Genomic DNA, 115,343 nt, shown 5'->3' with positions numbered 1-115,343 from the left:
AAACGCGAAAGTGATCATCCATGATCTGATGATCCATCGCTGAATACGGAGTTCCGAACTGGCAGCTTTCCTGGTGAAGAAGCATGGAGTCACCGAATTCCCAGCGGCCATATGAGCATGCGTGAGTCAAAGAAGGCATGTATTGGAATGTCCCGAAATGATTGAAAACGCCGCTCTAGACGAAACGGACTAAGCTCGCTTGAAGGAGAGGTGATCAGGAGGCAAGGATGCGACATCGATGAGCAGTATTTTGGGCATGGGCAGATCCAGCTCTGGGGATACCCAGTTGTTCATCGGGATCTATGAGCGCTCAGGCTTGGTCAGGATTGAGGAAGCCTATGCAAAGCGCCCTGGTGAATCGGTAATTCGAGCCATGGCGTGGGGTGCTGGCCGGGGTCGTGCGCTGGCTCTATACACCTTGGAGCCAAAGCAGCACATGGGGTAGGAGGACAAGACAATGGTTGATCAGCTGGCCCAGTTGGACGCTAAGATCGCGTTCCTAGATCATGTAGCTGCCGAACTGGAGCGCCAAGTTGGGCCTAGCCCTGTCACTCGCACTCTGGTCATCGCCTGGCTGACTGAGTGGCTGAAGCAGTCGGGCGGATTGAAACCCGATTTACGACACCTGCCTCAGTCTCTCAAAGCGGCTTACGCCGCCTGGGCTCATCAAGCCGTGGATCGCTGAAAGTTAATTGCTACCCACGGCGTCCTGCAAAACACTGCAGCAAGCCGCTGCCTTGGCTGCCCACGCTCGGTTGAGCGGCATCTTACACGGCCTCCCGTCCAGGCCAAGGCACGGGTCATCAAAATGAGCTGATGACAGCATGAAGACTGTGCCAGCCACTGGGGCAAAAAGCACAGCAGCGGCTTCAAAAGTTTAGGAAATCAATGCTGGTTGCGACGGATAGATTAAACCGACTGCCGCTGGCAACTACAGGCTATCTTCGACTTGTCATCACACTCAGAGCGGTTGCGATGAGCAAGAACACGCCACTGGCAATGAAGGTAGCCTGATACCCCATCCTGTCGTAAAGCACCCCGCCTACCGTCGCACCAACAGTGATTGCCAATTGAATCACCGCGACCATCAATCCACCTCCGGCTTCGGCATTGTGCGGCAGTGCTCTGGCCAACCAAGTGAACCAGCCCACAGGCGCACAAGTCGCGACCAGACCCCATAGGCCCAGCACTGCGGCGACTGGAACGACCCAGCTACCAATCGCGATAACGGCGAACGCGATGGCGGTCATGCTCAAAGGTATTCCCACCAAAACCTTGTTCAGACTATGACTAACGAGAGAGCCGGCTAACATGGTGCCTACCAATCCTGCGGCACCGATGATCAAGAGCAAGAGCGAAAGCGTAGGCACATCGACATGCGTGACCGTCTCCAGGAAAGGCCGCAGATACGTGAAGAGTGTGAACTGCCCCATGAAGAGAAACGCAACTGCGGCCATGCCGAGGGCGACCTTGCTGTCCCCAAGCAAGCGTAATGAGCCGGTGGCCGATACTTGAGTCCGCTCATTCGGCATTGCCGGCAGAGTAAAAGTTTGCCAGATCAACGCTAGTGCAGCCAAAGGCACCACGCAAAAGAATGCCCCTCTCCAGCCAATGGTGCCGCCTAGGTAGCTTCCAACCGGCGCTGCGATTGCCGTAGCTAACGCGGTACCGCCCTGCATCACAGCAATCGCCTTCGGAACGAGCGCCTCGGGCGCAATGCGCATCACCACTGCGGTGGACATCGACCAGTATCCGCCAATGGCGATTCCAAGTATGGCTCGCCCTACCATCAACGTCAGGTAGTTCGGAGCAAACGCCACCATCCCACCGGATACCAGCATGAGCGCCGTTGTGGCCAGCAGCACAGGCTTGCGGTCGATCCCCTGGGTCACGCTGGCCAGCCACAGGCTGGTAATGACAGCAAAGAAACCCGAGATGGAAATGGCCTGCCCGGCTTGGCCTTCCGTCAATGACAAGTCCGATGCAATCGGCGTGAGCAAACTCACCGGCAGAAACTCTGAGGCCACTAAAGCGAAGGCGCAGAGCGCCATCGCCAGGACAGCGCTCCAGACCTGACGGTGTGAGTGTTGAAGGGGTATTGCTGGGCTGCTCATGGCGGTTCTCGATGTACCAATTTCAAAAGACACGGCTGCCGAGGCCCAGCGAGAAGAGCTGGGCCTGGTGACTGCAGTAGTTACTTGAGGTTTTCGTGGAAGAACGAGGCCAGCTTGCTGAAAGGGATCAAGCCAACACGGTCGTAGAGATCGACATGGCCAGCACCCGGTACGATCACAAGCTCCTTGGGTTCACCGGCAAGGCGATAGGCCTCTTCGCTGAATTCACGGGAATGAGCGTTTTCCCCCGCAATGAACAGCATAGGGCGTGGCGAGATCGTCTCGATGTCATTGAACGGATAGAAGTTCATGAACCTGACATTGCTGGTCAGAGTAGGATGCGTCGTCAGAAGTGGCGATAGCCCTTCGGGGGTGAACTCACCCCGTGGTGTGCGGTAGAAGTCGTAGAATTCCCGTTCGATAGCGTTGGAGTTCTCGGTCAGTTGGTCGACCGTCCCACTGGTGTACTTGATATCCCCACCCGCAAATTCGACATCACGCCGGGCTGTTGCTTCGGCGATAAGCTTCTTGCGCTGCTCGACAGAGACGCTATGTTTGAGGCCGTTGCGATTGGCCGCGCCCATGTCGTACATGCTGACCGTGGCAATCGCTTTCATGCGTGGGTCGATCTTCGCCGCACTGATGGCAAAACTGCCGCTGCCGCAGATACCCAGCACGCCAATACGGTTGCGATCAACGAAACCCTGGGCGCTAAGATAGTCGACCGCCGCACTGAAATCTTCGGCATAAATGTCCGGCGATACCAGGTTACGCGGACGCCCATCGCTCTCGCCCCAGAACGACAGATCAATGGCCAAGGTGACGAAGCCCTGCTCTGCCAGCTTCTGGGCGTAAAGATTCGCGCTCTGTTCCTTCACGGCCCCCATCGGGTGACCGATGATGATGGCGGGGTAACGGGTATCGCGGCTCAGGTTCTTGGGGGTAAACAGGTTACCCACCGTATTCATCTGAAACTGGTTCTTGAAGGAAACCCGTTCGAGTGAAACCTGTTCACTCTTGTAGAAATTGTTGGCCCCATGGGACATGTCGGCGGCTCCCGCAGTAAGTGAACTGGCCATCAAGGCAAACGCAACGAACAAGGACTTCATGCATGGCTTCCTGTCTGCTCGAAATGGAAGTGGCACGAGAGGCCGTCGCTGCTGAACAGTCCCGCCCCCTCGTCTGCCACCCATCTTCCTCGCGTAAACCGATCAATCAGTAGAGCAAACGGGTAGTTTTCTTGCCTGATTGTCCAGCCCCTGCTCACTGGGCATGGACAACTGAACTGACCTGGAAGTAGTGTTTTGCCATACGTGATCGGAACCCTCGCGATGGCCATTAGCGCACCCCCCCCTTCAAGCACGAACCCACTGGCCAACCTATGCAGGGTCATCGGCGCCCTCGCGCCAACTGCTGGCGACTTCGCGACGAGCGTTGCAGACCTGAGCGTCTACCGGCGTAACGCCCCAGCCCCACCGATCACCTGCATTATCGAGCCGAGCATCGTGCTGGTCGTACAGGGCGCTAAGGAAATGGTCATCGGCAGCGACGTTTTCCCCTACGATACGACTCGCTTCCTGGTCACTTCGCTGAACATCCCTGCCCACTCAGCGGTGACCATGGCCAGCGATGCAGCGCCCTGTCTCGGCTTGGTGTTCAAGCTAGACCTGCGCACACTGGCGGAGCTGATCGCCCAGGATGGCCGCCTTCCCCTGAATGGCCAGGCCTTCCACACCAGCGCCGGCGTGGGCAAGCTGAGCCCGAAATTGTTCGAGAGCTTCGCCCGTCTCATCCATCTGCTTGAGGAGCCGGATGCGATACCCGTGCTCTGGCCGCTGATTCAGCGAGAGATCCATTATCGGTTGCTGTTGAGTGACCAGGCTCCCTTGCTGCGCCATATCGCCTCGGTGGGCAGCAAAGGTCATCGAATTGCCAAGGCTATCGACTGGATGAAGCTGAACTACGCCGCACCTCTGCGCGTGGACGAGCTGGCCTCTCGGGTACAGATGGGGCTCTCGACCTTTCATCAGCATTTCCGTCAGCTCACCGCCATGAGTCCGCTGCAGTACCAGAAATGGCTAAGGTTGAACGAGGCGAAACGGTTGATGCTCAACGAGCATCTGGATGCTGCCACCGCTGCCTTCAAGGTCGGCTATGAAAGCCCCTCGCAGTTCAGCCGCGAATACGGGCGCCAGTTCGGTACGCCGCCAAAACGCGATATCGCAGAATTACGCCTGGGTGCGGAAAGATCAAACGCACCAATGCCGAGTATGCCCTGAGCTCTCAACGTTGAGGAAAGAGCCAGCTCCGTTGTATCAGCTTTACCTCAATCCCAGTGCATCTAGAGCCGCCCTGCCTACACCATTCCCACCTAGAGGAGCTACATGATGGGGCCAGGCTCGATATGCAGATTCGGCATCCCTGTACTGGGGCATGCAATTGTTCATAGCGATCTATGGACTGCCAGGGGTGGCTAGCGTGGGAAGCCTATGTAATAACGGCCCAGCGGAATGCTGATTCGAGCCATCGATTGAGGTGCCAGACCAGTTAGGACAATGGCTGATCAGTTAGCCGAACTGGAGCGCCAGGTTGGGCCCTGCCCTGTCATTAGCACTCTGGTCATCGCCTGTCTGACTGATTGGGTGAAGCAGTCGGGCGGATTGAAACCCGATTTACCTCACCTTCCTCAGTCTCTCACAGCGGCTTACGCCGCCTGGACTCATCAAGCCTTGGATTGCTGACAGTTAATGCTACCCAATGCTTCCAGCAGTCTGGTCAAGCAAACCGCTGATTAGGCTGATGACGCTCGGTGGCAAGACACCTGGCGCGTCCTACACCCCACGCTAAGGCACGCGTCATGGACTCTCCAGGGCGCGTATCAAAGGCTTCCTCATGAAGTGCCATGCCGGTGCCGGCATACACGCCTATGAACATCTGGGTGTTGCCTGTGCGCGACAGGCGCACTTGGATATCCATCGTCGTGCCATCATCCAGCGTCTCATCATGAGTGCGATGATGAAGCGTTGGATCTGCCCATTTCCAGAAAATGTCACCGCGAATCCGCATGCCGCCCTCCTGCGACTTTAGTCTTATATATGGGGTGTCTGTACCATAGCGCAGCGAAGCGGAAGCAACAGCACCGCCGAGCGGATAATGGCTCATCAATATGACGAGATGTGACGCAGGAGGGATTTCGATTACTTCAGCAGAACTCGGGATAACCAAGAATTTTGAAGGCCCTCAAAAGATTGGTTCTTAGCGCCGACTTGCACCAGTTCCCCATAGTCATGAATGCACCATGGGATTTAAGCCTGGCTGTATCTAGCACCACTTGTCGACCCCGTTACTTCATCACAAACCTGCGCTTGCCTCCCGGAGCCTGGCTATGGCCCTCAGCGGTAGGCAAAACAAATTCTAAATCCCCCGCTTGGCTGTACACGCCGATCTGCAGGAGGCGCAGCGCCTCTTGAGCGTCTGGCAGGATGCGCCGAGCGAGATTTCGATCTTTCATTGAGCATGCATCATTTTCGATGACAAGGCAGGCAGCCACGAGTACCTCGGCTATGAGCTGCTCTGCTTGATCTTTGTTTTGATGCTGCATGATATCTCCTTGGAACCACGAAGACGGCACTGAGCGTGGAACAGTGCTTGTGCCCCTGTACTTACTGTCTGACGGTTTGTAACCACCTACCGGCATCGCGCAAGCGACTCGCCACAGGCATTGATCCAGCCAGCCTCAAGCTGATGATCGCACGATGTGCCCGGGCAACGTCTTTCGGAACCACGCCAGCAGCTAAGCCGTACTCGCTAACATTGGCTCGGCGGAAGACCTGATCTTCGGTTTTATAGGTCAGGATGCTCATGACCAGGCCGAAGATCTCCTCGCGCATGATGGTCATGTCGTCACTGCAACCGTAAACACGGTAGGTGTCACGAATGCTCCTTCGCCCACATCGCCATCCTCCAGGCGCTGCTGCGGGCAGCCAACGGGTGACATCCCGAGTCAGTATCATTGCCATGGCCATGGCCATGGCCAATGCCAAGGTTCTGGCTGATTTACCTAAAGAACGACTCGCCTATCTGCAATCAGCTTCTATGGAGGTTGAGCATTAATTGGCGAGCTAAGCACTTTATAGAGCCTGTGAGCCTGGACGAGACAGTCTCAGGAAGATAGCAAAATAGGCAACAAGGGTTTGCCTCTCGCTCGCAGCCGCCCACCGATTAACATCAGCATCAATGAAGCAGCCGTTAGGGCAAGGCTCATTCCGAGCATTTGAGCAAAGCGGTCATGTGATCCCAAAACCACAGCAACCACCATGGCTAACGATCCGAAAAGCCCAGCACACCCCAAAGCAGTAATAAGCCATCCCAAGGTTCGCATTCCCGACTCCTCAATGTTGATTTTCGAGATCAATTCGACTTGATACGAGACCATGCGCATTTGGCAAAGTGCCATCAGCGCGTAGGTGCGCCCCTCTCGCGTCTAGAGCTTAAAGCGGACATGGATGCAGCTTTTACTATCTTGGCGATCAACCACTACTGCCGCGCTGCCGTAACCGGAATAGCTTTTGACCAATCGCATGCCAAGCCCCGTTCCTGTCGGCTTAGGGTAATGATCAGGAAAGCCGTCGCCCTCATCCCTGACGGTGAGCTGAGCATGATCGCCGGCATGCTTGACGATCACGTCTATGGAGCCTTTGCCGTACTTAAGGGAGTTGGTGATCAACTCGGAGATCACTAACCCCAAGGGAGCCATTCTTTCAGGTGGCAGGACGAAGTCGTCAGCCTCCAACAGAATTTGTCGGTCGGCCAAAGCCTTGCCCAGATCACCCAACAGGGCACTCAGGTAATCGCGAGCGCGTACCTCTTGGTCTTCGGCGGCCTGGTATAGTCTCTCGTGAACACTGGCAATGGTCACCACTCGCCCTGCGGCAGTTTCGAGCTGCAACTTAACAGCCGCATCTGGCGTGAGATTGGCTTGAAGTAACAGCAGGGTGTTTACAAGGTGGAGGCTATTTTTGACGCGATGATGGATTTCTTCGAGATAAAGGTCGCTTCGATTTTGCCTGCTGTTCTGCGCCTCAATGAGAGAGAGCAGCTGAGCTTCGTACTGGTGCCGTTCAGTGATATCCCGTGATACCGCTATGATCCGTTCGACCTGGCCATCCGTGCCCATGATTGGCGCCACAGTCACATCCCACCATTTGGGTTCATCGGGAGCGATTGGGCAGTACGATTCGAACCTCATGGTTTCGCCAGCGCTAACTTTAGTTACCGCCTCCCAAACAAGTGATCGCGACTCCTCAGGCCACAAGTCATACCATCGCTGACCTTTAACGCTGGTCAGTTGTGTATCCAGGAATGTCAGCCCGGCTTCATTCATGAACTCGATCTCGCCGCTCGGGGCCAGGATATCCACCCAGTCAGGGCTTGCGTTCAGAATGGTTTCGGAATAAGGGTCGGGAACTGGAACATCCACTCCTGCAGATATTCTTTCGACAGCCATGGAAATGACGTTCGAGATGCCTTCCAGAAATACCAGATCGCTCTCTACAAAATCGTCCCCGTTGCTGCTGTCGGCTTCCAGTACACCAAACGGGCTGAGCACACCCCGTATCGGGACATTGATGGCCCGCTCTATTCCATATTTTTTCAGCAGCTCCGGCGTTCGAAAGCGATTTTCCATACCCAAATGATTCGAGAGTACAGGCCTGTAGGTGGCCAAAGCATAGCCTGCGGGACTAGCCACATCGCCGCCCACGGTTGCTCGCCCGATGTCAGAAGCATCCCAGCCAACGCCGTGGGTCAGAACAAACCCTTCCCCTTCCTCTGTTGGCTGGAGCACCTTGGAAAAACGAGTGTTCATCCCTTCAGCGACTACTTCACATGCACGGGTCAGCAACAGATCCAAGTCCGCAGCCTTCAGGGACATCACGCCAAACTCGACCACGAGCTCATGTTGGCGGTGCAAGCGCGCATGAGTCTTCTTCAAGGCCGCTCGGATTGTTTCGTCCACTGGTAGCTGCTGCATAGTCTTCCCTTCCGGATTAACGGGAAACGCCCAGAATCCTTTCAGGGGGTACAGGCGGTTCGCTTAACGTTTTCCTACCATAGCCGCTAATCCATGACGGCGCCTAGCGCACCACTCATCGCCCCGGAGCAACGGCTTTGAGGCCCAGAGCCCTAATGCATATGACCCGCGAGCAAACCCTACATGCCGAAAACCATCCTCATTGTGGAAGACGACGACCTCCTAAGAGACCTAACTGCCGAGAGCCTCTCGTCACTCTACGCCGTTGCTATGACGTGCTGCGCAAATGCTGACGAGGCGTTGCATTACCTTTGCAATAAGGAAGTCCCTAGCTTAGTGATGACCGATATCCATATGCCTGGAAGCATGGACGGTTTAGGCCTTGCACACGAGATTTGGCGTCGATGGCCTACCCTGCCAGTGATTCTGACTTCGGGCGACGCAGTAATCGACACCGGTTTGCTGCCTGCTCGGACAGCATTTCTCCCCAAACCTTGGGAGATTTCTGATCTCGCCTCGCTGATCAACAAATTAGTAACGCTCCCGCCACAAGTAGAAGCTTGATCCAAAGAACACTGCCTACCCCTTCCATGCTTCGTATTTGGCTAGCAGCGGTTGAACGCTCAATCCATGTAGCAGAATGCTCAACGCCACCACCGACAAAACCAAGCTAATGCTCTGTGCGGCGAAGGTGGGAAGCAGCCCATGATTGAGGGTATAGAACAAGTAATAGAAGCTGCCGATACCTCGGATGCCAAACCAACCCAAAAGCCCGCGCTGACGAATATCCAGCATTTCCCGAGCCGGGAAAAGCAGAATGCTGACGGGCCGAATGACAAAGAACAAAGCGCCGGCAACCGGCACTGCCCGCCAGTCCCAATGTTCAATGAGCACTACCCCGAGCATGGTGACAAGAAACACTTCCAGTGCCCGCTCGATCAAGCTACCGAATGCCAACATGTCTCCCAACATTATCCCCGCTGCCACCTGTGAGTCATCGAGCCCTTCCACATCACCTTTGACGGCCAGCTCCGGCGCGACATGCTGGTGTCCTACTACAGGCTGTACTAGATGCTCGGCAGCTGGATCCTCGGGGCTATTTGAGGTGTGAACCTCCGCCTGGCGCAAACCGAGGCCCGCAGCGAACACCGCGAGAAACCCATAGGCCTGAATAGTCTCGGCGCTCACATAAGCCAGCGCGATAAGGGCAAGGGCGAGATAGTCGTTGGGTGACACGGTGCTGTCGTCGTTGCGCAAACGCAAGAAAAGCGTGAACTTGCCCAAGCCACGCCCCATCCAGTAGCCCAACAGCAGACCTGCAGAGACTGCCCACAGCATGTCCTTGATGAGCCAGTTAGAGAACCAGGCTTGTCCGGTATCCTGTTGCAGGAACAGGCCGAGGATGACGAAGGGAAAAGCCACTCCATCGTTAAGCCCTGCCTCACCGGACAGGCTGAAACGGACAGGATCATCGTCTTGAGCATCAACCACCTGTACCAGGGTTGCCAGCACAGGGTCTGTGGGTGCGAGGATAGCTCCAATCAGAACTGATACTCCCCACCCCAGGCTCAGGCCGTAATGCAGCACCATCGCTACCCCACCAATGCAGAGCAACATGACCGGCCCCGCCAGATAGAAAGCGCTCAACCAGCTGCGATTGTGCCAGGGCAATCGCAACTTCAAGCCACTGAAGAACAGCGAAAACAAGACCGCGACTTCGGTGAGGTGCTCCATCCAGCCACTCGACGTGCTCAAGTCCAGCTGTAGCAAACCCAGGCCCGATGTTCCCAGAGCCATACCTAAGCCAAGGCACACAACGGACGTTGTAACTGGAATCCAGCGCAGGTACGAGGATGAAAGCGAGAGCAGCAGGAGCACTGCACCCAGCATGGCGAACCAGACGATGAAGGTCATCTGCGCAGAAGCCTTGGGAGAATTTTCGACTACTTTTTGACTTTCTGGCTTAAGACGTCGTTCCGCTGCACTTACTACGTTCGTCCATCATCACGGCGAAATGTAAAAAAAGATTTCAGCGCTCCTCTGCTGTCAAATCCGATAGGTCGCATTGGAGTTATCGTCATGAAATTCGCCCAGTTCTGCCAATTACTCGCTAACCACGCCGATAAACCGAGTACCTTCTTGATTGCCGTGGTACTGATTGCCTCATAGGCTGCATCCGGGCCCTGGTTTCACTACAACGACACCTGGCAATTCATCGTTAATACGTCGACCACCATCATCACATTCCTGATGGTTTTTCTGATCCAGAACACCCAGAACCGGGACAACGACATCATCCACGTCAAGCTCGACGAGCTTATCCGTGCTACGAAATCAGCAGAGCATTCGGTGCTCGATCTTGAAGCGCTCGACAACCGAGCAATCCATAAACTTCGCAAGGAATACCAGGCAATGGGCAGCCACTGCGAGACGCCCCACCAAATGTCTAGCGAGCAGCGGGCGGATGATGCAGCTCGAGACAACTTGCAGCGCTAGAGAGCGTTATGGCCGGGCGATGCGGGCAGAGCTGGAGGAACATTTGCAGAGCTGAGCGCGTGGTTAATAGCTTCAGCGAGCTCGTCAATTGACCAGGGTTTGAACAGGTAAGTGACAGGTGGGGTGACCTGCGATGGATCAAGCTGGTAACCAGAGGTCAGGATGGCGGGCAGCCCAGGCCACCTTTCGTGGGCCATGGAGATGAACTCCATGCCTTTTATACTTCCAGGAACACCGTGATCGACAACGATCAACGAACAGTCGCTCTTGAGCCCCATCAAGTGAATCAAGGCGTCTTCGGCGTTATCGAACGCATCGCAGGCAGCGCCCAACTCGATCAGGATATCCATCAGCAGGGTTTGAAGCGTTGGATCATCTTCCACGACAACTACTGTCTTCCCTGACAGCGACAAACCTTCGATGTCGAGCTTCATCACCCTCTCCAGTCCATAGTTGAATAATCGAGTGTTTCACTCATCTGTCCACTCGTCGATGGAGGCTAAAGGCCACCTTCTGTTCAATGGCCTTCGAACATCGTTAGGTGGAATGGGCGTTCTCACATGAATATCTCCAATGTCTTGGGGCCTATACCCTCGAAGCTCAATAGCCAGCGCTTGAAGCTTTCACCACCTGGGTCTTCCCGCAGCGCCTCAAGTTGACCACCCAGTTCCGCGTCTACATTCTTGCCAAGGGCATGCAATCGTCGGGCAGTGGATTCATCGTATCGCGCATACCCAGCCTGGCCGAGGAAACTCACAAGGGTCGCATGGGGAGCCTGCACAAGCTTTTGCGGCGTATCTAGCCCCTGCTCGTCGACAAGTATCCGATACGCCCTCAGGGCAACCGAAGAACGTATGCGCTTGCCCATGAGAAAGCTGGCCAGCAACCATCTGAAAACACCACCGACATTCGTAACCTCAATGCCGAGGTCACAGGCAGTTACGGTCTTCAACCTTTGCTACGGCGCGGGTCAGCTGAGCGTGGGTAGGTGCGTTCCTCTTCGAACGTGCCGTCCGCTTTGCGTATCTTCACAGACGCTTTCTTGCTATCAAAGAAATCTGTAAGGGCAATGACCAGTTCCTGCTTCGTCGCAGCTCGTTTGGACGCCCGTACGGCACCGGCTTTCTTCAGCTCCCAGCCATCCGATGTCGGGCTAAGGTGGTAATTGTCCATCGTGTGCTCCTTCCGGCTTAAATGGATTGGCCGTCATCCTCGATGTCTTCATCTGCCTCAGCTGCATCCGTGGCATCAGCATCATTCAAAGGTGGCGACGTGGGCTTTTCCGGATCATTGATGAAGGGTACGTCGCTCGGCCCCTTCTCTTCAGAGCCTTCAGTTTTCGGCTGCATCACAACACCTCCTGAAAAATTGGTCGGCTGCAAAGCACCAAGCATCTTATGAAGCGCCTGAGAATTTGCCGACATCGATAGGTTGTGGAACAAACTCAGGGCCATTGCCGGCAGGTCGCCACTTCACGTTCGCGATGCCGTAGCGCTCTGCCATGGGACGACTGACCAGCTTGATCTTCTGCTGACTGAACCTTGGGATGATGCCAACGCCGGCATCGCAACTGGCCCAGTGCCAGGCCACGGGGTTGTCCATTTTTTCCAAGCGAATAATGAACGTTCAGCTCTCGCCATGGAGTGTGTAATCGATCACGAATAATTGCTGCCCCGCCACGTGCATATCTCCCTTTGACCCATTTTACTGAGCGGGATGTACGCTTAAAAATTCAATTCAAAAGTCAGACGGCAGACCCTGCGTTCAAGTACCGGCCACGCACCAACAGATTGGACTGAAGTCCATTGGTCATCCCTTAGGAACACATACTGCCTCGGCAACCTCCATGGCTATACCAGCATACGGAGGTCGTGGTCATGATTGATCCAACAACAGGCATGAAGGCGGGTGAGCGTTACTCCGTGGAGAACGTCGAACGCGCTCACCAGTTTCCAGGCTTCTTCCTCGATGGAAAATACTACCTCGGCCCCGAGTTACTCACAGCCGTTGGCTGGCTGGAGGGCAAGCGCTTCATTTATGACAACCTCGATGCTGCAGGCGAACCGGTTTTTCCAGGTCGCGCAGCGGGAGACATTGAAAACCTGACACTGACCTTGACGGACGGCACAGCGTTGAAGCTGAACCCATTGGACGTCCACGCCACGACTGAGGACGTCGAGTTCGTCGCACCATCCAATCCGGATACACCATTGAACCTCAGTTCCGGCGCGCTGGATTCCTCCGAGAATCTGTTCACGCCAACAGGTAGGCCAGGAAGCATGGAGGGCATCGGCCTAACCCCTAAAGACAAGATACCGCTGTTGCTGAGTGCGGCAGTCATCGGTTTGCTCGCGGGACTTCTCATCTCTCATGCCCAACGTCGACGCCGTTGAGGCGTCGCCTTTGAACTTCGCGCCTGGCCAAAGGCCTTCCCTCTCAGGCTTATCGAAAATGGAGATTCAATGATGAATGCACAACTGAATGGCAAACGCGTGGCCTTCCTGGTGACTGATGGTTTTGAGCAGATCGAGCTCACCGGGCCTCGTGAGGCTTTGCAGAAAGCTGGTGCCGAGATCGACATCCTCGCTGACAAGGAAGGTACGGTGCGTGGCTGGAATCACGACAAGCCTGCCGACGAATTTGCCGTTGATGCAACCTTCGAAAGTGCCCAACTCGATCTCTATGATGCTCTGGTGCTGCCTGGTGGCGTGCAGAATTCCGACACCATCCGCCTGATCCCCGGCGCGCAAAAGCTGGTGAAGAGCCATGACGCGGCTGGTAAGCCGCTGGCCGTCATCTGTCACGGTGCCTGGCTGCTGGTGTCCAGCGGTTTGGCCAAGGGCAAGCGGATGACCAGCTATAAGACATTGCAGGACGACATTCGCAATGCGGGTGGCAATTGGGTGGATGAGCAGGTGGTGGTGGAGGGCAACCTGATCACCAGCCGCCAGCCGGACGATATTCCGGCGTTCAACGAACAATTGATCAAAGCGCTGGCTGGCTGAGCCCAGCGTTCTGCTTCGCGCCCTCCGGTGAGGCTTCAAGGCGTTTGGAGGGCGCGGGTCACGCCAGCTGGATGTAAACCGAATAGGTGCCCAACAAGACCCAGAAACCGAGAAAAATCCAGGGCGTGCGCAGGGAAAACAGCAGCGATTTGCGGTGCCCCGCCTGCGAGGTTTCCGCTTCGCAGAACAACGGCGATTCGTCATAGGCCAACCCCATCATGGGCTCACTGCGGAGCAAATGGCTTTGCTTCAGTTGCCAGTGCTCGATGATCCGGAACGCAGCGCGTATGCCTGGCCAGGCGTTCAGCGAACTCAGCACGCCGAGCAGTGCGAGAAACGCCGGTACCATCACAGTAAACATCTCGCCCCAGCTCTGATTCAGGTTGCCCATCGAAGAAACGAAAGCGATGACCAGGAACGACTGGGCAGCGAGATAGGCATCTGTGCGATTGGCCAGGATGGTGGTCTCGTACTGAATTTCGCGTCGATAGAAATCCAGGCGCTCTTTTGGGGTACCGAACATCTTCGCATTCTGCTGATCGATCTCATGTTCGGGCGTGCTGGGGGTAATGATTCGAGGCACTTGACCCTCCGGTTAATGGTGGAGCCTCACACAGAAAGCGCGACACAGGTCACCGGTAGAGCCGACCAATTCCCGATAATTCAATGGAAATAGAAGGAGTGACCGCCCGTCGTTCAAACCCTGAACTCATCTCAACGTCGGCCCCTAGCTCCGTTCGAAAGGTAACAAGCGTTCTCAACTACAGGAGCCTTCCTCATGAGCGACTACCCTACTCCTCCATTTCCGTCTCAACCGCAAAGTGTTCCTGGTTCACAACGCAAGATGGAGCCCTATCCAGATTGTGGTGAGCAGTCGTACACCGGCCACAATCGACTCGAAGGCAAGATTGCCCTCATCACCGGCGCAGACAGCGGTATCGGACGAGCAGTAGCGATTGCTTACGCCCGTGAAGGCGCCGACGTGGCCATCGCTTACCTGGATGAACATGAAGACGCGCAAGAAACCGCGCGCTGGGTTGGGGCTGCTGGCCGGCAGTGCTTATTACTGCCAGGCGACCTAGCGCAGAAACAGCACTGCTACGACATCGTCGACAAGACCGTGGCGCAGTTCGGTCGTATCGATATTCTGGTCAACAACGCCGCGTTCCAGATGGCTCATGAGAGTCTGGACGAGATTGACGATGATGAATGGGTAAAGACCTTCGATACTAACATCACCGCCATTTTCCGGATTTGCCAGCGCGCGTTGCCCTCGATGCCAAAAGGCGGATCGATCATCAACACCAGCTCGGTCAATTCCGACGATCCATCACCCAGCCTGCTGCCGTATGCCGCCACCAAAGGCGCCATTGCCAACTTCACTGCAGGCCTGGCCCAACTGCTGGGCAAGCAAGGCATTCGGGTCAACAGCGTTGCACCTGGCCCCATCTGGACGCCCCTGATCCCGGCGACCATGCCCGATGAGGCCGTGAAGAACTTCGGTTCGGGCTACCCCATGGGTCGCCCGGGACAGCCCGTCGAGGTTGCACCGATCTACGTGCTGCTGGGTTCCGACGACGCCAGCTATATCAGTGGGTCACGCTATGCCGTCACAGGTGGTAAACCGATCCTGTGAAGTAGCTCAGGCTCGCCAATCTGGTGAGCCTTCTACCTGGCCACTTGTACTTCAACGCTTGTGATGCCCATGGTCACGCGCCGTTTTCTGTGCTGTGGAATCATGAGAGGTACCGGTCGAGCCGTCGGGACGATGAGCATCATTGTCCCGCTCTTCCTCACCTTTTGATTCGGGTTGTGAGCTCGGCTCTTCTGGATGCGCTTCTTTATTCATGCTGCCCTCCTACTCTTTTTCACTCAGTGGCAGTAGCACAGACACTCACGGTGCCCGCCCCTTCAAGTAAGGGAAGCCGAATCACCAAGCAAAGTTCAGGCTAGGATTACAAAGCGGGATGGACGGGTAGTCGCTGGGATGAACCAATACTCGCTGAGATCCATCTACCGGAGACCTACAAGCGAGTCGAACTTCAAATGGCAACCGACCCCGTGCTGGCCGCGCTCGGCTACCTCAAAGACAACCAGTTGATCTTGACCACCGCAGAGTCATGCACGGCGGGTTGCATGGTGGCAATGTTGGCAGCTGTACCTGGCACGGGCGAAGTGCTGGAAAGCGGCTATGTCGTCTACTCCCCAAGCGCCAAGAAGCGCTTGCTGGGCGTTAGCGCGGAGAATATCGAGCGATACGGTCTGACGAGCGAAGCCGTAGCGTGGGAAATGGCGTTGGGCGCCTTGAGGGACAGCGATGCTACCGTGGTCATCGCCACCACCGGCGTAGCTGGGCCGTCACCGGAATCAGGCATACCGCCAGGCACTATGTGTTTCGCCTGGGCGTTTGCTGGTGAACCGGTAGCCGTTTTCACCCGCACTCAGTGCTTCTTCGGCGAACGCTCTGAAGTCATGCGGCAGGGCGCACTTTTCGGACTTACTCGACTTTCCCACTATCACCAGCGCTGGCTTCGCGGCGAGCGTGTCTGAAGGCATGTGCGTAGGCCGGATGCCACGATATTGATTGCCAAAGATGCTCCGCTACCAAACATCGTCGCCATTGAACCGTGATACGTGGCCATGACTCAACCACAAGCAAGTTCTTTCCTCTGTCCATGATGAGGTACGCCATGAACGCCATCGATTTACTGATTCAAGACCACAAGCTGGTGAAAAAGCTGCTCGAAGAACTGTCGACCACCACTGAGCGGGCGGTGAAGAAGCGGGGTGAATTACTGCACAAGATCGAGCAGGAGCTGCAGATCCACACAAGGCTTGAGGAAGAAATCCTTTACCCGGCCATCAAGCAAGCCGGAGGTAAGGAAGAAGCGAAAATGTACTACGAGGCTAAGGAGGAGCACAGAACTGTCGACTCCCTCGTCCTACCCGACCTCCTGCATACCGAAACCGGCACCCTCGAATTCGCCGGGCGGGTCAAGGTCATGAAAGAGTTGCTGGAGCATCACATCGAGGAAGAAGAAAGCGAACTCTTCCCGACGGCCAAGAAGCTACTCAGCAAAAAGATCCTGGAGGAGCTTGGGCAAACCATGGAAACGCAGAAGAAGATGCTGAAGGGTGAGCAGCGCGCGGCCTGATGAAGCGATTACCTGCCAGCTCCACGACGCTGGCAGGTATCCAGTTGCAGATATCAAACGAGCTGTTGGGGTGAGCTTCATGGAACACTGGATTGGGTTGTTGGAATGGCCTGCCATGCTTATGACAGTGCTCGCAGCGTGGTGCATTGGGTCGGGCAGTCCCAGGAGAAGAAAAATCGGCTTTTGCTGTTTCATCACTAGCAACGTGCTGTGGGCCGTGTGGGGCTGGCAAGCAGGAGCCTGGGCGTTGATTATCCTGCAGTTTTGTCTCTGCGCCATGAATTTGCGAGGGTGGCATAAGAACACGCAACAGGAGGTCAGCAGTTGACTGGATTGGGTAGGCAGATACGGGGGGTTCTGCTCAATTGCTCGCTTCCTTCCTTGGAAGCAAAGTAAGCGGTTTAAGCAGCAGGTTTGAGCACAACCTTCGTCCAACCATCATCTCGGGCATCGAAGTGCTTGTAGGCATTCGGGCCTTCAGCCAGCTTCAGGCGATGAGAAATGATCTGCGAGGGCTTGGCGCGCCCATGATGGATAAGCTCAGCGAGGCGGCGATTGTAGGCCTTCACATTCGCCTGACCTGTACGGATCTGTTGACCCTTGAACCAGAACGCTCCGAAGTCGAAGGCCATCTTGCCCTCCTTCGCCAGTTCGTTTTTCGCCCCAGGATCTTCTGGCACGAACACACCAACTACGCCGATGCCGCCGGTGGCTTTGGTTGAAGCGACCAGGTTGTTCATGGTGAGGTAGTTCGCTTCATGGCCATGCTTGTCGCAGCACTGGTAACCCACGCACTCACAACCTCGGTCGGTGCCTTTGCCGTGGGTCAGGTTCATGATCTCTTCCACTGCTTTTTGCTCGACTGCGTTGATTGGGATTGCCCCGAGCTGCGCGGCGAGTTGCAGGCGATCCGGCTGGTTGTCGATGACGAACACCTGAGATGCGCCTTTGATGATTGCCGAATGAGCCGCCATCAGGCCGACAGGCCCTGCGCCGTAAATCGCAATGCTCTCACCAGGAAGTAACCCGGCCAGTTCAGTTGCATGCCAACCGGTGGGAAAAATGTCCGAGAGCATGACGTAGTCGTCCTCACGCTCCTCGGCATCTTCCGGCAATACCAAGCAATTGAAATCGGCATACGGGACGCGCAGCAATTCGGCTTGACCGCCTTGATATGGCCCCATCTCTGCGAAACCATAAGCGGCGCCGGCAGCACCAGGATTGGCTGTAAGGCAGAATCCGGTGAGCCCCTTTTCACAGTTTTCGCAGAACCCGCAGCCGATATTGAACGGCAGGCAGACCCTGTCACCGACCTTGACCCGGTCAACCCCCTCACCGACTTCAATTACCTCACCGAGGTTCTCATGGCCAAATACACGTCCGACCTCAAACGAGGTACGGCCTTCGTACATGTGCAAGTCAGAACCGCAGATGTTGGTAGTGGTAATGCGCACCAACACATCCGTAGGTTTCTCGATTTTTGCGTCCGGTACATCCTTGACCGCGACGTCCCGTGGGCCGTTGTACACGATTGCTTTCATGCTGAACTCCCAAAATCAGGGGCGGCAGAAATCCGCCCTACCCTGTTCAGGCGAACTGGTGAGCCAGTACGTTCAGTGAGGTGGTGGTGGGGTCAGACCGGTGGCGCTAAATGCTGTCGCTCTCACCCCTAGCTACTTGATTGGTAGCGATTTCCGGAATGCAGTACCGATGCCTGAGTGGGCTCGACATCGATAGAGCCGCCCATGTCGACGGCTAGCGTCAGCGAAGGCTCGTACCGTCCCCCCGATGCTGCGCAGCCCTCAAGATCCCTGTCGACGTCAAATTGCTTTACTACTGAACGGATGTTCAGCTAAAAAGCAGATGCCTGCCACCTACGTGCGGAACTATCACGTGGTTCCACCTCTTATTCACAGGTTGGACTGCCCGCTCTCTGTATCGTGAACGAACTGGAGTGCCCATGCGAAACCAATTGTTCAAAACCCGGATCACTGAAATGCTCGGCATCCGCCACCCCATTCTTTGCGGAGGCATGGGGCCGGGGGTGTCTGACGCGACCTATGTCGCGGCAGTGGTCAACGCGGGAGGAATGGGGTTCATAGTTGCTTCCGCCTACCCTGATTCGGAACAGTTTCGCGAGGAGCTTCGCAAATGCCGGCAGCTGGCATCTGGGAAGAGGTTCGGCGTGAACCTTTACATTTCAGGTCAGCCCAATGCTGCAAGTCGCTTGCAGGAGCAGGTGAGAATCCTGGCTGAAGAAGACGTTCTATGCGTCGAAACCTCCGGTGGGAGCCCCGAGGCAATCCTTCCTGTCCTCCACGAGTCCGGCATCAAAGTGCTTCACAAGGTTTCAGCTGTCCGACATGCCCGGTCAGCCGAACGCTTAGGCGTTGATGCCGTGATTGTTGTTGGCAACGATTCCGGAGGTCATCCAGGAACCTACGGCATCAGCAGCATTGTGCAAGCCCCGCAGGCCTCGCGGGAGCTATCCATACCCCTGGTGATTGGCGGTGGAATGGGAACAGGTAGCCAACTAGCCGCCACCCTCGTGATGGGAGCTGACGCGATCTTGATGGGCACCAGGATGCTGGTATCGGAAGAGCTGTGGATTCACCGCCAGTACAAGGATCTACTGGTGAACAGCGATGGCACGGACAGCGTCATCGTCAAGACCGGCCTACGCCAACATCACCGGGTCTTGAACAACGAAAGCGCGAAAGCCGTGGCTGCCATAGATGCGATGGGCTCCAGCGATTTTGAACACTACCGCCCACATGTCATGGGCACGTTAACCACCCAGGCCTACCTCACGGGTGACAGCAGCATCGGTATGCTCGACTACGGCCCATCGGCAGTTTTTGCGAATGCAGTGCAGCCAGTCGAACAGATACTCGATGACATTCTTGACGATGCGCAGCGTGCAATGCAGCGCTTGAATGGCCTGACCGTGTAAAACCTCATGTGTTGGTGACCACTATCTCGCAAGCTTCGGTGCGAGAAAAATGTTCCTAGGCCGGCCAGTAACAGGCGAATAGATATACGCATGATAACCTCGGGCCATGTTTAACCGAGTAGCGCCCTACTTGAGCAATCCACCCGTTTCTGGCTACTACGAAAATCTTCTGAAAGCTCCTGTCTTCTCTGCCGATCCCATCGGTCGCCGGCAGAGTCAGCGCTGGCAACTGATCGTTGATGACATCCACCACAGCAGCTCTGTAGATGATCTGCGTGAAGCACAAGGCAAAGCTGAAGGCTACATTCGAGGACTGGTAGATGCTGGGCACCTCTCCCACGACCGAATCCGGGATTACAAAATACTGAGTAGCATCCACCGGCGCCGAACATTGCTCTCGGGCGCTTGATCGCAGCATCTTTTATTCAGCGCACGGAGGCGCCTGGCTACTCATCAAGCGATGACGGCAACTCACTGAGCCGAAGCACTACAGCCCTATTCGCACCTGACCGTCATTTCATGAGGCAAAAAAAAGAGGGCGTTCTAGAAGAAGGCCCTCAAAAACAGCGCCTAACGCTGTCTGGTGAGATCAGCAGGGTTAAACCCAATTAGCACCAGTCACTTTCTGGATGGAGAAAGTGAGAATTTCGATCAGAGTGTCGACGTCAGCTTTGGTGTAGTTCAGCGACGGTGCGAACCCAAGGATGTCGTCAGCAAACGCGCGGAACACCAGCCCCTCCGAAAACGCATGAGCCAGGATTTTTTGGCCCAACTTCAGGTTGGCGTCCGGTTTGGCCCTGGTCTGCTTGTCCGCAACGAGTTCCAAGCCCGCGAGCATGCCCTGCCCCCGAACCTGACCAACAATATCCAGGTTTTCCAGGGTGCGCAGTCTGGACTGGAAATATTCCCCGACGTCCGTGCCGTTCTTTAGAAGTCCGTTTTCGTACAGATCCAGCGTTGCGTTGGCGATCGCGGCGCTGACAGGGTGACCTGCGTAGGTTTGCCCATGACCGAATGGCGTACCGTCGGAGCCAGCCTCTGCGATCGCCGCATAGATCTGCTCGGAGATGAGGGTCGCCCCCATCGGTGCATAACCTGAAGTTAGCCCTTTAGCCAGCGTCATCAAGTCAGGGCTTACACCTTCGTGCTCGCACGCAAACATCGGCCCGGTGCGACCGAAGCCCGTGATGACTTCATCTACGATAAGCAGGATGCCCAGCCTGTCACATGCCGCACGCATCGCCTTTAAATATCCAGCGGGTGGAACAATCACCCCACCAGATCCAATGATCGGCTCGCAAATGAATGCAGCGACTTTTTCAGGCCCGATTTCCAGCACCTTGCTCTCAAGCGCCGCAACCGTCGCCTGCAAGATGGCGGCCTCAGCCGGGCCCGCGCTATGACGGTAAGGATAAGGTGCCTCGATGTGATGCTGAGTCGGCGCCGGCACATCGAAATAACGGTGGAAGACCGGAAGTGCAGTCAAACCGCTACCGATGGCTGACGAACCATGGTAGCCACGCTGCACAGCGATGAAGTGCTTCTTCTCTGGTCGACCAATGGCGTTGAAGTAATAGCGGACTGTCCGGATGGCCGTGTCGACCGCGTCAGATCCACCTTGGCCGAAAATGACATGATTCAATCCTGGTGGGGCCAGTCTTGCCAGACGATCAGCAAGCTCAATCGCAGGCTCACTACCAAATCCGAAGTAACCAGTCGCATAGGGCAGATCTTCAAGCTGCTTTCTTGCCGCTTCGACGATGCTCTGCTGTCCGTACCCAGCGTTTACACACCACAGACCTGAAAACGCATCTTGGACGCGATGTCCGTTGACATCGATCAGGTGAATACCGTCTGCGCTCTTCCAAGCGCATACACCCTTCGCCTGATGATCCAACAGCGGCGTAACAGGGTGAACCCAGTGTTGATCTTTTTCTTGAAGGTTGCTCATACGACCTCTGGTCTACAAGTCGGTTCGACCCTGCACCTCAAATGCCGAGAGGTGCAGAGCGCGAAGCCAGCAAAAGAGAAGCGATTAGTCCAGGCCGCCTTGGCAGACGTATTTGATGTGCATGTATTCTTCAAGCCCGTGAACAGAGCCCTCACGGCCATAGCCAGAATCTTTCACACCGCCGAATGGGGCCGCTTCGGCAGCCAGCGCCCCTTCGTTCACGCCAACAATGCCGCACTCCAGGGCGTCGGTGACGCGGTGCACCCGACGCATGTCGTTGGTGTAGAAGTAGGAGGCCAAGCCGAACGGAGAGTCATTGGCCATCTCGATGACGTCTGCCTCGGTTTCGAACGAGGTGATAGGTGCGACAGGGCCAAAGGTTTCTTCGTGGAAGCAACGAGCGGCAGGATCAACATCTGCCAAGACAGTGGGAGCGTAGTAGGTGGACTCTGCACGCTGCTCAGTGAAGAGACGCTGGCCACCCGTCAGTACGCGCGCGCCTCGCGCGACCGCGTCGCTCACATGTTCCTCGATCTTGTTGATAGCCTTGGCGTTGATCATGGGGCCAATCTGCGAAGCGGGATTGCTAGCCGGGCCCACAACCAAAGCCGACACGCGTGCGGTGAGCTTTTCCAGGAAGGTGCCGTAGACCTTGGACTGCACATAAACGCGGTTAGGGCAAACGCAGGTCTGGCCACCGTTGCGGAATTTCGCGACCATCAAACCTTCGACTGCCGCATCGATGTCTGCATCATCAAAGACGATAAACGGAGCGTTACCACCTAGTTCCAGCGCCAGCTTCTTCAAGGTGCGGGAAGACTCGTGGGCAAGGTGCTTACCTACTGGAGTCGAGCCGGTAAATGTGATTTTGCGAACACGCGCATCGTCGAGCCACACATCCGCGACTTCCTTCGAGGAAGCGGTGATGACGATGTTCAAGACACCTGCAGGCACCCCTGCCTCTTCAGCCAGCTTCACGAGGGCAAGGGCAGTCAGTGGCGTCTCTGCCGCAGGCTTGCAGACGACAGTGCAACCTGCGGCCAATGCAGGTGCGATCTTCCTTGCGATCATCGCAGCAGGGAAGTTCCAGGGGGTAATGGCTGCGACGATGCCCACAGGCTCTTTGTAAGCCGACATTTTACGGCCACGGACAGCCTGAGGAATGATGTCGCCATTGGCGCGAGTGGCCTCCTCGGCAAACCACTCAACGTAGCTCGCCGCGTAAGCAATTTCACCGACCGCTTCAGAGAGCGGCTTACCCTGCTCAGAGGAGATGATCTTACCCAGATCTTCAGCAGAAGCCATGATCAGGTCATTCCAGCGCTTGAGAATTACAGCGCGCTGCTTGGCAGGCGTGGCGCGCCAGGCTTCGAAAGCCTGAGCAGCTGCATCAACGGCGGCCTTGGCATCCGTAGCGTCACCATTTGGTACCAGGGCAACACGTTCGCCGGTGGCTGGGTTGTTGACCGAAATGGTTGCCCCCGCAACTGCGTCCTGCCATTCACCGCCGATGAAGTTCTTGGTTGCCATCAGTTCTTTGCGCTGCAATTCGAAGCTCATAAAACCCTCACACGAATCTAATAGAAACTACCCACGCCTCAAAAGCCTTGGAGTTCACTCACTAACCATGAGGTTCACGCAGTGCAGCTTCAGCCATTGTTCTGATGACCATCCTATTCAACGAGCTGCTTACCATCCACCTACCCGAAATAGGATGAATTGGGTCAAATTAAGCACCCGAAATAGCAGGTCATGAATCAGAGCCACCGCTGCGAAAATGCTTACCGCTTTGCTCGAGTAGCGTTGACTGGCTGAGAGAACGCCAAGGACTGCTCGTCTGGTCGCCGTGTACAGGGCCTCGAAAATAGGTAGACTGGTCTACCTAATTTGGAGTCCATGATTTGCCACCCCTCAAGCAAAAAGCTGCGAGAGACCGCCTTCTCGAAGCTGCAGCAACGCTGTTCTACAACGACGGAATCACTGCTACTGGTATCGACACAATTACGGCCAAGGCCGGTGTCGCCAAGATGAGCCTGTACAACAACTTCTCCTCCAAAGCCGACCTGGTCGCAGCCTTCATCGAAGCCAGGCACGCCGAATGGTTAGCGCTTTATGACGCCCGGATCCAGAACGCGCAAACCCCTCGCGACAGAATTCTCGCGGTATTCGACGCATACGCCGACCACGCAAACTGCGCCTACGAGCGCGGCTTCCGCGGATGCGGCCTGCTCAATGCAGCGGCAGAACTCCCTGTCGGCGATGTTGGTCGCACCGCAGTAAAGCGCCACAAAGAGCATGTCGAGCAGTTGATGCAGCTGCACTTGGCCGAGATGGGGATTACCGACACACAGGCGATCGATGACATCGCGTCTCACCTGTCGTTTCTTCTCGAGGGCTCGATGTCCCGTGCAGGCCTTGAAGGAAACGATGCACGAGTACAACAAGCGCGGCGAATAGCTGCCTCGATTCTGGAGGCGGTATGACCGGGCACGCATTATCAGCCGCCAAGAATAGGACTGTTGGTGTCATTTTTGTCCTGGTGGCATCTGTGCTCTGGGGAACAACCGGTACCGCTGCGACCTTTGCCCCCAGTGTCAGCCCTCTGGCGATTGGTGCTGCGGCGATGGGACTGGGCGGCCTGCTGCAGATGGTAATTGCCCTGCGGCCCATTGCTGCTGATTGGGCCAAACTCAGCGCCCAGTGCGCTTACGTCTTCATTGGCGCGGCGGCGGTAGCTATTTACCCCCTCGCCTTCTACACCTCGATGCACCTCGCAGGCGTAACCATTGGCACTGTGGTCACCATTGGTTCCGCACCGCTGCTGAGCGCGGTGATCGAACGAATGTTTGACTGCAAACCCCTCTCCAGGCGCTGGGCTCTCGGCGCAACACTCGGCCTTCTGGGCACTATTTTGCTGTGCATGGCCAAGGCACACGGCCACTCCGACGATGCCATTGGCGAGTCGGGAGTTCGCAGTCTGTTTGGAATTCTATTGGGGCTCGTCGCCGGCACGACCTATGCGCTCTATTCCTGGACAGCTCACCGGCTTATCCAGCACGGCATCTCATCAGACGCGGCCATGGGCACCACCTTTGGCTTAGGAGGACTTGTCTTGCTGCCGGTGCTGCTAGTGACGGGGGCTCCCTTGGTAGAAAGCTGGACGAACGCGGCTGTGGGCTTATACATGATCCTCATCCCGATGGGGCTCGGATACGTCCTATTTGGCAAAGGCCTCGCCAGAATCGCAGCAAGCACTGCTACAACGCTATCGCTGATTGAACCTGTGGTGGCGGCAGTCTTAGCCGCGATGATCGTGCGCGAACAGCTTCCACTAATGGGCTGGGTTGGCGCAGCCCTGATTGTAAGTTATCTATACATCTTAGTGCAGCCCGAAAAGCAAGCCGATACAGCGATTCGGCCTGCAAGTGCAGCCTGAATAAGATCACTCCGAAAATCGTGTTTCCTCTTGCCCTTTTCGACTGATACTCACGCCCTAACATTGAGAAACCGACATCTGACATCACCGTTTCGGCGATGGTTTGTACTTGCTGAGTAGACAGGAAAATGCCCCCTCTCACTTCCATGATAGAGAGGGGGCAAGTCTGGTTACGCAATCTGTCACAGCAGTGTAGTGCTGGTCGATGGGAGCAACCCTGCTGACCAAAGAAACCTTCAGCTACGCCGGGCACGTCGCGCCTGATGAAGCATACCGATCAGGGCCAACGCCACCCCTGCCCCACCTGTCGATACAACCAACACCTGATACTCAGGCATGAATGACATAGCCGCAAGACATACGACAATAAAGACGATCACCCCCCACGTCAGCCAAGGATAGAGCCACATCCTGAGGGGGATGTCCCGACCAACTTGATCGAGCTTGCGGCGCATCTTGAGTTGGGAGCATGCGATTACCAAATACACCAACAGTGCGATGGTTCCTGTCATATTCATGAGGGTGTCCAGTACGTCTTTAGGACGCAGGGTCTCACTGAAATTGATCAGTGCCAGCACCACCGCAACGGCACATGAACCAATGATGGCGTACACAGGTATGCCGGTCTCCGGCTTGATGACCTTGAAGATCGACGGAGCGTCACCACGGGTTGCCAAGGAGAAGAGCATCCGCGACGCGGTGTAGTGGGCAGAAATCAGGCAGCTACTGACAGAGGTCAGTACAACGAAATTCATCAACAGCTCGGCGCCAGGAACGCCCAGCAGCTCGAGGGTACGACGGTAAGAGCCATAACCGGATTCGCCGAGCATTGGGTCATTCCATGGCACCAAGCACACGATTAGGAAAATCGATCCCACATAAAACAGACCAACCCGCCACACCACCGATTTAGTGGTTTTGATGATTTGCTGAGAAGGATTCTGCGATTCCGATGCCGCGATCGTCGCGATTTCCGCTCCGAGGAAAGCGAACATAACGCCCAGCATGGCACCCACGACCGGCTCTATTCCGTTGGGTACAAAGCCGTGTGCGGTCAAGTTTGTGATGCCCTTCACCTCTCCCGCAGTCCAGATATTCATGACAGCCAGACAGCAGACCACCAGGAAGCATACGATCGCCACAACCTTGATCAGAGCGAACCAGAACTCGAATTCGCCGTAGTTCTTCACGTTGAAGAAATTGATGCTGATCAGCCCAAGGGTCACCGCCAGGACAAACACGTTGACACTCACACCAGGGAACCATCCGTGCAGGATCTTACCGGCTACATAGGCCTCCCAAGCCATCAGGCTTACCCAGTAACCCCAGTAAAGCCAACCGATTGTAAAACCGGCCCAGCGCCCAATTGCTCGATCAGCGTAGGTGGAAAATGATCCAGAGTCAGGAGATGAAGTGGCCATTTCCCCAAGCATCCGCATGATCAGCATCATGAGGATACCGCCTACCAGAAAAGCCAGCACCGCCGCCGGGCCTGCGCTGTGAATCACGCTTCCCGATCCAACAAACAAGGATCCACCGATAACTCCAGCGATGGACATCATTGTCAGATGGCGTGATTTCAGCCCAGCCTTCAGACTACCCCTCGCCTTACTGTCTTCATCTAAATTAGTACTTGTAACATCCATCTTAAAAACCTCTGTTTATTTTAATTTCGCAGAGTTACTCACAGGCCTAATCAATGCTTTTCCGATTTTTTCGAGCCGCTCATCTCCCTCCCCTGTATGAATACGATCCCCATAAAAAAGCCCCCAGTGTGAGGGGGCAACGTACAACGACGGTAGAGACCAGAATCGAGTGACCATTTCAATTCATCTACCGGCTGAGCGAAACTTAAATCGTGAACGCTGATTATGCCTTTTTAGACATGATCATTGAGCAAACTACCAGAGCTGCTCCGACCCAGATATACCATTGCATGCCAACCTGGAGGTAAAGCGCCAGGAAGGCAGTAGAAAGAACAGGCGTAGCGTAACTGAGAACAGCAACTTGCTCATGGCAAGCTTTCTTCATCGCATGATCCCAGACATAAAACGCTCCTCCCATCGGCCCAATGCCCATGTACAGAATCGCCCAAAACTCGCTCGTGGTGAGCGAGGGCCAGTCAGCACCCGCTCGATACAATGCCAAGCAAACTGCGCCAGAAACAATGCAGAAAAGACCGACAGACACGCTTTTTACATTCGGATATTGCTTTGCCAGCAAAGAGTACACAGCCCAGAGAATTGCTGACACGAACGCGAGGAGGTACCCCAGCCAACTGCCTGCACCTACGGCATGATCTGGGTTGCAGCTGATGATGGCACCCGCGAAGCCAATAGCACCAGCCAGTATTGACTTGGCCGTCAGCTTCCCAGTGGAAACAAACAACGGTGCCAATACAACTATCAGCACAGGCCACAGATAGTGCAGCAGGCTCACGCCGATAGGATCAGCCAGCTGGAGCGCATAAAAATAAATAAGGTGATAGGCAAGCATGCAAAGCGTGCCCCACACAAAAAGCCGCCGCGGCATGCGCCAGAGCTTGATCCACGGCAAGCCAATTACTCCGCCAATGAATAGCGCGGCACCCGTAATAAACATAGGAGAGACGTCGCTGCAAAATGTGACGCTGACAGCAAGCGTGCTCCATATGATCACCGCCAGAACAGCAGGGATCATCGCGGAATTTGATTTAACGGTTGAAGTCTCTAGAGCGCTCATAACAGCCAGATTCCGCACGACGGATAAAAAAACCGGCAGCCCTGAGGCTGCCGGCAATGGACTTAGCCCTTCAGCGCTTGCTTATGCGCTTCGGCCATTTCGCCCATGCTGTTGAAGCGGAAGTCCACATTCGGCATGCGCGACGGTACGTGGGTAGCGCCATAACCTTCTTTACCGTGGCGACGGTAAATCCAGGCCGAAACCAGGCCAGCGTCGTTGGCAGGGATGTGGTCGTGGTACAGGCTTTCTGCGGTGTGCAGAATGTCTTTCTTCTCGATGCCGGCCTTAGCGAGAGCGTCGATCATGTAGGTGAAGTTGTTCGGGTTCGGCTTGTACGAACCAACGTCCTGCGCGGTGATGATGTGGTCGAACTCAACGCCCAGTTTAGCGTTGCTCAGCTTGAACTCGTTGCGGTCGATGTTCGACAGAATGACCAGCTTGTAGTGCTTTTTCAGGTACTGCAGCGCTTCAACGGTATCTGGGAAGGCAGGCCAGTTCTTGACCGAAGTACCGAATTCTTCACGTTCGGCAGCGTCAGGTTCCAGGCCCCACTCTTTGGCGATACGGTCATAAACGGCACGCAGGATGTCCTGGTACAGAGCACCCGGGGTTTCAGTTTGCTGAGGCGACTCGTTGCGGCCAAACACTTCCAGCAGTTCGTCGGAAGTGAAGGTCTTGCCAGTGCGCTTGGCCAGAGGTTGCAGTGCGTTGACGATGCCGGTTTCCCAGTCGATCAGGGTGCCGTAGCAGTCGAAGGTCAGCGCTTTGAAGTCGGTCAGTTGCATCTTGGTATCCTACTTTTAGGTTTACTTGTTTTGGGTCAGTCGCCACACGCAAGCGCGGCGACCAGGGGTTAGAAAATTTTGCTTCCGAGGGTTACCGCGCGCTCGGTGGTCAGGTAAACGACTTCACCTGGCTCACGGTCTACGCCCAGCATCAACACCTCGGAGGTGAAGCCTGCAATCTTCCTTGAGCCCAGATTGACGGCGCAAACGACCTGCTTACCGACAAGTTCTTCGGGGCTGTAGAGCTTGGTGTACTGAGCGCTGGTGGTCTTCTCACCCAGCTCACCAAAATTGATCCAGAACTTATAAGCTGGCTTGTTTGCTTTTTCATTGAGCTCTACTCGCACGACTTCGCCGACACGAATATCAACCTCATTGAACGCTTCAAACGGGGTCATAACCACTCCAGAATAATTGCGGTGCTAAAACGATAGACCGTCAGGCTCAGGCCTTGGCGGCAACCAGCGCACGCTCAAACATACCCAGCGCCTCAGCAACATCCTGCTCGGAAATCACCAGAGGGCAGATGAAGCGAACGACGTTACGGTAGACGCCACACTTGATGACCAGCAGACCTTCTTCACGGGCAGCATCAATCACGCGCTGGGCAGTGGCGGCATCGGGCTCTTTGGTATCGCGATCGGTAACGAACTCTACGGCGGCCATGGCGCCGGTGGCACGTACGTGACCAATGCCCTTGAAACGACCTTCCAGAGGCTTGAAGCCCTCCAGGAGCTGCGCACCAATGGCGCGGCTGCGCTCGGTCAGGTTCTCGGACTCGAAAATCTTGATGACTTCCAGTGCTGCTGCGCAGCCCAGTGGGTTACCGCCGTAGGTACCACCCAGACCACCAGGCAGAGGTGCATCCATAATTGCGGCACGACCTACAACACCCGAGATGGGCAGACCACCGGCCAGGCTCTTGGCGACAGTTACCAGGTCAGGCTGGATGCCCGAGTGCTCGAAGCCAAACATTTTGCCAGTACGACCGAAGCCAGTCTGGATCTCGTCGCAAATCAGAACGATGCCCAGTTCTTCGGTTTTCTTGCGCAGAGCACGCATGAATTCAACCGGCGCTTGAATGAAACCACCGTCACCTTGAACAGGCTCGATGATGATCGCCGCAACACGGTCAGCAGCACACTGAGTGTCGAAGACTTCTTGCAGAGCAGCGAGTGCCTTCTCGGTGGTAACACCGCGGTACTCGTTCGGGTACGGAGCATGGTAGATGTCCGGCGCGTAAGGGCCGAAGTTCTGGCGATATGGCTGGCTCATGCCAGTCAGGGTCATCCCCATCAGGGTGCGACCATGGAAACCACCGCGGAAGGCAATCACGCCAGGGCGGTTGGTATGGGCGCGAGCGATCTTGATCGCGTTCTCAACAGCTTCAGCACCAGTGGTCAGGAACACTGACTTATAGTGCTCCGGGCCGCCCACCAGATTATTCAGCTTGGCAGCCAGATCGGTGTACTGATCGTAGGCGGCAACCTGGAAGCAGATGTGCGAGAAGGTGTCTAACTGCTTGCGTACCGCTTCGACGACACGTGGGTGATTGTGACCGACGTTCAGTACGCCGATACCACCTACGAAGTCCAGGTACTTCTTACCCTGGTCATCCCACAGGTAAGCACCTGCCGCACGGCTCACGGTGATGGGGTGAGCGACTGCAACGCCATTGGAAACGTGCTGGGTGCGGGGCGATACAGACAGTTTTTGTTGAGAAGACATGGCATTCACCTTTGTGTGTCAGTGTGGCAATGCTATCCAGCTCATAGCGCTCTAACTACGCAGATGAAATAGGACTACCGCACTGATTGATCCTACTTAATATAGGATTTTTGAGAGAAGGGATTTGAGTCAGACGGAGGACTGCAAGAGATCAGTGGCCAAGCGCTCCGCGAACGCCTGACCACTTGGAAAAAAGGCGGCACCACAAGGTAGCCACCTTTATCTCAAGTCAGAGTCGACGAGGCATCACCGCTCGGTTGCAACGGCGTCCCGCGACCAGCTGACAGGCTTGGAGCGGCGCTTGGTGTAAATACCCGTTGCGACGATCACTAGAGCGAGCACAGCGGTAGAAGCCACCTCACCCGTGTGCTTTGGAAGTGTCAGCATCAATGCCAGGGCACCGGTGATGAAGATGATCACCAACCAGGTCAGCCACGGATAAAGCCACATTTTGAAGCCGAGCTCGTGGCCGCTTGCGATCAATTGCTTGCGCATGCGCAGCTGCGACACCGCAATAACCAGATACACCAGCAACGCAACGGCGCCCGAGGTCGCCAGCAGGAATGCAAAGACACTCTCTGGTGCGAAGTAGTTGATCGCAGTGGTGAGGAAGCCAATAGCCGTACTGGCCAGAACGGCTTTACGCGGGACGTTTGAAACGGTCGTAATCTTTAAGCCCTGAGGTGCATCACCACGCTTGGCCAAGGAGAAGAGCATCCGGGAAGCGGTATAGATAGCCGAGTTCAGGCAGCTTGCTACTGCGACTAATACCACGATGTCGACGATCAGTTTTGCGTACGGAATCTGCAGAAGTTCGAGGGCACGCTGGTAGGAGCCTACTACTGACAACTGTGCATCGTTCCAAGGCACGATAGACACCACCATGAAGATGGAGACGATGTAGAAGATACCGATCCGCCAGATCACCGAGTTGGTCGCCCGCGCGATCTGCTGAGCAGGATTTTTGGACTCTGCTGCGGCAATGGTGACAATCTCAGTACCCATGAAGCTGAACATCGTAGTAAGCAGTGCGCCCAGAACCGGGCCGTATCCATTGGGTGCGAAACCACCGTTGGCATTCATCGTAGCGATGAATCCTTCCACTTCGCGACCTGGGAGACCTCCAACCAGAGCGACGGCAGCCAACACGATGAAGGCCATGATCGCGACCACCTTCGATAGCGCGAACCAGAACTCAAACTCACCGTACTTGGCGACACTGAACAGGTTGGACAAGGTCAGCAAGGCCGTGATGGCTAAAGCGAACGCCCACGTTTCAATGCCTGGGAACCAGGTATTTAGGATTGCCGCAGCCGCAATAGCCTCAAGCGGAATCACAAGCACCCAGAACCACCAGTAAAGCCAACCAATGGAAAAGCCAGCCCACTGACCAATAGCCCTGTTGGCATAGGTCGAGAATGAGCCGGTATCGGGTGATGCGACGGCCATTTCACCAAGCATGCGCATGACCAGCACCACGAGTGTGCCAGCAGCGAGGTAGGAAAGAAGCACTGCTGGGCCGGCTGCAGCGATCGCGTGACCGGAGCCAACAAACAAGCCTGCACCGATTACACCCGCAATCGAGAGCATGGTGACATGGCGCTGCTTTAACCCAGGGGCAAGGTTTGAGCCTTCAGCATTGGCTGAGCGGGCTGGAGGGGGTGTATGGGACATCTAGACAAGCCTCGAGTTATTATTAGGCAGGCAAACAATTTCTGTAACTGACTAATCGGCTGTTGCACGACCGGCAGGCCCAATCCGTGGGACTTATGGTCGGGCATTGAACCGGATCAGCAGCTGCAGGAACTACCTACTCGAGGAACGAATTCAAGACGCTTTTTTTCTCCCACCCCTATCAGATGGCCATACCTACCCAGGCCTACTCGACTGCTTTAGACTGCCGCCTTGGCACGTACTGCACTGGTTTGTTTATCCAGCAAAGTAATCAGGAAGGTGTCCAAAAGCGAACTCCCAACACCCCGCCCCGCCGCACTCAGGCCCACCATGGGAATTACGCCCATGTCAGTGAGCTCGGTCAGGACGCCCGCCAATTGCTGGGCCCGGTGCTTGTTATGGAACACCACGGCATCCACTAGCACTTGAGCAGCTAGCTCACTGCAACTGTCGAAGCACTTCTTCCACTCCGACATCAGTTTCGTCTGAGAAACCACCATGGAGGCGTAGCCTGTTCGGTAGACCTGGTCGCCGGGATAATCTCCTTTAGCGTTCGGAGGCTCCCCCACTGCTACCACTACCCGATTACCTGCAAGCTTCAAACTGACTGCTGCCCGAGCCAGATCCACCAACTCCTGTTGGATCACCTTCCCTTTCGGATCTATCAAGGTGCCTTCCGACTGTGACACCAGATGTAACCCACACGAGGTTTTCAAAACTCGCCTACTCACACTACCTCCCTCATTGTCGAATGAAGCGCAGCCCCTTTTCGAAGGCGAGTCTCAACTGACAAGCAAACGCTTATTTATCGTCGGCGGCCAACACATACATCTGTGCAGCCACCTGCAACTTGAACTTATCGTCCGGATTGTCCAACGAGATGCCCAGCATCGACTCAATGCGCTCAACCCGATACCGCAGCGTACTGATGTGGATATCAAGCGCCTTGGCAGTGTTGAGGAGTTGGAAGCCCTCCCGGGCCAGCGTCAGCACAGTGTCAATCAAGGCATTGCCACGCTTGGGGTTACCCAGCGGCTCAATGAGCTTCTCTATCAACAAGCGCCTGGCATCGGAATCCCCCATGAGCGCTCTTGGGAACAGCACCTCGTCAAAATCATGCAGCTTGCCGGGCTTGAGCAGTGGCAGGAGTGCCAATACGTCCTCCGCCCCTTGAGCCATTCCAGTGACACCCTGATGCACGCGACTGACCGCCATGGCACTGCCTTCGGTTCGTACCGACCTCCAAATAGCGTCAGGTGAGTTTTCTGATGGAAGCAGGAAACTCACCTGATTGAGCGAGACAGACATGAGTGGAGCAATACCCATGCCCTGCATCGTCTGAGCGATCCGGTCAGCAATCTTGGTACGCCGATTAAATCCCTCCACCGACAGGGGGATAGGTTCATTCAACAGCACCAGGCAAACGCGGTAGTTTCGGTTCTCCCCCCACCCGGACGCTTGCGCGCGCTCAATCGCGCTCGGTGTGGCCGAAAACTTCCCCTCCAGCAGGCCTGCCACGAAGGCATAACCCAGTCGAGTCTCCTGATCAGACAACTGTCGTTGGTACGTGAGGTGCAAAGCCGCGATGACTGCTGCATGCTCGAGCGCACGCGAATCCAACTCCTCAAAGTCAGCCTGCTCACTGTGCAACCAGACGACACCCATCACCTCGCCGCGAAGCCTGATGGCGCCCCCCAACCTCGGACGCTCCACCCCTTCAGTCACAACTTTTGGCGCGTTGGAGTCAAAGAAATCCGAAAGCGACTCAAGCTCTGTGATCTTTTTGACAAGCGCCCGCTCGACTGCCTCATCAATTCCAGAATCTGAGGCCCCTAAAACGGTGCCATCTACCGATACCACTGTTGCATTCTTGTCGAGAGCCGAATACAAGGCCTTCGCCAGCCCCTCAAGGTTGTTTCCCTCCAGAGCAGCCTCAGTCAAGGTACGATGAATGTGATCTGAACGACGGATCGTCTCGGCCTGAATGTTGATAATCCGAGCCAACACGTCATGCATGATTTCGCTGAACTGAATCTCCCACGGCAACTCGAGCAATGGCAGGTGACACCGGTTCGCTTCATCGATAGCAGCCTGAGTGAAGTGCTCTCGAAAATGCGGCACGGCAAGCACTACACCAGCCAAACCGATTTCGCTCAGCCGGCGCACCATAACCCGGCATTCCTCGTCATCAACCGGCCAGTTGTAGCCCGTAGTCAACAGAAGCTCGCCGGGCTTCAACCAATTGGTGATCTCAGGGTGATCGACGATGTGAACCCATGTGATTTCGCGATCCATGGCGGCTTCACCTGCCACCACCGTAGCCTCGCGTAACACTGTGTTTTCTATCGCTGCATCGAGCTTCATGACCTACCTATCCCACTCAAAAATAACAACACGACGGCATTCAATGGCTGCCAGGGCCGATCGACCATAGCAGCCAAACGGCTGAGAATGCCGCGTCTGGCACTACTAGCCCAGAATTTTGGCGAGATACTCAGCCAAGTGCATCGGTTCCCTGCCACTCACGTTCCGGATTTGTCCGCGGCAACTGAACCCATCAGCCACGACAGCCGCTTCCTGAGGGATCTTGTCGAGATGAGGCTTAAACTCTTTCTCACCGATGATTTTCGCAATCGGCGCGGTCTTGCTGTGGTAAGCGTAAGCGCCCGCCACGCCACAGCAACCTGCGGCAATCACCTGCCCTTTACCGCCCAGTTTCTCGAGGACGCCCTGCTCTCCCCCCATGCCGCCACACGATTTCTGGTGGCAGTGGCCATGAATGCGAACGTCCTCATCAATCGAAGGCAACTCAAGCCCACGCCCCTTGATGAACTCACTCAAGGTCATGATCGATTTCTCAAGCTTCTTGGCGCGCTGATCCGTTGGGAACAGGCCCGGCATCTCATCTCGGAACACCGACAAACAACTCGGCTCAAGCACGATGACCGGAAGGCCCTCGTCAAGTACCGGTTCCAGCTGATCAAGAATCTGCTCGAGGTTGGACTTGGCCTGATCAATCATCCCGACGTCGTAGTAAGGCCGACCGCAGCACACGTGGCGCTTCATCAATTTCACGGTAAAGCCCAGCGCTTCGAGAACCGTTACGCCGGCCTCAAGCACCTTGGGTGTGAATCCATTGTTGAAGCTGTCGACCCACAACAGCACCTCGGTGCCAGCGCTTGCCCTTTCATTCTTCAGGATGCGCTTGGCCGTGGCGCTGCTGCGGAAGCTCTTGGAGGCAATCTTCGGGAACTTGGCTTCACGCGCCAGACCGAAGTAAGTGCCAGCCGTACGCACCAGGGGATTACCCATGGCGTAATTGAGCACGGGCGAAAGCTTGGTTGCATGAGGCAACCATTCGCCGATACGCCCAATCATGGCGTCCATCACCGGACGACGCTTCTCGCTGTAGTAGCGATTGAGGAACTCCGTTTTGTACCTGGCAATGTTCACGTTGGTTGGGCAATCGGTCTTGCAGCCTTTGCAGCTCAAACACAGATCAAGGGAGTCTTTGACCTCCTCGTTCTGCCACGCATCCTCGATGACATCACCCTTCAGCAGCTCGAAGAACAACCGGGCACGACCGCGGGTGGAGTACTTCTCTTCTCGCGTAGCCCTGAAGCTTGGGCACATCGTGCCACCATCCAGCGAACGGCACTTGCCCATCCCGATGCAGCGCTCGGTCTCACGGGCGAGACCCTTGTCACCTAAACGGGCGTCGTAGGTGAATTGGCTCGGGATATCACGGCGCTCATAGTCCGGGCCCAATCGCAGGTTGGCATCCACAGGCATAGCGTGGATGAGCTTACCTGGGTTCATCTTGTTCAGCGGATCCCAGATAGCCTTGAATTCGGCAAAGGCATTCATGATCTCGTCGGAGTACATGATGCGCAGGTATTCGCCCTTCGCCTGGCCATCACCATGCTCACCGGAAAGCGAACCGCCGTAGCGCACAACCAGGTGAGCAGCCTCATCCAGGAAGGCGCGCCAGTTATCCAGGCCATCCTGCGACTTGAGGTCAAAGGTGATGCGCGAGTGGATGCAGCCGTCACCGAAGTGGCCATAAAGGTTCGTCTTGTAGCCATAGCTACTGACGATGGACTTGAATTCGCGAAGGTATTTGCCGAGGTGCTCGGGCTCCACCGCGGCGTCTTCCCAACCTACAACAGGATCAGGCTCATTCGGATCCAGGCCGAGAGATGTCGCCGACGCGCCCGTCTCACGAATAGTCCAGATTCGATTCATCAACCCCGCATCACTGACCAGCCGCACACTTGGGCGCCCCGGCAACTCCGGCGCAATGTCGACAGCCTTCTGCGCGAATGCAATCGCCTCCTCAGTCGACAGGGCACCAAACTCGATCATCAACCATGCGTTGCCAGCTGGCAGCTCTGCAATATCAGCGAGCTTCATTCCGCGGACTTTGAGGCCATCAATGATGCCGTCATCCAATCCTTCCATCGCGATAGGATTGAGGGGCAGCAGCTGAGGTACCGAGTCCGCGGCGTAGTAGATTTCTTCGTAACCCAGCACTACCAACACGCGATGCGTTGGGTTTTTCACCAGGATCGTTTCGGCCTGCAGGACGGTGACACAGGTGCCTTCTACACCCACCAGCGCACGAGCAATGTTGAAACCGTTTTCAGGCAGTAACTGATCAAGGTTGTAACCGGAGACGCGACGTTTGAGCTTTGGGAAACCTTCACGAATCTGCTCTTCGTTACGATCAACCAGCTCTTTGAGCGCGCGTACGATTTCCGCGCGACGACCACCGGCCTTCATGTGTTCTTGGTAAGCCACCTCATCAGTAGGGCCCACCCAGAACCGCTCGCCGTCATAGGTTAGGATTTCCAGGCGCTCGATGTTCTCGACCGTTTTGCCCGCCATGACCGAGTGTGCACCGCAGGAATTGTTGCCAATCATCCCACCCAACGTGCAACGGCTATGGGTAGCCGGATCAGGGCCAAAAGTCAGCCCTACCTTCGCAGCCTCACCCTTCAACTGGTCGCAAATCACACCTGGCTCAACCCTGGCCAGACGCCTTGCTGGGTCGATTTCATGAATGGCATGCAGGTATTTGGAAGCATCGATCACGACCGCTGCGTTCACAGCCTGGCCGCACATGGAGGTACCAGCGCCTCGCGGCAGGATCGGAATGCCAGCCTCCTTGCAGAGGCGCACCGTGGTCACGATATCGTCGACGCTCCTGGGAATCACGATCCCAATGGGTAATTGACGATAGTTCGAAGCTTCAGAGGCGTAGATTGCGCGAGTGGCGGCATCGAATCGAACCTCCGCCGACGTTTGAGCCTCAAGCTTGGAGCGCAGGTTCAACAAGAGGTTAAGGTCGAACGGGATAGGATTATTTTTTGTCATTTGGAGAAGCCTGGTCTCGATCATCAGCACGGGAACGCAACGGCTCTATTGGAGGCACCCAAGGTAGAGCGACGGACGTTAGATACTGTAAGCCGAGAGCGCATCTGGCTCTACCAACTCAGAATAGGAACAATTTGCCTATTTATCCTTCTTTGAGAAGGAAGAAACCATTCTGAAATTAGCTTCCTATCCGAAAATGCAAAAGCCCCAGATCGCCTGCTAGCGACCCGGGGCCTCCTAACGATCAGCGACGACCTGGCTGCCTGTAGCCAAGCAGGACACCCATCAGACTGAACGCAGCAGCAATCATCACATAGAAGGCCGGCGCAGTAACCGTGCCCGTCGCACTGATCAGCCAAGTCAGAATCAGCGAGGCGAATCCGCCGAAAGTCATTACCGCCAGGTTGTAGGCCAGCGACAGGCCAGTAGAAAGCACCTTGGCCGGGAACGTTTCAGACAGGGCAGCCAAGATCGGGCCGGTATAGACCGCAATCAGCACACCGAATACAGCCTGGAACACGCACAGCGTGTACAGCGATGGAGCGCTAGCGATCATGTTGAACATAGGCCAGGCCAACAGCAGCATCGCCGCGGACGCCCCCACCAACAAGTACTTACGGCCGATCTTGTCCGAGATCCACCCGGTAATTGGCGAGCAGAACGTGATCACCCCACCCCCAACCATTGCCGCAATGAACGATGCCGATTGCGGAAGCTTGAGCACCTTGACCGAATAGGTGGGCATGTAGAACAGAATCACATAGATGCACACCGTCCACAGCACGATCATGGAGAAGCTGGCAATTGCTTGCCAAGGATAATCACAAAGCACATCGCGCAATGGCGTCTCGGTCAGATCCGAGGACTCCTCGAACACAGGCGACTCATGCAGATTGCGACGAATGAAGTAGCCGATCGGGCCGATCAAGATGCCGAACAGGAAAGGAATACGCCACCCCCAGCTCTCGACCTCTTCAGGACTCAGACCCAAGGTGATACCGGTACCGAAGCACGCACCCAGCAGCACAGCGAAGCCGATACTGGTTTGAATCCAGCTGGAGTAGTAAGCCTTCTTGCCCTCTGGCGCCTGCTCGGTGAGGTAGGCGGTAGCAGCCCCCATTTCCCCACCTGCAGAAATGCCTTGTAGCAGACGGGCAAAGACAATCATGCACGGAGCCAGCAGACCCGCCTGCTCGTAGGTTGGCGCCAGGCCAATCATTGCGGTACCCACACCCATCAGAATGATGGTGAGCGACAGCGCACCCTTGCGACCGTAGCGGTCTGAGTAGATACCAATCAGAACACCACCTACGGGACGGACAAGGAAGCCCACACCAAAGGTTGCCGCCGAGAGCATCAATGACGTCAAGTCATCTCCGGTAGGGAAAAACAGTTTGCCGATGATGATGGCAAAAAAACCATACACCATGAAGTCAAACCACTCGAATCCATTCCCTAGAACAGTGGCGATGATGGCCTTGCGCCGCATCGCATTCGCATCCACTGCATGACCAACATCTAAACTTACTGCACTCATTTTCGGATCCCCTGAGCCTTCTATGAAAGCCGCGCTTTTGTCGTTGTAGTAGGGTTCGTTCATTGAGCGCCGCCCGAAGGCACCTTGCTACCGCAACAAAATAGGAATTTTGGCCTCAATTTTCCTATTTTCTCTATTTCTACCTGTCTGAAGACGGAAATAATCAGCCGCCTCTCGCATCTCAGCTACTAAGAAACGACATGCCTTCACGGATAGGATTAAAGCCGAGGGGTAACCCATCCAGCTGAATGATTCCAGCCGCGCTAACAGGCCAGTTGCGATGACCCTCACCGAGCCAGAACCATGGTGACACCCGCTTACCAGATGAGATTCAGGCCACTTTTCTTACTGCCCATCTGCCCAGGGTCGCTAAACACCGTAGCACCCGCCTGAGCGGCTCCGCGCCAGCATCTAGACTGCTGCGTGAGCCGCGATCAGCTCCAACAGCATCGGCGAACCGTCGAGTTGGTAATCATTAAAATAATAGGAGGCAATGTGAAGACGAGCTCTGCGACACCCATCGAGGTCGGCGAGGAGATGGTGGCAGGCTTCGCCAAGAAAGGCCTAGGCCAAGTCAAGCCTGCTACACGCAGCGAGCGCGGATTTGGGCCTTTCAATCGCCTGGTATTGCGCGGCATTACGGTCATCGACGGCACCGGAGCTCCGCCTTGGGGCCCTGCCGACATCGTTGTAGAAAACGGCCTCATTACCGAAATCGCCGCTGTCGGCGTCCCCGGCTTACCCATAAACCCCGAACGCCGCCCTGCCAAAGGCGTGCACGAAATTGACTGCCACGGCAAATTCGCCACGCCCGGCTTCATCGACTGCCACGCCCACATCGGCACACCATTCCACGCCGAGAGCGGAGAGATGCTGCCTGCCGACTACGTCTACAAGCTGTGGCTCGCTCATGGCGTCACCTCGGTCAGGGAAGCAGGCTGCATGAATGGCCTGGCCTGGACATGCGAGCAGCAGAAGTCGGCTGCTGAGTATGCAATCGATGCCCCCAACCTCTACCCATACGTCTACTTCCCGGCGGTCAACGACTACCTGAAGGTGATCTACAACCCGGAACAGGGGCGCGAGTGGCTTCGCCAGGTTCGAGATAAAGGTGCGTGTGGTGTGAAATTCTTTGGCTCTCCTCCCGCGATCATGGAGGCCGCCCTGGATGAATGTAAAAAACTCGGCCTCAAGACGTGCTGCCACCACGCTCAGCTGTCCGTTGGACGAATGAATGCGCTAAAAACCGCCAAGTGGGGCCTGACCAGCACCGAACACTCCTACGGCCTGCCTGAGGCGCTGATGGAAGGCAGCACGTTGCAGTTCATCGATGATGACTACAACTACAACGACGAATACATTCGTTTTGCTACTGCCGGTAGAACCTTCCTTCAGGCAACCAAGCCTGGCAGCCAGAAGTGGAATGAGGTTCTCGAAGCATTCCTGGAGGTGGGTCACACGTTCGTTCCCACCATGAACGTTTATGACAGCAACCGGGATGTGATGAGAGCCCGCCGCGCTGACTGGCATGATGCGTACACCGATAGCACCTCCTGGAACTACTTCCAGCCCCAGCGCGGTGGCCATGGCGCATACTTCTTCCGCTGGTCGACCAAAAACGAACTGGAATGGAAGGAAAGCTTCAGGATCTGGATGCAGTTCCTGAATGAGTACAAAAATCGCGGCGGACGCGTTTGCCCAGGAAGCGACTCCGGCTTCATGTTCCAAGTGTACGGCTTCGGCTACGTGCGAGAGCTTGAGCTTCTGCAAGAGGCAGGCTTCAGCCCACAAGAGATGCTGCGCGCAGCAACGTTGCAGGGCGCCGAATTACTCGGCATCGAGCACAAGACCGGCACACTTGAAGTCGGAAAGGAAGCGGATATCCTCATCCACAATCAAAACCCCATGACTGACTTCAAGCTGCTCTACGGTACCGGTGCTGTTCGACTTAACGATGAGACCAATGTCGCCGAACGTAAGCGCTGCCTTGAATTCACCATCAAAGGGGGTGTGGTATTCGATACGGAGGAGTTGCTCAGCGATGTTCGTCAGATGGTTGGCGAAACCTGGAGCGACGATCAAAGACCTCGCGCGTAGGAGATGACCATGATCCCTCCGTCACGAGGTATCGACTTCTTTATTTTGACCGGCCCATTGGGTAGCGGCAAAACGACCTTGCTAGAGCAGCTCCTCCATCAGGAGGAGTCAGGCAGCGGCACTGCAGTCATCGTCAACGAAGCCGGCGTCGTCAATATTGACGGCGCTGTACTCGTTGAGTCAGCAAATGGCTTGGTCATCGAAACGCTCAGCAATGGGTGCGTATGCTGCAGCCTTGGAAACGATCTGGTTTCGACCGTGCAAGACCTGATCGAAACCAGGGCCAGGATGGATCTCCCGCCGTTTGATCACATCATCCTTGAGTGCAGCGGTCTATCCATGCCTGGCGAGGTGGTGAGATCACTGGCGGGCCTGGCACACCTACAAATGGCCGTCTCAATAATATGCGCATACGACTGCACCCATCCGCCACTCGGAGGGACGCAGCTTTCTGCTGCGGCTGCACAGTTGAGTGCAGCCCAAACCGTAGTGCTCACCAAGATTGATGAGGTCGATCAAAAGATGGTGAGCGATGCCCGGTCGAAGGTGGAGTACATCAATCCCTTCGCAACGATCGTCGAGGAGTTATCGCAGTCGGTGCGGAGCGAGAAAGCATTTGCAGCCGCATCGCATCGCCCCCTGGATGAGCCACTCCCCCAACGCAAGTTGATGCTCGCCACGGCTCATCCGCGAATCCATGTCTACCAGGCACGGCTCAGCGAACCAGATCCGGGTGACGCTATCGATTGGCTGGAGAACATCACAGGCTGCCTGGGCGAAAAACTCCTCAGGTGCAAAGCTTTGATATCAACGCCAGAACGCGATCTGCTGATGCAAACGGTCGGCACCGCGTTCTCTGCACCTCGCTTGCTGCGCCGGCAGCCCGAAGGAAACTCCGTGGCGATCTTCATCACCCTGGATTGCAACCTGGACGACCTTACGCAGATCCCCTGCGCATTCAGCGTCAGCTGGTTAGAAGAAGCGCGATAACCGGACGTGGCTCCTAGCCCTGCGCTTTGGAGCCTCTCCAACCCCCAGCCTCGCAGCTCGTGCTACCTCCAGCACGCCCCACACTACGGCTGTCATTGCCACAACATCACTCGCCCACCACCTCCTATGACAAGGTGGAATTCAGCCGATTGAAAACCTATCCAATGTAGATAGCACGACTCAGTGATCGTCGTTAGCATTCAAAGAAAGTGAGCGATAAATGATCAGACCGGGCGTTAAAAATGCTTTAGACCGCCCAGTGTATTGAGGATAACTGAGCGCTCACAAACACTTATTTAACCAAGTCACAGAACAGGAACGTCAAACAAGGATAAACCAACTTTTTTTCAAAGGATGCCCTTCAAGCAAAGAACAATAAAAATTGATACATCAGATCTAAGACTCACCACTGCCAACGCCATTATCAGGACAGCCAATTCTAGTCGCCATTGAAACTATCAATGCGCCTACCGCTGCCTGAACGAACAACAAAGTCAATAATAACGAGGCAAGAGCATGAAAAAGATCTTCAAGGCATCAACCGCCCTTCCCGCCGCCATTTCCATGGCCCTCTCCATGACCGCCGTGGCCGACATCAAAATTGGTGTCGGCGCGCCATTGACTGGGCCAAACGCGGCCTTCGGTGAACAAATCTGGCGCGGCGCGGAACAAGCTGCCAAGGACATCAACGCTAAAGGCGGAGTCAATGGTCAGCAGATTGTCCTGGTTAAAGGGGATGATGCGTGCGAACCCAAACAAGCTGTCGCCGCAGCCAACCAGATGGTGGACAGCGCCAAAGTCGTCGCGGTAATCGGCCACTACTGCTCCTCCTCCACGATTCCTGCCTCTGAAATCTATGACGAAGCCCAGATCGTCACTATTACTCCCGCCTCCTCGGCACCTAGCATCACTGAACGCGGATTGGTTGGCGTATTCCGCATGGCCGGTCGCGACGATCAGCAAGGACAGGTAGCAGCTGACTACATCGCCAAGAATCTAAAGGCGAAAACCGTCGCCGTAATTCACGACAAAGACACTTTCGGTCAAGGCGTAGCAGACACCACGAAGGCCTCGCTGAAGGCCGAAGGTGTGGAGACTGTGTTGTATGAAGGCCTGACTCGCGGGGAGAAGGACTTCAACGCCGTAGTCACCAAGATTCGCTCCTCGAAAGCCGACGCGGTGTACTTCGGCGGGTGCCACCCAGAAGCTGGCCCGCTGGTACGCCAGATGCGCGAACAAGGTGTCACCATCCCCTTCGTGACCACCGACTGCACCGTTACCGACCAGCTCGTCACAACTGCTGGGGGCAAGAAATACACTGACGGCGTGCTCATGACCTTCTACCCGGATCCACGCAACCTGGATTCCGGCAAGGCCGTGGTCAAGGAATTCCGGGATGCTGGGTATGAGCCTGAGAGCTACACCCTCTTCTCTTACGCCTCTCTTCAAGCGCTGGCCGCAGCGTTCAGTGCAACTGGCGGCACCGATGGAAACAAGGCGAGTGAATGGCTGAAATCCCACTCGGTCGACACTGTCCTCGGTAACAAAAGCTGGAACGCCAAAGGTGATCTCAAAGAGTCCCCGTACGTGATGTACAAATGGGACGCAGACGGGAAATTCGGTCAGCTCTGACGAAACCTTAGCAACGTGCAGGCTGACTCCAGCCTGCACCTCCTCCGCCCGTTTGGGGAAATTCTCGTGGACACATTCATTCAACAGCTAGTCAATGGACTAACGCTGGGCTCGGTCTATGGCCTGATCGCGATCGGCTACACCATGGTCTATGGCATCATCGGCATGATCAACTTCGCGCATGGCGAAGTGTATATGGTCTCCGCCTACCTGGCCGCCATCTCCATTGCCGTGCTGAGCTTCTTCGGTATCGACTCCTTCCCGCTGATCATTCTCGGCACCTTGATCTTCACCATCGTCGTAACCGGGGTCTACGGCCTGGCAATCGAACGCGTGGCCTACAAACCGCTGCGCAATTCTACGCGCCTCGCGCCGTTGATCTCTGCTATCGGCATTTCGCTCGTGCTGCAGAACTACGTGCAAATCAGCCAGGGGGCACGTCAACAGGGCGTTCCTACCCTGGTTGAAGGAACCCTTCGCTTCTCGGTCGGTGATGGTTTCGTAATGATCACCCATACCAAGCTATTCATCCTGGCAGCCGCCATTATCGGCATGCTCGCCCTCACCTTCGTGATCAAGAACACCCGCCTGGGCAGGATGTGCCGCGCCACTCAGCAAGACCGGAAAATGTCCCAGATTCTGGGCATCAACACTGACCGAGTGATCTCGTACGTGTTCGTCATCGGCGCCTCGATGGGCGCACTCGCGGGCGTGCTTATCACCCTCAACTACGGAACCTTCGACTTCTACGCAGGCTTCATCATTGGCATCAAGGCGTTCACGGCGGCGGTTCTTGGTGGCATTGGTTCACTGCCTGGCGCGATGCTGGGTGGTTTGATCCTGGGTGTCTCTGAAGCTCAGTTCTCCGGTGTGGTAAACGCTGACTACAAGGACGTGTTCAGTTTCTCCCTTCTCGTGATGATCCTCATCTTCCGCCCCCAAGGCCTCCTTGGCCGACCTCAAGTAACCAAGGTATGAAGCCGTGAGCGATAACATGAAAAGCATCGATATCAAGAAGGCCTTGATTGACACCGTACTGGCCGGGCTCGTCGCCTTGATCGTGTTCGGGCCAATCGTTGGTGTGGTTCTGCAAGGCTACGATTTCACCCCTCGTTTTGACCGCGTTGGTTGGCTTGTCGGAACGGTCATGGCGGGCCGACTTCTCCTGAGCCTATTCCTGCAGACAACTCCTGGGCGCTCGCTCATGGAGCGCTTCGATAGTGCCGGCAGCGGCGTTGGTGTCAAACCGCCAGGGCATGCATCCCACATGCGCTGAGTGTTGCCTGTGCTTGTGGTCATGGCATTGATCCTGCCGTTCTACGCAAACAAGTACCTGCTGACTGTCGTCATCCTGGGCCTCATTTACGTTCTGCTCGGTCTGGGTCTCAACATCGTGGTTGGTCTGGCCGGTCTGCTCGACCTGGGTTTCGTCGGCTTCTACGCGATCGGAGCCTACGGTCTCACGCTCGGCTACGAACACCTTGGCTTGGGCTTCTGGAGCATGCTGCCACTCGCTGCCTTGTTTGCAGCTTTTGCGGGAATGCTACTCGGATTCCCGGTGCTAAGAATGCATGGTGACTACCTGGCGATCGTCACCTTGGGGTTTGGGGAAATCATCAGGCTTGTGCTCACCAACTGGGTGTCGTTCACCAACGGCCCCAACGGCATGACTGCGCCCTCTCCTACCTTCTTCGGTCTTGAGTTCGCTCGACGTGCAAAGGATGGCGGTGTTCCCTACCACGAGTTCTTCGGGGTCACCTACAACTCGAATATGAAGTTCATCTTCATCTACACGGTACTGCTCCTGGTGGTTCTGTCCGTGCTGTACATCAAGCATCGTCTGACACGCATGCCTGTGGGCCGCGCCTGGGAAGCGCTTCGCGAGGATGAAATTGCGTGCCGCTCCATGGGCCTCAACCACGTTCTGGTGAAGTTGTCTGCGTTCATGATCGGCGCATCGACTGCCGGAATCGCGGGCGTCTTCTTCGCGACCTACCAGGGCTTTGTTAACCCCACCTCGTTCACCTTCTTCGAGTCAGCCCTGATTCTCGCCATCGTCGTACTGGGCGGCATGGGCTCTACCGTAGGCGTGGTGATCGCAGCATTCGTACTCACTATCGCACCTGAGTTGCTGCGCAGCTTTGCCGACTACCGCGTGCTGATGTTCGGCATCTTGATGGTACTCATGATGATTTGGCGCCCCCGCGGGCTGATTCGCATCAATCGCATCGGCATTGCACCACGCAAAGGAGTAGCCCCATGAAAGACAACATCCTCACCGTGGACAGTCTCATGATGCACTTCGGCGGCATCAAGGCACTCAACGATGTCAACTTCTCGATCAAGCGGCATTCGATTTCTGCGCTCATTGGCCCCAACGGCGCCGGCAAGACCACTGTCTTCAACTGCCTGACGGGCTTCTACTCAGCCACCGGCGGCAAAATCCTGCTCAACGCTCAAGGCAAGCAGACCGACGTCATCAAAGTATTGGGTGAGCCGTTCAAAGCTCAAGACTTCATCAACCCAGGCCAGTTTGGCTCGCGTGTCTGGTACAAGATGTTCGGCGGAACGCATCTGGTTAACCGTGCAGGGCTCGCGCGCACCTTCCAGAACATCCGGCTTTTCAAGGAAATGACCGTCCTGGAAAACCTGTTGGTCGCCCAGCACATGCTGGCTCAGCGCAACCTGCTGACCGGAATCCTGAATACCCCGGGCTATCGAAAAGCCGAGAGCAAGCTGCTCGATACAGCTTTCTACTGGCTGGAAGTGGTCGACCTAGTCGAGCACTGCAACAGGCTGGCAGGCGAACTTTCCTATGGCCAGCAGCGACGCCTGGAGATCGCTCGTGCGATGTGCACCGGCCCGGAACTGATCTGCCTCGACGAGCCTGCAGCGGGCTTGAACCCTGCTGAAACCATCGCCTTGAGCGGCATCATTCGCCGACTGCGCGATGACCATCAGCTCACCGTACTGTTGATTGAGCACGACATGGGCATGGTCATGAGCATCTCCGATCACATCATCGTGCTGGATCATGGGCTTGTCATCGCCCAAGGCACTCCGAGTGACATCAAGGATGACCAGAAGGTAATCGCAGCCTACCTCGGCGCGGAAGAGGAGGAAGTGGCATGAGCACCCAGATTCTGGCGTTCAAAGACGTAGACGTGCATTACGGGCCGATCAAGGCACTTCGCAAGGTCAATATGCACATCAACACGGGAGAAACGGTAAGCCTGATTGGCGCCAATGGCGCAGGCAAATCTACGCTCTTGATGTCGATCTTTGGCCAGCCTCGAGCAAGCAGCGGGCAGATTATTTATCAAGGCCAGGACATCACGCGCAAAAGCACGCATTTCGTTGCGTCCAATGGTATCGCTCAGTCACCCGAGGGCCGCCGCGTCTTCCCTGACATGACGGTTGAAGAAAACCTGTTAATGGGCACCATTCCGATCGGCATGAATCACGCCGAAGCAGATCGTGAGAGGATGTTTGATCTCTTCCCTCGCCTGCGTGAACGGCGTAATCAACGAGCAATGACGATGTCGGGCGGCGAACAGCAAATGCTGGCCATCGCGCGGGCTCTGATGAGCCGCCCCAAGCTTCTGCTGCTGGATGAGCCTTCATTGGGCTTGGCGCCGATCGTGGTGAAGCAGATCTTCTCCACACTCAGGGAGCTCGCAAAGTCCGGCATGACCATCTTCCTGGTCGAGCAGAATGCCAACCATGCCCTTCGCCTTAGCGATCGAGCCTATGTGATGGTGACAGGTGAAATCAGGATGACCGGGACAGGTGAGGAACTGCTGGGAAACAAGGAGGTACGGGAAGCGTACTTGGGCGGCCACTAAAATGACGAGGGAGGCTCATCAGAGCCTCTCTCTCCTCGAGACCGCCTTCAGTAGCCCTTGCTGCGATCCACGGCATTCAACAACGGCAGCCCTCTTCGCTCTCGGTAGAGATTTCGCGCAACCACATCAACTGCGCCTTTGACTTGCACATTGCTAGCAATATGAGGTGTTAGCAGCACACGAGGGTGTTGCCAGAAAGGATGGTCAGATTGAGGTGGCTCTTGATCGAGTACATCCAACACCGCTCCCCCTACCTTGCCAATCTCTAGTGCCGTCAACAGATCCTTCTCAACGACATGGGCCCCGCGACCAACATTCACTATCCCTGCCCCCATGGGTAGCGCACTGAGAGTACTGACGTTCAAGATTCCAGTCGTTTCAGGAGTAAGCGGTAACAGGTTGATCAGGATGTCGCATTGGGCAAGAAAGTCATGCAACTGATCAACGCCGACAAAACAGTGACCGCCTGGCACTTCTTTAGGGGAGCGGCTCCATGCGCTCATCTGAAAGCCCAGAGGCTTTAAGCGCTCAAGAGCTACTTGCCCCAGATTCCCAAGCCCCATGATGCCCACACGGCGCTCGCAGGCCGGAATGATAGGAAGTGGCGCCCAAGAGCGCTCGCTTTGGCTGAAATAGTAATCAAGCATGTCACGATGCAAGGCAAGTACGGCGAAGATCACATACTCGGCCATGATGTCAGCCATAGTGTCATCGACTAGCCTCACCAAGGAAACATGATCGGGAAGATTAGACAGATCGAACTGATCTACGCCCGCACCTGCCGAGTACAGCACCTTCAGATTGGGAAACTGCTCCATCAGCCGCGGCATTGGCTTCCAGGCGATGAGATACTGAACCTCATGCGCATCACCGACCTCAGGCCACTCGCGAAACTCAAGTTCGGGAGCACGATCCAGAAAAGCCTGACGCCATTCAGCTGCACTGCTGGGCTCTGCCATGTAAAGAATACACATGTCTAGCTCCTGATTTTCCGAATAGACATGATGCCCGCCGGCTCGCTACCAGTCCTTCACTCGAAAACACGATAAACGCCTTGGCTCATCCTACTTAATATTGGTAGTTCCACCTTGCCATTAGAGGCAGCCTGTAGGCGGTGCTAATCCAACAACCATGAAGGGACTTCTAATGGCAATCCATGCTTTCCTCCTGACATACAGCGTTTCTCCCGCGATTGAGCAAGATCGCGAGCATCAGAACCAAGCCGCGCGTCTGCGGCAAAAGCTCAACCGCGTTGAGCTTGAGGACTGGACGAAACTGCAGTCAGTGGAGACGGCGTTCTCCGGCATTATGCATTTGAGCCAAAGCATCCTCTCTAAGAAGCGCCAAGAAGCTCAAGACATAGCCTGGAATCAGTTCAAAGACGTGATGGACTCCCTCGGAGCTTATAGGGACACCAACATTCACGTCGCGCTGATGGTGCAGGGCCTTGGCGAACTGATCGAGTTGAGCATTTGATGTGAGTACTGCCCCCACTTAGCAACAAATGGGCCTTATCGATTGAGGCAAAACTCGTCAGGAGGGGCCCTCTCTTCCCCGCCAATCAAGCCCGGTGACCTCTGTAGACTTCCAACGCAGCGGCTCTGCTCAGACGCCGCGGCCAGTAGTACCCCTGCAACCTGGAGAAACCAGGAAAGATCATCGCTAGGAGCATTGGTTGGTCGAAGTTGAAGTACCGTGACGGCAACATCGGATGCTTCACTCAGACGCAGCTTGCCGCTGAGCGGGAGGCAGGCGGCCAGCGAGGGAATGACCTAGCCCTAACATAAAACCACGAAAAATGTGAATTACATCACGTTTCCAAGAAAGATTTGAAAGTCGCCTCTGTCAATTTTTTTTGAAAACGGAGTTCTATATTTGAGACCCAAAGAAAAGCGGGATCTACGCCCGCTCCTCTTTCTTCGGTTTTCCCACGATCTTGGCCGCATGCTTTTCGTCCAGCTCTGCTTCTTACAGACTCGGCTCGTTTCACAAATGTCATAGCAGATGTGGGTTGGCCCGTTGGGCCCTGGGGGAATCGTCTCATTGGCCGTCAGGCCGCTGCTTTTCGTTTGGGTTCAAACCCAAGGCGCGCAGCGCTCAAGGGATCAATCCATTCATAGTGGGCTGAAATCCCCGGTCAGTGTCAGACAACAGGCTATGAGCCTGGCGATGATTCGCTTAGAGGCGCCATGAACGCCGCATAGCGCCCAATGGATCGCATCAAACGCCGATTTCGAAAGCCAGGAGATCCTCAGTGATGGGTTCCGGTGCCGACCCACTCAACACCAGTCGATGCTGTATGCCCCTGCAGATGTGCACCCAGAGACGCGATCGCAGCTCGATATGCCAGCCATGGTCGTAGTACCTGACATCCCGACGAGACTTTGCATTTAGGGCTACGACTAGGGACGAGTAACCATCCTCGCCTACCCATTCGGCAGTGATTCGAGCAGGCTCGTCTTTCCCGGGCTTGCGTTCATATTCGTCGAGCAGCCCGCTCAGAACATGAACGAATTCACCACCGCAGCAAGCCGAGGCGCGCCTCCAGATCTCAGTGGTGATGGTGCTATCCATTTCACGCGCTCGGTCGCCGAGGAAGCCATGATGACTGTTTTGGGCTATAGGTCAGAAATATACGCCAAAATCATGCTTTCCAACCCGCTAAGCTCACTTCTAAGCCTTGCTCGAGATGCGTCAGAGTCATGGGGTCAGACCCATGAACCTTCGACATTTTTGCTTTGCAGTCAACGTACTATTTAGTGCAAGGAGCCAACCGGGACTGTCTGGGTGTTTTTGAAAGCCGATAAGACAGATTCGAATTTTACCCTAGCGCGCCACTCGGGCTGACGAAAATCCAACGAAAGCGCGGTCTTCCTGGCCTCATCGTCCACAGCATGCCATGCCGCGCTCGTCCGGCTCTCCCAGGTCTCAGCGGCTAACAACAGCTCAATGACTTCGTCCGCCCACCCTTCCCCGCCGAAAACTTCTCGAGCAACGGCAAGCGCTGAATATTCGAGCCCTAGGTTTAGATGACCGATGTAATCAAGCATTCGGTAAAGAAGCCGTATAGCCTGAAATTTCGAGAGCTCCTCACTATCGCGCTTCTCTATGCTATGTCGAACATTCAAGCTACCACCGACAATTTCGAGCAACATCTTAATCTCGGACACTGGACACCTCTTTTTTTTGTTCTTTTAGTTCAGAATACTCTGGAGCTTGTGCCTGCACTACTTTATTGACGACCAACATCCCTCTTCACATCTGAAAAATCCTGCCGGCGACAGCCAACTCAATCACGCCCGAATCTACCACTAAAAACCCCAATCTAAGTGTTCAATAACATTAAGGCATTGCACCTAACTCAAGTCGAACGAGATCGACTGGCGCCCCTCTCCAAGGCATTAGCCAGTTCACCGAGCGCATCACGCAAATGGCTATCGGCCTGAGCACGATCCGGCCCCGACAGTAACTGGCGCGTATGGCTGAGTAACGCATCGAGATTCTTGACACTGAGGTCTAGCTCAATCAGGACGGGTGAATCACATGTGAGTTCGCCAACCTGCTCGAAGAAGATAGGGATCACACGGGTCTCATTAAAATCCCCAGGCTTTGGAGCCCCCAGCAAATAGCCATGGAAAACATTGCCGTGGATGACCACCACCATCAACAATTTGTTAGATTCGCAGCTCCTTTCCATGACCCACGCCTCCAAAAATCGTGGCGAGTCAGTCACATTAGCAACAAAAGCATTCAGTTCCTCCATCGACCTAGGCCATGTTTCATGTACCCACTTAACATCGTCAGAGACTGGGACTAGCAAACAACGACCTCCCCTCAAGGTCAGATTTGCACCCATGTGGCAGGAGCTAACGGGGGGCGGGTCGATATCACCTAACGGTACGATAAACAGCGCGCAGTTCATTTGCTTACCGCCAGAAAAACTGACCGCAATCCGAACCTCCATAGGCCCATCAATCTGGGGGAGCTCAACGCGAGGACAGGCAATTTCGGAGGTGTCTTCCACCGCTCGATGCCGGAGACAGAATCTGGCCCACTCAGCGCTTTTGACCTCGGCGTCGATTTCACCGGAAGCGGTGCCCAAGCAAGCTTCGGTCGAGGGGTTCACAGTGGCAGATAACTCGTTTTGCAAACCAGAGGAGTCCATGCCTTTCATGATATTCGGATGGCCTCGCCTAAGTAGTTACAATGGTACAAAGCATCACTTCACGGCTGGGTGTGCCTGTAGCTTGGAACCTACTGCGTCTACTAGACCTACAGCATCGGTCACATTAACAGGCATATCCCTGATCAATCCGGTCGAGCGTAGCCTTCACTCTCCGATATCCAGCCTCATTGCATGCGCACTCCAGTGCAGCTAAACCCCCAAGTGCGATGTGAGGGCGAGCCAACCAGGCATCGGCCTTGGCTTTGCTGCCAAACACCTGCTCGGCCTGACGTCGAATCAGCTCCTCAAAATTCGTTTCCGTTTTCATAGTTCCTTCGCCTTATTATCATTTATCTATTGGGCGACTGGTGCATTGGTTGCGTTCAGGCATTTTCCAAGGCTAGGAGTGCAGGAAGGCTCACATGTTTTCTTGTCCCTGGCCCGGCTAAGATGTAACTCGTATTCATGCTTTCAAAAGTGGAATCATCTAGTACACGCTGGAAGCTTGAGCGAATTGCACCTGCTCGGGAGCCTTCAGCCTTGCTGTCGTATACCACAGTGTGGGCAAAGACTACCGTTGGCTGTAGCCCGTTAGCTTTGAGATCATCTTCAACATCACTAGGCACCATGATGTCGAGTAGGAGCCAATCCCGAACAACATAGAATGGTCGGCCCTGATTATTTGCCCATGCCGTTTTCACAATCACGTCATCTGATTGATCGTCCCCATCAACGGGAAGGCCGTGCTCGGATAAAAAGTTTGCTAGCAACGCTGCTTCCACTGTGCCTACCTGATTCTTCTTAGCGCGCTTCATCTTGCATCGCTTCGTTGCGGGATATGCCGGGCTTAGTGAAGGGCACCTTCGAACTGAGGGCTTCCACCTTCCAGCGCCCAGTCGCAAACAACGTAAGTGCTTCCGTTTCTGGTTTGAAAAAGATGGTACGCACCATGCTCTATGCGCCGCCTGAGCGTAGAGGTACGGATTGTTGAACCATCTTGAAATCGGCCGCGGCTCTCGCGATACACGATGCCGACCAGGCAATTGATTGACTCATCGAACACGACACTGCAGAGGAAGCCTGTTATTGGGATACCAAAATTTGTGGCCATCGCCCGTTCTACATTGCCAGGCACCAACCCGGCGGATGTCTCTGCGGGTGACTGCTGGCTTGTCAATAAACCAAAATTGCTGGACATCTCAGTGCACCTGAAAAAGGCTGAACATACATTGATCGCCAGATCCGACCTGGTGCCCGTGCTTCAGCCGGCACCCAAATCTGGTCTTCTTGCGCATACGCATTACCCGTCATTCGTGGAAATCTCCCCGCCCAACCTGAACGAGTCCTATACCGCTGAGTAACCCATCACACTGATATGCGAGTGATCCTCGGCAACCTTCGATGTGACGAATTAGCGATATATTGAATGGGGCAGCTTTCTTTCCTCTCACACAGCCCCATATCTAGCGTCGGAGTGATGCCAAACCACCAGATCCCACAAGGATGACTATATACATTTGTGTGGGAGTGCGCAAACGCGGCATACCCTCCGCTTTTATCAGGGCGGATAAAATGAACCTGCGTGAAGCCTATGCGGCAGTCCTTCAGATGCTTAGAGATCAGCAAGCGCTGACGCAGTACGACGTAGCCAACGGCGTAACCCAGTCTCAGGTCAGCCGGCTCGAAAGCCGCCAATCCAACCCAACGCTGGAAACCAGCAGAGAGCTGGCAAATGCGTTGAATCTGCATCCTCTTGCATTCCTGGCCTTGGTACATGCAGCAGATGAGCAGAAGACGGCAAGAGAACTCCTCGACCAGGTGTTCGCAGAGCTCAAGCGTCTGGAAATGCTTGATGCTCCCCTGCCCCAAGCGCCCACCAAGAAAGCTCATCCTCGTACGCGCAGTGCTGAGGAAAGTCTGCGTAAGGTGCAGGCGCTCAAGGCTCAAGGTAAGAGCCAAGTCGAAGTCATCGAGCTTCTAGGAATGCCGCGCTCCACTGTCAGCCGCTATTGGCGCAAGGAGTGAGGGCTGCTACAGCGCGGCTGTAGGCCGGCAACTATGGGCGCCCGAATCAAATCTTTACACCACCCGCGTCGTGAGGTGTCATGGCTTTTAGCTATTGTGGCCTGCCCTAAGCGGTGGCGTAGGTCTTCAGAGCGGAATGACATCCCCAGTCAGCGAACCCCCAAAACTCAGCACGTATGCCAAAGGCGAGCTCTTTGAGCAGAAGGTGTTCGAATACCTGACCCGTGAGCTCAAGGCCGGCAGGCTTTTCTTCTCGCCCCAGTTCAGCACGATCCATCGCAAGCACAAGTACTTCTCCCGCGATCGAGACGATTACATTGTGTTCGATATCGCCATCGAGGCCAGGCTTCCCGGGCTCGAAAATCCCTCGATGATCATGTTGATCGAGTGCAAGCACTATGAAGGCTCCATTCCGATCAACGACGTCGAGGAGTTCAGCGCCAAGATTGGTCAGGTCACAGGCCACAACGCCAAAGGAATGTTCGTCTCAGCGAGTGCATTCCAATCCAGCGCGATGAACTTCGCCAGGAACAAAGGCATGGCGGTGGTTCGATGGTTGCGGGTAATCAGGTCGTCCGTTCGAAGTCGCCTGTAGTTGGAATCACACCGAATGTACTTAAAGTCGTTCATGCACTGCCTAGCGGCACTGCTAGCCGCGACCTAGTTCCCTGTTGATGTGAAGTCAGTCCATGCTGTGCTGCCGAGGATTCTGACATCCCCCAGAATCAGCGATTCGTTTTCCAGAACATGCACGTGGCCGGCCGCAGCGTCCTTCATCTTCTGCAAGGTGCGATCAAGGTGCCCGTCGTAATACGCGTGATCATCTGGGCAGCACTAGCAACTACGCAGGAGGCTACCCAGGTTGCTAACAATCTGATTTGCGACCTGCTCAGTGTCGAGCCCCTTGAGTGAAGCAATCGCCTGAATCGCATTCTTTACATCTGGAGGGGCTAACGGCTTACCACCCGCTTGCACGAACGGCCCATCTGTTTCTGTGAGCATACGATCAAGTGGCAGCGATGCCACGAGCGCCCGATGCTTCGTTGACTTCAACATCTCAATGTTGATCGAAAAGTAGCACCCGATATCCAGAGCCCGCCTGGCCTCAGTTGCACTGCCAGTGAACCAGTGAAGCACAACCCTCCCGCGATCAGGTGCAAGCAGGCGCTCGATGTGTCCCAGCACCTTTGCGGCAGTGCGGACGCTATGCACTGTAAGAATCTTGCCACCTTGTTCAGAACAGGCTGACAGGATCCGAGAGAAGACGCGCTCCTGCGCCTCGAAGTTGGAGTAGAATTTAGGGCCAGCATCGAGGCCAATTTCACCGATGTATCGTGTCCCCTCCAACAAACGCTCGAACAGTGCGAGCTCCCCTTCCCGCTCGGCTACCAGTTGCGGGTGCAAACCCAAAGCGACCCGTACATGCTTTGAAGTACTCGCCAACTCCTGATTTCGAGCCCAAGCCTTTGGAGTGGTAGTGACAGCGAGCGTGGCTACCCCTTCCCGATCGCATTCACGAATCAAGGCTTCATGGTTGGAATAGAGATCCAGGTGGCAGTGAAAATCCACCCATTTCGGACGCTCGCGCACTGCTTGGCTCATAGGGGTTGCGCCCTGATTCCAGTCAAATATCGATCTACTTCATTGAGGCCGTCCACATACACCTGCTCATACGCCTGGTGGTCGTCCGGATGGTCGATCAAGGGGCCTGGGATGTGAATGTCGAACCTCGAACTGTGCGGCGCTCTTTCCAGGCGGCGGATGGCCATCTGGAATGAACGCACATGTGCCCCGTCAGCCTTGTTAGTGTTCAAGACATCAGCGTGCAAGTCGGGAATCACATACGGGGTTGTATCATCGCCGCACCCATGAGCAATGGCCGCCCGCCGGATGATACAGGGAACGCAGAAGCCGCAGTGCTTGGGTTGCCGATTGGTCGGATCCCTTTGATATCGTGCCTTGCCCGGTGAGGAGCACGACATGGTTTTATGCACGTTTGCGCGGAGAAATTCGCCATCAACACAGTGCTCGGCCATCTGCCCCTTGGTGCGATGCCCATACATGTTGTGCAACCGCATCCGAAGCCCAAGGCCAGCAAAGAGCTCGTTCACGCGAGCCATGTAGTAGGGATGCGTCGTTCGGGTGCTCAGAGCGCCCAACCGCAGTGGATCCAGTGGCACATTCAAGGAGATCAGACCGTTCTCAGGTACATGGATCACCATCTCTTCGCCTGTGGCATCGGCCGCCAACGCCGCCAAGGCGAAGAACAGGAATGATCTACCTCGCAGCGTATCTTCACCCTTGGTGTTGGCCACGAGCCCCTGCGGGAAACCCACCCTGGCCTGTACCTGGTGGATCGCGCTGTCTGGGTATCGCTCCTGGAGCGCTTCCAGGCATTGATCCTGATACTTGCTGGTGCTGTTGGAGTCCCAGTAGTGGCTCACCAGTAGCGGAGACTCCCCTTGGGCCAGCAAGTCAATCGCGCCAATGAAGCTGTCCATACCACCAGAGAACAGACACACGCTTGTGGGAGTCGAGCTCCGAAAGAGTTCCACGATGGGTGCCAGCTCCTCCACGCCATCAGGCCGGGCACGGAAGAAGATCCTCCATCGATCGCCGGTTAAGAAATGCAAGGTCGAGGCAAGCAGCGCTGACATCGAAGTCCACAACGCAGGATCTGCCACAGGCACGTAAAGGTCGATCTCGCGCGTCCAGGCATTCTGGGATTCAGTCTTCCGGGATATCCGGGTATCAGCCGCCGTGAGTGCTCCGGCTACGAGGGCCAGGTCGATTGAAGTCTCACTGGGGCGCATGCCCTTACTCGCGAGTTGATCGATCGCTTGCCCGATACCAAAGCAGAGACGCTGGTAACCATCCAGGAATGAGATTGAGGTTTCACGGCTTCCTGGGTGCTGAATCTCGATCAGGTCAATATCACCGGCGCCGAGCCTGCAGATTATGCTGTGGTGTCTCATTGTGCTGCCTCCCCTGCAACGGCAATGATCTCAAACGCTGACTCGTAAATTCGGCTGATAACGCCCTGTATGTCCTGGTCAGTCAGCCCTGGCAATCCCTCCAGTCGATCGGATAGCCGACCGCGCGTGGCGCCGGTAATGAAGTCGTGAAGCTCAGTTTGCATACGCTCGACCGCGTCAACGTCATCGGGAATGGTCACGCCTCGCTGACCAAGGTCAGCCATAACCATCCCCTCAATCGACTGCGACACGAAATCTAGGAAAAATTCGTTCATCTGCTCGGGTGTCATTTCGTCGAACGTGGTTTCGCCGGACTCTACGAGCGCGATGACATTCTCGAGCATGGCCTGACGTGCCACCGCCTCGTCGATCGCCCCGCCGGCGGGACATACAAACTCAACCAGGGCCATGAACACTTCAGAAGATGGGCGGCCTGCCAGGCCATTCAGATTCAGCCGGCGCAATACCTCGGCAGCGCCGAAGCGCTGCACATCCCTGATGACGCCAAGCAGGCGACCAGCCGCTGCGCGGGACGCTCCCATTCGCCGGGCCGCACGTCCAGCCCCGCCTGTCCCGCTTCTCACATAGCTGGAGAGTGCCCTGCCCAACGCGCTGCGGCTTCCAGCTCTGGCAAAGCGGGTGAACTGTGTTCTAGCCGGCTGCAGCTTGGCCGTGCCATTGTTGTCTATAGGACGCTGCCCTGACTGACCTCCCTGCCCTGGCTGATTAGGATTGTTCGGACTGTTTGGATCGCTAGAAGGATTTGAGGGCTGCCCAGCTTCATCGGATTGACCCGGGTTGGTTGCAGGCGCCACATCATCCACCCAAGACGGAACCAGTCCAGAAACAGATCCCCCGTAACCTTTCGATGTTCCCATGCTGCATTCCTTAGCGTTTCGGGCCGAGATCCAACAATTGCTCAGCGGCTACTTTGAGTTTTTTGTTCTCGACCTGTGCGGCCCACTGTTCTTGAACGGCCTGGAGCGCTGATTTTGCGGCTGGCTCAACCAAGCACTCGCTCCAAGAGGACGCCGCCCAGCCACCCAGTCGCTCGACAGGTAGTCCCCGTATGAATTCGAGCAGTCGGTTTTGAAGCCGTGGCTGTTCTTTGACTAGGCCAACCAGACCGTCGATGCCCTGAGGGCGCTTATCGAAGATGTCTCCCTGGAGGATACGATCGCGGATCGCATCGAAGACTTCTTCAGAATCGGGAGCGGACAGCTCGCGCATGCCGTTGAGCACAGGCGCGCTCTTCAGCTTCATGCGTGGGCCCATCAAAGTCTCTACCAACGCTTCAAGCTGGCTGGTAGCTACGAAACCTGCGAGGGAGCTACGCTTGTCCCTGGTTACAAAGACGTAAGGCCTCAGATCAACACCGACGAGTGTCGGGTCGATCCGTGCCCAGTTGAGCGCCCAGTCACTTTTAAGCCATTGCTGAAGCTCAGCACCGATGGCCACGGCCACCTTGGGTTTAGCCTTTCGCTCACCCGTATCCTGCTCGTCATCCTCGACTTCGTGAGGCGCGGCCCTCGCCCGCTTCTCAAGCCCGGCGAGAGCCTCTGGTGCGCCGTCCTGCGCCAAGGATGCGAGCCTCGCGATCTGCTCGTAGAAATCGCTGTAAAAGCGCTCAGCCAACATGATCTTCGCGAGGATTGGCCGACTGATCTCGTTGCCAAACCCACGCTCTTCAGCGATCGCCTGGCGGAGCATCATGGAGTTCAGGAATCGCTTGATCTGGCGTGGGTTACCGCGCGTGCCTTCACTCAGGATCTTGGTGACATGGGCGCTGATGGTTATCGCCTGGCTAACCTCCTCGGTCAGCGTGCCGCCCATGGCCGTCTGCACGACGCTGCGCTCGAGCCCCTTGCTCTTCCACGGCCGCTTCATGTCCTCTCGGGCGATGTCCAGCAACGCTTGAAACTTGGAGTTATCAGCACCCAGGACATTCTCAAGCTGCAGCAAGGTGATGTAGACACGCGTCTCTGCCAATCCAAGCGCCGGGATGCGGAATGGTACCTGGATCAGCTTCTCGAGGTAATTGCGTGCGTAATTCGACGGGCCTGAGCTTTGCGGGAGGTCAGGGAAATGCTCACGCACTGCATATTCGATCATGGCTTCGTCTGCACCGATGACGAAGGCGGTGCGCTCAACGAACAAGAACAACCGGATCGCTTCCAACGTTTCGATTGCCGTCTTCGGCAAGCACCTGTCGAGGTCGTCCACGATGACAACGAGCTGGTCGATGTCGGCGGCGTCTAGCAGCTCTTTGAACTCCTCTCGGAATTTATGAATGTGCTCAGGGAGCTTCTCGGAGTCGTCACCGCCCTCCTTGAGGAAGTCACCGATCTTCTCGGCAGCACCCTTTAGATCATCCTTGCTTACATGATCCATTGGGTTTGTAACCACGGACGTGACCAGGTCATACACCCCCTTCAACTGATCCATGGTGGGGATGCCGGTCATGGCAGTGAACGCGAAGCCGCCGGCTTTGCGCGCGACCTTCAGCCAATCGACACGCTTGAGCACCTTGGCAGCAGCGGCTTTCACTTTTGCCGAGTTTGGCCTGGCTCGCTTCAGCTCATCGACGATCGTCTCGATGACTACCGTTTTGGCGTCTTCAAACCCTTCGAACGTCCAGCCGTTAAACCAGATGCAGCAGACACGATCGTTGGCTTTAAGCTCATCCTGCGTCATGCGCAGGACGCTGGACTTACCGGCACCCCAGTCCCCGTGAACACCAATGGTGATGGGGATGTCAGGCGTATCCTTGATGAGCTTCACAACCGTTTTGGAGATCGCGCTGTAGTACAGCAAGTCCGTTGCGGTTTCCTGGTCGTTTAAAAACACTGAGCTGTCCCTCGCCTGCAATGTGCTGATGGGGTGTAGTTATACAGGCAATGGGCCAGTAAGCGCCAACGTTAGCAGTGCTTGAATCGGCACATGGAGTGTTGTCAGGTGTCCTGATAAGCCGAAACCTGACAAGTTTCTACATGAGATATCGATTGTAACGAGCCAAAGCTTTGTTCATCAGCGAATCAAAGGCAGGTCTTGCAATGTAGCGCACTACGGCCTGGCTTCCATAAACTGAAGCTGGGTAGTCGTAGAAGAGATCCATGAACGCGTCGACCACATCAGCGGTCTGCTGCGTTTCAGTTAGACCATGAGCATTGATCCACACAAGCTTGGTTACACATGAGGATAACGGCCCGGACAGCATGAGCCGCAGAGTGCCTACCTTGTTCCTAAGTCGGTCATTCGCATGAAACCAGGCGAGTATTTTCCTCGACGGAAATAAAACGAACATCCCTACATCCGCTTTCGGCCCAAAAACTGCGCCATCTTGGGTGACGGCAAAGGGCATGGAGAACCGAACCTGTGTCACGAACTGCAGCAGCATATTTCCTCCGGATGATACCTATCGATCCCTGCCACCAAACGCTTCAATAAATTCTGCCAGGTAAGGACTGTAAATTTTGGTTGAGAGCTGTGTCAGTTGGACGAAGAGCTGCCTTCCATGCTCTGGAGTAAAGACGTTGGCAGACAGACCTAGCCCGGCTGCGCTATCAAAAAAGTAATAACGCCGATCAAATGACTGAAGATAGTGCTCCGCTTCTAGCCGCTCACGCTCTTCCAAAACATCCAAGATCAGGCCAGTCAACAGCACTGCCAATTGCCTACGCACTACCGAACCAATTAATGGCCCCAAGTGAAAATTATATCGAAAAAGCTGAGCATCAGTCCCAACCGATTGCTTAGGAAACAAAGAGGCAATTATGCCAAACCGGGGATAAAGAAATATCCTCATTAAAGTCTGAATTAAACGCCATTCAGCATCATCCCCGCCCCACGATGCATTAATCTCAATACTGGACATAAAAGCCTGCAATGTCAGCAATGCGCTAGCCAGCTTGGGGGTCAGAGTAGAGTGGGGAAAAGCCACCGCACTTGGCTGTGCATGATAAGATGAAAAGATTTTCACTGCCATATTAAGCTTGTAGCCTTGTTTTCCAGGTGTGTCGAGCAACGGCGCTACGTGTATAGGACAAACAGTTTGAACTACTGAACACCACTCAGTGAGCATTGTGGGGAGTTTGAATGATCGAATGTGATCACAGAAGCATTCGTAGCAGAATGCACCACGATAAAAACGTGGTATAAGCCAAGAACTTTTCGGTGCAAAAACAGAAAGGTCAGAGCCTGTCATTCCAAGCCGTGCAAGCGCGCGACTGCTGAATCCGCTTGGCAAATAAAAGTCAGGATCGAAATCAGAATACTGCATAGAAGACTGATAGATCTCCAATAGATTATTAATGGGCCAGTCCGCAACAGTGGGAAGAGCTCCTTGGCGGTACAACCAGGATGTGAAGAGCTCATTCGAAACTGGATGGATGACATCATTCATTTTACATATACCCCGTTATTCCCACTTGCGCTTCAAAAGAGGATGACAAAGATACTGCATAGTTAAAGCGAGATTTCCCTCGGTGACTTCATACAGTTGCTTTATCTTAGGGCTCGACACATCGGGCAATCCAAGCGAGGCAGTGACGCCTTGAAAGTGATCAATGTACTGAGCTAAGCTTGAAAAGCTACGCAAATAATATTCATCACGCTTCTGGGGGGCCTCGATATCTTTGTGACGGATACTACGATCGCGATCCCATCTGGACAATGTCTGAGAAATGATCAAGCTTATACCCGGCAAAGTTGAAGCAATTTTGCTCAGATGCCCTATGGTCATTTTTCTCATTGGGATAGTTACAGCAAAATCATCGACATCTTCAATAAGGACTCCGACGATCGACTGCAGCGTTATTAGAGGAGATACAAAGGCTGGAATCGGTGCCCGGTGTGAGATACCCTCAGCTCCCAGCCCCAAATGATAGTAAAACGCCTCAAGCATGTTGCGACCACTTATCGCCGGCCTTGATGTGATCGGGATAAATGCTGCGCCCACAGAGTTCGCGACATTCTCCATCAATGTCGAAAGGCCTGCTCCTGGCTCGGCGTTTATTATTATTATGGTTGGCTCACACAGCGCCAACCGATCTGAGACCAGATCGTAAATTTCTTGCTGGCATGGAGTTAGCTTACTGTTGACTAGACAATTCTGCATTACGGTCACTCTTAGGAACATGGACGTTAAATCCGTATCGCATAGCTATGTCATGCAAACGAGGGAATTGCTCCAGCGTAATGCGCTCGACTCCCGAGTCAATTGCATCCATGGCGAGACATTTCATTATCTTGACAACGTTATCCATGATGCCGTACGACTCGGTATGGATTAGCGTTCTAATCTCAGCGTCTGAGAGGTCGGATTTGAGTTTAAGCGGAAGATGTGCCTCATAGGTTGCAATAAAATTAACGAAGTCTTGACCCATCTCCCAGTCCTTGATAGCAAACTGCACAAATCGTCGATCAATGATACGATCCAGCATGAGGACGCTACACGCCTCAGTATTTCCAAACGCAATTACGCATAATTTTAGAGTGCCCGACAAGTTACGCATCAGTGAAAGAAGCGTGCGTTTCTGAGCGTACGGTTGTAGAAGCGCATCATTTAGTTCATCAATGACGATGGCACAAATATTGTTCGCTTTAATGTACTTGAAAATAAGCTCTTCTTTGTCAGCAGTGCTACGGCGGCCGACCTCAATGCCAAACGCTTCCAAGATACGATCGTGTAGCTTGAAGCGATTAGTGTTCTCGGTCAGTTCGACAAATACCATTTTCCTGTCAGAGTTTGCGCTGAGAAATTTCAGCCGATGCCACGCAGCTGATTTCCCATCCCCACCCGCACCGTGTATAAAGATGCAAGACGTTTGAATTTGATTGCGGGTGTATGACATGTGGTTAATACACTCAAACATCAGGGCGAATTTTGGTGTGTCGATCCAAAAATCATGCCTGCAGATCTCAATACGCTCAGTCGCAGAGAGCTGAAGATTATGGCGAAATTCTGGTAACACGTGTTCGTATGATGAGAATGTGTCCATGATCATTTTTTGAACCTATCAATTATCAGTGTAGGCTGCAAAATCTCCGGCGCATCTCGACTACTTTCAATGATACGCGGCGGGCCAATTACTGGTTGGACTGCTGGGTGAGTAGGTAGCCGCTCCGTTTTCGCAGTGATATCTTTGGGTGGCCTTGGCTTTTTATTTGATTGAGTCTCAACCTCTACTGCTAGTTCGCGCTGCCTTTTTTGGGCCGCCAAAGCATACTCATCATCAATCAGCCCTCCAGGCGCGCTATGACCGACGTGTCGGGCACTAGACAAGGCTTTATGGCTGCTATAAGACTCCCAGTTGTTGGACAGGCGACTCTTGGTATATGTGCACGGGACATGTAGAAACCTCCCAGGAACCATAACCCAGATAGAATCTAGGTCATAAGGCTGAAACCTTATCTCCACATTTCTTGCACCAATATACGGGTCAAGCTCGATACTATAATATCTTCTGCCCTCAAAATTTATCCCATATGGTTGAATCGTGTGGTTGTAGGATGGCGCCAAAAAATCAAGCTCAAAGCGCTTCTTTTGATCCGGCCTAATTACCCTCTCATGATCTAGCAGCCCTTGTGAATCATAATGAAACCACGCCTGGCGCGGAGTGCTTTGCAAGCCTTCATGCACCGTTCCATGGTAAAGGATCGCTTGATCTAGCAAGTGCTTCCCACATTGAATTATGTCGTACTTAGCATCTTTTTCCGGAGTTAACCCCGCTCGCTGAATCACATTGCTACCTGTGGTTCCGGGAAGGAAGTGCACTTCCCCCATGAACGTTCCTACTACGCGCTCGATCAACCCGCCGTACCACTTTTTGTCGACTGGACGATGATCCCAATCCATCCCCCATCTGCTACATGTTGCAATGAATCGAGAACTCGTGAACTCAGCAGCGTTATCCGTATATATCAAAAAGGGGATGCCGTAAAATGGATATTCTTTGGGATCGATTCCATAGAGCCCTAAGAAATCAGACTTATCCTGGACTGCAAAGGCTAGCGCGCTTGCTACAGTTATTAAACCCGGGGGACGAAAGCTCAGGTACATCCCAAGTATCACCCTCGTTAGGGCACACATGATCATTGTCAACCAAGGACGCCCTACCAAAACATTACGATCAAATTCATCGACCAAAAGCATGTCAACCATGGTGTGATCCATCTGCACTTGCTGAAGTACACGCTCCATGATCTTTTTTTTGGGCTTCGGCTTGTATTTATTATCGCCCGCCTCCTTGCCATACTTCCTGTAATACTTTTCTTTTTCCGGCTTTGCAGCCACAAATTTCCTGCATTGATACTTGCTAGGCGGCAACTCATCTTCGGGCACCAGTCCTTGTGCTCCCTTCCAAACTTTCGCTGATGACGCACTTGGCCCCTTATAATTCTCCTGAAACGAAAGCTCGAGAGCGCTGAACTGGCCCTGCGTTAGTTTATGACTACCCGGCTTTGTTCCGCGCTTCTTTCTCGTTAGGTCGAGATAGCTATTAGACTCTAGAAAGGATTTATAGAGATTGTAGAATTGACTCTTTTTGACACCCAAAAGCTCCATAGCTTTAGCTTGACCTATTAATCCCTCCCGCAGCTGCTTGAATATTGCATTGCGTTGCCATGCAAGTTTCAGCTCTTTATCACTCACATCGAGAGCTTCATACGGGGCAGCGGATTGAGTAACAGTGGGGTTGGCGGGCTTCCAAGGCCGTGGGATTTTCAGGGGTGGAACCTTAGTCCGTACCGGTTTGGAAGTATGGATCATTACGGCCGTGCGAATTTCTTTGCTCATCCTGATCGTCACTTGTCATGTCGAACTGAATGCAGGAGTCATCTGATGCACTCCTGACTCCTACATGCGTATTGATGACACTATTGGCTTGCCTCACTGAAATGGTAAAGCGGCGTTGTAAGACTGTTATTCCGGCCTGTACCAGAAACGCTTACATGAAACAATAGCTATCGCTTGGAGAAGATTTGGACTCGCCCCATCTAAACTTCTTCAACCGTACGCAGCACAGAGCTCACCATGAACGTGCAACTTAACCATTCATGCCTGGCATTAGCTCAATAGATGAGACCCTGAAGCTCTATAGTAAAAGCCTGGGTGTGAGTTGATGCTGACTGACAGTAGCCCAACGCACCGATGATCGCAACAGGATTTTCAAACCAAACTATCGCCAACAAATTGACAGTTCGAATAACAATTAAATTGATGAAAAATTCAGATAATATATTCTTCTAATTTCCCACATTTTTTTGACAACCAGAACAACAGCTTACGACAAAGAAAACTACTTAGCCGTAAATTGATTTTTGCAATAAATAGATAACTCGAAGAGTTATTGCACTTTATTTCTGATATATCCATTACATGAATCTGACATTTATGTTCTATACATCTGACCTCTCGCGTGCTCAGAATAAGACTCACGCTGCTGTTGCAATGGCTAGATCTTGTTCCGAAGCTGAAAGTACCTTGCCTGCACGCATTCTGGGCCTGGGGGCTTACCTCCCGAGCCTCGTTGGACAGAGCCACCACGATTCTAATAGGGTACTAAGAAAACGAGCCCGTTGAGTTCGGCGTCGGGATGAGGCTTGAGGGCTGACAGGGTCAGAGGTTAGGATTTGCCGATGTTGCTCTAGAGCCTGCCGGCATTCTGATATCGCTCTTGCAGTAACTACGGTGCAGTAGATGCTAGCCCAAAGCTCGAGCGCTCTAGGACGCGAAATGTTCAAACCGTTACACAGCGCTTAACAACGACTGATGCCAGCGAAGCTTCAGCAAGGCTGTCGACGTTTGAGGGTCACCTGAAATTGAATCGCCCTTGGTCTTGAAGTGAGCATCGGATATCGATTCCGGTTGTCGTACAACCGCTCAGATCTATACCTTAAAATACAGTCTTTAACTGGAAAAATGACTGGGATTCCAGTACTTAATTGGAAGATAGAAATCTGTTTTCCAACTAAAGAGTGCCGCGAATGTATTGACCTTTAAAATCAATGACCTATGTTACTCCGATTAACCGGTGACCGTCACACTATCTCTGATAGAAACGCCCTTGCCCACCCCAAGCGGGCTTCCTTCTTGGAGCCACGTCGACTTCGCCACACGTGATTTGATCGTTTAACAAACTCCTGAGCCGGCCCGGTATATCCACCGGGCCGGTACGCAATCACTGATTGGCAAGCACGCGATCAATGACTACGAGCACTTCGCCCCCGCGTAGTTGCTCAGTCACCGCAACGATATCGGCGTAGAACGCGCGGTCTTCATTGGCCACTGGCACGCGACTGCGCACCAGTTCATAGAGCGCACGCGTGGCACTGGAGGCCTTGCCCACCTCATGAAAGTCCAGGGCCTGGCAGCCGACCAGGATCTCGATGGCTAGCACCGACTCCAGCTTGCGCGACACTTGGTACGCCTTTATGGCTGCGTTGAAGGCAAAGCTCACCGGGTCTTCTTGGTTGCCACAAGTGGAGACACTGTCGATGGTGGATGGGTGGGACAGCACCTTCATCTCCCCCACCAGCCCGGCGGCGGTGTATTGGATGATCATGTAGCCATTGTTGAGGCCGGGATTGCGCACCAGGAAGGCGGGCATTTCGCTGAAATGCGAGTTGACCATACGGTCGGTACGCCGCTCGGAGATCTTCGCCAGGTTGGTCATTGCGTTGCACAGCGTGTCCGCCGCCATGCCGATGTAGGAACCATCGAAGTTCGCCCCGGAGATGGCGATACCGTCATCGTCGCTGAGCGGGTAGATCACCGGGTTGTCGCCCGAGGAGCCGATCTCGTTGTCGATGCAGGCCTGGGCGTAGGCGATGAACTGCTTGGAGGCACCATGCACCTGGGGGATGGCGCGCAGGCTGTAGGTGTCTTGCAGGCGGTAGTCGATGTTCTCCTCGATCAGCTGGCTGTCACCCAGCAACTGCTTGATATAGCGAGCGGTCTGCGCCTGGGCGACATGGGCCTTGACCGAGTGGTAGCGCGGGTCGAAGGCCCGAATGGTGCCCTTGAGTACCTGCAGGGAAATGGCCGCGGCCACGTCCGCCGCCTGGGCCGCCTGGTTGGCGTTGTACTGCGCCAGGGTGGCGATGGCAGTGACCGAGGTCGTACCGTTGAGCATCGCCAGGCCTTCCTTGCACTGCAGTGTGATCGGTTGCATGCCCACTTGGCGCAATGCAGTCGCACCGTCCACCCATTCACCACCGGCAACGCTGGCCTTGCCTTCGCCGATCAGTACCAGCGCGAGATGGCCTTCAGGGCCGAGGTAACCGACCGAGCCCTCACTGGGGGCAAACGGCATCACATCGTTGTTGAGCAGCCCGGCAATCTGCTCCAGCAGCGCCATGCGTACACCCGAAAACCCCTTGCCCAAGCTGACCAGAATCATCAACTGCACGGCACGGACCTGTTCGCGGTTCAGCGGCTCGCCCACTGACACCGCGTGGGAGCGCACGATATTCACCTGCAGTGTTTGCGCGTCCTCAGGCGAAATCACATGCCGGACGTTGTCGCCAAAACCTGTAGTCACGCCATAGACCAAGCGGTTTTCGTCGAGGAAGCGTTCAATCAGCTGACGCGAACGTGAAACGCGGGCACGGTAGGCATCGGAGAAACTCACTTTCGCACCATAACGGGCGACCGCGATGAACGCTTCGAGGGAGGGTTTGGCATCGTCCAGTACTACGCTGGCGATATCTTGGGGTTGCATGCGCATGGCTGTGCTCTCTCTGCTCATTGGCTTTTTCAGGGTGTAGAACGCCTGCCCCGTTCCAGAACAGGCGAAAAAACGCGTTGTTTTCGGGGTGTCAGGCGTGGCTGAGGATGAACCGGCTGAAACGTTCGCAGTGCTGCTCGTTGAACATCTCCTGCGGCGTGCCCTGAGCCTCGATCAGCCCCTGGTTCATGAACACCACACGGTTGGAAACGCTGCGGGCAAAGCCCATTTCATGGGTGACCACCAGCATGGTCCTGCCCTCCTCGGCCAGCGAACGCATCACCTTCAGCACCTCGCCAACCAGCTCCGGGTCGAGCGCCGAGGTCGGCTCGTCGAACAGGATGACCCGCGGGCGCATCGCCAGGGTGCGGGCGATGGCCACACGCTGTTGCTGGCCACCGGACAGGAACGCCGGGTAGTGGTCGCGCTTGTCGGCCATGCCCACTTTTTCCAGTAACGCCTCGGCTTCATCGATGCACTCGGCGCGCGGACGCTTCTGTACATGCACCGGGCCTTCAATGACGTTCTGCAGCACCGTCATGTGCGACCACAGGCCGAAGCTCTGGAACACCATGCCCAGCTCCGGGCGCATGCGATCGACCTGGCGCCGGTTGGCGGGGACCAGCACCTGGTGGCGACCACGCTTGAACACCACCTGCTCGCCGGCAACACGGATCTCGCCGGCATCGGGGACTTCCAGCAGGTTGATGCAGCGCAGGAAAGTGCTCTTGCCCGAGCCGCTGGCGCCGAGTATCGACACCACGTCACCCTCGTGGGCGTCCAGCGAGATGCCCTTGAGCACCTCCAGGTTGCCGAAGGATTTGCGGATGTGTTTTACCTGCAGCACTGGATCTGTAGTCATGCCACTTATCCTCTACGTACGCTGAGTGCGTACTTTTTTGTTGTTTGACACGCGGTGACGGGCTGCCGGGGCGACAACCAGTGTTCGACCCACGCCAGGATGCGAACGATCAGGAAGTTCAGAACCAGGTAGATCAGCGCGGCACACAGGAACACCTCGAGCGTGCGGTAGGTTTCGGCGATGATCCGCTGCGCCACGCCGGACACTTCGTAGACGGTGACCAGGCTTGCCAGCGAGGTCGCCTTCATCATCAGAATGATCTCCGTCGAATAAGCCGGCAGGCAGCTGCGCAGGGCGATAGGGATGATGATCCGTCGCGCCAGCAACCAGCCCGACATGCCCGCAGCCCGCCCCGCTTCGATTTGCTGCGGCGGCACGGCCAGCAAACCGCCACGGAAAATTTCCGCCATGTAGCCTGCCGTACACAGCGCCAGGGCAATCACCGCGCAACTGAGCGGCTCGCGCAGCACCGGCCAGAGCAGGCTCTGGCGCACCTCGGGAAACTGGCTCAGCCCGTAGTAGAGCAGGAACATCTGGATCAGCAGCGGCGAGCCGCGGAACAGGAAGATGTAGCCGCGCGCCAGGTGACGCAGCGCAGCGACCTCGCACACCCGCATCCACACCACCAGCAAGGCCAGCAGCGTGCCGATGGCGACCGATGCGGCGAACAGCAGCAGCGTTGTCGGCAGCGCCCGCAACAGTTGCACCAGGGTGTCAGCAATGAAAGCGATATCTACAGACATGGTTGGCCCCCTTCAGCTGCGACGAAAAGTTCTGCCCACACGCAGTTCAGCGCGGGAGAAAACCAGGTTGGAAATGCCCGTCAACACCAGGTAGAGCGCGCAGCCAGTGATGAAGAACAACACGAACTGCCCGGTGGAGGCGGCGGCCACGCGGCTGGCGCGCATCAGTTCCACCAACCCCGTGACAGAAATCAGCGCCGAATCCTTCAGGGTGATCTGCCAGACGCCGCCGATGCCCGGCAAGGCGAAACGCAGGATCTGTGGCGCAATGATCCGGCGAAAGCGCAGCATCAGCGGCATGCCGATCGCCTTGGCCGCTTCCAGCTCGCTGCGCGACACCGCCTGGAACGCCCCGCGATACACTTCGGCCTGATAGGCGCCAGACACCACCCCGACCGCCAGCGCCCCCACCAGGAACGCCGGCATGCTGATAAAGCCCTCGGCACCGAACAGCCCGCCCACGCTGCTCACCAACGCCGAGCCGCCATAGAAAAACAGGTAGATCACCAACAGCTCCGGGATCCCCCGGAACACTGTGGTGTAGCCATCGCCCAGCCTCCGCAGCAGCCCGCTGGGGTGCAGCTTGGCGGCAGCGACGAGTGCACCCAGCACAGCACCGACCAGCAACGCCGCCAACGTCACCAGTACCGTCATGAGCGCGGCCATGAGCAACACACTGCCCCAGCCCTTTGCGCTAAAACCAATCAACTCGATCACCGTAGTCCACCTATAACCGTGTCAGAGAACCGCCGGCCCGCGCTGATGCGCGAGCGGCCTGTCGGTGCCTGGCGCCACTGGGGCGCCAGACGGACCGGGGTCATTGGGTGGGCGGCGTGAAGTCGTGCTTGAACCATTTGCGGCTGAGCTCGCTGATCGTGCCGTCGGCGATCAGCGAATCGATCGCAGCGTCGAGCTTGGCCTTGAGCTCCGGCTCGCCTGGACGTATACCGAAGGCCTCCCCTTCGCCCCAGATCGGCCCATTGATAGCCGGGCCGACCAGTACCAGCCCACTGTCGGCGCCGCGCTGCATTTCCCCGGAAAGGAAGCCGAGGTCTTCGAACACCACGTCGACACGGCCGTTCTTCAGGTCCATCAGCGGCTCGGGCGGGGTCTTGTATTCACGGATGGTCGCCACCTGGCCAAACTGGTCGCGGATGAACTTGCTGTATACGGTGCCGGAGACGATCCCGATCAGCTTGCCCTTGAGGCGTTTGCGCAGGTCATCCACCGCAGGCGTATCCAGCTCAGGGTTACCGCGCAAGTGCAAGGTACCGCTGCCCAGGTCGACAGCGCTGGACTGCAGCGCAATGAACGTGGCCGGGGCCTTGGTGTAAGGGCGGGAGAAGTCGATCACCTTGCGCCGCTCCGGGCTGATCGCCAGGGCGTCCATCACCACATCGAACTTGCCAGCCTTGAGCCCCGGGATCAGGCCATCCCAATCCTGGGCAACGATCGTGCAGCGGGCTTTCATGCGCTCGCACAAGACCTTGGCCATCTCCGGTTCGAAGCCATCGAAAGAGCCGTCTGGCAAGGTGCGGTTCCAGGGTTCATAAACGCCCTCCGTGGCGATCTGTATGTGGTTCCACTCCTTGGCGTGGGTGTTCAGCGAGAAACTGGCAAGCAACATCATCAGCGAGCAGGCGGCGAATCGAGTTTTTTTGTTGTTCATCTTTAATTCTCCGATGCGAAGCACGGTAAGGGGCACGCGAGGCAAGGCAAGTCTGGAGGTGGGCATCAGTGGATAGGCATCAGGCCTCTGGCGGGTTCATCATTGTCCGCGTGGTGCGGGCCTCTATTGATCGATCAGCGCCAACACCACCGGCGAGGTCGGCCGTGCGCAACACAACAACACCTGGCCAGGCTCAGGCGGCATCAACGGCGCCTCGCTGTACTCGACACTGCCGCTAAGCAGCGGGGTCAGGCAGCTGTTGCACAGCCCGGCGCGACAACTGAAGGGCGGCGCGAACCCGGCCTGCTCGGCACAGTCGAGCAGCGAGGGGCAGGCGGCATCCCAGGTCACGGACTGCCCCGACGGCTCGAAGCGCACGGTCAGGTCACCGGCGGGCGCAGGCTCCGGCGGCGCCACAGGGGGAGCAGCCGGGGCTTCGTCTTCATCGAGGATCGTGGCCGGGCCAAAGAACTCATAACGAATGCGCGCCCTGTCGATCCCCAGGCCACGCAGCAGCCGCCAGTTCGCCTGCATGAACGGGCGCGGGCCACACAGGTAGGCGTCGTAGTCATCGAGGGGCAGTAATGTCTGCAGGGTTTCCCGACTGACCAGCCCGCTGCTGTGATGGTGCGCACGTTTCAAGTCGTCATCGGTCGGCATCCGGTAGCAGAAGTGCACCACGATCCCAGCGCGCCTGGCGGCCACCGCCAACACCTCGTCGCGCAGGGCATGCACGGCGCCGTTCTCGCAGGCATGGATGAAGTACACCGGCCGCGTGGTACCAGCCAGACGATGCAGCATGCTCACCATGGGGGTCAGGCCCACCCCGCCGCTGAACAACAGCACAGGCCGCTCGCTGCTTTCGTCCAGTACGAACGTACCGGACGGGCCAGCGATTTCCAGTTGCTCGCCCACTTCCACTGCTTGATGCAAGAAGCTCGACCCCACGCCGGCCGGCAGGCCGGGCGAATGTGCCGGCGGCAATTCGTGCTTCACCGAGATGCGCAGTTGCGAGGGATCGCCCGGGTCGCCCGACAGGCTGTAGGCGCGCAGCACCTGTGGTCCTTCGGCCTGTGGTATGCGAACTACGATGAACTGCCCCGGGCGAAATGCCACCCGGCCCTGGTGCACGGCAGGTTCGAGTACGAACGAGGTTATCGACACGCTTTCTCGCACCTTCCTGGTCACCTGGAAGCGCGCAAAGCCCTTCACGGCGGGAATGGTGTCAAGCATGGGCTTTGACCTCGCGGGTATCGATCAGCTTGGCGGCGCCTGTCTGTTCTTCGCGGATCATGCGCTCCATGGCGCGACGAAAACGCAGCGGGCCTGAGTCGATGGCCAGGTCGATGTTGGCGGTCTGGCGGTTTTTCATGCCAGCATGCACAGCGGCGAGGATCACCCGGTCCTCCTCAAAAGCCCGGCGCACGTCAGCAGCGAACTGACGCGAGACGCTCTCACTGTCGGCATCGAAGTTACGCAACTGGAACCAGTAGTAACGGGTACGGTTTTCATCGACCGGCGTCATGAAGTTGTAGGAGTCCATCAAGAACGCTTTATCGTGCGCAGGTACAGCATCGCCGCCGTAGCCGGCCGGGGTATGGACCCCCTTGATGATCGCGTGCGCCGGGTAACGCACCTCGTAGTACTGCAAGCGATCGCAACGCCCCTGGAACTTCAGGTACTGCTGGTAGAACGGCGCAACGTCGATGTCGTACAGCCACCGCGACACAACTACGCCATCGTCCTTCTCCACGGTTTCCAGCGGCTGCGATTCGCAGGCCGAGGTGCCAAAGGTGCTCTGGTGCACCCAGGCGACATGAGAGGGGTCGAGCAGGTTGTCGGTCATGTACAGGTAATTGCAGTCGATTGTCATCGAATCGCCGCGGTTCAACCCCCAGTTCGGGTCATCCCACTCGGCAATGTTTAGAAGCTTGGCCGGGTCGGCCAGCGCCGGATCACCCATCCACAGCCATACCAGGCCATAGCGCTCCTCTACCGGGTAACTGCGCACCTTCGCCGTCTGAGGAATACGCGACACGCAAGCGGCCTTCACGCAGGCGCCAGCACTGTCAAACGTCAGCCCGTGGTAGCCACACTCGACCACATCACCCTGCAGGCGCCCCATCGACAACGGCAGCTTACGGTGCGGGCAAGCATCCTCCAGGGCAACGACGGCGCCGTCCGCCTTGCGATACAGCACGATGGCTTCGCCAAGGAGGATGGTCGGATGCAAGGCCTGCTTCACTTCGGTGTCCCAGGCGGCGGCGTACCAGGCGTTTCTCAAGAACATGGCGTGTAGCTCCTCTTGTTGTTATGCGAAGCGTCGCTTCTTGAGAAAAAGCCTATGCCCGGGGCGAACAAAAGAATAGATGTGCTTTTCTGTTGATTGCTTAAGTATTTCTAAACTAAAAATACACACCTTCCCTCCCCTACGAGGCGCACTCATGAGCCACCTGCCACCGTTACGCGCACTGGAAGTTTTCGAAGCCGTCGGCCTGTGCGGCGGCATCACCCAGGCCGCCAAGCGCCTGGGCATTTCCGCCGGTGCGGTCAGCCAGCAAATGAAGCTGCTGGAAGAAGCCGTGGGCCTTAGCCTTACCGCCAAGGAGGGCCAGCGCCTGCGCCTGAACGCAGCCGGCCAGCGTTTTCATGAAGGGTGCAGCCAGGCCTTCGAACGCCTGCGGGCGGCCTACGCGGAGCTGGAGCGCGGCAAGAACGCCAATAACCTCTACATCAGTGCCCTGCCCTCACTGCTGTCCAAGTGGCTGGCACCATTGGTGGCCGACTGGCAGCTGGAGCATCCACAACTGAGCGTCTACCTCGACGGCACCCACACCGAGCCTTCGGAGGCGCAAGCCAACGGCGTGGACTTTCGTCTCAGTTACGGAGAAGGCATTCACGATGACCAACACACCATCGAGCTGTTTCGTGATTGCGTGGTACCTGCCTGCAGCCCGGCGATGTTGGCGGGTACGGTGGAGCCACGCGAACTGCTGGCCCACCCACTGATCACCATCGACTGGCGACCGAAGTTCGACTCACCGCCGTCCTGGGAGCAGTGGTTTGCCGATGCCGGTGTCGGCGAGGTCATCATCCGCAACTACCGGATCTACTCCCTCTCCGCCATGGCAATTCAGGCGGCGATCGAGGAACAAGGCATCGTCCTGGCGCAGTATTCGATGATCCGCAGGGACCTGGATAGCGGCCGCCTGGTCATCCCGTGCATGCGTGCGTTGCCCATGCCGGCGGCGTATTACGTGACGTGGAACCAGAACAGCTTCCACCGTAGCCAGTGCCGGGCCTTTCAGCGGTGGTTGATAAATCAGGGTCGGGATCAGCAGGAAATGACGAATCAACTGCTAGGCGCTGAGAATGAGCCATCTTCTTAGAACGGCGCATATTCTGGCCTGTTTCTCTGTTTTCAAACGAAATTCAATTGCCGATGGACAAGCTGTGTGTCAGCGCAAAGCTGGCAGCCCCCCAACGGCGGCCAAGATTTCATCAAATACCACTCGAACCCTTCCCGGAACGGGGCCACGCTGAGGGCGATAGACGTACAACCCCCATGCCGGTGGCTCTTCGTCTTGCAACACCTGCACGAGTTTCCCGCTGGCAATGTAGGGGGCCGCCATGTAGTCCGCCAGTTGGGCGAAAGCGACCCCGGCCAGTGCGGCGCCTATTTCCATGTCGGCATTGTCGGCAATAAGCGTGGGCGCTGCGGGTATCCACTGCTGCCCCGCTTTGAAGTGCCAAGGCCACGGGCGTCCGGTATTGGTGTCCAGGGCTGCGGCGATGGGCAGGCCAACCAGCGCATCGATATCGCCAGGTGCGCCCACTTTCTCGATAAGGCGTGGAGCAGCAACGATGGGCAGCCTCATGTCGCCTGCTCTGCGTGCGATGAAGCGGCTATCGCGCATGAACCCGACCCTGACGCCAACGTCGATCCCGTCGTCAACCGTATTGCTGATGCGGTCGGACAAGCGCACATCCAAGGTGATCCTGGGATGACGCCCCGCAATACGCTCCAACGCCGGTAGAACTGCTCTGGTACCCAGGCTGTGCGGTGCGGTGATGCGCACCGTGCCCGACAGAGCATCCTGCTCGTCGGCCACAGGCGGTCGCCACAGATCCTCGAACCGCTCCAGCACAGGGCGCACCTGTTCCAGCAAGCCTTCGGCATAGGCGGTAATGCGGACCTGTCGCGTGCTCCGATGGAACAGCACCTCGCCGTAGTGCCTCTCCAGCTGCTGAATGGCTCGCGTGACGCCTTGAGGGGAGGTCCCCAGACGCACGGCTGCGTCGCGAAAACTGCTGCTTTCGGCCGCCACCCGAAATATGCGCAGCAGTTCGATATCTTTCGTCATTGCTCACGCCTCATGGCCAGGTTCGTCATATGCCAATTATTCCAAATATAGGAATTATAAAATCGCGACAATTCCATATACAACATCCCTGCCGTTTCCCAAACTGACAACACAGTGGAATGCTCCGCTCCTGAACCAGTTAGCAAGGAAACAACATCATGAAATCACGTGCCGCAGTCGCCTTCGGGCCTGGAAAGCCGCTTGAAATCGTTGAGATTGACGTCGAGCCGCCACGCAAAGGCGAAGTGCTCGTCAGGATCACCAATACTGGCGTTTGCCATACCGACGCCTTCACCCTGTCGGGCGACGACCCCGAAGGTCTGTTCCCGGCCGTACTGGGCCACGAAGGGGCGGGTATCGTGGTGGAGGTGGGTGAAGGTGTGACCAGCGTAAAACCTGGCGATCACGTCATTCCGCTGTACACCGCCGAATGCGGCGAATGCCTGTTCTGCAAGTCCGGCAAAACCAACCTGTGTGTTGCGGTTCGCGCCACCCAGGGCAAGGGGTTGATGCCCGATGGTACGACCCGTTTCTCGTACAACGGCCAGCCGCTTTACCACTACATGGGCTGCTCGACCTTCAGCGAATACACGGTGGTTGCCGAAGTCTCGCTGGCCAAGATAAACCCGAATGCCAATCCCGAGCATGTCTGCTTGCTGGGTTGCGGTGTGACTACCGGCATCGGTGCCGTTCACAACACGGCCAAAGTGCAGCCGGGCGACTCAGTGGCGATCTTCGGCCTCGGCGGCATCGGTCTCGCTGCGATTCAGGGTGCACGCCAGGCCAAGGCGGGTCGCATCATCGCCATCGACACCAATCCGGCGAAGTTCGAACTGGCTCGTACCTTCGGCGCCACCGAATGCCTTAACCCGAAGGACTTCGACAAGCCGATCCACGAGGTGCTCATCGAGATGACCGGCTGGGGTGTCGATCACACCTTCGAGTGCATCGGTAACGTCAACGTGATGCGTTCGGCCCTGGAAGCTGCCCACCGTGGTTGGGGCCAATCGATCGTCATCGGCGTGGCCGGTGCCGGCAAGGAAATCTCTACCCGTCCGTTCCAGCTGGTTACCGGCCGGACCTGGAAGGGCTCGGCTTTCGGCGGCGTCAAGGGTCGTACCCAACTCCCGGGCATGGTGGAAGACGCCATGAAAGGCGAGATCGATCTCGCCCCGTTCGTCACCCACACCATGGGCCTCGACGACATCAACAAGGCCTTCGACCTGATGCACGAAGGCAAGTCGATTCGCACGGTGATCCACTACTGATCGCCCACAAACCACTCAACACCAACCATCAAGGAAATCAATCATGTCCAATCCTGTCATCTCCGGCGACGGCATCTTCTCGCACGTCTTTATCGGTGCCGCCGATGTTCAGAAATCGGCCGCATTCTACGACGCCGCGCTGGGTGCCCTCGGCATCAACAACCTCGGCCCTTTCGGCAATGGGTGGGTGCTTTTCGGTCGCGAAAAGCCGGCTTTCATCATCGCCCGCCCGGGCAATGGTGAAGCGCCCTCCAGCAATGGCGTGACGATTGGCTTTGCGGCCGCCACTCCCGCCGAAGTGGACGCTTTCCACGTCGCCGGCCTTGCCGCAGGCGGCACCGACGAGGGGCAACCTGGCGCACGGGGTCACCTGCCGGGTGCCTATGCGGCCTACCTGCGCGATCCGGCCGGCAACAAGGTCTGTTCGTACACCTTCGTCTGAAAGCAACAAGGCTGAGGACGATATGAAAGGGTCAGCACAAGCCGCTGTACAGCGACGGTGCCAGCTCATGAAGAACAGCCCGCAGCCATGTGCGAAACGCATGGCTGCGGGCATAAGCCTTGAAGTGTGTTTTCGACCAATCAGAGATGAGGATCAAATGGCGATGGATTCGTTGCCCCAGGCCCGATCATATCCGGCATCCCTTTGAAACTTCTGCTAGTGCCTCATTAACGTCACCTCCACGAGCAACGCAATAAGGCACCTACACGCGCGCAGATACCAGCCAAAATCAGGACGTTGATTGATTTTCTAGTCCAGAAACGAGAGCTTCTATGCTGACGGTGCAAAATCTAATTGCAATTGATTCACTGAAACTGCAGGTTGTCGCCGGCATGGCAGGGAATGGGCATTGGGTGTCTCCTTTTATTATTGTTCAACGCTTGAACAGGAGACTAAGACGCCTTTGCGGTACTGGAAATCGTTAAATATTCAGGTTTCCGAGCCTGGTTTTGTACAAATGTATGACCCCAAATGCACCGACTTTGAAGCACGTTGGCGCTGCTTTGCCATGCTTGCCCGCAATGGTGTGGTCAAGACCAACGACACCGGTCTGACAGCATTACTCGAAGGCTAGGCTGCATTGATCGGCTGACCTGAATCGCCCCTCGACCGGATAGCTAGGGTCGGTGTAATACGGCGTGGAGCAATGCCCCGGCGGCACCAGGCTGTCGACAAAGCACTCGTCCTGCTCCTCGATACGCACCTGCAATGCCTTCAGGTAACCGTGCCACTGCGCTTCGGTGCGCGGCCCAGCGATGACCGAACTGACGCAGCGGTTATTGAGGACCCAGGCCAAGGCAAAGGCCGCACTGCTGATGCCGCGCGAGGCGGCGTGGGCAGCAACGGACTGGGCGATGTGCAGGGATTCGCGCCGCCATTCGGTTTGCCGGATGCGCTGGTCGCCACGCCCTGCCCGGCTGTCCGGCGGTGGCGGGCCTTCTGGGGCGTACTTGCCGGTCAGTACGCCCCGCGCCAGCGGGCTGTAGGGCACAACGCCCAAACCGTAGTGATAGGCGGCAGGCAATTGTTCGACCTCGACGGTACGGTTGACCAGGTTGTATAGCGGCTGGCTGGCCACCGGCCGGTCCAGGCCCATCTCGTCGGCCAAACGCACTACCTCGGCAATGTACCAGCCGCGCAAGTTCGACACTGCGAAATAACGCACCTTTCCCTGACGGATCAGGTCGCCAACGGCGCGCACGCCCTCTGCCAGGGTCACACCGGGAACGGCACGGTGGAAGTAGAGGATATCGAGGTAGTCGGTGCCAAGGCGCTTGAGGCTCGCTTCGACGACCTGGTTGATCCATTTGCGCGACTGGCCCTGGCGGTTCGGGGCAGTGTCTACGGGTGAGCCGAACTTGCTGGCCAGCACCCAGTCGTCGCGCTGGGAGGCGATGCCCCGGCCGACGATACGCTCGGCGGCACCACCGGTGTAAACGTCGGCGGTGTCGATGAAGTTGACACCCTGAGCATGAGCGTGGGCAATGATGCGCTGGGCGGTCGGTTCGTCGGTGGCACCACCAAACATCATGGTGCCCAGGCACAAAGGGGAAACCTTCAGAGCACTGCGGCCCAAGTAGCGGTAGTCCATGAATATCACCGTGGGAAGGGTTGCAAGTATGCTGGCAGCGGCTGTGTCACGGGGCACGCTCGCATTGGCGCTGATGCGAGAGCCCCGTGCCAGGTGATCAATCCTGCTGGAACACCTCACGGGCACAGCGGAAGCTGTCCACCGCCGCCGGCACCCCGGCGTAGATCGCCGCCTGCAGGAACACCTCGCGGATTTCCGCCTTGCTCACGCCATTGTTCAGCGCGCCACGAATGTGCAATTTGAGCTCGTGAGGCCGGTTGAGCGCGGTCATGAACGCCAGGTTGAGCAGGCTGCGGGTGCGCCGGTCCAGGTCTGGTCGGTTCCATACATCGCCCCAGCAGTACTGCGACACCAGTTCCTGCATCGGCATGCCGAACTCATCGGCGTTGGCCAGCGCGGCGTCCACGTAGGCGTCGCCGAGTACTTCACGTCGGGTCTGCAGCCCGCGTTCAAACAGTTCCTGATTCATGCAAGGTTCTCCGTTTCGATTCTGCCTAAGCGCCGGGGCGCCAGCCGCCCCGGCGTGACTGTCACTTGGCCGCGGCCACCCACTGATCGAACTGTGCCTGGTTGGCACCTATCCACTGGTCGGCGAGCTTGCGGATCATTTCCGGCGAGCCGCCCTCCTTGCCTATCGCCGCCTCCCACTGCGACCACACGGCAGTGGGGAAATGCACCTGCTGCATCAGTTGCCTGATCGCCGGGTTGTCCGCGAGGAACTGCTTGTTCGCAACCGTGTGGTAGTTCCATGAGCCCATGGCCATGCGGCACGGGTTGGCGTCGCCGGCGCAGCCCTCGACGTCCTTGACCAGCGCCGAGCCGTCGTTGGGAATGTCCGCTGGCAACGCATCCTTGGGCGTAGGCAGCCACAGCACGTCGCGGCCTGGCACCAGCGCATTGGTCACCCAGGACGGGCTCCAGGCGTAGAAGAACACTGGCTTGCTGCCCTTGACCTTGGTCACCACGTCGGCCATCAGCGCCTCGTACTTGCCACGCACCTGCCGCACCGTGCCGGTCAGTTCGAAGGCCTTCATCTGATAATCGATCACCTTGCCACAGCTCCACGCTGGGTCGCAGCTGGTCAACTCGGCCTTGCCGCCGGCGCCGAACAGCGCGGCGATCTTCGGATCTTTCAACTGTTCCAAGGTGGTGATGTTGTTGGCCAGTGCGGTCTTCTTGTCTATCAGATAGCCATTGATGCCACCGCCAATGATCATCCCCTCCCCGACCAGCTCAGCGTCCTTCGCCACGGCGCGAAAGCCGGGTTCGCGCTGTGGCAGGGTGATATCGGTGCCGATGTCCATGTCGTGTTGGGCCACGGCGGGGAAGAACAAGGTATTGTCCAGGGTGACCAGCTTGACCTTGTATCCCAGCGCCTTGAAGGCGTCGGAGACAATCTGCGCCACTACATAATTCCCCCCCAGGCTACTGTCCTGGGCATAGCGGATGGTCCGGCCATCACCGGGCAACCCTTCGGCCCGGGCGGTGCCTGTCAGGGCCAGAAGTACGGCGGCACAGGCGAGCGTCTTGTGGAACATGTTCATCGTTGTCTACCTTCTTCTTATGCTCGTTATCGGGTTGTGACACACACGCAAACGCATCAAGCAAGGTGCTGTGGCTCAATGCCCCTGGGACAGCAGGCGTTCGCCGCGCAGACAGCGGCGAAGCACGCTTTTCAACGTCAGACCATTGCCTGGCCGAGGTGCACCCAGTGCCTGGGAAAAACGGTCGAGCATGATCGCCAGCAGCACGATGGCGATGCCACCGACCGCCGCGCCGCCAACGTCGAGCCGGCCGATACCCTGCAGCACCACCAGGCCAAGGCCCTCGGCGCCAATCATCGAAATCACCACCGACATCACCATGGCGGTCAGCACCGTCTGGTTCAGGCCGCCGAGGATAGTCGGCATTGCCAGCGGCAACTGCACCTCCCACAACAGCTGCCACTTGTTGGCCCCGAACGCCTGGCCGGCTTCGACGATCTCGCTGTCGACCATACAAATCCCCAACTGGGTGAAGCGGATCAGCGGCGGCATCGCTGCAGTGGCAACCGCCACTTCACCGGGCACGTTGCCGACACCGAACAGCATCACCACCGGCACCAGGTACACGAAGGTCGGCGTGGTCTGCATCACATCCAGCACCGGGCGCACCACCATCCATGCAGCAGGGCTACGTGCGCACCAGATGCCAATGGGGATACCGATTACCGCGCAGAACACGATGGCCGTGGTAATCAGCGACAGCGTGGTCATCGCCTCCGACCACACCCCAAGCACTGCGATGGTCACGTAGGCGGCAACGCTGAACAGCGCCACTCGCAGGTTGGCCAAGCGCCAGAACAACACGAAGGTCAGCAGCACCATCACCGGGAACGGCATGGCATGGAAAGCACCGTCGACGAAGTTGAGCAACTGCTCGATCGGCCATTTCAGGCTGGAGAAAAAGGGACGGAAGTTCTCCGCCAGCCACTGCACGCCGTTTTGTATCCAGTCGGCGATGGGGAACACCGCCAGGTCGTTGGCTTCAAGCATGTCGCACCTCCACGCCCTGAGCGGCGCCAATCCGGGCCAGAATATGCCCCGCATCCAGGAACCCGAGCAGCCGCCCGGCCTCGTCTGTCACCCCCACCGGCTGGCCACCGATGCACTGCGGCGCCACGTCCACCAGCCGTGCCGTGCTCGGCACGCAAATGAAGCCGGCTGCGGGCTGAGGTGCCTGCTGGCCGCTGCAGGCCAGGGCGACCTGCTGCTGGCTGAGGATGCCCAGCAGCCGCTGATCGCCATCGACCAGGAAGCCTGGCCCCAGATTGCTGGCACCCAGCAGGGTGCGGCCTTCGCCGCGCCAGACCGGTGTCAGCGCGGTCATCACAGAAGCGGCGTCGAACACCCGAGCGCGGTCGACCTCGCGGGTGAAGCCGGCGACGTACTCGCTGCCGGGCTCCATGACGATCGACTGTGGCGTACCTTCGCGGACCACCCGCCCTTCGGACATGATGGCGATGCGCGAGCCAAGCTTGAGCGCTTCCTGAAAGTCGTGGGTGATGAACAGGATGGTCTTGTTCAGGGTGCGTTGCAGGCGCAGCAGTTCGTCCTGCATCTCGCTGCGGATCAGCGGGTCGAGGGCGCTGAATGCCTCGTCCATGATCAGCACGTCAGCGTCTGTTGCCAGGGCGCGGGCCAAGCCGACGCGCTGGCGCATACCGCCACTGAGTTCATGGGGCATGTGGTAGGCCCACTTGCCCAGGCCCACTACCGCCAGCACCTCTTCGGCCCGGGCGCGGCGCTGGGCCGGCGCGGTGCCGCGCATCTTCAAGCCGAACTCGACGTTCTCGATCACCCGCCGGTTGGGCAGCAGGCCAAAGTGTTGAAACACCATGGAGATCCGCGAGCGGCGCACCTCACGCAGGCCCTCCTCGTCCAGTGCGCAGAGATCTTCGCCATCAAGCAGGATGCGCCCGGCGCTGGGCTCGTTAAGGCGGTTGATGCAGCGCGCCAGGGTAGATTTGCCCGAGCCGGACAGGCCCATGATCATGTAGATCGAGCCGGACGGGATGCGCAGCGACACGTCGTCCACGCCCACCACCTGGCTCAGGGTTTCCAGCACCTCGGCGCGGCCCTTGCCTTCGTGCAACATCGCCAGCGCGGGGCCGGGCTTGTCGCTGAACACCTTGTAGAGATTCTCGATGACCAATCGGTCAGTCATGGCTGCGACTCCTCGTGCAAGTTCGGATGGCCCGCGAACCGAGCTCGCGGGGACACGGCAGTCGATGAAGGCCCGGCCTCACGCAAGGCGGCCAGGTGGAGGGATATCGAACCGCTTTTTATTCGGGGGATGCGTTTTTCGATGTTCATTGCCAGCACTCTCGTAGCAAACAGAATCTCACTGACCGGACCGACGCCCCCACCGCAGCGGGGTTGGTGACGTGTCCGTCCACTCACTGATCGTCCATGAAGAACTCATGCAATAGGCCGGCGACCTGCCTCGGTGCCTCGATCAGGATCGAGTGGCGCAACCCCGGCAGGATTTCGAGCCTGGAGCCTGGGATGCATTCGTGCATGAACGTCGCCATGCGCGGGTTGGACCCCTGGTCCTGCTCGCCGGTGGCGATCAGGGTCGGTACCTGGATCTGGTCGATGAAACCGCCATAGTCGGTCTCGGCCAGCACCCGGTACGCGGCCGCATAGCACTGAGGGTCGTTCTCGGCGTCACGCTGGCGCAGGCAGGCGATCAGGTCCGGATTGCACGCCTGGAAATCTTCCGACAGCCAGCGCGACAACGAGGCATCATGGTGCGAGCCGCGCTCGCCCTCCTGCAACGCCGCCAGGCGCTCCAGCACCCGCGCGCGTTCCTCGCGAGTGCGCCCAGAGACCGTGGCCAGCAGCGCCAGGCGCCGCAGCCGGTGTGGGTGCTGCAAGGCCAGACGCTGGGCAATCAGGCCGCCCAGCGAGAAACCGGCCAGGTCGAAGGTGTCGAAGCCCACATGGGCGGCCAACGCCAAGGTGTCACCGACGAAGTCGTCGATCTCGTAGCGGCCGTACACCCGCGAGGAATGCCCGTGGCCGCGCAGGTCGAAGGTGAGGATGCGAAAGTCCTCGACCAGGTGGCTGGCAACCGCGTCCCAGGCCTCCAGGTACGAGCCCACACCGTGGATGCACACCAGCGGGCGCGTACCGCGCCCTTGCAGGCGGTAGTTCAGTTCGATGCCGCCGGTGGCCAGGGTGCCCTGGATCACGCCCGATGGGTCGGAGGTTTGCGTCAGCATATGCGCTCCCTGTCCGTCTCAACCGGCCTGACGCGCGGCGGCGCGACGGGCGAAATGCGGCATGACTTCGTCGATGAACAGGCGCAGCGTCTTCTCCTGCAACTCGTATGGCAGGTTGAAGGCCAACCCGAGGCAGAACTGGTCCACCCCTTGCGCCTCGTACACTTCCAGCTTGCGAATGATCTCGTCGGGGGTACCGAACATCAGGTTCTCGCGGATCGCCTCCGGGTTGTAGCTGTCGCGGTTGGCCACCCGTTCATAGGGTACCGCCTCGGGAAAGCCGTTGTTCACGGTGCCGATGTTCTGCATCAGGTTCTCGAAGGCGCGGCCGTAGTCGATGCTGTGGCGCACGGCCACTTCCCAGTCCTGCTCACGGTCGTAGACACAGGTGCGGCGCTGCATCATGAAACGCGGACGCGGCACCTCGGGATGGTCGGCCACCGCCTTGCGGAACTTCTCACCCAGCACGACGACTTCGCTGGCAGGTGCTGACAACGGCGTGGAGAGGATGTTGGCGCCTACGCTGACGGCCCAGTCAAAGCTTGCCGGGTCGCGGGTGGCGACCCAAATTGGCGGATGTGGCTGCTGCAGCGGCTTGGGTACCGAGGTTGCGACCGGGAACTTCCAGTAGTGGCCATCGTGGGCATAATCCCCCTGCCAGAGCTTCTTCACCGCAGGCAACAACTCTTTCATGTAGGCCACACCTTCCTGCTGCGGAATGCCCCCGGCCATGCGGTCGAACTCATACTGGTAGGCACCGCGGGCGATGCCGAACTCCAGACGCCCGCCTGTCAGGTGGTCACACAAGGCGGACTCGCCAGCCAGGCGGATCGGCGACCAATACGGCGCCACCAACGTCGAGGTACCGAGGCGAATGTTCTGCGTGTGCTGGGCCAGCCAGGTCAGGGTAATAAACGGGTTGGGCGAGATCGTGCACTCCAGCGTATGGTGCTCGGCGGTCCACAGGGTCTCGAAGCCACCCTCATCGGCCATGCGCACCAGCTTGAGGAAGTTGTGGATCTTGTCGCTCATCCGCTCCTCAGGGTTGAAGCGCTCCATGCTCAGGGAAACTGCGAATTTCATTGCTGTTGTCTCCAGTCGTGTGGGGTTGGGCGCGCGCATTCAGCGCAGGCGGATGACGAATGGGTCCTGCAGGGTTTCGGAATAGTCCACCAGCACGTTTTTCAGCCGCGAGAACTCACGCATCACCTCGAAGCCGCCGCGAATGCCATAGCCGCTGTTCTTCATGCCGCCGTTCGACGACATGTAGGCCGTCGAGCGATAGGTGTTGATCCATACCGTGCCGGCGTCGACGTCACGGGCAAAGCGCATGGCGCGGCTGATGTCTCGGGTCCAGACACCTGCGGCAAGGCCGTACTCGGTGTCGTTGGCCAGTTCAATCAACTGCGCTTCGGTGTCGAAGGGAATGACCCCGACTACCGGGCCGAAGATTTCATCGCGCATGAAGCGCATGTCGTTACGCGCCTCGACAATGACCGTCGGTTCGAAATACCAGCCACCGCCTTGCACCGCTTCAGTCGCGCGCCGACCGCCCACAGCCACGCGGGCCCCTTCTCGGATCGCCGAGTCGACGTAGTGCTCGACTTTTTCCAGCTGCGCGGACAGCGCCAGCGGGCCAATATCGGTGTCCTCCAGGGTGGGGTGGCCGACCTTGATCCGCCGTGTGCGCTCCACCAGCGCATCGATGAACGCAGGGTAGATCGAAGACTCGACGAAGCAGCGCGAGCCTGCCACGCAGGTTTGCCCAGCGGCAGCGAACACACCGGCGACCACGCCGTTGACCGCCTGCTCGATGTTGGCGTCGGCGAACACCACATGGGGCGATTTACCGCCCAGCTCCATTTGGCACGACACCAGGTTCTGTGCCGCATTGGCGGCAATTTTGCGGCCAGTGGCAGTGCTACCGGTAAACACCAGCTTGGCAACGCCGGGGTGGCGACTGAGCGCCTCGCCGGTCGTCGGGCCATCGCCCGTCACCACGTTGATTACGCCCGGCGGAATACCGGCCTGGATGGCCAGTTCCGCCAACGCCAAGGTCGATGCACTGGTGTGCTCGGACGGTTTGATGACGACGGTGTTGCCGATCGCCAGGCACGGCGCCAGGGTGCCGGTGAGCAACATCAACGGCGAGTTCCAAGGCGTGATCATGGCCACCACGCCAATCGGCTCGCGCACGTTGTAATTCAGCGCATCGAGCTTGTTGACCGGGATGGTGTCGCCCTGCAGCTTGTCGGCCATACCGGCGAAGTAGTAGAACGAGTCAGGCAGGCCGCGCATCTGCGCCACCATTTCCTTGAGCAGCTTGCCGTTGTCGCGGCACTCGATGCGCGCCAGCTCGTCGGCATGATCCGCCACCAACTCACCCAGCCGGCGTACCAGCTTGCCGCGCTCGGTCTGCGTCATGCGCCGCCAGGCAGCGCCCTTCAGCGCAACCTGTGCGCTGCGTACCGCTGCATCGACGTCCCGCGCATCGGCCTGGGAGAATTCGTACCAGGGATGCCCGGTGGTCGGATCGAAACTGGGCAGGAACTCGCCGCTCTGGGCGGCGGTGAACTGGCCGTCGATGAACAGTTGCTGCCGGGAGCCTTGCAGGTTTTGCAGTGTGGTTTGCATGTGTTACCAACTCCTGATTTTTTTCTGACTCAGTAGGCTTTGTCCCAGCTCTGCGCGCTGCCGACCATCGCGACACGCCCGCCCTCCTGGGAGTCCATGTAGATACCGAAGCTGCCGCGCTCGGTCTCACGCGCATAGCGCTGCAGCATGGTGCGTATCTCGTGGGAGGTAATGGTTTCGTAGGGCAGCTGATCGAGGGCGAAGAAGTGCAGCGAAGGCGGCAGCGCACCCTCCCCCAGCGACTCGCCCAGTTTGGCGCGATAAATCAGGTAACCCGGGTCGTTATCAGCGGTGTCGAACACCGAATAGAGAAAGGTGTCATCAGGCAACAGGGCCAACTCGCCGCCTGCGGACAGTGGCAGGCGCCCGTCCTTGAGCCGACGCGAGGCAGTCGGCAGTACCCAGCCGCCCTTGCCATCCTCGGCCAGGAGCAAGCGCCCTTCGGATTCGATCAGGTAGCCGGTGATCATGTCGCTGGCCGATAGCCAACCTGGTGGGAGTGGGTCCTTGACCTGGGCATAGCGACCGCGACAGAAGCCTAACGGTGCCTCGGGGCTGGTACCGAACGCCTGGACCTGGCCAAGCAGGAGGATGTGGTCACCTGCGTCGATGCATTGGTGCACCGTGCAGTCGAACCAGGTCAGGCAATCGGTCAGCACCGGTGCCCCCGTGTGCACTGCGACATGGCTAACCTGGTCGAATTTGTCGAGAGCTTTGGAGGCGAAGACGTTGGAAAGTACAACCTGCCCTTCATGCAGCAGATTGACGGCAAAGCTGTCGGCCTGTCGGAACACCGGAAAGCTCGCTGCCCCCTTGCCGATGCACACCAGCAGCAGTGCCGGATCAAGAGAAACGGAGGTGAACGAATTGGCCGTCATGCCTCTGGGGTTGCCCTGCTCATCACGGGTTGTGACCACGGTTACCCCGGTGACGAACGTACCGAAGGCACGGCGCAGGGCCATGGGGTCTATCGTCTTGTATGCGTGTTCAACGGTCTGCATGTCACTCACCTCAAGAATGCCGTTGCATTGATTGAGGTGAACTATAGGGACGGTGACAGGCCAGGGTCCTCCTAGGTATGGAGGAATAATCGGTGATTTATTCTCGGTTTAAGAGCAAAACGGACTACCCCTGTTTCTCACCCCAGGTAGCCCTGCTCTTCATCTTTTTCCCAGCTCTGCGCCGGTAGTCAGTTGGTGCAACTGCAGCGCCAGTTCCAGGGCAAATCGCCGCTCCGGTGTATCGAAGTCCAGACCGAACAGCTCTTGAATCCGTGCCAGCCGGTAGCGCAGCGTAGTCACGTGCAAGCCCATCGCATCAGCGGCCAACTGGCTGCGACACCCCGCACGCAGGTACGCCGCCACTGTCTCGAGGTAGGGTGCGGCGTTACGCTTGTCGTAGTCGATCAGCTTGCCCAGCGTGCCGCTGACGAAATGCCGCACATCAGTAGCGTCGGCGGCACCAATGAGCACTGGCAACGCGCCCAGGTCCGGCATTTCGAGCATGCCGCTGCGCCCGTAATCACGCGCCACGCGAATCATCCGCCAGCAGCGCTCCCACTCGACGGCCAAAGGCTCGAGCCCCTCGAACGTCTCCCCAAGCACCACGATCGGCTCATGGCCCAGCACACGCCCGAGGGCATCGGCGATACGCCGGCCAAACCGCGCTTGCACCGCAACCTGGTCGGCGTCTACCGGCAGCAGACAAACCAGGCCACTCCCCAGGGTGACCATGTGCATGGCAACCTGTAACTGCTTGGCAAGGCCGGAAACCTGCCGGCTGCATTCGAGCATCAAGTTGCTTCGATGGCTGCCATGGCCGGCAAAATCCACCACCAACATGCGCAGCGGCGCGGCCAATGGCAAGCCGAGGCGTCGGGCACGCGCAAGCACATCCTCTGAATCGCGGAAGCGTCGCTCGACGATCTCGGAAAACAACTCCGTCAGGGTGCGGGTCTCGAAGCGGTAGCGGATCACGCTGCGCATCAATTGCACACTCAAGGCGAAGCAGGCGTTTTCCAAGAGCAGCTTGCGCAGGGTGTCGGGTGGCGCATCACCCACGACCAACAGCGCACCGACCTGTTCATCATCCACCGTCAGCGCTTCGATGTGCGCCGCCAGCCGATGCTCCCCCTCGAGCGGCAGCATCACCTGACCGTCACGCTGATGCTGCAAGGTGTCGTGAATGTAGCCCAGCAGCTCGCGCCCGCCGCTGCCAGCCAGCCAGCGTGTCCATTGCGTGTCGTCGTACAGCGCGGGTAAGGCCGAAGCCGATCCGACCACGTGGCCGGCGGAAAAGTCCGCCACCAGTACCGCGCCGCCGAGCAACTCTCCCAGGGTGACGGCCAACGCTTGCAACGAGTCGCCCGCCAGCACGTTGCGCAACAGCGAACGCTGCGAACCGAGAATGCGTTGTAACTGCTCATTGGCTTCCAGTTGCGCACGGCGCCGATGGGCACGGTCCACCGCGATCGCACCCAGGTCGACCACTGCGGCCATGAAGGTCAGGTCCTCCTCGGCAACCTCCCGGACCGAGCGCGAGATGACGGTGAGCACCATCGGACGTCCTTCAGCATCGCTGCTGGGCATCGGTAAGGCCAGTACGGTGCGGTAATTACGTGCCAAGGCGTCACGCCGATAGCCTGGAAAGCGTGTCGTGTGCTGGGCATCGCGGATGTAGACCGGCTCCCCACTCTGCAACGCGATCAGCGAGGGACTGGTCGCCAGCTCCCAGCGGTCCTGCATCTTCTGCGGCAACCGGCTGCTCTCATAGCGCGCCAAGACCACACCGTAACCGTGAGCGAGGTCAATGCACATTACAGACCCAAGGTCCCAGCCGCCTTGCTGGCAGGCTGAGCGGGTCAACTCACCGAGCAACGATTCCAGATCTTCGTCGGAACTAATCTGGCTCGCCACCCGCCGTAACGCCGTGATTTTTTCTTGTTGTTCAGGCATCGGGTACCCCTTGCACCGATGAGAATTAATCGAATCAGAGGAAAAATAACAGAATCTTGCAATGGTTCGACGGAAGATTCACTGCGAATCAGTGACTAGCATGGCCTTCAATTCCACATGGCCCATTGTCCTGGAGGCTTTGATGCCCGCTGATATCCGCAAGATCGTGACGTTTATCGAAACTACCCATCAGGAAGGCGGCAAGGATGCACCCAGGCCGATTACCTCGGTGGTTGTCGCGGCCGTGTTGCGCAACCCTTGGGCCGGCCAAGGGTTCGTCGATGACCTCGGCCCCGAGATCGTTCGCCTGGCACCTGAGTTGGGCCGAATGATGTCTGCGGCGCTGGTGGCCCACCTGCCCAAAGAGCGCATACAGGCCTATGGGAAAGCCGCCGTGGTGGGCACCGGCGGCGAGATCGAGCATGCCGCCGCACTGATCCACACCTTGCGCTTTGGCGACGTGTACCGCGAGGCGGTGGATGGCACGGCGTTTCTCAGCTTCATCAACACTCGGGTTGGCGCGGGCGCATTGTTGAACGTACCGATGATCCACAAGTCCGAGACGGGCAAACGCTCGCACTTCATAACCTCCACCTTCCAGATCGCCGACGCACCTGGCCCCGACGAGATCGTCATCGCCATTGGTGCCAGTGATGGCGGGCGTGTCCACCCACGCATCGGGGATCGCTTCAAGGACCTGGAGGACATTGCCGCAGAACGCAAGCTTGCCGCACATTCGGGAGGGAAATAACAATGAAAAACCGCGCAACGGCAGCGTTACACCAGTTGAGTCGTCCAGACCTCCTGGAGCTGCGTGCCTACATCGCTGGGCAATGGATTCATGGCGAAGGGCGCTTGGCCGTCACCGACCCAGCTACCGATGAGGTTATCGCCCACGTCGCCCATTGCGACGAGCACTGGATCGACCGGGCCGTGGAGGCGGCCAGCGAAGCCTTCGTCAGCTGGCGTGCACTGCTGCCCGCTCAGCGCGGCAATCTGCTGCGCAAATGGGCAGCGCTGACCCGTGAGCATTGCCAGGACCTTGCGACCATCATGTCGGCCGAGCAAGGCAAGCCCTACGCCGAGGCCCTCAGTGAGATCGACTACGGCGCCAACTTCCTGGAGTGGTTCGCAGCAGAAGCCGAGCGCAGCTACGCAGAGTCGATCCCAAGCCATCTGCCGGGTAGCCAGCTCACCACTCGGCTGCAACCCATTGGTGTCACGGCAGCCGTAACGCCATGGAATTTCCCGAACGCCATGATCACCCGCAAAGCCGGCGCAGCCCTTGCCGCCGGTTGCCCGATGATCATCAAGCCGGCACCGGAAACGCCACTGTCAGCCCTTGCCTTGGCGAGGCTGGCCGAGGAAGCCGGCTTCCCGGCCGGGGTATTCCAAGTGGTCACCGGCGACGCGGCGAAACTGTCCAGGCAGTTGCTTCAGCGTACCGAGGTGAGAGCCTTCAGCTTCACGGGCTCCACCGAAGTCGGCCGGATTCTGCTGCGTCAGTCCGCCGACACGGTAAAAAAGGTTTCGCTTGAGTTGGGCGGGCACGCGCCTTTCATCGTCTTCGAAGACGCCGACGTGTATGAAGCGGCCAGCGCCTGTATTGGCGCCAAGTTCGCCACTTCTGGCCAGGACTGCCTGGCCGCCAACCGCATCTACGTGCAGCGCAGTCACTATGACGCCTTCGTGACCGAGTTCACTCGGTTGGCACAGTCACTGCGTGTCGGTCACGGCCTGGCAGAGGGTGTGGATATTGGCCCTATGACACGTGTCAGCGTTGCCAACAAATGCCGTGACCATATCGGCAATGCGATTTCGCTGGGCGCACGACTGATGTGCGGCGGCCTGGATCACAACCTGGGCAGCAGTTTCGTCCTGCCGACCGTGCTGGCGGATGTCACCGATGAGATGGACATCACGTTCGAAGAAACCTTCGGCCCGGTCGCGGCAATCCTGCCGTTCGACAGCGAGCATGAAGTGGTTCGGCGCGCCAATAAAACCGAGTACGGCCTGGCGGCTTATGTTTACACCAATGACCTGAAGCGCGCGGCGCGCGTATCCGAGCAGCTGGAGTACGGCATGGTCGCGCTCAACACGCCGAAATTTACCGGCGCACCGATCCCTTTCGGTGGCTGGAAACAGTCCGGCCTGGGCCGGGAAGGCTCAAAACATGGCCTGGCCGAGTACATGGAACTCAAATACGTCTGCGTCGGCGGCCTTTGACCAATAACAGGAGAACTACCATGGACAAGCAAAAGATCGACCTCATTTCGGCCCAGGATCGTGGCGCGGTACTGCATCCGTTCACCCACCTGAAGGACTTCGCATCCGGCAAACTGGGAGACCCGACAATCGTCGAGACCGGCAAAGGCATCACCATCACCGACGCGACCGGCCGTGAGTACATCGACGGCTTCGCCGGTTTGTATTGCATGAACGTCGGCTATGGCCGCAGCGAGGTAGCCGAGGCCATCTCGCGCCAGGCGCACAAGCTCGCGTATTACCACACCTATGCTGCGCATACCACCGACGAGTTGGCGCGGCTGTCCGATCGCCTGGTAAACATGGCGCCGGGCAAGATGAGCAAGGTGTTCTACGGCCTGTCGGGCTCCGACGCCAACGAAACCCAGGCCAAGCTGGTCTGGTACTACAACAACCTGCGTGGTCTGCCGAAGAAGAAAAAGATCATTTCCCGCGAGCGCGGTTACCACGGCTGTTCGGTCGTTTCGGGGTCCATGACTGGCATGTCGTTCTACCACGACTACATGGACCTGCCGGTCTCCGGCATCTTGCGAACCGGGGCTGCGCACCACTACTGGGGTGCCGAACCAGGTGAGACCGAACAGCAATTCTCCCGGCGTCGAGCCAACGAGTTGGAGGAACTGATCCTGCGCGAAGGCCCCGACACCATCGGTGCATTCATTGCCGAGCCGGTGCTGGGTACCGGCGGCATCACCCCACCACCCGCCGGATACTGGGCAGCCATTCAGCCAGTCCTGAAAAAGTACGACATCCTGCTGATTGCCGATGAAGTCATCACCGGCTTCGGCCGTACCGGCGCCATGTTCGGCTGCGACAAGTATGGTATCGAGCCTGACCTGATCACCGTAGCCAAGGGCCTGACCTCAGCCTATGCGCCGCTCTCCGCCTCGATCGTAGGTGAGAAGGTATACAAGGTCATGGAGGAAGGTGCGGACAAAGTGGGGGCGTTCTCCCACGGCTACACCTATTCCGGTCACCCCATCGGGGTCGCAGCGGCGAATGCGGTGCTGGACATCGTCGAGCAGGAGGACATTCCGGGCAACGCGGCAAGGGTCGGTGAGTACTTCCAGAAGTCCATGCAGGAAGCCTTCGGCGCGGTGCCGATCGTGGGTGAGGTGCGTGGCGTGGGCTTGATGGCGGCCATCGAGTTCGTCGCCGACCCGCTCACCAAGACACGCCTGGACCCGTCGCTGAAAGTTGGTGCACGTATTTCCAAGGCGGCCCGTGATCGCGGCCTGATCGCCCGTGCCATGCCGCATGGGGAAATTCTCGGCTTCGCACCACCACTGATCACCACCCGAGAAGAAGTCGACCGGATAATCGACATTGCTCACGGTGCCGTCTTGAGTGTCATGGGCGAGCTCAAGGTTTGAGCTTGATGGGATCTGCATATTCTGACCTGATATGAGAACTGGCTGACCCACGGATCTGATCGACTGGGCGACGAAGCAAGCACCGAATTTTTTCGTCGCCCTCAGCCGCGCAAACGCTTCGCCGAACCACGCGCCTCGAATGCAAGCGCAAGCCAGACGACGCCATCATTCTTCATCTTGTAAAGCAGCCTGGCTAAACCATTCAAATTAAGGTTCCCCGCCAAATCCGAGCGCTACTTCGTGTGTTCCCGCAGCCACTGCTCTCGGTGCCGCAGCTTACGCTGCATCTGTTGCTCGGGTAGATCGTATGCCCTGAGGTGGGCAACCCGAGTTTCAATCCGGTTATCCAGTTCAATGCGAAGCGCGGGCACACCATAGCCGTTTTCGGCATCTCGGATGAAACATACCCGTGCCTCTTCAATTGAAACCACTGTGGTGCGTAACCTGGCAAACTCATAGGCCACGTCGTCCTGTTCACTTTTCAGGGCATTTAAGGTCTTACCGGACGCACTCAAGCCGAAAAACTCAGCCCGATCCTGTTTGGTATCAACGATACGTTGCTTGGTCTGCCCAAATTTCTCACCCATTTGCTCTAGCGCCTTATTCAAGGCGTAGATATCACTGTTGACCGTGTCGATCTCCTCTTTCACCCGCTTGATCTTCTTGATTACGATATCCCGGTCGTTCTTGGCGCGCTGCAAAGAATTTTGGCTAATCCCGAAGATTGAGTACTTGGGAATCTCTCGATCCTTTTTCCCCAGTAAAACCCGACTCCGGTTGGCTTGCGCGTACCAGCTATCAATATCGTCCTTAAGCGCTCGGCTCTTTCTATACAGCTCTTTTTTCTCCTCGTGTAACGCCTCGAGGCTGTCGTATTCGGATGATTTCTCATTCCTTGTCAGGCGCATTTCACCGCGCAACCGATCTTTTTCTGCGTACAGGGCCTCAAGCTCAGCGCGGTAATCGCGCTGAAAGAGGCTTACCAGACGCTTAGCTTCAGTGACTTTGGAGTGCAGCGCTGTGACCGCCCCGTTCAGCCGATCACGATCAGCATTGAACTTCGCAGCGGCCTCATCCTGGACGCGCTTAAGGCGCTCGGCTAGATCTGCCTCCATCGCTTGTGTCGGGAATTGGTCGTAGGCCTGCGTGACATAGCGGTAGCGCTCTGATTCCTCGAAACGCGACCAGTCAAGGTGAATGCGGAAATCGCGACTCATGGAGGCAAGCCATTTGAGCATTGAGGGGAACCCACCTTCACTGAGACGAACGGAGACCAAGAAAAAGGGAGAGGATTGCCGCCCACTGCCCGGTGGAGAGAGCGTTAGATGTACCAATCCACAAAGCGTTTGAAGTGCTCGATGTCGCTGAAAGTCCAGTACAGAACTTCCTGTCCAAGCATAAGGCGTGGCGCGTTTTTACGATTCAGGTTCGAGTTGCGTGTTTCCGAGGCTGTATACCTACGCCTTGGCGTGCAGGGCGCTGCCTCCAGAGATGAGAGCTCGGTCCAGCAATAGATTTCATTTCGAACCCGCTCCAACGCCAGCTGGCGCCCGGTACGGGTGGTAAACCCTGCAATTTTTTCGGTGGGTGGGCTCGTTCGTTTCAGCGTTTCAACGCAATAGGCTTCAGCTTGTCTCGTCAGCGCCATGATCAGACCACAACTGTTGGATTGAAGCTTCGGCGACCCGATAACCACCGGAGAGCCTCGGGAGCCTCGACCACTGTTCGGGTGCCTTGCTTTGAGGTAACGAGGCGATCTTGAGCGGTCGGTAGCGTCGCATTCCTTACGGACTTCTCGCTCATTTGAGCCATTATTGCTATCTCCAGCAAGGTCAAGTACCCAGTGTAGAGCCCCTCTAGCACTGCGGGAATGCCATCGATATCAGCTCTATCGGAATCGAGGCCCGCGCGAATCCCTCCCATCACCAGTGTTTTCTCTAACATCTTGGGCGGTGCGGCGCCGTAGTGTTCAACATAGCTTCGACCGGTGGTGACAAAAGCACTCAGATCCAGCCAATCCGCGTCATTGTCATGGCCTTGTAACGGCCATTTACCTTCCACCGCATATTCGTAGCAGACCTGGGCGAGGTACTTAGGACGATGTGAGCCGCCAAGCGTAAGCCGCACCGCCGATTTACTCACACCGTAGAGTGTTGCGAGCGCATTGATTTGAATTTCGAAAATCCCATCGACCTCCTTCAACAGAGCGTGCAGAGAGACGGGTTCTGAAGGTTGGACAAATTCAAGATGCTGGTTCGTTTTCATGGCGCTCATCTCGGCTTCGATGAGCTAGATCGTAGGCAGGCTTGAGTAAGGCGTCAAGCATATTTCCATGCACAAATGGAATATATGTATCCACCCTACTCCCAAACCACTTTTTGCGTGAAGGCTGCTGCTGCGTGCTTCGCCTGGCTGGAAACCTGGTCTATCTGCGCGTTGTAGAGCTCACGCTGGACGTCCATCGCTCGAAGAGCTCGATAGCACCTGCTTGGTACTTTTCACCTGCAAGCGCTGACGCCTTCGCCAGTTCAGCGGCTGCACTGTTCAAGCGGGCCTCCTCATCCGTGGTACGCGTAAAACGCACCAATGCGTTCTCAACGTCTTCAAGCGCAACCAATACCGCCTGCTGATAATTCGCCAGTCGAGCCGCTGCTTCTGCATCAGCAGCCTCGATCCGACTCTTTACCCGACCTGCGTCAAGGAATGACCAGTCAACCCCTAGCGCCGCCATGTTCGATTCTGCGGAGGCTGAGTAGAGCGCACTACCGTTAAACGCATAGGCTCCTATAGCCGCCTCCAGTGTGACCCGAGGGAACAGGTCCGCAGTAGCTATCCCTATCTGCGCAGTCGCTGCGTGCAAGCGGTGTTCAGCCGATGCAACGTCGGGGCGCCTGCGGATAACGTTCGCTGGCGTGTCCGCTTCGATCCTCTGCGGCGCTGCAGGCATAGCGCTAACAGCCAGCAGCTGGGAATCCAGCGATGCAGGAGACAAGCCGGTCAAGACTGCAAGCCGATGCTTGTCGACGGCAACCCTCACTTCAAACTGTGGAATGTGGGCAAGCGTCACGCGACGGGGCGGCCTGGCCGGCGCGTTGATGGGTAAAGGACTGCGGCAGTGATGGCACACCTGGCCGGGTAAAGTCCGGCCCCACCGAGCATCCAGCCAGCAACATGAACAACATTGGTACTGAACAGTTTCTGAAGTTAGCCATGGGTCAGGCTCTCCACCTCATGCGCCGGCACGCTTGAAGGATGGTCGGGGATGGTTGCGCCTAGCTTCCTCATCACCACATAGAACACCGGGGTCAGGAACAGCCCGAAAACGGTCACGCCGAGCATTCCGCCGAAGACGGTAACACCTGTTGCGTGACGGACCTCACTGCCCGCACCGGTGCCAACCAAAAGCGGCACCGCGCCCGCGATGAATGCCACCGATGTCATCACGATGGGGCGTAGACGAAGCCGGCAGGCTTCCAGCGCCGCTTCGACAGTCCCCCGCCCTTGCATCTCCAGCTCCCGCGCAAACTCGACAATCAAGATTGCATTCTTGCACGCCAGCCCCATCAGTACCACCAGGCCAACCTGGACGAAGACGTTGTTGTCACCACCCGCGATCCATACCCCCATCAGTGCGGCAAACATGCAAACCGGCACAATCAGAATGACCGCCAGTGGCAGCGTCCAGCTCTCGTAAAGCGCGGCCAGTACCAAGAAGGCCAGCATGACGGCGATCGGGAATACGATCACGGCTGTGTTGCTCTGGGTGACCTGCTGATAGCTGAGATCTGTCCACTCCAGCGCTATGCCTCGTGGCAGTGTGCGGGCGGCGATTTCCTCCAACTTCTTGAGCACCTCGCCAGAAGACATGACCTTTGGGTCCGCGTCGCCGATCAAGTCCGCAGCGGGGTACCCGTTGAAGCGCATCACGGGGTCAGGTCCAAAGGTCGAGGCGATGTTGACCACGGCACTCAATGGCACCATGTTCCCTTGAGCGTTACGTACGCGAAGGTTACCTACGTCTTCTGCGGCTTGCCTGAAGCTTGAGTCCGCTTGAGCAATGACGCGGTAAACCCGACCGAACAGGTTGAAATCGTTTACGTAAACAGACCCCAAGTACGTTTGCAGCGTGTCGAATATCGCCGGCAGTTCAACCCCCTGAGCCTGCGCCTTCACGCGATCGACCTTGACCTCCAGTTGCGGGATGTTGGATTGATACGAGCTGACGGGGAAGGTCATGCCTGGGGTGCTGGCGACCTCGGCCTGGAATTTTTCCAGTGCCTGCTGCAATGCCGCGTATCCCAAACCACCTCGGTCGGTTAAAAACAGCGAATAGCCGGAGCCGTTACCGAGGCCTTGGATGGGCGGTGGCAGCAAGGCATAGGCTGCGCCGTCCTTGATGGCAGCGAATTTGCTGTTCAGCTCGGCGTTGATGTCCGCGGCACTGCGGGTGCGTTCACCGAAAGGTTTGAGGATGACGTAGGCAGTCACCAGGTTCGGGGTCGCGGTGTTTTGCAGCGCGTTGGAGCCGACATACGAGTTGGTAAAGTCCACACCTTCCACCGTCGAAGCGATCGCAGACATCTCTCGGGCTACCGCGTCAGAGCGGGAAAGCGATGCACCCGGGGGAAGCGTCGCGCCGGCGAAGAGATAGAGCTTGTCCTGGCTGGGAATGAACCCGGTCGGGATGGTGTTGAACAACAGCCCGGTCACCCCCAACAGCGCGGCGTACACCAGAAAAACCAGTCCCTTGCGTGGCAGCAGCCTGGCGATGCTCCGTTCATAACGTTGCGAACTGCGGTTGAAGAACCGGTTGAAGGGGCGCAGCAGCCAACCAAGCGCAAAATCCATGCATCGCGTCAGCCTGTCCTTCGGGCTGTCGTGGTGACGCAGCAGCTTGGCTGCCAGCACCGGCGATAGGGTCAGGGAGTTAACCGTCGAAATCACCGTCGAGATCGCGATGGTGACGGCAAATTGCTTGTAGAACTGCCCTGTCACACCACTCATGAAAGCCATCGGGATGAACACGGCGCACAGCACCAGACCAATCGCCAGGATCGGGCCTGATACCTCCCGCATCGCCTGATGAGCGGCTTGCAGGGGTGTCTGACCTAGCTCGATGTTTCGTTCGACGTTTTCCACGACCACGATCGCGTCGTCGACAACGATGCCGATCGCCAACACCATGCCGAACAAAGTGAGCGTGTTGATGGAGTAGCCGAGCAAATAGAGGAACGCGAACGTTCCCACGATAGAAACTGGCACTGCGATCAGCGCAATGATCGATGCCCGCCAGGTCTGCAGGAAAATCACGACCACCAGAACGATCAGCGCCATCGCCTCGAACAGCGTGTGCTGCACGGCGCTGATCGACTCGCGCACGAAGACTGTGGGGTCCCATACACTGACGTACTTGACCCCTTCCGGGAAGTCTTTGGACAAAGCGTCGAGTTTCGAATACACCTTGTTGGCGACGTCGATTGCGTTGGCCCCGGGGGTTAGGAAGATCCCGACTGCAACCTCCTGACTTTTGCCTCGGAATACACGCATCGTGTAATCCCCCGAGTCCAACTGCACCCGGGCAACGTCGGCGAGCCGGGTGATCTGGCCATCACGCCCGGTTTTCAGGACGATGTCAGAGAACTCCTGCTCGGTCTTGAGCCGACCTTGCACGTTAATGGAGATCAGAAAATCGGTGTTCTGGGGCGAGGGTTCAGCGCCGAGCTGCCCGGCGGATACTTGAACGTTCTGCTGGCGGATGGCATTGATGGCGTCCTGTGCTGTGATACCACGCGCGGCGAGCTTGTCTGGGTCAAGCCAGATCCGCATCGCATAGTCGCCGGAGCCGTAAAGCACCACGTCGCCGATCCCCGGAATACGCGCCAGCTCATCCTTCACGTGCAGGCGAAGGTAGTTGCGCAGGTAGAGGGCATCGAACTTCTCGCTGGTGGAGAACATGTCCACATACATCAGCGGTGTCGGGGATTGTTTCTGCGTGGTGATGCCATACTGGCGCACCGTTTCAGGCAGGCGAGAAAGCGCCTGGCTTACCCTGTTCTGTACGCGAACCGCCGCCGTGTCTGGGTCTACCTTGTCGTTGAAGGTGACTACGACCTGCAACGTGCCATCGGAGCTGGCCACCGACTTCAGATAGACCATGTCTTCAACCCCGTTGATGGCCTCCTCAAGGGGAACAGCAACTGACTCGGCAATCTCTTTAGGGTTCGCGCCCGGATAGGTGGCCTTCACCACCACGGTAGGCGGAACAACTTCTGGGTACTCACCAACGGGCAGCAGCGGGATTGCGATCAACCCTGCTGCAAAAATGACAATCGACAGAACAATCGCAAAGATTGGCCGATCGATAAAAAACTTAGAGAAATCCATGAGACAGGCCTTCGCAGGTTATTTCAAGCTTTTATGCGTACTGGACACGTTCATTTCAGTACTTGCTGGAACGAGAAGATTGGGTGAGACCGCCATGCCGGAGCCATAGATTTGCTGAAGACCGGAAACTATTACGCGTTCGTTATTGTCGAGGCCTGCGGCGACCACACGCTGCTGCCCAACCAACTTGCCGGGCTCGATATACCTTTTTTCAGCCTTGCCATCGCCGCTCAGTACGTAGACATACTTTTTATCTTGATCACTCAAGATGGCGCGTTCAGGCACCAGTGTTTGCACCTGCGATTCACCCACTGACAGTTCTACTTTGGCGAAGAGCCCTGGCACCAGGAACCTGTCTGGGTTCTTCACCGTCGCCCTTGCGCGAATGGTGCCTGTTGCAGCGTCCACCTGGTTGTCAACGAACGAGAGTTCCCCTTCATAGGGAGAGTGTTCATCGTTTGCCAGTCCGACGCGCACCTGTGTACGTTGAGAGGCCTTCAAGCGTTCTTGATAGTTCAGGAAGCTTTGTTCATCCGGGTCGAAGTAAACATAGACCGGGTCCTGCGACACCACCGAGGTGAGTACAGACTGGTCCGCGACGGCCAGGTTGCCGACCGTGAGTTGTGCCCGACTTGTCCGGCCATCGATGGGCGATCGAACCTCGGTGAACGCCAGATTGAGGGCAGCTGTCGTCACCTCGGACTCAGCAGCATGTACCTCAGCAACGCCCTGTTCGTAGGCTGCTCGCTTCTGCTCAGCCTCCTCCATCGATATCGCATGGCTCTTGATAAGCTGCTGCGCTCGCTGATTTTGTTGCTTGGCGAAAGCAAGTGAAGCCCGTGCCTGCTCCAGCCGGGCTTGCGCACTCGCCAAGGTAGCGCGATAGGGGCGCTGGTCAACGACAAACAAGAGGTCGCCTTTGTTGACCTCGCTGCCTTCCTTGTAAGCGACCTTGGTGATGTAACCACCGACTCTTGGCAGCACCGATACCGTTTCCATAGCCCCGATGCGGCCATTGAAGCTGTCCCAGGGTTTCACGGGTTGAACGGTTACACTAACAACATCGACAGCGGGAGGATTGGCTGTCACTTGCGGGGCGGTTTCTTTGTTACATCCAGCGATCAGCGAAATTGTAGCAACGAAGCCAGTTGCAATGAGGGCGGGAGCGCGCACGGATTGATCCTTTTCACTAAATGGCAAATCGATACGCCGTGGTTTATTCAGCAATCATTCCTGCGCTAACAGAATCGCCACCCTCCTGCAGCGTATCTTTACTCGCCTGATGATCCTGTTGTTCGCGCTCCGCTCGCGCCTTTGCTTGTTGAGCAAACATCGCCTTGTTTCGTTCCTGGAAACGCTTCACCGCGTCTGCGCCGTCGGCGGCATGTGCAAAAAAAGGCAGTACTATCATGAGTGCAGCACAGGTTTTGATGATGTTTTTCATATTGACTCCGTCAAAGAGCGCGCACAGACACGCGCAAAACGTTAAAGATTTGATTCGAGTGGGGGTGTTTGAAAGTTCAGGCTGGGAGGAAAGTCGCCGTGTAGTGTCAAACACCCGAATTCGGATGTGGGATTACTTTGGCTGCATGGCGAAACCGACGCCGAAGCGGTTCCAGGCGTTGATGGCGGCAATCACAAAGGTGAGCTCGGACAGCGCTTGCTCAGTGAATTGAGCGGCAACCTCTTGGTAAATCTCATCCGGTGCATGCCTCTCTGCCACCAGGGTGAGGGTTTCAGTCCACAGCAACGCAGCACGTTCCTGGGCATCGAAGAACGGTGTTTCTTTCCAGGCACTGACAGCCATCAGACGGCGTGGGGTTTCACCTGCTTTCAGCGCATCGGCGGTGTGCATGTCGATGCAATAGGCACAACCGTTGATCTGCGATGCACGAATCCGCACCAGCTCTCGCAGCGATGCCGGCAAAATGGATTGAGAAGCGGCCTTTTCCAGCCCCATCATGGCTTTCATGGCTTGTGGGGCTGCTTCGTAATAATTGATACGTTTGGTGCTCATCACGATTCTCCAGTTGGTTCGCCACCGCTCGGTGGGATGAGCAAACTGTAGTGAAACCGTGTTTTCGGATAAACTGGGTGCAATCGTTTTGTTTGTACGGAAATTCGCACAATGGCATTGGACCGTTTGGAGGCGATGCGGGCGTTTTGCCGCATCGTCGAAGTGGGCAGTTTCAGCGGTGCTGCAGACTCCCTGTCGCTGGCAAAAACAACGGTCTCAGGCCAAATCCAGGCACTGGAAAATCTGCTGGGTATCAGGCTGCTGCATCGTACAACGCGTAAAGTTTCACCCACACCCGAAGGGGCCGCCTACTACATCAGAGCGCGTGCCGTGATTGACGATGTGGACGAGCTGGAGGCTTCGACTTCGCAAAGCCGAAATGTCGTGCGTGGGCGTGTTCGCATTGAAATGCCCTCCCCTGTCGGTATCTTGTTCGTGGTCCCCGCCCTTTCCGAGTTTGCCTCGACATTCCCCGAAATCCATCTCGACATCGGCTGCAGCGAGCGTGTCGTTGATCTTGTTCAGGAAGGTGTGGATTGTGCGATTCGTGGTGGAACCATTACCGATCAGGATCTGGTGTGTCGGCCTATTGGCCAAATGCGCTTTTGCTTCTGCGCATCCCCCAGGTACCTGGACAGTGCCGGCATCCCCGACACCCCTTGGGACCTGCCAAACCACAAACATTTAGGGTTCAAGTTTCCGGCAACGGATAGGCGTTTCGTGCCAACCCTCACACGCGGGTCAGACAGTTTCACCTTGGATCATCAGCCGTCCATGTACTTCAACAACGGCAGTGCAACTGCCGCCGCCGCGGTCTCCGGGCTAGGTGTTGCCTTCCTTCCAACGGCCGAGGCCGTGCCGCATTTCAAAACGGGTGCGCTGGTGAGGGTCTTGCCTGATTGGCAGATGGCTAGCATGCCCCTTTCCATCGTCTACCCCTACACCCGCCACTTGTCAGCAAGGGTACGCGCCTTTACCGATTGGGTGACCCTGCTGATGGCCAGCGATCCGCTATGGTCGTTGTCGGACTGATTGCTGGCTCAGACGAGCCACTGTCTCAAGCGCCCTCTCTCTATTGCGCAGGCGGGAAGTCCAGTGTCGGATGCTCAGGAATCTGCCCGCCTCCGGTACGATCGATCTTGACCAAACCCGCTGATGCATGACCAGGCGTAATCGGGTTTCTCGGCACGAATGGCCATACGAACATCGCCTTGCGCCGTACATGCCCACGTACCAGGTCGGCCACCAGCTCCGGAAACTCGACGATGCTGGGCTGCGGTGCGCTGGCGAACAGTTCCGGCGTTGCTCGGCCAGCCTCGTGACTGACCAAACCATAGATGGCCGCTGCCGGCGCGTTCACTGGGAAGTCGACGATGCTCAGATTCAGGTTCAGCGTCAACCCAACGCTCAAGGCGTCGTCATCCTCTAGCACGACTGCAGTGATCGTCAGTTGATCACCCGAAGCCAAGGCCGCGGGCGTGCCGTCCTTTTCCACCAGTGCACTGATCTCGATGGCGTACGCCTGGCCAGCGCTGCCCTGCACCGGCTGCTCGGGCGCCAGCCCGCGAACGCCCAATGCGCGAGGGATACTGCCATGCAGTGCAGGATCCTTTGCGGTGACTTCGATGCCGATAGACCACTTGCCCCCCAGTAACGGCGGCACGGCACGCCTATCCGGCCTAAGGAACGCTTCGTTGATCCTGCCAAAGGAAAAGCACAGTGTCTGCGTCGAGTCGTACTCCGCACGGTCGAAGGCCAGTAGATAGCGCTTTGCGCGCACCGCTTTGGTCACGCCATGCGCCGGGCTTGCCAGTTCGCGGTCATAGGCTGGGTCAGCGAACGCCAGCGTGGCCATTTCCACCGGGCGCCACAGACGATTACCCGGTAACAGCATCAGACGGAAAGTGACGCGCAGGGGCGGCCCAGCGGGCAACTGCTGCGAGGCGCTCGTACGTGTCTTAAGGTCGACCCATTTGCCGGGTGCTGGCGCGGGCGCGTCCTTGATCCAGGGTGCCAGCTCAAGCCTTAGCATCGCCTGGGTGTCCGCATCCGCGCCGCGTACCGCGGCTTGCAACCTGGACCGATCAGTCAGGGACATCGCCAAAGTCAGGTCCAGCTGTTCATTGGCCAACGCACTGACTTTAAAGGCTGCGAAACGCACAACGACATCGCCTACCTCAAGGGTGGCCTGCAGGCCAGGCACCAGCAGTCCCAACTTGGCCAGCGTTTCGACCAGAGGGTTACGCCCACTCAACCCTGGACGTTTTACCCGGATCACCACGTTTTCACTGAGTTCAGGGCTCAGCCAGCCTCTGTCCGGCGACTGCAACGACAACAACAGCGCAATGGCTTCCTGGCCCGCTTCCTCGATCAAGGCCGGCAGATAGCGAAGCACCGCGCCAGGCCCACTGAACAGTACGAAGGGTTGAAGATGGCGAGTGTCGGACGCGCCTTTTTCCACCGCGTACAGGTTCGCTGCCACGAATGTGCGCCGGCTTTCGCTCTCCACGCGCCCGCGCGGCAGCGCGGTATTGCGTGGCGCGCGACCTTGTCGCCAGACCAGCGGTGCCCTGTCGGCCGGTCGGCCGAAACGGGCGTGAGCGCTGTCCAGTGGCAGCTCCTGATCCACGCTTACGAACCCTTCATGCTCCAGAGCCATCACGCCTGGACGAACGCCATTGGAAAAGACCTCGAACTGGCCGGGGGATAGCCCGGTCAGTGCACCGGCCTCTGTGTCCTTCAGCCGGTTCTTGCTTAGCGCTTGGGCAAGCTCCGCTGCCAATGGCACCCGCGCCCGGGGCGTTGCCGGTGTCAAAGCGCGGTCAGGTGGCGAGACGACTTGTGGGGCCTGTTCACCTCCTCGTGAAAACAGGATCCGGCGTCCGATGGCAAGGAAATCGATACGCTCGTCCTTGTCCGAGGCAACAGCCGCCTTGCAAGGCCCCGCGAACGTTCGCGCACGGCCCGCCCATGCATGCCCAGCATCCTGGATCACTGCCTCATCGTGGGTGTTGATCCACGCCAGCTCGGTGATTGCCTTGCGTGGCCAGCTCAGCGCCGGCGAAGGGTAGATCGCACGGTTGGGGTCGCGCAAGCGCCCTTGGGCCTGCAGCGCGAAGGGCGCCCTTAGGGTAATTCTCTGGAGGCTTGCATGATTGCGCTGATCGGCATCGAGCCCTTCAGTGGCGGCATCCATCACGGATGCGGCAAACACTGCCAACGGCTCTTGCACCAGGGTCGATGCGAAGCCGACCAAGTTCTGAAAGCCAGCATCTTGCGCCCTAGGCTCGCCGCCGGGAATCGGCGCCACAGCGATTTCCCAGCGCCCAGCCACAACCAGGTCACAACTGCCAGCAGCGCCCTGCTTGTTTGGAGGGTGCCGAACGACTTGCACTCGAACCGCGTCGCCCTGCCCCGGTCGGGCAAGCAGCGTGTTGACCCTGTGGTTGGTAGAAGCCACTCTCCACCACCGCGCCAACGCCATCAGGCTGCGCCAGAACAAGGGTCGAGCAAAGGGCGCGGTACTGGCGGGGCTGGGGAATAGGTTGGCCGCGAACGCCTGGTCGATGACATCCTGTGCGGTGGTGGCGTCGACACCGATCATTTGTAAAAGGCTCTGCCGCACCTCAACTGCAGAGTTCGATGCCAGGCCAATTGCAAGCGGTGCCAGGCCATTGAGTGGCAAGGCAATTGCACTGGCAAGATCGAACCCCGCCACTTTACCGATCCAGGCCTTTTGCCCCGGCTCCGGGGCTTGGGGGATGTGGGAAAGCGGCTCCGCGGCGCCAGCGAATACGGGTGCAATCCAGGGTAACGGAGCGACAACGCCGCTCACCTGCTCTTCGTCCAGGCTCACCTCGATAAGCGCCCCCGCGAAAATCACCAAGGCCGGTACCGCGCCCCCTTTTGACGCGCCGACGAGCACACGGTCGATATCCCGCCCAAACAACCCGCCTCGGCCGATACCGGCGATGAGCGGCGAAGCATCATCGGTCAGGTCGCCATTAAGCCGGTAGCGAGGTACGAAACCATACTGTCTGTTGAAAGGGTCACGGGGATCAGCGAGCCGTCGTGCAACGTGGGCCAGGTCGACGATCGCCACGTCATCGAGGCTGTCGAAAACCTGGGAGGTCTGCCCCTCCCCTGAAAGCCTGTGGGTGGTCAACACTTTGCTGCGCCACACAGCGGTGAGCAACCAAACATCCTTGACCACGCCAATGACATTGCAATCGAGAGTCAGATCCGCCAAACCGGGCTTGGTGACGTGCGTCAGCACCGTCCCGGTCGTGCTCACCTCGACTGTGTGCAGCGTGCGTTCTTCGCCTGTATAGGGGCCCGCGGAGTCGATGAACTTCGTCGCATCCTGCCCTAGTCGTCCAACCGGCCATTGCACCACGCTAACCAGGCCAACGTCTGGAGTCGGCAATGTGACGCGCATGTCAGTGGTCAGTACAGCCCCGGCATTCTGCAGGCGGGTGAGCTGCGTAACTTGCAGTTGACCATTTTCATTGGAGGCCGTGACGTCAAAGCGCGCGCTGCTGATCTTCCAGGCCATAGGCCGTTTCGCCTCCGGCGCCTGCACGGTAAGCACGACGATACCGTGGGCGCGGGTTGTACCGATATTCAGGCCGCGCAGCCAATCGCCTTTGCAGATCGCCCCGTTCAGTTCGACACTGAGCACCCCACGCGGGTGATCATGCACGGTTATTGCCTCGCTATCGGTCGCGATGCTCGCGCCGTACCAGCCAATTGGGCCGCCCAGCGAAACCCGGATCGCTTCGCGCAAGGACGTTTCGCGCCGGTCGGGCAGCGTCGCCACTCCGTTGACCGTCACCAGGCATTGGCTAGCCGAAAGGTCGAGCGTCAGCGTACTGATCGTCAGGTATTCCGGCATCTGGGCTGAGCCTTTGAAGCTCACGTTCAACTGCGGGCCGTTGATCACGACCGTGCCACCGGTCAGCGTCAGTCGCGCGCCGAACAGGGTGATGTCCAGTTGCGCGCTGCTCGCCACGGCCTCCAGACGTTGGGCATTGATTTGAATGTTGAAACGCAGGGTGACGGGCTGGCGATCCTCGGCGTCCTTCGCACCCGGAAGCACCTTGGCGTCCAGGCGTAAGGTGATCGATGCCTGGTTCGTTGTGGCAACATTGATTTTCTGGTTCTGGACGACCGCGTCATTGATATTGTCGGCCACCAGCGGACCGCCGTTCGTCTTGAACGCGATGCACACCGAATTACCGGTATCGAAGGGCGATTCCGGCCCGAATGGTTCGTCCTGGTTGGCTACCTGCTGGTAGGGTGCATTGATGCCGAACAGCACCGAAACGGCCTTGACGATGCCATCGACATCGACGCTACAGTGCCACAAGCGCAACGGACGAAGGGTCAGTGGGCCGATGACGAGGTCGTGAAACGACGACGCCCCAGCGCTTGCATAGAGTCGCCACTCGTAGATCGAACGAGGCAACTTATCCCTGGCAAACACGGTACTGTCTGGGCCAGGCGCACTTTCCGGTGTGTCGTCGGGGCTAAAGACCCAGCCTCCGGCCGATGGCTGCATGGGTACATCGCGCAGGTACAAGGCAAGTTGGGCCCCATGCAGCGTGAGTGGCACCTCCTCGCGTGTGGTTATCAAGTCGGTGATCTCACCACCGCCTGAGGGCTTGAGGAGTTGAGTGCTGCGCACACTAAGCGTGGTCGGCACCGCTTTGGCCGTGGTTGCCATGACCAAGCCGCGTGTGTCGGCTATTGCAGAAGCTTTGCCGATTGTTTGCCTATAGGGCGCAAGTGCAAAGCCGACGATCTCTAGCCCTTTGCCTGTTGCAGATAATGCCTTGTCCCCCTTGGCGGGCTTGCCGAACGTCCGGTTCAAGCCCGCCAGGGCGTGCTCCCCCCATGTCCACTCGCCTGCCAATGCGTAAGCACCATAGGGCAAGGTATTGGCATCCGTCCGGACCGTGAACCCAGTCTCCCAGGTATAGGGTTCGACAAGCCCATCCGCCTTGGTGTCGTACCACCCTGTCATCCTGTCCCTGTCCGTGCGTGTCAGCGACAACCGATGGGAGGACGCAGCCCAGACGCTCTCCAGCGCTTGAAGGTCCAGCGCGGTAACCTGCGGCAAGGCTTGGCCCGTAGCAGGCGGTTGGGACTTGACGAAGGTGGCTTCGGCATACAGCTCGCCCAGGACCGGCAGATCGTAACGCAGCAAGTAAGCCAGGCCTGGTGCGTTACTGGTCGTGGAGGTAAGCGTCACTTCAACGCCAGGCAACGTCAGGACCGACATCGCAATACCGGTTTTCGATTCGATATCCTGACCCTCGGCAAGCGGCCCGTGTGCCCACTGCGCATTGATGCCCGGCCAACCAAAACGTAGCTCGGCATCCTTCGATACGATGCTGGCGGCGCCACTCGAAAAGCCCTGCAAGGTAAGCGTGACGGTGGCGGCCGTGCGTGATTCAGGCACGTGGTAGAACACCGGCACCAGGTCCCGGCTGCATGAAGGCCTCACAGCGCTGGGCGCGCTGCGTGTCATGTTCATGCCCGCGACCAAAGGCATTTGTACCCCGGGAACAGGCGCCCAATGAACCACGGGGGCACCTGGGCTGATCGCTACGTTCAGGTCCAAGCTCACCGCTGGAACGTCATCCGTAGGCTGCAATGCCGCGATCTGACCGTCGGTAGTCCCCGTCTCACCAAAGGACAACACGCCGGAGCGCAGCGTAATGGGACCATTGTCCAGTACCGGCACCACCTCCTGTGCGGTCGGCGACGACTCGTTGAACCAAAGGGCCCCGGAAATTGCACCATGCGCTGCGCTCAGGGTGATATCACAACTGAGCGGAGCCCTGTCGCTGAATGGCACACTGACGCGGACGAACGCCGCGCTGTCAACCGTCAGTTCACCGACAGTTGCATATTCAGCATTCGGCAACCGCCGCGTCAGGCGCGCATGAACCAATCCAACCAGCGCCTGGCCGTCCTTTACCTGGCCGTCCTTCGGCGCCGGATCGACTGCCTTGCGCAAAGCCAGGTCGGGCTCGCGCGCGAGGGGGATCTGCACCACCCCCCGTTCGAGCGCCACAAACCCGTAGAGCGGTCGCGGGTCCCGCGCGGTTCTCAACGCCTGCCGCCGATAGCGTGCCTCCAGGTCACGGGCCAGGCCTAAGCGCTCGACCAGCACTGGCAACGCGCTGGCCGTCGCACTGCCCTTGCGCTGTCCAAAGCCCACTCGCCAACGGCGAGTATCGCTTGGCTGGACCAGGTTGACCGTCGCCACCGCCTCTGACGCGGCGGGCTGCTTACCCGCATCCAGCGTCAGTTGCCTGGCCATAGGTCGGCTACTGTCGATAGTCAGCACAGGGTTGATCAGGGTCGCCGTGGCTTCCAGCGAGGCTCCGGCCATCCGTTCGGTCACAAGGCTCGCACGCACTGCGCCCGGCAAGGTGCTCGGCCGCTTGATGCCATCGCGCAGCCGCAAGTGGTTGCTACCTTGCTCCACTGGCCAAACCAGTGGAGCAAGGCCTGGGCGAATGTCGAACACCAAACCAAGCCGAGCGGTACGCACGCTTTCGGCCAGATCATCGAGCGTCGGGCGCAATTTACTGCGCTGTTGGTCTTCGCGCAGCAGCGCCACCCGTTGCCCCCCTGCCCCATCCGGCTCCAGGCGCAGCCGCACCTTGAGCTGGGTTGCGGAACCGAAAGGATCGTCGATCACGGCGTCGAACTCGATGCCAGCGGGGGTGAGGCAGAGGATGATGCGATCGACCTTGTCGTCTCTATCGGTGAGCGTCTTGCGCACTCGCTTGCCCTTGACGGTGCTGTCCTGGATGGACAGAAATGCCCCATGAACGACTTTGAGGTAGATCCCCCCACCGAAGATCGGCACATACGGCTCGCCATCTATCTCTTGACGGGCACCCACCGACCAGAAGTTCCAGACGTCCCGCACCCCGGCTTCATCGCGGATGGCTATGTCGATGGCGCCGAGGGTCAACGACAAGGGTGACGTTTCGAGCTCGTCCGAGCGTTTAGCCGGCCATTTGCCGTCGCTCGCCAGCATGGCCGCGACACCAATGGAGAAACCCCGTGGGTCGGCAGGGTACGCCGAGACCGAGAGCGAACGAGCAGCGGCATCGCTACCGTCGCAAGTGGACGCCATGCGCAATTCGCCGGCCTTGGTCGGATAGCCGCGTACCGCCAGCTGGAACATCAGCGGGTCACGAAAGTCGACGGTGGCAGCCTTGGCATCGTACTGCGCGCGTGCTTGCGCGCGCTGGGCCAACACCCTCAGCGACGGTGCACGCACCACGCCATCCACCGGTTTTCGGTCACCCTCAAGGTCCGTCGAAAGCTCGGCAACCCAGAGGTAGCTGGCCTCGGAGTCTCGACCCGGTGCGGTGAGCCGAGGGCCGACCAAGCAAACAGTTCTGATCGCAGATGTGGTCATGGTGCGCGCTCCACCCTTGTAACGATCGGATCGGCCAACCCCTTGGACGCCTTGAGGAACGGCCGCCGCGAAGGACCGAACAACTGGTCGGCGGCGAGTTGAGTAATGAAGGATTTCAACGCGGGGTTGGCCCCGGCCGTGTCCAGCTCATTCAGGTCAGCTTGAGTTGGCGGACGCCGCAGAACGAGCTGATCGAGGCTGCCGACCGTCCAGTTAAGGATTGTGTCGAGTGCCTGGCGAACGGGATGACCGGGGTCCAGCGAGGCGCCTGGCAAACGCAATTCGAGGGTGAAATGCTCGGCCAGCCCGGGTTGCTCCAGTTTCGCCAACGCTTCCAGCGCCGGGTAGAACCCCAGCCCCGGTTCGCCTTGTCCTGGTACGGGTTGGGTGGTTTGCAGGGCCGTCACCAATGCCTTGTAGGCTGCCTGATTGAGGTTTGCGTCGTCATTTGCAAGGCGCAGAGTGACTGGCGCGACAAACTCGAAGATTGCCTTGGCCGACATCAGTGCTGGGGTGGCTGCGACCGGCGACAGCTTGCCTGCCACTTGCCCGGCCTGCAGGTCCGGTGTGAGCGTTCGCACCACCGGTGCAAATCCGCCAAAGGCAGCTGAGTTCGCCACACGCAGAGGATGCACATCGTAGGCCCAGGCGGCCGCCAGGTAGTCGCGCAACACCTGGTCGGCCGTGGGGCCAGCGAACGGTGTGGCGGTATCGCCCGGCACAATGCGCCGGCGTGCACCAAGCAGGGCGCTGCGCATGGCCAGGCGAGCGTCGAGCGTGCAGGCTTGCTCCGGTGGCAACTGCCAGGGAGCGGACACCACGCAGCTGAAGAACGTGTTTTCGATTGCAGGCACCAGCCCTTCCACCCGCGACGGATACAAGGGCAAGCCGGCCGGCCAGGCCATATCCGCCTGCGCCGCCACGATGTCCCTGTTTAGGGTGAGTTGGCGCCACGCCTCATCCTCGTGGTTGGCTTGATCGGCCACCGCGAGGAAGCGCCTGATGTACACAAGCGCAGCCCAGAGCGCCTCCTGAGCCCCCCCTACCGCAGGCGCTGGGAGATAACCTGCCAGCGCTTGCTCGACCTCTGCAAGCCTGCCCTGCCATTGCTTCCATGCCACCGGGTTTCGCGGTGCCGGTGGCGGTTTGATAGTCACGCGCGCATGTGCCAACGGCCAAGGAGCATTGGCGGTTGCCCACTCGGCAGGGGCAACATGCAGCGTTCCCAGCGCGTTCAACTGCTGGTCCAGCAGTGCTGTGGGCGGCGGTGCGGCCGGCACTGTCCGCGGCCCCCGCAGTTCAGGGCATAACCACCAAGGCAAATTGGGTGTCTGAAGCCGGCTGACCGGGGTCTGCTCGTCGACCTGGAACCCTGTGCCGGCGACGCGGTTGACATAGGCGGGTGCATCCGCGTCAGTCGTCTTCGCCAGGAACTCGATTTCCGGCGAACGCTCACCGCCCAAGCCATTCACGTCACCAGCACCCGCCACGATTCGGGTCGACAATTCGTAGACCACTTGCGGGTCGGGCAGGAGGAACACCTCAGGTGGCTTCTGGGGGTCATTGATCCAGACGCTGCGGTCGGCGTCATGCATGCCGTCGAGGTTGCGCACCAGTGGTATCCTCAGCGTGACCACCGCCGTGACCTTCGTATCATCCCTGACTACCTGCCATGCAGGCCGCTTGTCAGGGTCGTCGCTGGACCAGCCCAACTGATAACCGCCTTCAGGAATCACGGCGGCAATCGGCCTCGACACCACCACACCCGCCGCTGCGAACACCGCCATATGGAGGCGATAGAAGTGCGGGACCGATTGCGTACGCAGTACCGTTATCCCCCGCCAGCCATCGACGAACCGCTCAGGGAGCGTGGTAGCGGCGACCTGCTTACCGCCGGCGTAAGGCTGCTCGATCTCCGCCAGCGTGGGGCCTGTGAGCATAAGCGCACCAGGTTTGACCGGGGTGCTTGCGCCCAGCGCCGGCAAGCAATCGACCAGCCCGAACGCGCGCGCCCAACGGGGCTCGGCGAACTCACGCCAGAAGCCGAACGCCTGGTGCTCGAACTGCAGGGCGTCGGCCAAGTGAATGTTCGCTTCGGCAGCGATTTCCTCTGGGTGCCGCGCAACCACGAACTCCAGCAGCCGCCCAGGTCGACGCTCGGTTCCCGTACCGGCGTCCAACCGCTTGGCGCTCAGCACGACCGGGTCGGCAAGCGGCTCGGTGCGCGGCATGATCACATCCACGGAGCAGTTCGACAACGGGTCGGCGCCCTGTTTCACTTTCATCTGCGGCAAACGCACCGCCGCCGGTGTACGGTCGTCGACCAGCTCGACAAAACTGTCGGCCAACGCAGGTTGGGCCACCCAGGGCAGGCGCACACGTGGCGCACGGTCCGGATCAACACCCACCATCGCGGCATCCCAGGCGGCCAGCAAGGCGTCGTAGCGACCCAGTGGGCGAACCACATAACGCCGTCTGCGGGCAAACCGGTCCTTGTGCAGCAAGAGCAGGTGCATGGTCCCATCGACATCAGGAACCAGACGCAATGGCGCCGTCTGCGTCAACGTGGCCAGTGCGAAGGGAATGCTCGATGCATTCAGTGAATCCGCATGCGCCAGGCCATGAACGAGGTAGCGGTCGATGAACCCTGGCCAGCGTTTGAGCACTGCCGAGCGCTGCGAATCGGGCAATACCTTTTCCGACGTGGTCTTGAACGCACGCCAGGCGTACCAGGCGAAATCAGCAAAGTTGCCCTTCGCCTGCGCATTGGCGGCAATCAAGCCGTTCCCTTGGACAAGTGTGGTGACGGCTTGCGCGTCCAGCGTGGGGAATTGTTCGAACGGATCATCAAAATGCCCCCAACAATTTGGCGTTAGGCCAGTATGGTCGCCGGATACAAAGGGGTTTCTGTGTTCTTTCGGGGCAAAACGCTCGGAGAACAGCTTGAAGGCCTGTTCCTGGCCATCGGCAGTTGGCGAGATCACCCGTAGCAGCAACACCTGCCCGTTACGCTCCACGCTCAATGTGCCACTGACGCTTCGACCGCCCGCGAAACTTTGGGCTGCCGGGCCGTCTGTCTGCTTGGCCAAGGTGATGACCTTACCGCCGTTGACCGTGCCGCTGGGGTCGAGCAAGTCGATCAATACGCTGTCTTCAAGCGCAGCGGTATCCAGTTGCACGGGCGAGTTGTCTTTCTTAGCGTCACTCTCTGGCGTGAGGGTAACCGCGAAATAGCGCACCGGCGCGTTGCCCCACGCATCTGGCCCTGCCGACTGCGCTCGCCGCATGGCCTCAGGTACTGGGCGCAGCGATAGTTGGATCATGCAAACCAACTCGTCGTCCAGCAGGTGCTTGACGTCGACCTGGTCCATGCCGCCATCAAAGCTGCTTGTGCTCATCAACCCATCGGGACGCGCGAACTGGTCGATAAGAGGTACACCACAGTCCATCCCGGCGTAGCGCTTCAGTACTCGGCCACAAGCCTGCTCGACAAGGCTCAGTGTGTCGCGTGGAAGCACATAATCGGCCGTGGTCATGTCGAACAGGCGCAGCCCCTGCGCCAACCCCAGCGTGCGCAGCACCGCCCAACCATAAGGGTCGCGCTCTGCCGGGCGCTCATCCAGCAGCGCTTCTATCTGGGTAACCTTGGTTGCGGGTGCCGCTTCCAGCACGGGACGGTAGCGCCGGTATGGCGCGTTGACGTTGACCCAGTCCCAGCGCAGCGCATCGACCACATCCACCAACAACGGGTGCAGCCGCTGGTCCAGATCCACCACCACGGAGGTCTGCCCAGTAATACCCTTGCCGCGCTTGCCGGTCAGGGTCAGCGAGAGGTTGTTGAAACGATTGGCATCGCTTCCCGTCACGTAGGCTTCGACCCAGCCCTCTTTCGCCCACTGCTGCGCATCCTTGGCCAACACCAGCCCGTTCAGTAGCTTGCGAACCGCCCCTACGGTCCAGCATTTGTCGTTTGTGAAGGTGTCGAATGGGAAAGGTCCAGGGATGGCGTCGGCGGGGATGGTGCCGTCAGCCAGGCTGCCATCGTAATAGAACTCCGGCGCTTTGAGCGCTGGCTCACTATCGCGAGCGCTCCAGGCTACTTCGATCACAGTCGGCCGGCCCTTGTCGAACAGCGCCGCCAGGTCGACCTCGTCCACGGCCAAACCAACCGACCGGCGCAGCGTCGGGCGTGCCCAGGCCAGCAGGCTTTCGGCGCCCGTGTACCAGGCACGCCGACGGGCCATGCCCACCTGCCCGCCGCTCTGCTCCAGCCTGAGCGTCTCGCTTGGATAGAACGCCTCCACGGCGGCAAAATCTTCTATCCCCGCAGGGTCGGCTTTACCCACTCGCGGGTCGAGTAGTCGCGCGCGGGCCACATGGCGGGCAGCAGCGATCTGCTCGTCCTTGTCGATCACGCTGCCCAAATCTATCTCGAATACGTCGTAGCCACCGATGTAACCGGGTGCATCGCAGCGTGGGCAGGTTGCCCACCTGAGCTGGGTGGCGATTCGCCGCTCGCCATCGCGCTGGCGTGAGAGCGCATCTTCACTATGGTGCGTCAGGTCGGCCAGTGTCGCGTGTGCGCCTGGATAATCGATCAGCAGGCGCCCTGCCCGCGCGTCGAGGTCCGCGAACTCCAGCGGCAGATAGCCTGCGATCAGCGGGCACTCGAAGACCTCGACCGGCATGTCCACTGGGTTGGCAATCGGCCGGCCAAGGCGGTCGGCTTGATCGGTCTCCACGCGCAGCGCCATGTCCACGGCAATCCATGGCGACGGGCACGCCACCACGTCAGCCTCGCGTACCGAAGCATTGGGCACCCGTGGCCGATGCGTGCGCTTGACTGCACAGCGAACCGGGAGCGGTGCCGCACGGGTATTGCTATCGTCGATCCCCAACGCCGACAGCAGCAGATTCAGCCATGCTGCCTGGGTGCGCCCTGCGTCGGCAAACCCTAGGCGCAGGTTCGAGGCAGGGCCACCAATGGCAATGAAGTCCAGCCCATGCAGGCGCCGATAGCGCATGCTCGCACTGGCCGAGTCCTCTGTCCCGGCCGGCCATAGCAGCTCCAGTTCGAACGTTTGGTCGCCCTGTTGAGAGCGCTCGAACTCGGCCGGCCCTGGGCGTTGCAGGGCCATGCCCATGCTGTCGGCGGCGAACTCGCCCAGTGGCATTGCCCGCTCAGGGCGGACTTTGAGCAGGAAGCGGGTGCCCCTGGCGGGAAGCCGTTGGGGTTGCTCCTGATCGTCTCGCTCGCGGTCCAGCAGGTCATCGATACGCAGCAGCAACGTTGGCAGGCCAGCACCCGGCAAGCCGGGGAAGGTTACAAAGCGTGCGATCCACTCGACCTTGCCCAATGCGGTTTGCGGCAGCACTGGTCGCGCCAGTTCATGCGTGATTGTCAGCCCCGTGCCGCGGTGCCCGGTGATGTCGACCGGAACCACGGTGTAGACGATACGAACAGGAAGCGGCTTGTCCCCCCCTGCGCGCAATTCATTGAAAGCATCCAGGATGGCTTTGTAGCCTTGCAGGTCTGTTTGGCCCTGTTTCCGGAATGCCGGTCGAACGGTTGCCGGCAGATCGGCAAAATCATCGATGAACTGGGCCAGCGGGCGTATGCGCCTCCAACTGACGGTGCGGTCTTGCACCTCAGCGGCAAGTGGTGCGCTGGCCTTTGTCTGCACGCTGATTGGCGCGATCCCCGATGCGACGCTGGCGCCAACCAAAATCAAGCGTTCTATTTCGTAATGCTGCAAGTGGAACTCAGGATCGTTCCATATGCCGCCGGACTCGCCCCAACCGGGCTCCAGGTCCCAGTCCAGGCCAACGCCCTGCGCGTCGAACCAAGTTCTGGGTTGCCTGAGTTGCGGGTTGGCGCGGTCGAAGAACCGTCTGGGCGGGTTGAACAGATACACGCTATTCGGTTGCGCTTCCACATGCAGGTTGGAGGTGCCGACAGCGCAAACCGTGAAGGTGGATTTGGGCGGCAGCTGTGCCGATGCATCTTCTAGGTTGAACAGAGCGCCAAGCGCCGTCTCGTCGACCCAGAACGTCAGGCCAAGATCACGCGCATCGAGTTGCGCCTGGT

At 57.6% G+C, this 115,343-nt stretch carries 96 protein-coding genes and 5 pseudogenes (1 of these 101 running past the window's edge); 32 read left to right on the top strand and 69 right to left on the bottom strand.

Annotated elements, in window-relative coordinates:
- Window positions 1-457: 457 nt before the first annotated feature.
- A complete protein-coding gene (locus tag ACNQP3_RS13540; RefSeq protein WP_264317196.1) occupies window positions 458-685 on the top strand; it encodes a hypothetical protein in 228 nt (75 codons plus the stop codon).
- A 253-nt stretch (window positions 686-938) separates the two neighbouring features.
- Here ACNQP3_RS13540 and ACNQP3_RS13535 read toward each other — a convergent pair whose 3' ends face one another.
- Together ACNQP3_RS13535 and ACNQP3_RS13530 are read right to left on the bottom strand one after the other, a co-directional pair.
- On the bottom strand, window positions 939-2,114 hold the full coding sequence (locus ACNQP3_RS13535) for an MFS transporter (RefSeq protein ID WP_264317195.1): 1,176 nt from the start codon (window positions 2,112-2,114) through the stop codon (window positions 939-941).
- An 80-nt stretch (window positions 2,115-2,194) separates the two neighbouring features.
- On the bottom strand, window positions 2,195-3,223 hold the full coding sequence (locus tag ACNQP3_RS13530) for an alpha/beta hydrolase (protein WP_264317194.1): 1,029 nt from the start codon (window positions 3,221-3,223) through the stop codon (window positions 2,195-2,197).
- Between the two features lie 222 nt (window positions 3,224-3,445).
- On the opposite strand from ACNQP3_RS13530, the gene ACNQP3_RS13525 reads away from it, so the two are divergent.
- Window positions 3,446-4,393, top strand: a complete 948-nt coding sequence (locus ACNQP3_RS13525; protein ID WP_264317296.1) for an AraC family transcriptional regulator — start codon at window positions 3,446-3,448, stop codon at window positions 4,391-4,393.
- A 496-nt stretch (window positions 4,394-4,889) separates the two neighbouring features.
- Here the strand turns inward: ACNQP3_RS13525 and ACNQP3_RS13520 are convergent, their stop codons facing one another.
- The 4 genes and pseudogenes from ACNQP3_RS13520 to ACNQP3_RS13505 form a co-directional block, all read right to left on the bottom strand.
- Complete coding sequence (locus tag ACNQP3_RS13520; protein WP_264317295.1) at window positions 4,890-5,180, bottom strand: hypothetical protein; 291 nt, start codon at window positions 5,178-5,180, stop codon at window positions 4,890-4,892.
- A 277-nt stretch (window positions 5,181-5,457) separates the two neighbouring features.
- On the bottom strand, window positions 5,458-5,715 hold the full coding sequence (locus ACNQP3_RS13515) for a hypothetical protein (RefSeq protein ID WP_264317318.1): 258 nt from the start codon (window positions 5,713-5,715) through the stop codon (window positions 5,458-5,460).
- A 69-nt stretch (window positions 5,716-5,784) separates the two neighbouring features.
- Window positions 5,785-6,084, bottom strand: a pseudogene (locus ACNQP3_RS13510) (aldehyde dehydrogenase family protein); the annotation flags it as partial.
- Window positions 6,085-6,597: 513 nt separating this feature from the next.
- Complete coding sequence (locus ACNQP3_RS13505; protein WP_264317193.1) at window positions 6,598-8,145, bottom strand: sensor histidine kinase; 1,548 nt, start codon at window positions 8,143-8,145, stop codon at window positions 6,598-6,600.
- Window positions 8,146-8,328: 183 nt separating this feature from the next.
- On the opposite strand from ACNQP3_RS13505, the gene ACNQP3_RS13500 reads away from it, so the two are divergent.
- Window positions 8,329-8,709: a response regulator gene (locus ACNQP3_RS13500; RefSeq protein ID WP_264317192.1), complete on the top strand. Its 381-nt coding sequence runs from the start codon at window positions 8,329-8,331 to the stop codon at window positions 8,707-8,709.
- A gap of 15 nt (window positions 8,710-8,724) precedes the next feature.
- Here the strand turns inward: ACNQP3_RS13500 and ACNQP3_RS13495 are convergent, their stop codons facing one another.
- Complete coding sequence (locus ACNQP3_RS13495) at window positions 8,725-10,059, bottom strand: cation:proton antiporter (RefSeq protein WP_264317191.1); 1,335 nt, start codon at window positions 10,057-10,059, stop codon at window positions 8,725-8,727.
- A 165-nt stretch (window positions 10,060-10,224) separates the two neighbouring features.
- Here ACNQP3_RS13495 and ACNQP3_RS13490 point away from each other — a divergent pair.
- Window positions 10,225-10,641 (top strand): annotated as a pseudogene (locus tag ACNQP3_RS13490) (low affinity iron permease family protein).
- Here the strand turns inward: ACNQP3_RS13490 and ACNQP3_RS13485 are convergent.
- The 5 genes from ACNQP3_RS13485 to ACNQP3_RS13465 all read right to left on the bottom strand — a co-directional run bounded on the left by ACNQP3_RS13485 (window position 10,638) and on the right by ACNQP3_RS13465 (window position 12,261).
- Window positions 10,638-11,075, bottom strand: a complete 438-nt coding sequence (locus ACNQP3_RS13485; RefSeq protein ID WP_264317190.1) for a response regulator — start codon at window positions 11,073-11,075, stop codon at window positions 10,638-10,640. The pseudogene ACNQP3_RS13490 and the gene ACNQP3_RS13485 overlap by 4 nt on opposite strands.
- 122 nt (window positions 11,076-11,197) lie before the next feature.
- Window positions 11,198-11,593, bottom strand: coding sequence for a DNA methylase (locus tag ACNQP3_RS13480; protein ID WP_264317189.1), 396 nt, complete (start codon window positions 11,591-11,593; stop codon window positions 11,198-11,200).
- Window positions 11,590-11,814 carry a DUF2188 domain-containing protein gene (locus ACNQP3_RS13475; RefSeq protein ID WP_264317188.1) on the bottom strand — a complete coding sequence of 75 codons (225 nt, stop codon included), beginning with the start codon at window positions 11,812-11,814 and terminating at the stop codon, window positions 11,590-11,592. The genes ACNQP3_RS13480 and ACNQP3_RS13475 overlap by 4 nt, the downstream gene beginning before the upstream one ends.
- A 17-nt stretch (window positions 11,815-11,831) precedes the next feature.
- The gene (locus ACNQP3_RS13470; RefSeq protein ID WP_264317317.1) at window positions 11,832-12,035 is read right to left on the bottom strand and encodes a hypothetical protein; all 204 of its coding nucleotides are present in this window, start codon (window positions 12,033-12,035) and stop codon (window positions 11,832-11,834) included.
- 1 nt (window position 12,036) lies between these two features.
- Window positions 12,037-12,261: a DUF6555 family protein gene (locus tag ACNQP3_RS13465; protein WP_264317294.1), complete on the bottom strand. Its 225-nt coding sequence runs from the start codon at window positions 12,259-12,261 to the stop codon at window positions 12,037-12,039.
- Between the two features lie 257 nt (window positions 12,262-12,518).
- Here ACNQP3_RS13465 and ACNQP3_RS13460 point away from each other — a divergent pair.
- Window positions 12,519-12,783 (top strand): annotated as a pseudogene (locus ACNQP3_RS13460) (short-chain dehydrogenase); the annotation flags it as partial.
- Between the two features lie 323 nt (window positions 12,784-13,106).
- Window positions 13,107-13,646 (top strand): type 1 glutamine amidotransferase domain-containing protein, encoded by a 540-nt coding sequence (locus tag ACNQP3_RS13455; protein ID WP_264317187.1) that lies wholly within the window; start codon window positions 13,107-13,109, stop codon window positions 13,644-13,646.
- Between the two features lie 58 nt (window positions 13,647-13,704).
- On the opposite strand, the gene ACNQP3_RS13450 is transcribed toward ACNQP3_RS13455, so the two are convergent.
- Window positions 13,705-14,229, bottom strand: coding sequence for a hypothetical protein (locus ACNQP3_RS13450; RefSeq protein ID WP_264317186.1), 525 nt, complete (start codon window positions 14,227-14,229; stop codon window positions 13,705-13,707).
- 195 nt (window positions 14,230-14,424) lie between these two features.
- Between ACNQP3_RS13450 and ACNQP3_RS13445 the strand changes: the two genes are divergently transcribed.
- Window positions 14,425-15,282 carry an SDR family oxidoreductase gene (locus ACNQP3_RS13445; protein ID WP_264317185.1) on the top strand — a complete coding sequence of 286 codons (858 nt, stop codon included), beginning with the start codon at window positions 14,425-14,427 and terminating at the stop codon, window positions 15,280-15,282.
- 51 nt (window positions 15,283-15,333) lie between these two features.
- On the opposite strand, the gene ACNQP3_RS13440 is transcribed toward ACNQP3_RS13445, so the two are convergent.
- Window positions 15,334-15,495: a hypothetical protein gene (locus tag ACNQP3_RS13440; RefSeq protein WP_264317184.1), complete on the bottom strand. Its 162-nt coding sequence runs from the start codon at window positions 15,493-15,495 to the stop codon at window positions 15,334-15,336.
- Window positions 15,496-15,692: 197 nt separating this feature from the next.
- Here ACNQP3_RS13440 and ACNQP3_RS13435 point away from each other — a divergent pair, with 197 nt between their 5' ends.
- The 3 genes from ACNQP3_RS13435 to ACNQP3_RS13425 all read left to right on the top strand — a co-directional run bounded on the left by ACNQP3_RS13435 (window position 15,693) and on the right by ACNQP3_RS13425 (window position 17,129).
- Window positions 15,693-16,196, top strand: a complete 504-nt coding sequence (locus tag ACNQP3_RS13435; protein WP_264317183.1) for a CinA family protein — start codon at window positions 15,693-15,695, stop codon at window positions 16,194-16,196.
- Window positions 16,197-16,336: 140 nt separating this feature from the next.
- Window positions 16,337-16,801: a hemerythrin domain-containing protein gene (locus ACNQP3_RS13430; protein ID WP_264317182.1), complete on the top strand. Its 465-nt coding sequence runs from the start codon at window positions 16,337-16,339 to the stop codon at window positions 16,799-16,801.
- 79 nt (window positions 16,802-16,880) lie between these two features.
- Window positions 16,881-17,129, top strand: coding sequence for a hypothetical protein (locus ACNQP3_RS13425; protein WP_264317181.1), 249 nt, complete (start codon window positions 16,881-16,883; stop codon window positions 17,127-17,129).
- A 73-nt stretch (window positions 17,130-17,202) separates the two neighbouring features.
- On the opposite strand, the gene ACNQP3_RS13420 is transcribed toward ACNQP3_RS13425, so the two are convergent.
- Window positions 17,203-18,342, bottom strand: coding sequence for a glutathione-independent formaldehyde dehydrogenase (locus ACNQP3_RS13420; RefSeq protein WP_264317180.1), 1,140 nt, complete (start codon window positions 18,340-18,342; stop codon window positions 17,203-17,205).
- A gap of 419 nt (window positions 18,343-18,761) precedes the next feature.
- On the opposite strand from ACNQP3_RS13420, the gene ACNQP3_RS13415 reads away from it, so the two are divergent.
- Both ACNQP3_RS13415 and ACNQP3_RS13410 read left to right on the top strand, forming a co-directional pair.
- Window positions 18,762-19,754: an NAD(P)H-dependent flavin oxidoreductase gene (locus ACNQP3_RS13415; RefSeq protein WP_264317179.1), complete on the top strand. Its 993-nt coding sequence runs from the start codon at window positions 18,762-18,764 to the stop codon at window positions 19,752-19,754.
- A gap of 130 nt (window positions 19,755-19,884) precedes the next feature.
- On the top strand, window positions 19,885-20,163 hold the full coding sequence (locus tag ACNQP3_RS13410; RefSeq protein WP_264317178.1) for a hypothetical protein: 279 nt from the start codon (window positions 19,885-19,887) through the stop codon (window positions 20,161-20,163).
- 189 nt (window positions 20,164-20,352) lie between these two features.
- Here ACNQP3_RS13410 and ACNQP3_RS13405 read toward each other — a convergent pair whose 3' ends face one another.
- Both ACNQP3_RS13405 and ACNQP3_RS13400 read right to left on the bottom strand, forming a co-directional pair.
- A complete protein-coding gene (locus ACNQP3_RS13405; RefSeq protein ID WP_264317177.1) occupies window positions 20,353-21,705 on the bottom strand; it encodes an aminotransferase class III-fold pyridoxal phosphate-dependent enzyme in 1,353 nt (450 codons plus the stop codon).
- Between the two features lie 84 nt (window positions 21,706-21,789).
- Entirely contained in the window at window positions 21,790-23,265 is a 1,476-nt protein-coding gene (locus ACNQP3_RS13400) for an NAD-dependent succinate-semialdehyde dehydrogenase (protein WP_264317176.1), read from the bottom strand.
- Window positions 23,266-23,606: 341 nt separating this feature from the next.
- Between ACNQP3_RS13400 and ACNQP3_RS13395 the strand changes: the two genes are divergently transcribed.
- Both ACNQP3_RS13395 and ACNQP3_RS13390 read left to right on the top strand, forming a co-directional pair.
- A complete protein-coding gene (locus ACNQP3_RS13395) occupies window positions 23,607-24,188 on the top strand; it encodes a TetR/AcrR family transcriptional regulator (RefSeq protein WP_264317175.1) in 582 nt (193 codons plus the stop codon).
- Entirely contained in the window at window positions 24,185-25,141 is a 957-nt protein-coding gene (locus tag ACNQP3_RS13390) for a DMT family transporter (RefSeq protein WP_264317174.1), read from the top strand. Before ACNQP3_RS13395 ends, ACNQP3_RS13390 begins: the two co-directional genes overlap by 4 nt.
- Before the next feature lie 236 nt (window positions 25,142-25,377).
- Here ACNQP3_RS13390 and ACNQP3_RS13385 read toward each other — a convergent pair whose 3' ends face one another.
- The 10 genes from ACNQP3_RS13385 to ACNQP3_RS13340 all read right to left on the bottom strand — a co-directional run bounded on the left by ACNQP3_RS13385 (window position 25,378) and on the right by ACNQP3_RS13340 (window position 38,914).
- Window positions 25,378-26,787 (bottom strand): amino acid permease, encoded by a 1,410-nt coding sequence (locus ACNQP3_RS13385; RefSeq protein WP_264317173.1) that lies wholly within the window; start codon window positions 26,785-26,787, stop codon window positions 25,378-25,380.
- Window positions 26,788-27,010: 223 nt separating this feature from the next.
- Window positions 27,011-27,862 carry a DMT family transporter gene (locus ACNQP3_RS13380; RefSeq protein ID WP_128610689.1) on the bottom strand — a complete coding sequence of 284 codons (852 nt, stop codon included), beginning with the start codon at window positions 27,860-27,862 and terminating at the stop codon, window positions 27,011-27,013.
- 62 nt (window positions 27,863-27,924) lie between these two features.
- Window positions 27,925-28,647: a haloacid dehalogenase type II gene (locus ACNQP3_RS13375; RefSeq protein ID WP_063427169.1), complete on the bottom strand. Its 723-nt coding sequence runs from the start codon at window positions 28,645-28,647 to the stop codon at window positions 27,925-27,927.
- A 68-nt stretch (window positions 28,648-28,715) separates the two neighbouring features.
- Window positions 28,716-29,045, bottom strand: coding sequence for a tRNA-binding protein (locus ACNQP3_RS13370; protein WP_264317172.1), 330 nt, complete (start codon window positions 29,043-29,045; stop codon window positions 28,716-28,718).
- A 46-nt stretch (window positions 29,046-29,091) separates the two neighbouring features.
- Window positions 29,092-30,375: a 4-aminobutyrate--2-oxoglutarate transaminase gene (gene gabT, locus ACNQP3_RS13365; protein WP_063427173.1), complete on the bottom strand. Its 1,284-nt coding sequence runs from the start codon at window positions 30,373-30,375 to the stop codon at window positions 29,092-29,094.
- A 246-nt stretch (window positions 30,376-30,621) separates the two neighbouring features.
- Entirely contained in the window at window positions 30,622-32,049 is a 1,428-nt protein-coding gene (gabP, locus tag ACNQP3_RS13360; protein ID WP_063427174.1) for a GABA permease, read from the bottom strand.
- A 218-nt stretch (window positions 32,050-32,267) separates the two neighbouring features.
- Entirely contained in the window at window positions 32,268-32,717 is a 450-nt protein-coding gene (locus ACNQP3_RS13355; RefSeq protein ID WP_128610691.1) for a hypothetical protein, read from the bottom strand.
- 133 nt (window positions 32,718-32,850) lie between these two features.
- Window positions 32,851-34,413, bottom strand: a complete 1,563-nt coding sequence (locus ACNQP3_RS13350) for a PucR family transcriptional regulator (protein ID WP_264317171.1) — start codon at window positions 34,411-34,413, stop codon at window positions 32,851-32,853.
- Between the two features lie 105 nt (window positions 34,414-34,518).
- Window positions 34,519-37,425 carry an FAD-binding and (Fe-S)-binding domain-containing protein gene (locus ACNQP3_RS13345; RefSeq protein WP_264317293.1) on the bottom strand — a complete coding sequence of 969 codons (2,907 nt, stop codon included), beginning with the start codon at window positions 37,423-37,425 and terminating at the stop codon, window positions 34,519-34,521.
- Window positions 37,426-37,669: 244 nt separating this feature from the next.
- Window positions 37,670-38,914, bottom strand: a complete 1,245-nt coding sequence (locus ACNQP3_RS13340) for an MFS transporter (protein ID WP_264317292.1) — start codon at window positions 38,912-38,914, stop codon at window positions 37,670-37,672.
- Window positions 38,915-39,385: 471 nt separating this feature from the next.
- Here ACNQP3_RS13340 and ACNQP3_RS13335 point away from each other — a divergent pair, with 471 nt between their 5' ends.
- From ACNQP3_RS13335 to ACNQP3_RS13305, 7 genes and pseudogenes are all read left to right on the top strand, one after another.
- Window positions 39,386-41,059, top strand: coding sequence for an amidohydrolase family protein (locus ACNQP3_RS13335; RefSeq protein ID WP_264317170.1), 1,674 nt, complete (start codon window positions 39,386-39,388; stop codon window positions 41,057-41,059).
- A gap of 9 nt (window positions 41,060-41,068) precedes the next feature.
- Entirely contained in the window at window positions 41,069-42,049 is a 981-nt protein-coding gene (locus ACNQP3_RS13330) for a CobW family GTP-binding protein (RefSeq protein ID WP_264317169.1), read from the top strand.
- Between the two features lie 516 nt (window positions 42,050-42,565).
- Window positions 42,566-43,681, top strand: coding sequence for a branched-chain amino acid ABC transporter substrate-binding protein (locus ACNQP3_RS13325; protein ID WP_264317168.1), 1,116 nt, complete (start codon window positions 42,566-42,568; stop codon window positions 43,679-43,681).
- A 66-nt stretch (window positions 43,682-43,747) separates the two neighbouring features.
- The gene (locus ACNQP3_RS13320) at window positions 43,748-44,659 is read left to right on the top strand and encodes an ABC transporter permease subunit (protein WP_413470054.1); all 912 of its coding nucleotides are present in this window, start codon (window positions 43,748-43,750) and stop codon (window positions 44,657-44,659) included.
- A 16-nt stretch (window positions 44,660-44,675) separates the two neighbouring features.
- Window positions 44,676-45,944, top strand: a pseudogene (gene livM, locus ACNQP3_RS13315) (high-affinity branched-chain amino acid ABC transporter permease LivM).
- A complete protein-coding gene (locus tag ACNQP3_RS13310; RefSeq protein ID WP_264317167.1) occupies window positions 45,941-46,813 on the top strand; it encodes an ABC transporter ATP-binding protein in 873 nt (290 codons plus the stop codon). Before livM ends, ACNQP3_RS13310 begins: the two are co-directional and overlap by 4 nt.
- Complete coding sequence (locus ACNQP3_RS13305) at window positions 46,810-47,526, top strand: ABC transporter ATP-binding protein (RefSeq protein WP_264317166.1); 717 nt, start codon at window positions 46,810-46,812, stop codon at window positions 47,524-47,526. The genes ACNQP3_RS13310 and ACNQP3_RS13305 overlap by 4 nt, the downstream gene beginning before the upstream one ends.
- A gap of 47 nt (window positions 47,527-47,573) precedes the next feature.
- Here ACNQP3_RS13305 and ACNQP3_RS13300 read toward each other — a convergent pair whose 3' ends face one another.
- Window positions 47,574-48,500 carry a 2-hydroxyacid dehydrogenase gene (locus ACNQP3_RS13300; RefSeq protein ID WP_264317165.1) on the bottom strand — a complete coding sequence of 309 codons (927 nt, stop codon included), beginning with the start codon at window positions 48,498-48,500 and terminating at the stop codon, window positions 47,574-47,576.
- A gap of 172 nt (window positions 48,501-48,672) precedes the next feature.
- Between ACNQP3_RS13300 and ACNQP3_RS13295 the strand changes: the two genes are divergently transcribed.
- Window positions 48,673-49,002, top strand: coding sequence for a hypothetical protein (locus tag ACNQP3_RS13295; RefSeq protein ID WP_264317164.1), 330 nt, complete (start codon window positions 48,673-48,675; stop codon window positions 49,000-49,002).
- Between the two features lie 1,280 nt (window positions 49,003-50,282).
- On the opposite strand, the gene ACNQP3_RS13290 is transcribed toward ACNQP3_RS13295, so the two are convergent.
- The 4 genes from ACNQP3_RS13290 to ACNQP3_RS13275 form a co-directional block, all read right to left on the bottom strand.
- A complete protein-coding gene (locus ACNQP3_RS13290; protein ID WP_264317163.1) occupies window positions 50,283-50,696 on the bottom strand; it encodes a hypothetical protein in 414 nt (137 codons plus the stop codon).
- Between the two features lie 191 nt (window positions 50,697-50,887).
- Window positions 50,888-51,289: a hypothetical protein gene (locus ACNQP3_RS13285; RefSeq protein ID WP_264317162.1), complete on the bottom strand. Its 402-nt coding sequence runs from the start codon at window positions 51,287-51,289 to the stop codon at window positions 50,888-50,890.
- A gap of 526 nt (window positions 51,290-51,815) precedes the next feature.
- Entirely contained in the window at window positions 51,816-52,019 is a 204-nt protein-coding gene (locus ACNQP3_RS13280) for an MbcA/ParS/Xre antitoxin family protein (protein WP_264317161.1), read from the bottom strand.
- Between the two features lie 55 nt (window positions 52,020-52,074).
- Window positions 52,075-52,506 (bottom strand): DUF6957 family protein, encoded by a 432-nt coding sequence (locus ACNQP3_RS13275; protein ID WP_264317160.1) that lies wholly within the window; start codon window positions 52,504-52,506, stop codon window positions 52,075-52,077.
- A gap of 288 nt (window positions 52,507-52,794) precedes the next feature.
- Between ACNQP3_RS13275 and ACNQP3_RS13270 the strand changes: the two genes are divergently transcribed.
- From ACNQP3_RS13270 to ACNQP3_RS13260, 3 genes are all read left to right on the top strand, one after another.
- Window positions 52,795-53,052 carry a hypothetical protein gene (locus ACNQP3_RS13270; protein WP_264317159.1) on the top strand — a complete coding sequence of 86 codons (258 nt, stop codon included), beginning with the start codon at window positions 52,795-52,797 and terminating at the stop codon, window positions 53,050-53,052.
- Between the two features lie 211 nt (window positions 53,053-53,263).
- Window positions 53,264-53,716: a helix-turn-helix domain-containing protein gene (locus ACNQP3_RS13265; protein WP_264317158.1), complete on the top strand. Its 453-nt coding sequence runs from the start codon at window positions 53,264-53,266 to the stop codon at window positions 53,714-53,716.
- A 136-nt stretch (window positions 53,717-53,852) separates the two neighbouring features.
- Window positions 53,853-54,311: a restriction endonuclease gene (locus tag ACNQP3_RS13260; RefSeq protein ID WP_264317157.1), complete on the top strand. Its 459-nt coding sequence runs from the start codon at window positions 53,853-53,855 to the stop codon at window positions 54,309-54,311.
- Here the strand turns inward: ACNQP3_RS13260 and ACNQP3_RS13255 are convergent.
- From ACNQP3_RS13255 to ACNQP3_RS13175, 17 genes and pseudogenes are all read right to left on the bottom strand, one after another.
- Window positions 54,269-54,538: pseudogene (locus ACNQP3_RS13255) on the bottom strand (serine/threonine protein phosphatase); the annotation flags it as partial. The gene ACNQP3_RS13260 and the pseudogene ACNQP3_RS13255 overlap by 43 nt on opposite strands.
- A 12-nt stretch (window positions 54,539-54,550) precedes the next feature.
- On the bottom strand, window positions 54,551-55,318 hold the full coding sequence (qatD, locus tag ACNQP3_RS13250; RefSeq protein ID WP_264317156.1) for a Qat anti-phage system TatD family nuclease QatD: 768 nt from the start codon (window positions 55,316-55,318) through the stop codon (window positions 54,551-54,553).
- Window positions 55,315-56,691 (bottom strand): Qat anti-phage system QueC-like protein QatC, encoded by a 1,377-nt coding sequence (qatC, locus tag ACNQP3_RS13245; RefSeq protein WP_264317155.1) that lies wholly within the window; start codon window positions 56,689-56,691, stop codon window positions 55,315-55,317. Before qatC ends, qatD begins: the two co-directional genes overlap by 4 nt.
- Window positions 56,688-57,569, bottom strand: coding sequence for a Qat anti-phage system associated protein QatB (gene qatB / locus ACNQP3_RS13240; protein ID WP_319026132.1), 882 nt, complete (start codon window positions 57,567-57,569; stop codon window positions 56,688-56,690). Before qatB ends, qatC begins: the two co-directional genes overlap by 4 nt.
- Before the next feature lie 10 nt (window positions 57,570-57,579).
- On the bottom strand, window positions 57,580-59,538 hold the full coding sequence (gene qatA, locus ACNQP3_RS13235; protein ID WP_264317153.1) for a Qat anti-phage system ATPase QatA: 1,959 nt from the start codon (window positions 59,536-59,538) through the stop codon (window positions 57,580-57,582).
- 139 nt (window positions 59,539-59,677) lie between these two features.
- A complete protein-coding gene (locus ACNQP3_RS13230) occupies window positions 59,678-60,088 on the bottom strand; it encodes a hypothetical protein (RefSeq protein WP_264317152.1) in 411 nt (136 codons plus the stop codon).
- An 18-nt stretch (window positions 60,089-60,106) separates the two neighbouring features.
- Complete coding sequence (locus ACNQP3_RS13225; RefSeq protein WP_264317151.1) at window positions 60,107-61,093, bottom strand: hypothetical protein; 987 nt, start codon at window positions 61,091-61,093, stop codon at window positions 60,107-60,109.
- A gap of 15 nt (window positions 61,094-61,108) precedes the next feature.
- Entirely contained in the window at window positions 61,109-61,807 is a 699-nt protein-coding gene (locus ACNQP3_RS13220) for a hypothetical protein (RefSeq protein WP_264317150.1), read from the bottom strand.
- Entirely contained in the window at window positions 61,782-62,696 is a 915-nt protein-coding gene (locus ACNQP3_RS13215) for a TniB family NTP-binding protein (RefSeq protein ID WP_264317149.1), read from the bottom strand. Before ACNQP3_RS13215 ends, ACNQP3_RS13220 begins: the two co-directional genes overlap by 26 nt.
- On the bottom strand, window positions 62,693-64,486 hold the full coding sequence (locus ACNQP3_RS13210) for a transposase family protein (RefSeq protein ID WP_264317148.1): 1,794 nt from the start codon (window positions 64,484-64,486) through the stop codon (window positions 62,693-62,695). Before ACNQP3_RS13210 ends, ACNQP3_RS13215 begins: the two co-directional genes overlap by 4 nt.
- Window positions 64,487-65,870: 1,384 nt before the next feature.
- Window positions 65,871-67,418: an HAL/PAL/TAL family ammonia-lyase gene (locus ACNQP3_RS13205; RefSeq protein WP_060492434.1), complete on the bottom strand. Its 1,548-nt coding sequence runs from the start codon at window positions 67,416-67,418 to the stop codon at window positions 65,871-65,873.
- A gap of 91 nt (window positions 67,419-67,509) precedes the next feature.
- Window positions 67,510-68,280 (bottom strand): ABC transporter ATP-binding protein, encoded by a 771-nt coding sequence (locus tag ACNQP3_RS13200; RefSeq protein WP_264317147.1) that lies wholly within the window; start codon window positions 68,278-68,280, stop codon window positions 67,510-67,512.
- Between the two features lie 5 nt (window positions 68,281-68,285).
- Window positions 68,286-69,023 (bottom strand): ABC transporter permease, encoded by a 738-nt coding sequence (locus ACNQP3_RS13195; protein ID WP_264317146.1) that lies wholly within the window; start codon window positions 69,021-69,023, stop codon window positions 68,286-68,288.
- A 12-nt stretch (window positions 69,024-69,035) separates the two neighbouring features.
- Window positions 69,036-69,689, bottom strand: coding sequence for an ABC transporter permease (locus tag ACNQP3_RS13190; RefSeq protein ID WP_060492467.1), 654 nt, complete (start codon window positions 69,687-69,689; stop codon window positions 69,036-69,038).
- Between the two features lie 151 nt (window positions 69,690-69,840).
- Window positions 69,841-70,692, bottom strand: coding sequence for a transporter substrate-binding domain-containing protein (locus ACNQP3_RS13185; protein WP_060492437.1), 852 nt, complete (start codon window positions 70,690-70,692; stop codon window positions 69,841-69,843).
- Window positions 70,693-70,815: 123 nt separating this feature from the next.
- Window positions 70,816-71,925 (bottom strand): FAD-binding oxidoreductase, encoded by a 1,110-nt coding sequence (locus ACNQP3_RS13180; protein ID WP_264317145.1) that lies wholly within the window; start codon window positions 71,923-71,925, stop codon window positions 70,816-70,818.
- A complete protein-coding gene (locus ACNQP3_RS13175; protein WP_264317144.1) occupies window positions 71,918-72,982 on the bottom strand; it encodes an aromatic ring-hydroxylating dioxygenase subunit alpha in 1,065 nt (354 codons plus the stop codon). The genes ACNQP3_RS13180 and ACNQP3_RS13175 overlap by 8 nt, the downstream gene beginning before the upstream one ends.
- Before the next feature lie 154 nt (window positions 72,983-73,136).
- Here ACNQP3_RS13175 and ACNQP3_RS13170 point away from each other — a divergent pair, with 154 nt between their 5' ends.
- Entirely contained in the window at window positions 73,137-74,081 is a 945-nt protein-coding gene (locus tag ACNQP3_RS13170) for a LysR substrate-binding domain-containing protein (protein ID WP_060492440.1), read from the top strand.
- Between the two features lie 69 nt (window positions 74,082-74,150).
- On the opposite strand, the gene ACNQP3_RS13165 is transcribed toward ACNQP3_RS13170, so the two are convergent.
- Entirely contained in the window at window positions 74,151-75,056 is a 906-nt protein-coding gene (locus tag ACNQP3_RS13165) for a LysR family transcriptional regulator (RefSeq protein WP_264317143.1), read from the bottom strand.
- Between the two features lie 158 nt (window positions 75,057-75,214).
- On the opposite strand from ACNQP3_RS13165, the gene ACNQP3_RS13160 reads away from it, so the two are divergent.
- Both ACNQP3_RS13160 and ACNQP3_RS13155 read left to right on the top strand, forming a co-directional pair.
- The gene (locus ACNQP3_RS13160; RefSeq protein ID WP_264317142.1) at window positions 75,215-76,324 is read left to right on the top strand and encodes an S-(hydroxymethyl)glutathione dehydrogenase/class III alcohol dehydrogenase; all 1,110 of its coding nucleotides are present in this window, start codon (window positions 75,215-75,217) and stop codon (window positions 76,322-76,324) included.
- Window positions 76,325-76,367: 43 nt separating this feature from the next.
- Entirely contained in the window at window positions 76,368-76,766 is a 399-nt protein-coding gene (locus ACNQP3_RS13155) for a VOC family protein (protein WP_060492443.1), read from the top strand.
- Window positions 76,767-77,385: 619 nt separating this feature from the next.
- Here the strand turns inward: ACNQP3_RS13155 and ACNQP3_RS13150 are convergent.
- The 10 genes from ACNQP3_RS13150 to ACNQP3_RS13105 form a co-directional block, all read right to left on the bottom strand.
- Entirely contained in the window at window positions 77,386-78,417 is a 1,032-nt protein-coding gene (locus tag ACNQP3_RS13150) for an aldo/keto reductase (RefSeq protein ID WP_060492444.1), read from the bottom strand.
- A 97-nt stretch (window positions 78,418-78,514) separates the two neighbouring features.
- A complete protein-coding gene (locus tag ACNQP3_RS13145; protein ID WP_060492445.1) occupies window positions 78,515-78,886 on the bottom strand; it encodes a carboxymuconolactone decarboxylase family protein in 372 nt (123 codons plus the stop codon).
- A 61-nt stretch (window positions 78,887-78,947) separates the two neighbouring features.
- Window positions 78,948-79,961: a glycine betaine/L-proline ABC transporter substrate-binding protein ProX gene (gene proX, locus ACNQP3_RS13140; protein ID WP_264317141.1), complete on the bottom strand. Its 1,014-nt coding sequence runs from the start codon at window positions 79,959-79,961 to the stop codon at window positions 78,948-78,950.
- Between the two features lie 75 nt (window positions 79,962-80,036).
- On the bottom strand, window positions 80,037-80,951 hold the full coding sequence (locus ACNQP3_RS13135; protein ID WP_060492447.1) for an ABC transporter permease: 915 nt from the start codon (window positions 80,949-80,951) through the stop codon (window positions 80,037-80,039).
- On the bottom strand, window positions 80,944-82,122 hold the full coding sequence (locus ACNQP3_RS13130; protein ID WP_060492448.1) for a quaternary amine ABC transporter ATP-binding protein: 1,179 nt from the start codon (window positions 82,120-82,122) through the stop codon (window positions 80,944-80,946). Before ACNQP3_RS13130 ends, ACNQP3_RS13135 begins: the two co-directional genes overlap by 8 nt.
- 232 nt (window positions 82,123-82,354) lie before the next feature.
- Window positions 82,355-83,182, bottom strand: a complete 828-nt coding sequence (locus ACNQP3_RS13125) for an alpha/beta fold hydrolase (RefSeq protein ID WP_264317140.1) — start codon at window positions 83,180-83,182, stop codon at window positions 82,355-82,357.
- Window positions 83,183-83,200: 18 nt separating this feature from the next.
- Window positions 83,201-84,265, bottom strand: coding sequence for an LLM class flavin-dependent oxidoreductase (locus tag ACNQP3_RS13120; RefSeq protein ID WP_264317139.1), 1,065 nt, complete (start codon window positions 84,263-84,265; stop codon window positions 83,201-83,203).
- 39 nt (window positions 84,266-84,304) lie between these two features.
- A complete protein-coding gene (locus ACNQP3_RS13115) occupies window positions 84,305-85,816 on the bottom strand; it encodes an aldehyde dehydrogenase (protein ID WP_060492451.1) in 1,512 nt (503 codons plus the stop codon).
- Between the two features lie 29 nt (window positions 85,817-85,845).
- Window positions 85,846-86,817: a flavin reductase family protein gene (locus ACNQP3_RS13110; RefSeq protein WP_264317138.1), complete on the bottom strand. Its 972-nt coding sequence runs from the start codon at window positions 86,815-86,817 to the stop codon at window positions 85,846-85,848.
- 159 nt (window positions 86,818-86,976) lie between these two features.
- Window positions 86,977-88,770 carry a helix-turn-helix domain-containing protein gene (locus ACNQP3_RS13105; protein ID WP_060492453.1) on the bottom strand — a complete coding sequence of 598 codons (1,794 nt, stop codon included), beginning with the start codon at window positions 88,768-88,770 and terminating at the stop codon, window positions 86,977-86,979.
- 142 nt (window positions 88,771-88,912) lie between these two features.
- On the opposite strand from ACNQP3_RS13105, the gene ACNQP3_RS13100 reads away from it, so the two are divergent.
- The 3 genes from ACNQP3_RS13100 to ACNQP3_RS13090 are packed head-to-tail and all read left to right on the top strand — an operon-like array spanning window position 88,913 to window position 92,408.
- Window positions 88,913-89,521 carry an amino acid synthesis family protein gene (locus tag ACNQP3_RS13100; RefSeq protein WP_264317137.1) on the top strand — a complete coding sequence of 203 codons (609 nt, stop codon included), beginning with the start codon at window positions 88,913-88,915 and terminating at the stop codon, window positions 89,519-89,521.
- Window positions 89,522-89,523: 2 nt separating this feature from the next.
- Window positions 89,524-90,996, top strand: coding sequence for an NAD-dependent succinate-semialdehyde dehydrogenase (locus ACNQP3_RS13095; protein WP_264317136.1), 1,473 nt, complete (start codon window positions 89,524-89,526; stop codon window positions 90,994-90,996).
- A gap of 20 nt (window positions 90,997-91,016) precedes the next feature.
- On the top strand, window positions 91,017-92,408 hold the full coding sequence (locus ACNQP3_RS13090) for an aspartate aminotransferase family protein (RefSeq protein ID WP_264317135.1): 1,392 nt from the start codon (window positions 91,017-91,019) through the stop codon (window positions 92,406-92,408).
- A 233-nt stretch (window positions 92,409-92,641) separates the two neighbouring features.
- Here the strand turns inward: ACNQP3_RS13090 and ACNQP3_RS13085 are convergent, their stop codons facing one another.
- The 7 genes from ACNQP3_RS13085 to ACNQP3_RS13055 all read right to left on the bottom strand — a co-directional run bounded on the left by ACNQP3_RS13085 (window position 92,642) and on the right by ACNQP3_RS13055 (window position 100,809).
- The gene (locus ACNQP3_RS13085; protein ID WP_264317134.1) at window positions 92,642-93,646 is read right to left on the bottom strand and encodes a hypothetical protein; all 1,005 of its coding nucleotides are present in this window, start codon (window positions 93,644-93,646) and stop codon (window positions 92,642-92,644) included.
- A gap of 412 nt (window positions 93,647-94,058) precedes the next feature.
- Complete coding sequence (locus ACNQP3_RS13080) at window positions 94,059-94,682, bottom strand: hypothetical protein (protein WP_264317133.1); 624 nt, start codon at window positions 94,680-94,682, stop codon at window positions 94,059-94,061.
- A 151-nt stretch (window positions 94,683-94,833) separates the two neighbouring features.
- Window positions 94,834-95,475 (bottom strand): TolC family protein, encoded by a 642-nt coding sequence (locus ACNQP3_RS13075; RefSeq protein ID WP_264317132.1) that lies wholly within the window; start codon window positions 95,473-95,475, stop codon window positions 94,834-94,836.
- 137 nt (window positions 95,476-95,612) lie between these two features.
- Window positions 95,613-98,792 carry an efflux RND transporter permease subunit gene (locus ACNQP3_RS13070; RefSeq protein WP_264317131.1) on the bottom strand — a complete coding sequence of 1,060 codons (3,180 nt, stop codon included), beginning with the start codon at window positions 98,790-98,792 and terminating at the stop codon, window positions 95,613-95,615.
- A gap of 18 nt (window positions 98,793-98,810) precedes the next feature.
- Window positions 98,811-100,019, bottom strand: coding sequence for an efflux RND transporter periplasmic adaptor subunit (locus tag ACNQP3_RS13065; RefSeq protein WP_375774584.1), 1,209 nt, complete (start codon window positions 100,017-100,019; stop codon window positions 98,811-98,813).
- Entirely contained in the window at window positions 100,009-100,236 is a 228-nt protein-coding gene (locus tag ACNQP3_RS13060; protein WP_060492461.1) for a hypothetical protein, read from the bottom strand. The genes ACNQP3_RS13065 and ACNQP3_RS13060 overlap by 11 nt, the downstream gene beginning before the upstream one ends.
- Window positions 100,237-100,368: 132 nt before the next feature.
- A complete protein-coding gene (locus ACNQP3_RS13055) occupies window positions 100,369-100,809 on the bottom strand; it encodes a carboxymuconolactone decarboxylase family protein (RefSeq protein WP_060492462.1) in 441 nt (146 codons plus the stop codon).
- Between the two features lie 111 nt (window positions 100,810-100,920).
- Here ACNQP3_RS13055 and ACNQP3_RS13050 point away from each other — a divergent pair, with 111 nt between their 5' ends.
- Window positions 100,921-101,841 (top strand): LysR family transcriptional regulator, encoded by a 921-nt coding sequence (locus ACNQP3_RS13050; RefSeq protein WP_060492463.1) that lies wholly within the window; start codon window positions 100,921-100,923, stop codon window positions 101,839-101,841.
- 40 nt (window positions 101,842-101,881) lie between these two features.
- Here the strand turns inward: ACNQP3_RS13050 and ACNQP3_RS13045 are convergent, their stop codons facing one another.
- Window positions 101,882-109,255: a hypothetical protein gene (locus ACNQP3_RS13045; RefSeq protein WP_264317129.1), complete on the bottom strand. Its 7,374-nt coding sequence runs from the start codon at window positions 109,253-109,255 to the stop codon at window positions 101,882-101,884.
- On the bottom strand, window positions 109,252-115,343 hold the 3' portion of the coding sequence (locus ACNQP3_RS13040; protein WP_264317128.1) for a hypothetical protein. The gene runs 5,641 nt beyond the window's last position; 6,092 of the gene's 11,733 nt are visible here — the last part of the coding sequence; its start codon lies off the right edge, out of view; the stop codon is at window positions 109,252-109,254. The genes ACNQP3_RS13045 and ACNQP3_RS13040 overlap by 4 nt, the downstream gene beginning before the upstream one ends.

It is taken from the genome of Pseudomonas sp. LFS074, from assembly GCF_047978165.1.
Classification (GTDB): Bacteria; Pseudomonadota; Gammaproteobacteria; order Pseudomonadales; family Pseudomonadaceae; genus Aquipseudomonas; species Aquipseudomonas putida_P.
This window is presented reverse-complemented; position numbering and strand designations above follow the sequence as displayed.

Excerpts from the sequence above, each read along its gene's own strand:
- ACNQP3_RS13175 (WP_264317144.1), bottom strand. The coding sequence starts at position 72,982 with ATGTTCTTGAGAAACGCCTGGTACGCCGCCGCCTGGGACACCGAAGTG.
- ACNQP3_RS13200 (WP_264317147.1), bottom strand. The coding sequence starts at position 68,280 with ATGACTACAGATCCAGTGCTGCAGGTAAAACACATCCGCAAATCCTTC.
- ACNQP3_RS13260 (WP_264317157.1), top strand. The coding sequence starts at position 53,853 with ATGACATCCCCAGTCAGCGAACCCCCAAAACTCAGCACGTATGCCAAA.
- ACNQP3_RS13385 (WP_264317173.1), bottom strand. The coding sequence starts at position 26,787 with ATGGATGTTACAAGTACTAATTTAGATGAAGACAGTAAGGCGAGGGGT.
- ACNQP3_RS13265 (WP_264317158.1), top strand. The coding sequence starts at position 53,264 with ATGAACCTGCGTGAAGCCTATGCGGCAGTCCTTCAGATGCTTAGAGAT.
- ACNQP3_RS13390 (WP_264317174.1), top strand. The coding sequence starts at position 24,185 with ATGACCGGGCACGCATTATCAGCCGCCAAGAATAGGACTGTTGGTGTC.
- ACNQP3_RS13145 (WP_060492445.1), bottom strand. The coding sequence starts at position 78,886 with ATGAATCAGGAACTGTTTGAACGCGGGCTGCAGACCCGACGTGAAGTA.
- ACNQP3_RS13425 (WP_264317181.1), top strand. The coding sequence starts at position 16,881 with ATGGAACACTGGATTGGGTTGTTGGAATGGCCTGCCATGCTTATGACA.
- ACNQP3_RS13195 (WP_264317146.1), bottom strand. The coding sequence starts at position 69,023 with ATGTCTGTAGATATCGCTTTCATTGCTGACACCCTGGTGCAACTGTTG.
- ACNQP3_RS13530 (WP_264317194.1), bottom strand. The coding sequence starts at position 3,223 with ATGAAGTCCTTGTTCGTTGCGTTTGCCTTGATGGCCAGTTCACTTACT.
- ACNQP3_RS13300 (WP_264317165.1), bottom strand. The coding sequence starts at position 48,500 with ATGTGTATTCTTTACATGGCAGAGCCCAGCAGTGCAGCTGAATGGCGT.
- ACNQP3_RS13185 (WP_060492437.1), bottom strand. The coding sequence starts at position 70,692 with ATGAACAACAAAAAAACTCGATTCGCCGCCTGCTCGCTGATGATGTTG.
- ACNQP3_RS13500 (WP_264317192.1), top strand. The coding sequence starts at position 8,329 with ATGCCGAAAACCATCCTCATTGTGGAAGACGACGACCTCCTAAGAGAC.
- ACNQP3_RS13225 (WP_264317151.1), bottom strand. The coding sequence starts at position 61,093 with ATGAATGATGTCATCCATCCAGTTTCGAATGAGCTCTTCACATCCTGG.
- ACNQP3_RS13220 (WP_264317150.1), bottom strand. The coding sequence starts at position 61,807 with ATGCAGAATTGTCTAGTCAACAGTAAGCTAACTCCATGCCAGCAAGAA.
- ACNQP3_RS13325 (WP_264317168.1), top strand. The coding sequence starts at position 42,566 with ATGAAAAAGATCTTCAAGGCATCAACCGCCCTTCCCGCCGCCATTTCC.
- ACNQP3_RS13060 (WP_060492461.1), bottom strand. The coding sequence starts at position 100,236 with ATGAAAAACATCATCAAAACCTGTGCTGCACTCATGATAGTACTGCCT.
- ACNQP3_RS13380 (WP_128610689.1), bottom strand. The coding sequence starts at position 27,862 with ATGAGCGCTCTAGAGACTTCAACCGTTAAATCAAATTCCGCGATGATC.
- ACNQP3_RS13155 (WP_060492443.1), top strand. The coding sequence starts at position 76,368 with ATGTCCAATCCTGTCATCTCCGGCGACGGCATCTTCTCGCACGTCTTT.
- ACNQP3_RS13150 (WP_060492444.1), bottom strand. The coding sequence starts at position 78,417 with ATGGACTACCGCTACTTGGGCCGCAGTGCTCTGAAGGTTTCCCCTTTG.
- ACNQP3_RS13230 (WP_264317152.1), bottom strand. The coding sequence starts at position 60,088 with ATGCTGCTGCAGTTCGTGACACAGGTTCGGTTCTCCATGCCCTTTGCC.
- ACNQP3_RS13430 (WP_264317182.1), top strand. The coding sequence starts at position 16,337 with ATGAACGCCATCGATTTACTGATTCAAGACCACAAGCTGGTGAAAAAG.
- ACNQP3_RS13345 (WP_264317293.1), bottom strand. The coding sequence starts at position 37,425 with ATGACAAAAAATAATCCTATCCCGTTCGACCTTAACCTCTTGTTGAAC.
- ACNQP3_RS13050 (WP_060492463.1), top strand. The coding sequence starts at position 100,921 with ATGGCATTGGACCGTTTGGAGGCGATGCGGGCGTTTTGCCGCATCGTC.
- gabP (WP_063427174.1), bottom strand. The coding sequence starts at position 32,049 with ATGTCCCATACACCCCCTCCAGCCCGCTCAGCCAATGCTGAAGGCTCA.
- ACNQP3_RS13095 (WP_264317136.1), top strand. The coding sequence starts at position 89,524 with ATGAAAAACCGCGCAACGGCAGCGTTACACCAGTTGAGTCGTCCAGAC.
- ACNQP3_RS13310 (WP_264317167.1), top strand. The coding sequence starts at position 45,941 with ATGAAAGACAACATCCTCACCGTGGACAGTCTCATGATGCACTTCGGC.
- ACNQP3_RS13375 (WP_063427169.1), bottom strand. The coding sequence starts at position 28,647 with ATGCAACTGACCGACTTCAAAGCGCTGACCTTCGACTGCTACGGCACC.
- qatB (WP_319026132.1), bottom strand. The coding sequence starts at position 57,569 with ATGGGAACATCGAAAGGTTACGGGGGATCTGTTTCTGGACTGGTTCCG.
- gabT (WP_063427173.1), bottom strand. The coding sequence starts at position 30,375 with ATGTCTTCTCAACAAAAACTGTCTGTATCGCCCCGCACCCAGCACGTT.
- ACNQP3_RS13275 (WP_264317160.1), bottom strand. The coding sequence starts at position 52,506 with ATGAAGCGCGCTAAGAAGAATCAGGTAGGCACAGTGGAAGCAGCGTTG.
- ACNQP3_RS13520 (WP_264317295.1), bottom strand. The coding sequence starts at position 5,180 with ATGCGGATTCGCGGTGACATTTTCTGGAAATGGGCAGATCCAACGCTT.
- ACNQP3_RS13330 (WP_264317169.1), top strand. The coding sequence starts at position 41,069 with ATGATCCCTCCGTCACGAGGTATCGACTTCTTTATTTTGACCGGCCCA.
- ACNQP3_RS13110 (WP_264317138.1), bottom strand. The coding sequence starts at position 86,817 with ATGCAGACCGTTGAACACGCATACAAGACGATAGACCCCATGGCCCTG.
- ACNQP3_RS13205 (WP_060492434.1), bottom strand. The coding sequence starts at position 67,418 with ATGCGCATGCAACCCCAAGATATCGCCAGCGTAGTACTGGACGATGCC.
- ACNQP3_RS13105 (WP_060492453.1), bottom strand. The coding sequence starts at position 88,770 with ATGCCTGAACAACAAGAAAAAATCACGGCGTTACGGCGGGTGGCGAGC.
- ACNQP3_RS13180 (WP_264317145.1), bottom strand. The coding sequence starts at position 71,925 with ATGCTTGACACCATTCCCGCCGTGAAGGGCTTTGCGCGCTTCCAGGTG.
- ACNQP3_RS13190 (WP_060492467.1), bottom strand. The coding sequence starts at position 69,689 with ATGGCCGCGCTCATGACGGTACTGGTGACGTTGGCGGCGTTGCTGGTC.
- ACNQP3_RS13120 (WP_264317139.1), bottom strand. The coding sequence starts at position 84,265 with ATGAAATTCGCAGTTTCCCTGAGCATGGAGCGCTTCAACCCTGAGGAG.
- ACNQP3_RS13080 (WP_264317133.1), bottom strand. The coding sequence starts at position 94,682 with ATGAGCGCCATGAAAACGAACCAGCATCTTGAATTTGTCCAACCTTCA.
- ACNQP3_RS13305 (WP_264317166.1), top strand. The coding sequence starts at position 46,810 with ATGAGCACCCAGATTCTGGCGTTCAAAGACGTAGACGTGCATTACGGG.
- ACNQP3_RS13435 (WP_264317183.1), top strand. The coding sequence starts at position 15,693 with ATGGCAACCGACCCCGTGCTGGCCGCGCTCGGCTACCTCAAAGACAAC.
- ACNQP3_RS13350 (WP_264317171.1), bottom strand. The coding sequence starts at position 34,413 with ATGAAGCTCGATGCAGCGATAGAAAACACAGTGTTACGCGAGGCTACG.
- ACNQP3_RS13100 (WP_264317137.1), top strand. The coding sequence starts at position 88,913 with ATGCCCGCTGATATCCGCAAGATCGTGACGTTTATCGAAACTACCCAT.
- ACNQP3_RS13170 (WP_060492440.1), top strand. The coding sequence starts at position 73,137 with ATGAGCCACCTGCCACCGTTACGCGCACTGGAAGTTTTCGAAGCCGTC.
- ACNQP3_RS13420 (WP_264317180.1), bottom strand. The coding sequence starts at position 18,342 with ATGAAAGCAATCGTGTACAACGGCCCACGGGACGTCGCGGTCAAGGAT.
- ACNQP3_RS13525 (WP_264317296.1), top strand. The coding sequence starts at position 3,446 with ATGGCCATTAGCGCACCCCCCCCTTCAAGCACGAACCCACTGGCCAAC.
- ACNQP3_RS13285 (WP_264317162.1), bottom strand. The coding sequence starts at position 51,289 with ATGGAGGAACTGAATGCTTTTGTTGCTAATGTGACTGACTCGCCACGA.
- ACNQP3_RS13370 (WP_264317172.1), bottom strand. The coding sequence starts at position 29,045 with ATGACCCCGTTTGAAGCGTTCAATGAGGTTGATATTCGTGTCGGCGAA.
- proX (WP_264317141.1), bottom strand. The coding sequence starts at position 79,961 with ATGAACATGTTCCACAAGACGCTCGCCTGTGCCGCCGTACTTCTGGCC.
- ACNQP3_RS13210 (WP_264317148.1), bottom strand. The coding sequence starts at position 64,486 with ATGAGCAAAGAAATTCGCACGGCCGTAATGATCCATACTTCCAAACCG.
- ACNQP3_RS13440 (WP_264317184.1), bottom strand. The coding sequence starts at position 15,495 with ATGAATAAAGAAGCGCATCCAGAAGAGCCGAGCTCACAACCCGAATCA.
- ACNQP3_RS13470 (WP_264317317.1), bottom strand. The coding sequence starts at position 12,035 with ATGCTTGGTGCTTTGCAGCCGACCAATTTTTCAGGAGGTGTTGTGATG.
- ACNQP3_RS13475 (WP_264317188.1), bottom strand. The coding sequence starts at position 11,814 with ATGGACAATTACCACCTTAGCCCGACATCGGATGGCTGGGAGCTGAAG.
- ACNQP3_RS13280 (WP_264317161.1), bottom strand. The coding sequence starts at position 52,019 with ATGAAAACGGAAACGAATTTTGAGGAGCTGATTCGACGTCAGGCCGAG.
- ACNQP3_RS13070 (WP_264317131.1), bottom strand. The coding sequence starts at position 98,792 with ATGGATTTCTCTAAGTTTTTTATCGATCGGCCAATCTTTGCGATTGTT.
- ACNQP3_RS13485 (WP_264317190.1), bottom strand. The coding sequence starts at position 11,075 with ATGAAGCTCGACATCGAAGGTTTGTCGCTGTCAGGGAAGACAGTAGTT.
- ACNQP3_RS13400 (WP_264317176.1), bottom strand. The coding sequence starts at position 23,265 with ATGAGCTTCGAATTGCAGCGCAAAGAACTGATGGCAACCAAGAACTTC.
- ACNQP3_RS13535 (WP_264317195.1), bottom strand. The coding sequence starts at position 2,114 with ATGAGCAGCCCAGCAATACCCCTTCAACACTCACACCGTCAGGTCTGG.
- ACNQP3_RS13160 (WP_264317142.1), top strand. The coding sequence starts at position 75,215 with ATGAAATCACGTGCCGCAGTCGCCTTCGGGCCTGGAAAGCCGCTTGAA.
- ACNQP3_RS13445 (WP_264317185.1), top strand. The coding sequence starts at position 14,425 with ATGAGCGACTACCCTACTCCTCCATTTCCGTCTCAACCGCAAAGTGTT.
- ACNQP3_RS13115 (WP_060492451.1), bottom strand. The coding sequence starts at position 85,816 with ATGCAAACCACACTGCAAAACCTGCAAGGCTCCCGGCAGCAACTGTTC.
- ACNQP3_RS13215 (WP_264317149.1), bottom strand. The coding sequence starts at position 62,696 with ATGATCATGGACACATTCTCATCATACGAACACGTGTTACCAGAATTT.
- ACNQP3_RS13045 (WP_264317129.1), bottom strand. The coding sequence starts at position 109,255 with ATGACCACATCTGCGATCAGAACTGTTTGCTTGGTCGGCCCTCGGCTC.
- ACNQP3_RS13295 (WP_264317164.1), top strand. The coding sequence starts at position 48,673 with ATGGCAATCCATGCTTTCCTCCTGACATACAGCGTTTCTCCCGCGATT.
- ACNQP3_RS13415 (WP_264317179.1), top strand. The coding sequence starts at position 18,762 with ATGCGAAACCAATTGTTCAAAACCCGGATCACTGAAATGCTCGGCATC.
- ACNQP3_RS13165 (WP_264317143.1), bottom strand. The coding sequence starts at position 75,056 with ATGACGAAAGATATCGAACTGCTGCGCATATTTCGGGTGGCGGCCGAA.
- ACNQP3_RS13090 (WP_264317135.1), top strand. The coding sequence starts at position 91,017 with ATGGACAAGCAAAAGATCGACCTCATTTCGGCCCAGGATCGTGGCGCG.
- ACNQP3_RS13515 (WP_264317318.1), bottom strand. The coding sequence starts at position 5,715 with ATGCAGCATCAAAACAAAGATCAAGCAGAGCAGCTCATAGCCGAGGTA.
- ACNQP3_RS13130 (WP_060492448.1), bottom strand. The coding sequence starts at position 82,122 with ATGACTGACCGATTGGTCATCGAGAATCTCTACAAGGTGTTCAGCGAC.
- ACNQP3_RS13540 (WP_264317196.1), top strand. The coding sequence starts at position 458 with ATGGTTGATCAGCTGGCCCAGTTGGACGCTAAGATCGCGTTCCTAGAT.
- ACNQP3_RS13055 (WP_060492462.1), bottom strand. The coding sequence starts at position 100,809 with ATGAGCACCAAACGTATCAATTATTACGAAGCAGCCCCACAAGCCATG.
- ACNQP3_RS13405 (WP_264317177.1), bottom strand. The coding sequence starts at position 21,705 with ATGAGCAACCTTCAAGAAAAAGATCAACACTGGGTTCACCCTGTTACG.
- ACNQP3_RS13495 (WP_264317191.1), bottom strand. The coding sequence starts at position 10,059 with ATGACCTTCATCGTCTGGTTCGCCATGCTGGGTGCAGTGCTCCTGCTG.
- ACNQP3_RS13505 (WP_264317193.1), bottom strand. The coding sequence starts at position 8,145 with ATGCAGCAGCTACCAGTGGACGAAACAATCCGAGCGGCCTTGAAGAAG.
- ACNQP3_RS13125 (WP_264317140.1), bottom strand. The coding sequence starts at position 83,182 with ATGCTGACGCAAACCTCCGACCCATCGGGCGTGATCCAGGGCACCCTG.
- qatD (WP_264317156.1), bottom strand. The coding sequence starts at position 55,318 with ATGAGCCAAGCAGTGCGCGAGCGTCCGAAATGGGTGGATTTTCACTGC.
- ACNQP3_RS13135 (WP_060492447.1), bottom strand. The coding sequence starts at position 80,951 with ATGCTTGAAGCCAACGACCTGGCGGTGTTCCCCATCGCCGACTGGATA.
- qatC (WP_264317155.1), bottom strand. The coding sequence starts at position 56,691 with ATGAGACACCACAGCATAATCTGCAGGCTCGGCGCCGGTGATATTGAC.
- ACNQP3_RS13340 (WP_264317292.1), bottom strand. The coding sequence starts at position 38,914 with ATGCGGCGCAAGGCCATCATCGCCACTGTTCTAGGGAATGGATTCGAG.
- ACNQP3_RS13085 (WP_264317134.1), bottom strand. The coding sequence starts at position 93,646 with ATGCTCAAATGGCTTGCCTCCATGAGTCGCGATTTCCGCATTCACCTT.
- ACNQP3_RS13455 (WP_264317187.1), top strand. The coding sequence starts at position 13,107 with ATGAATGCACAACTGAATGGCAAACGCGTGGCCTTCCTGGTGACTGAT.